Origin of the sequence: Streptomyces sp. NPDC006296 (genome assembly GCF_040613235.1) — a bacterium.
Lineage (GTDB): Bacteria > Actinomycetota > Actinomycetes > Streptomycetales > Streptomycetaceae > Streptomyces.
In genome coordinates this window covers 1-112870 of sequence record NZ_JBEXRT010000022.1, presented here as the reverse complement: position 1 = coordinate 112870, position 112870 = coordinate 1, and the positions used below count along the sequence as shown (strand labels likewise).

Annotated in this window: 103 protein-coding genes, 2 pseudogenes and 1 riboswitch (1 of these 106 cut by a window edge); of the genes and pseudogenes, 49 read left to right on the top strand and 56 right to left on the bottom strand. The window is 72.2% G+C overall.

The window, feature by feature from the left end:
- Positions 1–836: part of a type I polyketide synthase coding region (locus ABZ172_RS17795; RefSeq protein WP_356884664.1), annotated on the bottom strand (this coding region is incomplete at its 3' end). Its footprint begins 3790 nt before the window's first position; the window shows 836 of its 4626 annotated nt.
- Positions 837–1054: 218 nt separating this feature from the next.
- Between ABZ172_RS17795 and ABZ172_RS17790 the strand changes: the two genes are divergently transcribed.
- On the top strand, positions 1055–1867 hold the full coding sequence (locus ABZ172_RS17790; RefSeq protein ID WP_356884663.1) for an AfsR/SARP family transcriptional regulator: 813 nt from the start codon (positions 1055–1057) through the stop codon (positions 1865–1867).
- Positions 1868–1960: 93 nt separating this feature from the next.
- On the opposite strand, the gene ABZ172_RS17785 is transcribed toward ABZ172_RS17790, so the two are convergent.
- The 4 genes from ABZ172_RS17785 to ABZ172_RS17770 form a co-directional block, all read right to left on the bottom strand.
- The gene (locus ABZ172_RS17785; protein ID WP_356884662.1) at positions 1961–2710 is read right to left on the bottom strand and encodes an SDR family oxidoreductase; all 750 of its coding nucleotides are present in this window, start codon (positions 2708–2710) and stop codon (positions 1961–1963) included.
- 199 nt (positions 2711–2909) lie between these two features.
- Complete coding sequence (locus tag ABZ172_RS17780; protein ID WP_356884661.1) at positions 2910–3572, bottom strand: response regulator transcription factor; 663 nt, start codon at positions 3570–3572, stop codon at positions 2910–2912.
- Between the two features lie 642 nt (positions 3573–4214).
- The gene (locus ABZ172_RS17775; RefSeq protein WP_356884660.1) at positions 4215–5030 is read right to left on the bottom strand and encodes a methyltransferase domain-containing protein; all 816 of its coding nucleotides are present in this window, start codon (positions 5028–5030) and stop codon (positions 4215–4217) included.
- A 36-nt stretch (positions 5031–5066) separates the two neighbouring features.
- Positions 5067–5324, bottom strand: coding sequence for an acyl carrier protein (locus tag ABZ172_RS17770; protein WP_356884659.1), 258 nt, complete (start codon positions 5322–5324; stop codon positions 5067–5069).
- A 264-nt stretch (positions 5325–5588) separates the two neighbouring features.
- Between ABZ172_RS17770 and ABZ172_RS17765 the strand changes: the two genes are divergently transcribed.
- The gene (locus ABZ172_RS17765) at positions 5589–6593 is read left to right on the top strand and encodes a ketoacyl-ACP synthase III family protein (protein WP_356884658.1); all 1005 of its coding nucleotides are present in this window, start codon (positions 5589–5591) and stop codon (positions 6591–6593) included.
- Between the two features lie 169 nt (positions 6594–6762).
- Here the strand turns inward: ABZ172_RS17765 and ABZ172_RS17760 are convergent, their stop codons facing one another.
- The 6 genes from ABZ172_RS17760 to ABZ172_RS17735 all read right to left on the bottom strand — a co-directional run bounded on the left by ABZ172_RS17760 (position 6763) and on the right by ABZ172_RS17735 (position 14242).
- Positions 6763–7995: a ketosynthase chain-length factor gene (locus ABZ172_RS17760; RefSeq protein WP_356884657.1), complete on the bottom strand. Its 1233-nt coding sequence runs from the start codon at positions 7993–7995 to the stop codon at positions 6763–6765.
- Complete coding sequence (locus ABZ172_RS17755; protein WP_356884656.1) at positions 7988–9253, bottom strand: beta-ketoacyl-[acyl-carrier-protein] synthase family protein; 1266 nt, start codon at positions 9251–9253, stop codon at positions 7988–7990. Before ABZ172_RS17755 ends, ABZ172_RS17760 begins: the two co-directional genes overlap by 8 nt.
- Before the next feature lie 67 nt (positions 9254–9320).
- Positions 9321–10523, bottom strand: coding sequence for a cytochrome P450 (locus tag ABZ172_RS17750; RefSeq protein WP_356884655.1), 1203 nt, complete (start codon positions 10521–10523; stop codon positions 9321–9323).
- A 303-nt stretch (positions 10524–10826) separates the two neighbouring features.
- Complete coding sequence (locus ABZ172_RS17745) at positions 10827–12461, bottom strand: FAD-dependent oxidoreductase (protein WP_356884654.1); 1635 nt, start codon at positions 12459–12461, stop codon at positions 10827–10829.
- 24 nt (positions 12462–12485) lie between these two features.
- A complete protein-coding gene (locus ABZ172_RS17740; RefSeq protein ID WP_356884653.1) occupies positions 12486–13271 on the bottom strand; it encodes an ABC transporter permease in 786 nt (261 codons plus the stop codon).
- Positions 13268–14242, bottom strand: a complete 975-nt coding sequence (locus ABZ172_RS17735; RefSeq protein WP_356884652.1) for an ATP-binding cassette domain-containing protein — start codon at positions 14240–14242, stop codon at positions 13268–13270. The genes ABZ172_RS17740 and ABZ172_RS17735 overlap by 4 nt, the downstream gene beginning before the upstream one ends.
- A gap of 92 nt (positions 14243–14334) precedes the next feature.
- Between ABZ172_RS17735 and ABZ172_RS17730 the strand changes: the two genes are divergently transcribed.
- Positions 14335–15054 carry a TetR/AcrR family transcriptional regulator gene (locus ABZ172_RS17730; RefSeq protein WP_356884651.1) on the top strand — a complete coding sequence of 240 codons (720 nt, stop codon included), beginning with the start codon at positions 14335–14337 and terminating at the stop codon, positions 15052–15054.
- A gap of 48 nt (positions 15055–15102) precedes the next feature.
- On the opposite strand, the gene ABZ172_RS17725 is transcribed toward ABZ172_RS17730, so the two are convergent.
- A complete protein-coding gene (locus ABZ172_RS17725) occupies positions 15103–16107 on the bottom strand; it encodes a methyltransferase (protein ID WP_356884650.1) in 1005 nt (334 codons plus the stop codon).
- Positions 16108–16159: 52 nt separating this feature from the next.
- Positions 16160–17080 carry an aromatase/cyclase gene (locus tag ABZ172_RS17720; RefSeq protein WP_356884649.1) on the bottom strand — a complete coding sequence of 307 codons (921 nt, stop codon included), beginning with the start codon at positions 17078–17080 and terminating at the stop codon, positions 16160–16162.
- A 234-nt stretch (positions 17081–17314) separates the two neighbouring features.
- On the opposite strand from ABZ172_RS17720, the gene ABZ172_RS17715 reads away from it, so the two are divergent.
- From ABZ172_RS17715 to ABZ172_RS17705, 3 genes are all read left to right on the top strand, one after another.
- Positions 17315–17992: a TcmI family type II polyketide cyclase gene (locus ABZ172_RS17715; RefSeq protein WP_356884648.1), complete on the top strand. Its 678-nt coding sequence runs from the start codon at positions 17315–17317 to the stop codon at positions 17990–17992.
- On the top strand, positions 17989–19194 hold the full coding sequence (locus ABZ172_RS17710) for a cytochrome P450 (protein ID WP_356884647.1): 1206 nt from the start codon (positions 17989–17991) through the stop codon (positions 19192–19194). The genes ABZ172_RS17715 and ABZ172_RS17710 overlap by 4 nt, the downstream gene beginning before the upstream one ends.
- Positions 19195–19300: 106 nt before the next feature.
- Positions 19301–20065, top strand: a complete 765-nt coding sequence (locus tag ABZ172_RS17705; protein WP_356884646.1) for an SDR family NAD(P)-dependent oxidoreductase — start codon at positions 19301–19303, stop codon at positions 20063–20065.
- A 196-nt stretch (positions 20066–20261) separates the two neighbouring features.
- On the opposite strand, the gene ABZ172_RS17700 is transcribed toward ABZ172_RS17705, so the two are convergent.
- The 3 genes from ABZ172_RS17700 to ABZ172_RS17690 form a co-directional block, all read right to left on the bottom strand.
- Positions 20262–20822: a TetR/AcrR family transcriptional regulator gene (locus tag ABZ172_RS17700; RefSeq protein WP_356884645.1), complete on the bottom strand. Its 561-nt coding sequence runs from the start codon at positions 20820–20822 to the stop codon at positions 20262–20264.
- 92 nt (positions 20823–20914) lie between these two features.
- On the bottom strand, positions 20915–22342 hold the full coding sequence (locus ABZ172_RS17695; RefSeq protein WP_356884644.1) for an amidase: 1428 nt from the start codon (positions 22340–22342) through the stop codon (positions 20915–20917).
- On the bottom strand, positions 22329–22538 hold the full coding sequence (locus tag ABZ172_RS17690; protein ID WP_356884643.1) for a hypothetical protein: 210 nt from the start codon (positions 22536–22538) through the stop codon (positions 22329–22331). The genes ABZ172_RS17695 and ABZ172_RS17690 overlap by 14 nt, the downstream gene beginning before the upstream one ends.
- 348 nt (positions 22539–22886) lie before the next feature.
- Here ABZ172_RS17690 and ABZ172_RS17685 point away from each other — a divergent pair, with 348 nt between their 5' ends.
- Positions 22887–23825 carry an MBL fold metallo-hydrolase gene (locus ABZ172_RS17685; RefSeq protein WP_356884642.1) on the top strand — a complete coding sequence of 313 codons (939 nt, stop codon included), beginning with the start codon at positions 22887–22889 and terminating at the stop codon, positions 23823–23825.
- A gap of 149 nt (positions 23826–23974) precedes the next feature.
- Here ABZ172_RS17685 and ABZ172_RS17680 read toward each other — a convergent pair whose 3' ends face one another.
- Entirely contained in the window at positions 23975–24877 is a 903-nt protein-coding gene (locus tag ABZ172_RS17680; protein WP_356884641.1) for an NmrA/HSCARG family protein, read from the bottom strand.
- A 121-nt stretch (positions 24878–24998) separates the two neighbouring features.
- Here ABZ172_RS17680 and ABZ172_RS17675 point away from each other — a divergent pair, with 121 nt between their 5' ends.
- Positions 24999–25568, top strand: coding sequence for a helix-turn-helix domain-containing protein (locus ABZ172_RS17675; protein ID WP_356884640.1), 570 nt, complete (start codon positions 24999–25001; stop codon positions 25566–25568).
- A 69-nt stretch (positions 25569–25637) separates the two neighbouring features.
- On the opposite strand, the gene ABZ172_RS17670 is transcribed toward ABZ172_RS17675, so the two are convergent.
- Entirely contained in the window at positions 25638–26366 is a 729-nt protein-coding gene (locus tag ABZ172_RS17670; RefSeq protein ID WP_356884639.1) for an alpha/beta fold hydrolase, read from the bottom strand.
- A gap of 182 nt (positions 26367–26548) precedes the next feature.
- Here ABZ172_RS17670 and ABZ172_RS17665 point away from each other — a divergent pair, with 182 nt between their 5' ends.
- Positions 26549–26947, top strand: a complete 399-nt coding sequence (locus tag ABZ172_RS17665) for a helix-turn-helix domain-containing protein (protein ID WP_356884638.1) — start codon at positions 26549–26551, stop codon at positions 26945–26947.
- 58 nt (positions 26948–27005) lie between these two features.
- On the opposite strand, the gene rpsN is transcribed toward ABZ172_RS17665, so the two are convergent.
- Positions 27006–27311: a 30S ribosomal protein S14 gene (gene rpsN / locus ABZ172_RS17660; protein WP_356884637.1), complete on the bottom strand. Its 306-nt coding sequence runs from the start codon at positions 27309–27311 to the stop codon at positions 27006–27008.
- On the bottom strand, positions 27311–27547 hold the full coding sequence (rpmB, locus tag ABZ172_RS17655) for a 50S ribosomal protein L28 (protein ID WP_356884636.1): 237 nt from the start codon (positions 27545–27547) through the stop codon (positions 27311–27313). The genes rpsN and rpmB overlap by 1 nt, the downstream gene beginning before the upstream one ends.
- Positions 27548–27612: 65 nt before the next feature.
- Between rpmB and rpmG the strand changes: the two genes are divergently transcribed.
- From rpmG to rpmF, 5 genes are read left to right on the top strand one after another with little or no spacing between them, the layout of a single operon-like run.
- A complete protein-coding gene (gene rpmG, locus ABZ172_RS17650; RefSeq protein ID WP_356884635.1) occupies positions 27613–27777 on the top strand; it encodes a 50S ribosomal protein L33 in 165 nt (54 codons plus the stop codon).
- Between the two features lie 49 nt (positions 27778–27826).
- The gene (locus ABZ172_RS17645) at positions 27827–28084 is read left to right on the top strand and encodes a type B 50S ribosomal protein L31 (RefSeq protein WP_356884634.1); all 258 of its coding nucleotides are present in this window, start codon (positions 27827–27829) and stop codon (positions 28082–28084) included.
- The gene (locus tag ABZ172_RS17640; protein ID WP_356884633.1) at positions 28081–29232 is read left to right on the top strand and encodes a GTP-binding protein; all 1152 of its coding nucleotides are present in this window, start codon (positions 28081–28083) and stop codon (positions 29230–29232) included. Before ABZ172_RS17645 ends, ABZ172_RS17640 begins: the two co-directional genes overlap by 4 nt.
- A 31-nt stretch (positions 29233–29263) precedes the next feature.
- A complete protein-coding gene (rpsR, locus tag ABZ172_RS17635) occupies positions 29264–29500 on the top strand; it encodes a 30S ribosomal protein S18 (RefSeq protein WP_356884632.1) in 237 nt (78 codons plus the stop codon).
- Positions 29501–29542: 42 nt separating this feature from the next.
- Positions 29543–29713, top strand: a complete 171-nt coding sequence (gene rpmF, locus ABZ172_RS17630) for a 50S ribosomal protein L32 (protein WP_356884631.1) — start codon at positions 29543–29545, stop codon at positions 29711–29713.
- A 153-nt stretch (positions 29714–29866) separates the two neighbouring features.
- Here the strand turns inward: rpmF and ABZ172_RS17625 are convergent, their stop codons facing one another.
- A complete protein-coding gene (locus tag ABZ172_RS17625) occupies positions 29867–30427 on the bottom strand; it encodes a DUF4232 domain-containing protein (RefSeq protein ID WP_356884630.1) in 561 nt (186 codons plus the stop codon).
- A gap of 415 nt (positions 30428–30842) precedes the next feature.
- A pseudogene (locus ABZ172_RS17620) lies at positions 30843–32243 on the bottom strand (amidohydrolase); the annotation flags it as partial.
- 77 nt (positions 32244–32320) lie between these two features.
- On the opposite strand from ABZ172_RS17620, the gene ABZ172_RS17615 reads away from it, so the two are divergent.
- The 9 genes from ABZ172_RS17615 to ABZ172_RS17575 all read left to right on the top strand — a co-directional run bounded on the left by ABZ172_RS17615 (position 32321) and on the right by ABZ172_RS17575 (position 41627).
- Complete coding sequence (locus tag ABZ172_RS17615; RefSeq protein WP_356884629.1) at positions 32321–32584, top strand: hypothetical protein; 264 nt, start codon at positions 32321–32323, stop codon at positions 32582–32584.
- A complete protein-coding gene (locus ABZ172_RS17610) occupies positions 32581–33324 on the top strand; it encodes an aldolase/citrate lyase family protein (protein WP_356884628.1) in 744 nt (247 codons plus the stop codon). The genes ABZ172_RS17615 and ABZ172_RS17610 overlap by 4 nt, the downstream gene beginning before the upstream one ends.
- On the top strand, positions 33324–34298 hold the full coding sequence (locus ABZ172_RS17605; protein WP_356884627.1) for a 3-keto-5-aminohexanoate cleavage protein: 975 nt from the start codon (positions 33324–33326) through the stop codon (positions 34296–34298). Before ABZ172_RS17610 ends, ABZ172_RS17605 begins: the two co-directional genes overlap by 1 nt.
- A complete protein-coding gene (locus tag ABZ172_RS17600; protein ID WP_356884626.1) occupies positions 34295–35470 on the top strand; it encodes an iron-containing alcohol dehydrogenase in 1176 nt (391 codons plus the stop codon). Before ABZ172_RS17605 ends, ABZ172_RS17600 begins: the two co-directional genes overlap by 4 nt.
- Positions 35471–35493: 23 nt before the next feature.
- The gene (locus ABZ172_RS17595; RefSeq protein ID WP_356884625.1) at positions 35494–36570 is read left to right on the top strand and encodes an enoyl-CoA hydratase/isomerase family protein; all 1077 of its coding nucleotides are present in this window, start codon (positions 35494–35496) and stop codon (positions 36568–36570) included.
- Between the two features lie 545 nt (positions 36571–37115).
- A complete protein-coding gene (locus ABZ172_RS17590) occupies positions 37116–38168 on the top strand; it encodes a lysylphosphatidylglycerol synthase transmembrane domain-containing protein (protein ID WP_356884624.1) in 1053 nt (350 codons plus the stop codon).
- A gap of 351 nt (positions 38169–38519) precedes the next feature.
- On the top strand, positions 38520–39485 hold the full coding sequence (locus ABZ172_RS17585; RefSeq protein ID WP_356884623.1) for an ATP-binding cassette domain-containing protein: 966 nt from the start codon (positions 38520–38522) through the stop codon (positions 39483–39485).
- The gene (locus tag ABZ172_RS17580; protein ID WP_356884622.1) at positions 39482–40303 is read left to right on the top strand and encodes an ABC transporter permease; all 822 of its coding nucleotides are present in this window, start codon (positions 39482–39484) and stop codon (positions 40301–40303) included. The genes ABZ172_RS17585 and ABZ172_RS17580 overlap by 4 nt, the downstream gene beginning before the upstream one ends.
- Positions 40304–40970: 667 nt before the next feature.
- Positions 40971–41627 carry a fasciclin domain-containing protein gene (locus ABZ172_RS17575; protein WP_356884621.1) on the top strand — a complete coding sequence of 219 codons (657 nt, stop codon included), beginning with the start codon at positions 40971–40973 and terminating at the stop codon, positions 41625–41627.
- A 125-nt stretch (positions 41628–41752) separates the two neighbouring features.
- Here ABZ172_RS17575 and ABZ172_RS17570 read toward each other — a convergent pair whose 3' ends face one another.
- Positions 41753–42055: a hypothetical protein gene (locus ABZ172_RS17570; RefSeq protein WP_356884620.1), complete on the bottom strand. Its 303-nt coding sequence runs from the start codon at positions 42053–42055 to the stop codon at positions 41753–41755.
- Positions 42056–42514: 459 nt separating this feature from the next.
- Here ABZ172_RS17570 and ABZ172_RS17565 point away from each other — a divergent pair, with 459 nt between their 5' ends.
- The 5 genes from ABZ172_RS17565 to ABZ172_RS17545 all read left to right on the top strand — a co-directional run bounded on the left by ABZ172_RS17565 (position 42515) and on the right by ABZ172_RS17545 (position 56273).
- Positions 42515–52957 (top strand): amino acid adenylation domain-containing protein, encoded by a 10443-nt coding sequence (locus ABZ172_RS17565; RefSeq protein WP_356884619.1) that lies wholly within the window; start codon positions 42515–42517, stop codon positions 52955–52957.
- The gene (locus tag ABZ172_RS17560; protein WP_356884618.1) at positions 52954–53160 is read left to right on the top strand and encodes an MbtH family protein; all 207 of its coding nucleotides are present in this window, start codon (positions 52954–52956) and stop codon (positions 53158–53160) included. The genes ABZ172_RS17565 and ABZ172_RS17560 overlap by 4 nt, the downstream gene beginning before the upstream one ends.
- Positions 53161–53217: 57 nt before the next feature.
- Positions 53218–54228: an ATP-binding cassette domain-containing protein gene (locus ABZ172_RS17555; protein WP_356884617.1), complete on the top strand. Its 1011-nt coding sequence runs from the start codon at positions 53218–53220 to the stop codon at positions 54226–54228.
- Complete coding sequence (locus tag ABZ172_RS17550) at positions 54225–55025, top strand: ABC transporter permease (RefSeq protein ID WP_356884616.1); 801 nt, start codon at positions 54225–54227, stop codon at positions 55023–55025. Before ABZ172_RS17555 ends, ABZ172_RS17550 begins: the two co-directional genes overlap by 4 nt.
- Before the next feature lie 174 nt (positions 55026–55199).
- A complete protein-coding gene (locus tag ABZ172_RS17545; RefSeq protein WP_356884615.1) occupies positions 55200–56273 on the top strand; it encodes an NAD-dependent epimerase/dehydratase family protein in 1074 nt (357 codons plus the stop codon).
- Between the two features lie 3 nt (positions 56274–56276).
- On the opposite strand, the gene ABZ172_RS17540 is transcribed toward ABZ172_RS17545, so the two are convergent.
- Complete coding sequence (locus ABZ172_RS17540) at positions 56277–57383, bottom strand: HAMP domain-containing sensor histidine kinase (protein WP_356884614.1); 1107 nt, start codon at positions 57381–57383, stop codon at positions 56277–56279.
- A complete protein-coding gene (locus ABZ172_RS17535; protein WP_356884669.1) occupies positions 57380–58198 on the bottom strand; it encodes a response regulator transcription factor in 819 nt (272 codons plus the stop codon). The genes ABZ172_RS17540 and ABZ172_RS17535 overlap by 4 nt, the downstream gene beginning before the upstream one ends.
- 300 nt (positions 58199–58498) lie before the next feature.
- Here ABZ172_RS17535 and ABZ172_RS17530 point away from each other — a divergent pair, with 300 nt between their 5' ends.
- The 3 genes from ABZ172_RS17530 to ABZ172_RS17520 are packed head-to-tail and all read left to right on the top strand — an operon-like array spanning position 58499 to position 60695.
- Positions 58499–59203 (top strand): glycosyltransferase family 2 protein, encoded by a 705-nt coding sequence (locus ABZ172_RS17530; RefSeq protein WP_356884613.1) that lies wholly within the window; start codon positions 58499–58501, stop codon positions 59201–59203.
- Positions 59200–59877: a DUF2064 domain-containing protein gene (locus ABZ172_RS17525; RefSeq protein ID WP_356884612.1), complete on the top strand. Its 678-nt coding sequence runs from the start codon at positions 59200–59202 to the stop codon at positions 59875–59877. The genes ABZ172_RS17530 and ABZ172_RS17525 overlap by 4 nt, the downstream gene beginning before the upstream one ends.
- 26 nt (positions 59878–59903) lie before the next feature.
- Positions 59904–60695 (top strand): methyltransferase domain-containing protein, encoded by a 792-nt coding sequence (locus ABZ172_RS17520; RefSeq protein ID WP_356884668.1) that lies wholly within the window; start codon positions 59904–59906, stop codon positions 60693–60695.
- Positions 60696–61020: 325 nt separating this feature from the next.
- Here the strand turns inward: ABZ172_RS17520 and ABZ172_RS17515 are convergent, their stop codons facing one another.
- Positions 61021–62331 (bottom strand): molybdopterin-dependent oxidoreductase, encoded by a 1311-nt coding sequence (locus ABZ172_RS17515; protein ID WP_356884611.1) that lies wholly within the window; start codon positions 62329–62331, stop codon positions 61021–61023.
- 190 nt (positions 62332–62521) lie between these two features.
- On the opposite strand from ABZ172_RS17515, the gene ABZ172_RS17510 reads away from it, so the two are divergent.
- Positions 62522–63907 carry a hypothetical protein gene (locus tag ABZ172_RS17510; protein WP_356884667.1) on the top strand — a complete coding sequence of 462 codons (1386 nt, stop codon included), beginning with the start codon at positions 62522–62524 and terminating at the stop codon, positions 63905–63907.
- Positions 63908–64009: 102 nt separating this feature from the next.
- Here ABZ172_RS17510 and ABZ172_RS17505 read toward each other — a convergent pair.
- Both ABZ172_RS17505 and ABZ172_RS17500 read right to left on the bottom strand, forming a co-directional pair.
- Positions 64010–64203 (bottom strand): annotated as a pseudogene (locus tag ABZ172_RS17505) (toxin); the annotation flags it as partial.
- Positions 64204–64249: 46 nt separating this feature from the next.
- On the bottom strand, positions 64250–64636 hold the full coding sequence (locus ABZ172_RS17500; protein ID WP_356884610.1) for a WXG100 family type VII secretion target: 387 nt from the start codon (positions 64634–64636) through the stop codon (positions 64250–64252).
- A gap of 228 nt (positions 64637–64864) precedes the next feature.
- On the opposite strand from ABZ172_RS17500, the gene ABZ172_RS17495 reads away from it, so the two are divergent.
- The 5 genes from ABZ172_RS17495 (at position 64865) to ABZ172_RS17475 (ending at position 68656) form a co-directional block, all read left to right on the top strand.
- Positions 64865–65170 (top strand): WXG100 family type VII secretion target, encoded by a 306-nt coding sequence (locus ABZ172_RS17495; protein ID WP_356884609.1) that lies wholly within the window; start codon positions 64865–64867, stop codon positions 65168–65170.
- Positions 65170–66939, top strand: coding sequence for an RNase A-like domain-containing protein (locus tag ABZ172_RS17490; protein ID WP_356884608.1), 1770 nt, complete (start codon positions 65170–65172; stop codon positions 66937–66939). Before ABZ172_RS17495 ends, ABZ172_RS17490 begins: the two co-directional genes overlap by 1 nt.
- A gap of 15 nt (positions 66940–66954) precedes the next feature.
- Complete coding sequence (locus tag ABZ172_RS17485) at positions 66955–67524, top strand: hypothetical protein (protein WP_356884607.1); 570 nt, start codon at positions 66955–66957, stop codon at positions 67522–67524.
- 162 nt (positions 67525–67686) lie between these two features.
- Complete coding sequence (locus ABZ172_RS17480; RefSeq protein WP_356884606.1) at positions 67687–67986, top strand: RNase A-like domain-containing protein; 300 nt, start codon at positions 67687–67689, stop codon at positions 67984–67986.
- 13 nt (positions 67987–67999) lie between these two features.
- Entirely contained in the window at positions 68000–68656 is a 657-nt protein-coding gene (locus ABZ172_RS17475; RefSeq protein ID WP_356884605.1) for a contact-dependent growth inhibition system immunity protein, read from the top strand.
- Positions 68657–68854: 198 nt separating this feature from the next.
- Here ABZ172_RS17475 and ABZ172_RS17470 read toward each other — a convergent pair whose 3' ends face one another.
- From ABZ172_RS17470 to ABZ172_RS17460, 3 genes are all read right to left on the bottom strand, one after another.
- Entirely contained in the window at positions 68855–69049 is a 195-nt protein-coding gene (locus ABZ172_RS17470; protein WP_356884604.1) for a hypothetical protein, read from the bottom strand.
- 77 nt (positions 69050–69126) lie between these two features.
- A complete protein-coding gene (locus tag ABZ172_RS17465; protein ID WP_356884603.1) occupies positions 69127–70470 on the bottom strand; it encodes a class I SAM-dependent RNA methyltransferase in 1344 nt (447 codons plus the stop codon).
- A gap of 136 nt (positions 70471–70606) precedes the next feature.
- On the bottom strand, positions 70607–72658 hold the full coding sequence (locus ABZ172_RS17460; RefSeq protein ID WP_356884602.1) for an APC family permease: 2052 nt from the start codon (positions 72656–72658) through the stop codon (positions 70607–70609).
- Between the two features lie 445 nt (positions 72659–73103).
- On the opposite strand from ABZ172_RS17460, the gene ABZ172_RS17455 reads away from it, so the two are divergent.
- The gene (locus ABZ172_RS17455) at positions 73104–73772 is read left to right on the top strand and encodes a TrkA family potassium uptake protein (RefSeq protein WP_205021562.1); all 669 of its coding nucleotides are present in this window, start codon (positions 73104–73106) and stop codon (positions 73770–73772) included.
- Positions 73772–74449: a TrkA family potassium uptake protein gene (locus ABZ172_RS17450; RefSeq protein WP_356884601.1), complete on the top strand. Its 678-nt coding sequence runs from the start codon at positions 73772–73774 to the stop codon at positions 74447–74449. The genes ABZ172_RS17455 and ABZ172_RS17450 overlap by 1 nt, the downstream gene beginning before the upstream one ends.
- 149 nt (positions 74450–74598) lie before the next feature.
- On the opposite strand, the gene ABZ172_RS17445 is transcribed toward ABZ172_RS17450, so the two are convergent.
- The 8 genes from ABZ172_RS17445 to ABZ172_RS17410 all read right to left on the bottom strand — a co-directional run bounded on the left by ABZ172_RS17445 (position 74599) and on the right by ABZ172_RS17410 (position 82230).
- Positions 74599–75378 (bottom strand): DUF3159 domain-containing protein, encoded by a 780-nt coding sequence (locus ABZ172_RS17445; protein WP_356884600.1) that lies wholly within the window; start codon positions 75376–75378, stop codon positions 74599–74601.
- A gap of 3 nt (positions 75379–75381) precedes the next feature.
- A complete protein-coding gene (locus ABZ172_RS17440; protein ID WP_356884599.1) occupies positions 75382–75798 on the bottom strand; it encodes an OB-fold nucleic acid binding domain-containing protein in 417 nt (138 codons plus the stop codon).
- A 71-nt stretch (positions 75799–75869) separates the two neighbouring features.
- Positions 75870–76577 (bottom strand): response regulator, encoded by a 708-nt coding sequence (locus ABZ172_RS17435; protein WP_356884598.1) that lies wholly within the window; start codon positions 76575–76577, stop codon positions 75870–75872.
- A gap of 76 nt (positions 76578–76653) precedes the next feature.
- Positions 76654–79200: a sensor histidine kinase KdpD gene (locus ABZ172_RS17430; RefSeq protein WP_356884597.1), complete on the bottom strand. Its 2547-nt coding sequence runs from the start codon at positions 79198–79200 to the stop codon at positions 76654–76656.
- Between the two features lie 255 nt (positions 79201–79455).
- Positions 79456–80193 carry an ABC transporter ATP-binding protein gene (locus tag ABZ172_RS17425; RefSeq protein ID WP_356884596.1) on the bottom strand — a complete coding sequence of 246 codons (738 nt, stop codon included), beginning with the start codon at positions 80191–80193 and terminating at the stop codon, positions 79456–79458.
- A gap of 153 nt (positions 80194–80346) precedes the next feature.
- Positions 80347–81117: a DUF3710 domain-containing protein gene (locus ABZ172_RS17420; RefSeq protein WP_356884595.1), complete on the bottom strand. Its 771-nt coding sequence runs from the start codon at positions 81115–81117 to the stop codon at positions 80347–80349.
- A gap of 1 nt (position 81118) precedes the next feature.
- On the bottom strand, positions 81119–81646 hold the full coding sequence (dut, locus tag ABZ172_RS17415; protein ID WP_356884594.1) for a dUTP diphosphatase: 528 nt from the start codon (positions 81644–81646) through the stop codon (positions 81119–81121).
- On the bottom strand, positions 81646–82230 hold the full coding sequence (locus ABZ172_RS17410; protein ID WP_356884593.1) for a PaaI family thioesterase: 585 nt from the start codon (positions 82228–82230) through the stop codon (positions 81646–81648). Before ABZ172_RS17410 ends, dut begins: the two co-directional genes overlap by 1 nt.
- A 58-nt stretch (positions 82231–82288) precedes the next feature.
- Between ABZ172_RS17410 and ABZ172_RS17405 the strand changes: the two genes are divergently transcribed.
- Positions 82289–82744: a DUF3093 domain-containing protein gene (locus ABZ172_RS17405; protein ID WP_356884592.1), complete on the top strand. Its 456-nt coding sequence runs from the start codon at positions 82289–82291 to the stop codon at positions 82742–82744.
- 10 nt (positions 82745–82754) lie between these two features.
- On the opposite strand, the gene ABZ172_RS17400 is transcribed toward ABZ172_RS17405, so the two are convergent.
- The 4 genes from ABZ172_RS17400 to ABZ172_RS17385 all read right to left on the bottom strand — a co-directional run bounded on the left by ABZ172_RS17400 (position 82755) and on the right by ABZ172_RS17385 (position 86301).
- Entirely contained in the window at positions 82755–83687 is a 933-nt protein-coding gene (locus ABZ172_RS17400; RefSeq protein ID WP_356884591.1) for a hypothetical protein, read from the bottom strand.
- A 12-nt stretch (positions 83688–83699) separates the two neighbouring features.
- A complete protein-coding gene (locus tag ABZ172_RS17395) occupies positions 83700–83996 on the bottom strand; it encodes a DUF4193 domain-containing protein (protein WP_003965732.1) in 297 nt (98 codons plus the stop codon).
- Positions 83997–84398: 402 nt separating this feature from the next.
- Positions 84399–85640, bottom strand: a complete 1242-nt coding sequence (locus ABZ172_RS17390) for an ATP-binding protein (protein WP_356884590.1) — start codon at positions 85638–85640, stop codon at positions 84399–84401.
- Positions 85641–85647: 7 nt separating this feature from the next.
- Positions 85648–86301 (bottom strand): response regulator transcription factor, encoded by a 654-nt coding sequence (locus tag ABZ172_RS17385; RefSeq protein WP_356884589.1) that lies wholly within the window; start codon positions 86299–86301, stop codon positions 85648–85650.
- A gap of 362 nt (positions 86302–86663) precedes the next feature.
- Between ABZ172_RS17385 and ABZ172_RS17380 the strand changes: the two genes are divergently transcribed.
- Entirely contained in the window at positions 86664–86837 is a 174-nt protein-coding gene (locus ABZ172_RS17380; protein ID WP_356884588.1) for a hypothetical protein, read from the top strand.
- Positions 86838–86929: 92 nt separating this feature from the next.
- On the opposite strand, the gene ABZ172_RS17375 is transcribed toward ABZ172_RS17380, so the two are convergent.
- Positions 86930–87730, bottom strand: coding sequence for an inositol monophosphatase family protein (locus ABZ172_RS17375; RefSeq protein WP_356884587.1), 801 nt, complete (start codon positions 87728–87730; stop codon positions 86930–86932).
- A 75-nt stretch (positions 87731–87805) separates the two neighbouring features.
- Entirely contained in the window at positions 87806–88930 is a 1125-nt protein-coding gene (locus ABZ172_RS17370) for a ferrochelatase (RefSeq protein WP_356884586.1), read from the bottom strand.
- Between the two features lie 127 nt (positions 88931–89057).
- Here ABZ172_RS17370 and ABZ172_RS17365 point away from each other — a divergent pair, with 127 nt between their 5' ends.
- Positions 89058–90302, top strand: coding sequence for an MFS transporter (locus ABZ172_RS17365; RefSeq protein ID WP_356884585.1), 1245 nt, complete (start codon positions 89058–89060; stop codon positions 90300–90302).
- Entirely contained in the window at positions 90262–91581 is a 1320-nt protein-coding gene (locus ABZ172_RS17360; protein ID WP_356884584.1) for a D-arabinono-1,4-lactone oxidase, read from the top strand. Before ABZ172_RS17365 ends, ABZ172_RS17360 begins: the two co-directional genes overlap by 41 nt.
- Before the next feature lie 25 nt (positions 91582–91606).
- Here ABZ172_RS17360 and ABZ172_RS17355 read toward each other — a convergent pair whose 3' ends face one another.
- Positions 91607–92701, bottom strand: coding sequence for a hypothetical protein (locus ABZ172_RS17355; protein ID WP_356884583.1), 1095 nt, complete (start codon positions 92699–92701; stop codon positions 91607–91609).
- Between the two features lie 498 nt (positions 92702–93199).
- Between ABZ172_RS17355 and sepH the strand changes: the two genes are divergently transcribed.
- Positions 93200–94267 (top strand): septation protein SepH, encoded by a 1068-nt coding sequence (gene sepH, locus ABZ172_RS17350; RefSeq protein WP_356884582.1) that lies wholly within the window; start codon positions 93200–93202, stop codon positions 94265–94267.
- Between the two features lie 317 nt (positions 94268–94584).
- Here the strand turns inward: sepH and ABZ172_RS17345 are convergent, their stop codons facing one another.
- On the bottom strand, positions 94585–95412 hold the full coding sequence (locus ABZ172_RS17345) for a sulfurtransferase (RefSeq protein WP_356884581.1): 828 nt from the start codon (positions 95410–95412) through the stop codon (positions 94585–94587).
- Positions 95413–95650: 238 nt separating this feature from the next.
- Here ABZ172_RS17345 and ABZ172_RS17340 point away from each other — a divergent pair, with 238 nt between their 5' ends.
- On the top strand, positions 95651–96427 hold the full coding sequence (locus tag ABZ172_RS17340) for a VOC family protein (protein ID WP_356884580.1): 777 nt from the start codon (positions 95651–95653) through the stop codon (positions 96425–96427).
- Here ABZ172_RS17340 and ABZ172_RS17335 read toward each other — a convergent pair.
- Entirely contained in the window at positions 96338–97411 is a 1074-nt protein-coding gene (locus ABZ172_RS17335; protein ID WP_356884579.1) for a helix-turn-helix domain-containing protein, read from the bottom strand. The two genes, ABZ172_RS17340 and ABZ172_RS17335, sit on opposite strands and share 90 nt — an antisense overlap.
- 540 nt (positions 97412–97951) lie before the next feature.
- On the opposite strand from ABZ172_RS17335, the gene ABZ172_RS17330 reads away from it, so the two are divergent.
- Together ABZ172_RS17330 and ABZ172_RS17325 are read left to right on the top strand one after the other, a co-directional pair.
- Positions 97952–98353 carry a peptidase inhibitor family I36 protein gene (locus tag ABZ172_RS17330; RefSeq protein ID WP_356884578.1) on the top strand — a complete coding sequence of 134 codons (402 nt, stop codon included), beginning with the start codon at positions 97952–97954 and terminating at the stop codon, positions 98351–98353.
- Positions 98354–98519: 166 nt separating this feature from the next.
- Complete coding sequence (locus ABZ172_RS17325; protein WP_356884577.1) at positions 98520–98921, top strand: peptidase inhibitor family I36 protein; 402 nt, start codon at positions 98520–98522, stop codon at positions 98919–98921.
- A gap of 43 nt (positions 98922–98964) precedes the next feature.
- On the opposite strand, the gene ABZ172_RS17320 is transcribed toward ABZ172_RS17325, so the two are convergent.
- The 4 genes from ABZ172_RS17320 to ABZ172_RS17305 form a co-directional block, all read right to left on the bottom strand.
- Positions 98965–99615, bottom strand: a complete 651-nt coding sequence (locus ABZ172_RS17320; RefSeq protein WP_356884576.1) for a thymidine kinase — start codon at positions 99613–99615, stop codon at positions 98965–98967.
- Between the two features lie 53 nt (positions 99616–99668).
- Positions 99669–100856: a nucleotide pyrophosphatase/phosphodiesterase family protein gene (locus ABZ172_RS17315; protein WP_356884575.1), complete on the bottom strand. Its 1188-nt coding sequence runs from the start codon at positions 100854–100856 to the stop codon at positions 99669–99671.
- The gene (locus tag ABZ172_RS17310) at positions 100856–101452 is read right to left on the bottom strand and encodes a DUF5998 family protein (protein WP_205023592.1); all 597 of its coding nucleotides are present in this window, start codon (positions 101450–101452) and stop codon (positions 100856–100858) included. The genes ABZ172_RS17315 and ABZ172_RS17310 overlap by 1 nt, the downstream gene beginning before the upstream one ends.
- Before the next feature lie 72 nt (positions 101453–101524).
- Positions 101525–104572 (bottom strand): GNAT family N-acetyltransferase, encoded by a 3048-nt coding sequence (locus ABZ172_RS17305; protein WP_356884574.1) that lies wholly within the window; start codon positions 104570–104572, stop codon positions 101525–101527.
- 165 nt (positions 104573–104737) lie between these two features.
- Here ABZ172_RS17305 and ABZ172_RS17300 point away from each other — a divergent pair, with 165 nt between their 5' ends.
- Complete coding sequence (locus ABZ172_RS17300) at positions 104738–105019, top strand: HPr family phosphocarrier protein (protein WP_356884573.1); 282 nt, start codon at positions 104738–104740, stop codon at positions 105017–105019.
- 164 nt (positions 105020–105183) lie between these two features.
- On the opposite strand, the gene ABZ172_RS17295 is transcribed toward ABZ172_RS17300, so the two are convergent.
- The 4 genes from ABZ172_RS17295 to ABZ172_RS17280 form a co-directional block, all read right to left on the bottom strand.
- Positions 105184–105888, bottom strand: coding sequence for a GntR family transcriptional regulator (locus tag ABZ172_RS17295; RefSeq protein ID WP_356884572.1), 705 nt, complete (start codon positions 105886–105888; stop codon positions 105184–105186).
- Between the two features lie 244 nt (positions 105889–106132).
- Positions 106133–106933: a M23 family metallopeptidase gene (locus ABZ172_RS17290; protein WP_356884571.1), complete on the bottom strand. Its 801-nt coding sequence runs from the start codon at positions 106931–106933 to the stop codon at positions 106133–106135.
- 12 nt (positions 106934–106945) lie between these two features.
- Positions 106946–107114: riboswitch (cyclic di-AMP (ydaO/yuaA leader) on the bottom strand.
- 203 nt (positions 107115–107317) lie between these two features.
- Positions 107318–108700: a pitrilysin family protein gene (locus tag ABZ172_RS17285; protein ID WP_356884666.1), complete on the bottom strand. Its 1383-nt coding sequence runs from the start codon at positions 108698–108700 to the stop codon at positions 107318–107320.
- Positions 108701–108726: 26 nt separating this feature from the next.
- Positions 108727–110088 carry a pitrilysin family protein gene (locus ABZ172_RS17280; protein WP_356884665.1) on the bottom strand — a complete coding sequence of 454 codons (1362 nt, stop codon included), beginning with the start codon at positions 110086–110088 and terminating at the stop codon, positions 108727–108729.
- Between the two features lie 246 nt (positions 110089–110334).
- On the opposite strand from ABZ172_RS17280, the gene ABZ172_RS17275 reads away from it, so the two are divergent.
- Positions 110335–112785, top strand: a complete 2451-nt coding sequence (locus ABZ172_RS17275; protein WP_356884570.1) for a DNA topoisomerase IV subunit A — start codon at positions 110335–110337, stop codon at positions 112783–112785.
- The last annotated feature ends 85 nt before the right edge of the window (positions 112786–112870 follow it).

Sequence of the window (112870 nt, the reverse complement as noted above, 5' to 3'; positions counted from 1 at the left end):
CTCGGCGTGGTCAGCTGCTCGCCGCCGCCGTCGTTGTTCACCGCGCCGCCGCGGATCAGGCACACCACCTCGTGGCCCTGCGCGAGGGCGTCCGCCGGCCGCATGAGCACCACCACGCCGCCGCCCTCGCCGCGCACGTAGCCGTTGGCGCGCGCGTCGAACGTGTAGCACCGGCCGTCCGGCGACAGCGCCCCGAACTCACCGGCGGTCACTGTCGACTCCGGCGACAGGATCAGGTTGACCCCGCCCGCCAGCGCCCACGCCGACTCCCCGCGGCGCACGCTCTCGTACGCCTGGTGCACGGCCACCAGTGCCGAGGACTGCGCCGAGTCCACGACCACACTCGGGCCGGACAGACCCAGGAAGAACGAGATCCGGTTCGCGAGGATGCCGCGCTGGAGCGCGGACAGGGTGAAGCTGTCGACGGCGTCCGGACCCTGGTCGCGTACCAGCCCGGCGTAGTCGTCCCCCATCGTCCCGAGGAAGACTCCCGCCCGGTCGCCCCGCACCGACGACGGGTCGACCCCCGCGTGTTCGAGGGCCTCCCACGCCAGTTCCAGCATCAGCCGCTGCCGGGGGTCCATCGCCGCGGCCTCGCGAGGCGACACCCCGAAGAAGCCCGCGTCGAAGTCCGCGACCCTCTCGATCAGCCCGGCCCTGCGCGCGCGTGCGCCGACGTGCACGGCCCGGTCGGCGGGAACCTCGCCGACGGCCTCCCGGCCGGCCGCGAGCAGGTCCCAGTACTCCTCGGGGGAGTCCGCGCCCGGGAGACGGCACGACAGACCGACCACCGCGACGACGTCCTGATCACTCGTGTGCACGAAGTTCTCCGTCATGACAGCGGAATCTCACTCTGCTCTCGGGGGCGGACCCGGCCGCTTCCACCGCCGGCAAACCTCTCGTCCACGGCAATGCGACGAAGGTGGTAGTCGGCGCGATCCAACACGGTCACCGGGGTGGGACCTTCGCCCCGAAGCATTGCCCGCCGGGCAAAGGGATCGGCAGAGTCTGGGTCGAGCCCGTCCCGACGATCACCTTGTGGAGGCATTCGCTCGTGTTGCGATTCCAGGTACTCGGCCGTCTCACCGTCACCAACGATCTCGGCGACTGCACGCCGACCGCGCCGATGGCACGGCGTGTGCTGGCGCAGTTGCTCCTGCGCGCGAACAACATCGTCATGCTCGACGCGATCATCGACGAACTCTGGGGTGACAAGCCGCCGAAGAGCGCCGTCCCCACCGCGCAGACGTACATCTACCAGCTGCGGCGCCAGTTCGAACCGTGGGTGCCGGACCACACGGTCGAGCAGGTGCTCGCCACGTGCGGCACCGGCTACATGCTCCGGGTGGAACCGGACCAGCTCGACCTGGGGGCGTTCCTCCGGCTGGCCGAACAGGGTCGCACGGCGCTCGCGACCGGTGATCCGGTCGCGGCGGGGCGACTGCTGCGGCAGGCCCTCGGTCTGTGGTCGGGACCGGCGCTCGCCGACGTGACGGCCGGGCCGTCGATCCAAGCGCACGCCGTCCATCTGACGGAGCAGCGGGCGCACACGGTGGAACTGCGGATCCAGGCCGACGCGATGCTGGGCCGGCACCGGGAGCTGGTCGGGGAGCTGAAGGCCATGCTGCTGGCCGACCCGCTCAACGAGTGGTGCCACGCGCAGCTGATCAAGGCGTTGGCCTCCAGCGGCCGGCGCAACGAAGCGCTGATCGCGTACCAGCACCTGCGCAGGACGCTGTCCTCCGAGCTCGGGCTGGAGCCGTCGGAGGCGCTGCGGGAGCTGCACCGGGAGGTCCTGGCGGGACGCGGATCCTGGTCGGACTGGAGAGAGCCGCAGCAGTCCTTCGCCGAACAGGGCACGTGGTAGCGCCGACTCGCCGCAGGGGCCCGGTGACGGGTCGAGGACCGCCTCCCGGCGGTCCTCGCTCGCGCCGATGCCGTCCCGCTCCGCGCGGCCGGGCTACCTGTTGTGGAGGAGCCGGCCGCCGTCGACGACGAGGGTCTGTCCGGTGATCCAGGACGCCTCGTCCGAGAGCAGGAAGGCCACGGCCGCGCCGACGTCGGAGGGTTGGCCCATGCGTTTCAACGGGACGGAGCCGACCACCTTCTCCTCCCTGCCCTCGACGTTGACCCGGGTGAAGTCGGTGAGCACGGTGCCGGCCGCGACGCCGTTCACCCGCACCCCGGGGGCGAGCTCGTTGGCCATCTGCCGGGTGAAGTGATTCAGCGCCGCCTTGGCCGTGCCGTAGGAGGTGCCGTCGGGTACGGCGAGCTTGCCGGCGATCGAGGAGATGTTGACGACGGCGCCGCCGTGCTCGCCCAGCCAGCCGCGCCAGGCCGCCTGGACCCAGGTCAGCGCGGTGACGAGGTTCATCTCGATGGTGCGCCGGTAGGCGGCCACGTCGGTCTCGACCAGCCGGCGGCCGTTCCTCTCGGTGCCGCCGACGTTGTTCACCAGCAGATCGAGCGATCCGAAGCGCTCGACGGCGGTCTCCACGGCGATCCGCTGATGCTCGGGGTCGGCCGCGTCGCCCACGACTCCGACGGCCCGGTCCTCGCCGAGCTCGGCGGCCGCCTCACGCAGCTTGTCCTCACTGCGCGCGGTGATCACGACACGCGCGCCCCGCTCGACGAGCGCGGTGGCGATACCGAAGCCGATGCCGGTCCGACCGCCGGTCACCAGCGCAGTCTTGCCGTTTAAGGTTGTCATAGTCCACGAACCTCCCCTTGATGGCGCCTCAGCTCTTCCGGATCACCTCCCCCGAGAACAGGGGGACGACGGCTCTCCGGAAAGCGATTAGAGCAGCACCGGGAGAACGCAACAACCCGCATATGTGCCGTGTGTTTCCATGCTCGTGCCGGGCTCGAACGCACTACGAGTGCGCGTTGATCCACACACGGGAGCGGCCTTATCCGACGCGGGCTATGAGACCGATGGAAATGGCCTTGTTGACGGCGTCGAGACGGGAACGGGCACCCAGTTTGGTGAAGATGGTCCCCAGGTGCCGCTTGACCGTTCCCTCGGCGATGGCGAGCCTTCGCGAAATCTGCCGATTACTCATGGCTTTGCTCACCAGGATGAGAATCTCCAACTCCCGCCTGGTGAGCGTCTCCGTTTCGTTCGACGCCGAGGCGATATGCGTCAGGGCATCGGCGGACACATGCAGGACGATGCGGATGTCGTCGGCGCACACCGCTCGGATGCTGGATATCAGGTCGAGCCGGCTCACCGACTTGTTCAGATATCCGCGCACACCGCAATCGAGCAATTGGCGTACCAGGACCGGATCGTCGTGCATGCTGACCATCAGGATCCTGGCGTGCGGCGATATCGAGCGGATGGCGTGCACGGTCTCGATGACCGACCCGCCGGGAACATCCATGTTGACGTCGAGCAGGACGACGTCGGGCTGTTCGTTCTTGCAGTGCAGAATGCCGGATGCGCCGCTGGCCGCATCGCCGACCACCGCCATGTCGGGTTCCGTGTCGAGCGCCTCACGGACCACTTCGCGGAGCAGCGTGTGGTCGTCGATCAGCACGATGCGCAGCAGGCCACCACGGTCAGCCTGCATGATCCGCCCCCGAGGGGGACCATGTGCGCCACGACCGTACCGGAGCCCGCAGGACGTCGCGAGCGAATATTCTCCGGACGGGAGGTCGGGGCGGCTCCGCGACGGACGCGGCCCTCTCGGCATGCGCCACCGCAGCCGTCCCGGACATCGCCGGTCTCTCGCCGCGGCACCCGCGGACGCGGATTACCACCCGCGCCCGAACGGCAGCATCGGTGGCGTAACTCGCATTTCGCATTTCCGCTGATAAACGTGCCTCACAAGCTGCCATTGACTCCCCCGTACGCTCGCCAGCATGCGACACATACCGTAGTCCGTGACCCTGCCCCATGACAAGATTGTGTAACGGGAGCACGGCAGCAGGATGTGTCCTGCATGCACTTCGGCCGCCCCGGTTCACGCCCCCTGAACGGGCAGGGGGCCACCGCGCATCCCGAGGGTCGGACAACGGAGTTCACCCTCGGGATGCACGGCGGCCCTGTCCGGATCCGACCGGTCATGACTGATCGTGCGAGTACATACGCCGGAATAATTCGGGACACTCAAGACGGAGGTCGCATCGGTGTCATCGCGGCGACGGCCGCAGTTGACCGGACGCTTTGCGCGACTGCCTTCCGATCGTATTCCGTTTCTTGTCGGCGCGCCTCACTTCGGCACTCGGACGACGGTCGTGTACGTATGGTTGGTCACCATCTCGAATTCCGGATCCAGGAGTTTCTCCTGGATCACGACGAGATCGGCTGCGGTCAGATCGGTCTGGCTCAGCAGGAAGTCCTCCAGCATGCTGCTGTGCAGCCGGGCGAGCCGCGCGGTCGGTGAACCGCCCTCCCCCGGTGCCCGGTAGTCGTGCACCGTGACATCCCGGTAGCCGGCGGCGGACAGCACGTCCGCCGTGCGCGACGCCCACACGAAGTCCATGCCCGTCTGCCCGGCGAGTCGGTGCACCCCGTCGTGGTACGCCTGGAAGATCCGCGCCGTGTGTGCGTCGACCGGGGATCTGATGATGCCCTCGTCGGCGCAGCCGCAGTACCAGTCGGTCAGCACCAGCGCCCCGCCCGGCCGCAGATGCCCCGCCAGCCTCGCCGCGAGAGCGTCCTTGTCGGCCAGGTGCATCAGCAGCAACCGGGCGTGGATCAGGTCGAACCCGGGCTCCGGCCACGGGTCGGCGGTGAGGTCGTGGGCGAGCGCCTCGATCCGAGGATGGCCGGGCACGTGGTGCGGCTTGAGGTCGCTGGCCACGACGTGCCCGGACGTTCCCACCCGGGCGGCCAGCCAGCGGGCGACGGCGCCCTCGCCGGTGCCCACGTCCCAGCAGCGCCAGCCGTGACCGACCCCCACCTCCTCACCGAGGATCCGGAACGTCTCCCGGTTGAGGATCCCGGAGAGCAGACCGAGCTGCTCGTCGGCCACCGGCGCGTCGTTGTCGAAGCGTTGTTCGTGCTCTGTGCTGTACACGGGCATCTCCTCATCGGGCCGTACGCGCCACCGGACCCACGGTCAGTCCGACGCGGGCAGCAGTTCGTTGACCAGGTCGACGAACCCCTTCGGCGTCGCGTCCTTGCCGGTCCCTTCCTCCGGCAGGCTGACCCCGAGCTTCCGCTCGACCAGGAGCGTCACCTCCACCATCGCGACCGAGTCGTAGCCGAGATCGGCGAACGTGATCTCCCCGATGTCGCCGTCCAGGTCGAGCCCCTCGTCCTCGCCTGCCGCCTGGCGTATGCACCCCACCAGATCCGCCTGGGTGAACGTCGCCATGGTTGCCCCCTTCGTCTCGTGACCTCGGGGACCACCATGACCGCGGGACTTCGACTCCCGGTCGAGTTCCGCTCGACGGGGACACGCGGTCGCCCGGGCTCCGGGCCCGGCCGGCTCCGCCGGGAGCGGTGGCACCGCCTCGCCCGGGCCTCGACCGAGCCTCCGCCGGACGTGAGGAGTCTGAGGGCTGTCCCGTGCTCCCGGTGGATCACGGGATCAGCCCTGACGACACGGGTACCTGATTCACTCCGTGGGAGGAGGACCATGAGCGACGAGCTCTTCATCGCCGCCGCGAGTTCCTGGCTGCCCGAGCGCATGACACTCGACGAGGCGGAACGGGCCGGCCTCGCCGACCGGGCACGGGTCTGGAACACCGGCATCGAGTCGGTGTGCGTGTCTGCGGACACCTCGGCACCGGAGATGGCGGTGCTGGCGGCGCGGGCCGCACTCGAACGCGCCGGGCCGGAGCACGAGGAACCCGGTCTGCTGCTGCACGCCTGCGCCTACCACCAGGGGCACGACATGTGGCCGGCGGCCTCGTACATCCAGCGGTGCACCGGCGGTGGCTCGTGTCCGGCCGTCGAGGTACGTCAGATGTCCAACGGCGGCATGATCGCCCTGGAACTCGCGGCGGGTTGGCTGCGGGCCGGCGGCCGGACGACCGCGCTGCTCACCACGGCCGACCGGTTCTGCCTGCCCGGCTTCGACCGGTGGCGCAGCGACCCGAGCACCGTCTGCGGAGATGCCGGCACCGCTGTGGTGCTGTCCACCCGCACCGGATTCGCCCGGCTCCGCGGGCTGGTGTCGGTGTCGGACCCCGGTCTCGAGCGCGGCAGTCGGGGTGAGCGGTTCACGGACGCCCCTCTGGCCGGAGGCGCGCCGGTCGACCTGAACAGCGACGCCCTGGTGCGCGAGCTCGGGGTGGAGGCGCTGCTCCGCCGTATCGAGGCGGGCCAGCGGGAGGCCTTCGACCGGGCCTGCGCCGAGGCGGACGTGAAGCTCGGCGACATCGACCGGTACGTGCTGCCCCATCTGGGCCGCACCCGGATGCGGGCGCAGTACTTCGATCCCTTCGGCATCGACCCTCAGCGCTCCACCTGGTCCTGGGGGCGGAAGGTCGGGCACCTCGGCGCGGGCGACCAGTTCGCCGGGCTCGCCCATCTCGTCGCCGAAGGCGCCCTGGAGCCGGGCCGGACCTGCCTGCTGGCAGGGGTGGGGGCCGGTTTCACCTGGACGGTCGGCATCCTCGAGATCGTCGCCGAGCCCTGAGCGGACCTGCCGCCGGCGCCGTGCCGCGGCGGGGCCGCACGGACCCGCCGCAGCCGGGCGGGCCTCCGTCCGGCAGCGTCCGGTAGGGGAGGCCTGGCCGGCCGCGGCGGTCCGCCACCGGTGTCGGGGCCGGGGAGGACGGATCCCTCGGCCCCGACACCGCGTTCCCTCACACCGCCGTCAGCACCATCGCGGAGTTGATGCCGTCGCCGCGCGCCAGGACCAGCGCGGTGGACACCGCCGTCTCCCTCGGCCCGCCGAGCACCAGGTCCAGCTGATCCGACGGGACCGGGTCGGTCGTGTTGATCAAGGGCGGGATGACGCCGTGCCGCATGCTCAGCGAGGCGGTCGCCACGTCGAGCGCCGGACTGCCGGAGTACAGCCGCCCGGTCATCGTCTTGGGCGCGGTCACCGGAACCGCCCGCGGACCGAACACGCCGGTGAGGGCGGCGGCCTCGGCGCGGTCGAGCACGGCCACCCCGGCCGCGTCCGCGAAGACCACGTCGACGTCGGCCGGCGCCGTACCGGCGTCCGCCAGCGCGAGCTCGATCGCCCGGCGCAGCCCGGGTTCCCGTCCGGAACCGGCCCGGGGGTCGAAGGTGGTGGCGTACCCGGCGATCTCACCGTACGGGCGGGCCCCGCGAGCGCGTGCGTGCCCGGCCTCCTCGACGACGAACATGGCACCGCCCTCGCCGGGCAGATGACCGGACGCGGCGGCGTCGAAGGGCAGGTACGCCCGCGCCGGGTCGGGCACCGTGCTCATCCGGCCGGTGGTCAGCTCGATCACCCAGCCGAGCGGGCACAGCGTGCTCTCCGTCGCCCCGCACATCGCGACCGGCAGACCGTCGGCCACGTACCGGCGGGCCTGCGCGACGGAGTCCAGCCCGCTCGTCGGTCCGGTCAGGACACCGCCGGGACCGTGCAGTCCGTGCCGGATCGAGAGCTGTCCCGTGTTCACCGCGTAGAACCAGGAGAACGAGAGATAGGCGCTGACATGGCTGCTGCCCAGGCTCCAGAGCTTCTCCAGCTCGCGCTGGCTGTACTCGAGCCCGCCCGCGGAGATGCCGGTGACGATCCCGATCCGGTCGTGCGGGACGGCGTCCAGGGCGAGGCCGGAGTCGCCGACCGCGGCGTCCGTCGCGATCAGCGCCAGCCGGGTGGCCTGGTCGGTCTGCGGCACCAGCCGTCCGGGGACGTGCGCGCGGATGTCGTAGCCGTCCACCTCGCCCGCGAGCCGGACGGGGTAGGGCTCCGGGTCGAACCGGGTGACCCGGTCGATGCCGCTGCGGCCGTGGAGCACGGCGTCCCAGTACGCGTCGGCGTCGAACCCGTTCGGCGCGACGACCCCGAGGCCGGTGATCACCGCACGAGGGCGCTCGGGCTCCGGGCCGGTGTCACGCATCGTCGTCCTCCTTGGTCAGCACCATGGCGCTCTGAAAACCGCCGAACCCGCTGCCGACCTTGAGCACCGTGCGGAGCTCCGCCGGCCGTGCTGCCAGCGGTACGTAGTCGAGGCCCAGTTCCGGGTCGGGCTCGTGCAGGTTGGCCGTCGGCGGGATCAGCCCGGCCTCGATGGCCAGTGCGCACGCCGCGATCTCGATCGAGCCGATCGCGCCCAGCGAATGGCCGATCATGGATTTGATCGAGCTCACCGGAGTCCGGAGCGCGTGATCGCCGAGGCTGCGTTTGAACGCGTCCGTCTCGTGCAGGTCGTTCTGTCTGGTGCTGGAGCCATGGGCGTTCACGTAGTCCACCTGCTCGGGTGCCCGCCCGGCCATCCGCAGCGCCAGGTCGATGGCCTCGGCCATCTCGGTTCCCTCGGGCCGGAGTCCGGTCATGTGGAACGCGTTCGAGCGCACGCCCCAGCCGCCGATCTCCGCGTAGATGTGCGCGCCCCTCGCCCGGGCGTGGCCCATCTCCTCCAGCACCAGCATCGCGCTGCCCTCGGCGAGCACGAACCCGTTGCGGGTGCGGTCGAACGGACGGGAGGCGGTGGCCGGTTCGTCGTTGCGCGGGGTGGTGGCCTTGATCGCGTCGAACGAGGCGACGCAGACCGGGGAGACGGGCGCGTCCGAGGCGCCGGCCAGCATCACGTCGGCGGAGCCCTCGCGGATGAGCCGGGCCGCGTGGGACACCGACTCGATGCCGGCGGTGCACCCGGTGGAGACCAGCGACACGGGGCCTTCGGCACCGGCCTCCCGGGCGACGTCGGCGGCGATCGACGTCGGGACCAGGTACGTGAACAGGTGCGGCACGGCGTACTCGTGGTCGAGGAGCCAGGTGCGGCCGCCGTCGGAGAGCACGTTGTACTCCCGGTCCAGGCTCATCGTCCCGCCGATGGCGCTGCCGACGCAGGTCCCCGTGCGGTGCGGATCGACCGTGTCCATGTCGAGGCCCGCGTCCGCGACCGCCTCCCTGGTCGCGGCGACCGCGAGCATCGCGCTCCGGTCCATCCGCCGGATCTCCTGGGCGGAGAAGCCCTCCGCGACCGGGTCGAAGTCGCACTCGCCCGCCACCCGGGAGCGGAACCCGGACGGGTTGAACAGGGAGATGGTCCGGACGGCCGTGGTGCCGGTGGAGATCAGCTCCCAGAACTCCTTGGCGTTTCCTCCGCCCGGGGCGCGTACGCCGATGCCCGTGACGACGATCCGCCGGTTCATCGTGTGCTCACCGCTCGCGCGCTCGGTTCAGCCTGTGGCATGGGATTCTCTTTCCTGATAGCGGAGTTCAGGCGTCGAAGGTGACGGGCAGCGATTCCAGTCCGCGGATCGTGAGGCTCCGCTGCCATCGCAGCTGCTCGGGGGGTACGGCCAGGGCCAGGCCGGGCAGCCTGCGCAGCAGTCCGTCGAACGCGATCCGGCCCTCCAGCCGGGCCAGCGGGGCGCCGAGGCAGAAGTGCGCGCCCCGCCCGAACGCCACGTGGCCGTTCTCGGAGCGGGTGACGTCGAAGTGGTCGGGATCCGTGAACTTCGCCGGGTCCCGGTCGGCCGAGGCCAGCGACAGGAGCACCGGGTGGCCCTTCTCGATGCGGGTGCCGGCGATCTCGATGGGTTCGAGCGGGAACCGCCAGGTCGCCGTCTCGAACGATCCGTCGTAACGGAGCATCTCCTCCAGGGCGGTGTCCACCCGGTGCGGCTGCTCGCGGAGCAGGGCGAGCTGATCAGGGTTGCGCAGGAGGGCGAGCGTGCCGTTGCCGATGAGGTTGACGGTCGTCTCGAAGCCGCCGACGAGCAGCAGGGACATCATCGACAGCAACTCGGTCTCGTCGAGCCGGTCGTCGTCGTCCCGGGCCGCGATCAGCGCGTCGACCAGGCCGTCCGCCGGTTCGTTCCGGCGCTTCTCGACCAGTTCGGTGAGGTAGCCGAGGAGGTCGCGCAGTCCGACCGGCCGTGCCTGCCCGCTGTCGGCCGGGGTGGAGGCGCTCTTGTTCGTCCACGAGCGGAAGTCCTTCGTCCACCGGCGGAACACGTCCTGGTCGGCCGCGGGCACTCCCAGCAGCTCGCAGATCACCGTGATCGCGAGCGGGAACGCGAACTCGGTGACCAGGTCGGCCCGTCCTCTCGGCACGATGTCGTCGAGGAGGTCGTCCGTGATCTGCTGCACCTGGCCGCGCAGGTTCTCGACACGGCGGGCGGTGAAGGCGGTCGAGACCAGCCGGCGCAGCCGGGTGTGTTCGGGTGCGTCGGTGGTGAGCAGGTGGGTCCCGAGGCCGGTCCGGTCCTCCAGCGGGCGCCCCTTGCCGGCCTCCTGCCAGTCGAGCGGTGCGTTGCGGGGGTCCTTGCTCATGCGGGAGTCGGACAGCAGCATCCGGACGTCCTCGTAGCGGGTCACCAGCAGCCCGTAGAGCCCCTGGCCCTCCACGACGCGCCGGACCGGCTCCTCGGTGCGCAACCACGCGTACTCGGGATAGGGGTCATCGCCGAAGTCCATCGACCGCCTCCTCTGCTCTGGTGCTCGGTCCGTGACCGAGACGGCTCGGCCCGCCGTGCTGCGCCGGAGGTGCGGTGGGGGCGGCGTGTACGCGCGGACAGCACGGAGGGCGACGTTGTGCGCCCACCTTCGCGGCAGCGGTTCGAGAGGAGTTCGTGTCCGGTTCGAACCGGACGGACGCTCCGGCGGTCCCGGACGGACGGCGACGGACAGCGGGCGGCGGACAGCGACGGACGGTGGGCGGCGGACGGCCGGCACCGGCTGTGTACCGGTGCCGGCCGACCGCTGTGCCGGGGTCCGGTGTCAGGTCCGCTGTGCGGGGGCCCCCGGGCCCGGCCGGCACAGGATCCGGTCGACGGCGTCCCGCAGTTGCTGCTCGCTGGAGGCGGTCGTCCGTGTGGTCGCGGTACGCCAGCCGACGAAGCCGTCGGGGCGGATCAGGACGGCGCCGTCCTCCTTGACGCCGGCCGCCTCCGCCCAGCCCTCGACCGCGTGCGCCGTGATGCCCAGCTTTCCGGCGGCGTCCAGCCAGTGGCCGGCCGTGGTCCCGGTGAGCAGGGTGAAGCCGTCCACGAGGTCGACCGTGGACCGTCCGTCCGGGAGCCACCGGTGCGGCAGCCGGCTGCCCGGTGCGCCGTCGAGGACGAGGTTCTCCATGTCCGGCAGCGGCTCCGGGTCGATCACGGCGGCCGAGTCGTAGCGGTAGCCGACGACGGGGATCATGACGCCCGCCATGCCGACGGCCGCCCGGTCGGCGGCCAGGCCCGGGTCGTTGTTCCAGTGCAGCTTGTGGTGGGCGGCGCGGATCACGCTCTGCTCCATGCTGAAGAGCGCGACCGGCCGGCGTTCGGCCTCGTAGGTGTCGAGCAGGGCGTCGCCGCCCTCGGCGAGTTTCCACGCCAGGTTGTGGCCGTCCGCGATACCCATGTTGAGGCCGAAGCCACCGACCGGCGGCACCGCGTGGGCCGCGTCGCCGACGAGGAAGAACCGGCCCCGCCTGAACGCGTCGGCCACCTGTGCCCGCGACGACCAGGGAATCCGGCTGATGATCTCCGGCTGGGCGGTCCGGACACCGGTGGCGTCCCGGATCTGCTGCTGGATCTGCTCGGCCGGTGCGTCCGGATCGCCGTTGCGTATATGGAAGATCCAGCGGCCGTCCTCGTCGACCCGGTACAGGATCCCGGCCGCCCGCTCGTTGCGCAGGAACGTCATAGAGAGCGGCGGGGCGGGCAGTTCGGCGCGGAACAGCACGTTGAGCATGTGCGCGTCACCCAGTGCCCCCGGCCCGGTCACACCGATGCCGAGCAGTTCCCGGGTCCTGCCGCGCACTCCGTCGGCGGCGACCACCCAGTCGCCCGTGACGACCCGGCCGTCGGCGGTGGTGACGCCGTCCTCGGCCACGGCGGTGACCTCGCTGTCGAAGTCCACCCGGCCGCCGAGCTCCTGCAGCAGCGCCACGGCGGCCCGGTCGATCCGGTCCTGCGGGCAGCTGCCCAGCTTCGCCGAGCCGATCTCCGGCCGCTCGAACTTGTTGGTGACGGGCGACAGTTCGGCCAGGCTGGGTCCGGTCATCAGACCCCGGGCGAACTGTGCGGTGTCCACCTCGATACCGGCCTCGCGCAGGATCTCCGCCGACCGGTCGGTGAGGCCGAACGCCCTCGGGTGGTCATTGACCCCGGCCCGGCGCTCCAGGACGTGGACGGACACCCCTCGGCGTGCGAGGAAAACCGCGGTGCACAGCCCGACGGTGCCGCCGCCGACAATCACGACACGCATGACTCCCCCTTCATTGGTTCTCGAATCGTGTGATCCAGCGTTGGGATCGGTGGTGAGCTCGGTATGCGGTCCGCCGGCACGGCCGGGGACGGGTTGCTCCCGCGTGGCCGGGCCGGCCGGGCCCTCGACAGGTCCGGCCGGCCCGGCTCCGTGGGTGGTCACGCGGTCAGCGTGCCCGGCGGCGCGTCACAGCCCGGCCCGGGCGAAGCGGCGCGCCGAGAGCGGGACGAAGACCGCCAGCAGCAGGGCGATCCACAGCAGGGTCGCGGTCACCGGGTGGGTCAGCGGCCACGCGGCGTCCGGCCCGGGGGCCCCGGGGTTGCCGAACAACGACCGGGTCGCCGTGGCCAGTGCGCTGAGCGGGTTCCACTCGCAGATCGCGCGCAGCCAGACGGGCATCCCGTCGGTGGGCACGAAGGCGTTGGAGACCATGGTGAGCGGCAGCGTCAGCGGAGCCAGGTTGGCCGCGGTGGACGCCGAACGGATAGCCAGCCCGAGGTACGTCCCGACCCATGCCAGCGTGTACCGGAACAGCAGGAGCAGGCCGATACCGGCCAGGGTCTGGCCGAGGCCGTTGTGCGGCCGCCAGCCGACGATCAGCCCGTAGACCATGAGGACGACCAGGCCGTAGACCCCGACGACCGCCTCCGCGCTGCTCTGGCCGAGCGGCACGGAGACGCGGTTCGTGGGCAGCGAGCGGAGGCGGTCCATCACCCCGCGCGCCTGGTCCATGGCGACGTCGACCATCGCCGAGGACAGCGCGGTCCCGGTGCCCAGCACGAACATCCCCGGCATCATGTATTCGCGGTAGTTCGAGGAGCCCGGTACGCCGATGGCGCTGCCGAACACGAAGCCGAACAGCACCACGAAGACGGTCGGCATCAGCATGATGGTGAGCAGGGTGCCGGGTTCGTGGCGCAGCCGCAGGAGGTTTCGCTGGGTCAGTACCCAGCCGTCGACGAGGACGTTCACGCCACTGCCTCCTGTGCTTCGGCCGGCTTCGCCGCGTCCACGGTCTTGCCGGTCAGGGAGAGGAAGACGTCGTCGAGGCTGGGCTCGCGGATCCCGACGTCGCGGATCACGGCGCCGGACGCGTCGAGTTCCCGCACGATCTGCGGCAGGGGCGGCACCGCGTCCACCGTGGCGACGACGATGTGCGAGCCGTCCGCCTCCGGGCGCTGACCGGTGAGGCGTTCCAGCACCGCCATGGCGCTCGCCAGGTGCTCCGAGGACTCCACGACGACGTCGATGTGGCCGCCGATCTGGGACTTGAGCTGGGACGGGCTGCCCTCGGCGATGAGATGGCCGTGGTCGATCACGCCGACGGCGGAGGCGAGCTGGTCGACCTCCTCCAGGTACTGGCTGGTGAGCAGCACCGTGGTGCCGTCGGCGACCAGCTCGCGGACGGTGTCCCAGATCTCCATGCGGCTGCGCACGTCGAGTCCCGTGGTGGGCTCGTCGAGGAAGAGCACCGAGGGGGCGCGCAGCAGGCTGGCGATCAGGTCCAGCCGGCGTCGCATGCCGCCGGAGTAGGTGCCGGCCAGCCGGTCGCCGGCCTGGGCGAGCCCGAAGCGTTCCAGCAGTTCGTCCGCGCGCCGGCGGGCCCCGCGCGCGCCCAGCCGCGACAGACGGCCGAAGATCCGCAGGTTGTCCCGGCCGGTCAGCTTGTCGTCGAGCGTGGCGTCCTGGCCGGCCAGTCCGATGACCTTCCGCACCTCCCCCGGCTCCCGGGCCACGTCGAACCCGCCGACGACGGCCTGCCCGCCGCTGGGCCTGGTGAGCGTGGACAGGATGCGCAGGGTGGTGCTCTTGCCCGCACCGTTCGGGCCGAGCAGTCCGTAGACCAGATTCGGCGGAATGGCCAGGTCCAGGCCGGTCAGCGCAGCGACGTCGCCGTACTGCTTACGCAAGTTTTTCGTACATACGATCGATTCATCATCCATGCTCATCTCCTGACCGGGTACGGTGTACGCGATAACAAGATAGTCACCGGGTACGGTGTACGCAAGTGGCTCATGCGCGTATGCTGGACGCTGTGTCGGACCCCAAACCCATCATCTGGATGCGCCCGGAGAAGCCCGCCCGCGGCCCGGCTCCGACGCACACCCGCGAGGAGATCGCCGCGGTGGCGATCAAGATCGCGGACTCCGAGGGCTTGGAAGCCGCATCGGTGCGCAACATCGCCAGAAATCTGGGCGCGGGCACCATGACCCTGTACCGCTACCTCCCCGCCAAGGAGGACCTGTGGGCCGTGATGATCGACGAGGCGGCCGGCTTCGAGCCGCAGGAGCCGACCGGCGACCTCCGCGCCGACCTGACCGTCCTGGCGCGCCGCAGGCGGCAGAACTTCCTGCGCCACCCCTGGCTGGCTCCGCTCCTCGCCACCCGTCCGGTCATCGGCCCCAACCTCCTGCGCGGGATGGAGCGCGATCTCGCCGTGATCGGCGGCTGCGGTCTGGGCATCGACGACAACATCGACGTGCTGAACCTCGTCTACTCCTGGGTCAGCGGTGCCGTGCAGGCCGAGCTGACCGAGCAGGCGAACGCCCATCGGTCCGGCGTCGACCGGCACAGCTGGCGGATGCGCATGAAGCCGTACCTGGTCTCCCTGCTCGCGACCGGTGAGTTCCCGTACCTGAGCAAGATGACCGCGGCGGCGGAGATCGCCGAGGCCGACGAGCAGTTCGAGTCCGGGCTGGCGATCATCCTGGACGGGATCGAGGCCCGGTACTCGGCGGACACCGGGAACGGCTGACGCACCGGGCCCGACGGCCGCGCCTCTCGCCCCACCTGGCGGCGGCACTCAGCGCGGCGCTCGCAGTTCCACCACGGACATCCGGCCTGCCGGCCGGATCGAGGCGATCTCCAGTCCGGCGCCGGCGGCCAGTTCGTCCAGCTGCGCGGAAGTGTGCTGCCTGCCCCCGAAGTAGCAGAGCATGCGCAGGTCGCCTCCCGTCTGGACGCTCCGGTCATCGAGGTAGTCCACGACGAACACGCTGCCGGTCGTCGACGCCGCGTCCGCGCACCGCCGCAGGATGCGGGCGGCCGCCTCGTCGTTCCAGTTGTGCAGGATGCTCGACAGCAGATAGCCGTCCGCTCCGGCGGGAAGCTCGTCGAAGAAGCTGCCCGCCACGGCGTCGGCCCGGTGTTCGAGACCCGCGGCGGCGATGGCCTTGCCGGCCCGGCGCACCGGTCCGGGCAGATCGACGACCGTCCCCCGCAGACCGGGATGGGCCCGGAGGATGGTGATCAGCATGCTGCCGTCGCCCCCGCCGACGTCGACGAGCCGGCCGAGGTCGCCCCAGGGATATCCCCCGGCCACCGCGGGCGCGTGCGCCGCGAGCCTGGCTCCCATCTGCGCGTCGAACGACTCGGCGCGCCCGTCGTCGGCGGACAGGTCGTCCCAGAACGCCAGGCCGTACTGCTGCGGGAACGCGGGCTCGCCGGTGCGGACGGTGTGCAGCAGATGGACCAGGCTCAACTCGGCGTGCCCGATCGCTCCTTCGACGTCGAGCACCGACCGCAGGCCCTCGGGCCGGTCGTCGCACAGGTGCCGGCCCATCTCCGTCACCTCGTAGCCGGCGGCCCCGGTGCCCGACAGCACTCCCGCGGTGACCAGGTGGTCCAGCAGCCGCCCCAGCACGTCCCGGTCGGCCCGCACCATCTCGGCGAGCGCCTCGGCCGTGCGGGTGCCGGCGACGATGTGGTCGGCCAGCCGCAACGTCGCCGCCACCCGGATCGCCATCGGGGTCACCAGATCGGCTGCGGCCCACAGTCCTCCGCCCCGGGCGGTCGTCTCCTCGGCCATCACCCCTCCTGACTGGATGTTCCGTCTGTTCGTCGGACCGCGCGTACCCGGCTCAGAAGCCGGCGCGCTCCTCCGCGTACGCCTTGGCCAGGGTCAGATTGCTCATGCTGTTGCCGCTGAGCAGCCGCCGCAGGAACCGGCGCGCGCCACCGACCGTGGTGCCGCTGCCGAGAAGTGACAGCGCCGAGGGCTTGATCGTGCTGGTGTGCCGGGCCTCGGCGACGACGCCTTCCCGGGTCTCGGTGAACCGCCAGTGGCCGGTGTGCGCGTCCAGCATCGCGGGCAGCGAGATCTGCTTGTACACGATCAGGCGGGGCGGCAGGCAGATCCGCACGGAGCGGACGGTGTGCGTGCCGCCGTCCGGGCCCTTGGTGTCCATGTCGAAGAACTGGACGTTCGGCACGTCCTCGGTCATGTCCAGGCCCACCACGTGCGGGATGCGCTCGGGCCACAGGTCCGCCCGGTAGAGGTAGTCGTAGGCGTCCTCGACGGATCCCGCGATGAACAGCGGGTCGGTGAACGACACCACGAGGTCGTCCAGTTCGGTACGCCGCTCGGCCGTGTCACGCAGCGTTTCGAGGTGTTCCGCGGCGTCCCTGCCGATCCTGTCCAGCAGCGGGCCGAGGTCGGCGTCGGCCGGCGCGACGACCTCGTGGTGCAGTTCGACCCGGGTGCGGCCCCGTTCCGACTCGGTGAACACCCACGTGCCGCGGACCGAGGTGGCGGGCGCTTCGGCCTCGACGTACGTGAAGGAGATGCGGAGCCCCGGGCGGTCGGTGCGACGCACGGTCTGCCAGGTGCGGACGGCGGAGTCGCCGTCCAGCGCCCAGTACCGGATCCGCTCCCCGCCCTCGTCGCTGTGGATCACTTCCGCGTGCACGGCGGAGAGATGGAACTGCGGCCAGCGCGCGACGTCCGCGACCAGCTCGAACACCGTATCGGGGTCGGCGCCCACCTCAGCGCCACGGACCACGTGTTGCTGCGTACTCGGCACAACAAGGCACCTCACAAGCGTCGTAGCGTCCGGAACCGTCGCGCTCGACGATGTCGGTCCCCGTTCGACCTCGCTTCGAGGACCCTTCGAGTTGATCCGGCGTCGATCCGGCGTCGAAGGCGGCGGCGCAGGCTCGACGCGACCTCGAAACGAGCCCTGTGAGGGTCCGTGGCGCGGCACCGGTTCCCATCCGCCCACCGTGAGGAGAGGCATATGCCGAGCATCGTCACTGTCGGCACGTTCGACAGTGATCACGTCGCCGACGTCTCCAAGATCCTTCAGGAGTTCGACGGCGAGGCCGCGTCCGGGCTTCCCCAGCTGCGCCGCAGGCAGGTCTTCCACTACAGCGACCTCTACGTCCACATACAGGACTGGGACGTGGAGGACGCCGGGGAGGCGCACCGGATCATGGCCGCCGATCCCCGGTGCAGGCAGCTGGACGACAGTCTGGCGGCCCACTTCGGCGACCGTGCCGCGATCGAGGGCTGGGACGGTCCGGTCGACCGGCCGGCGGCCGAGCGCTTCTACGCGTGGCCGGCCGAACACCTGGAGGGCCTGGAGCGGACGTACAGCGCGGTGATCGTGAACACCCAGCGGCAGGAGCACGTCCCCGAGGTGTCACGGCTGTTCGCGGAATCGGACGCGACCGACATCCCGCGGAACATGGGGACGCTGCGCCGCCAGATCTATCTGTGGCGCGGGATCTACCTGCATGTCCAGGACTTCGCCGAACCCGACGCCATCAAGGTGATCAGCGCTGTGTGGACGGAGGGGGATCCCCGTTTCCTCCAGCTCGTCGACGACCTCACCCAGGTCATCCCGCCGTACGACCCGGAGGGCAACTCCTTGGCCACACGCTTCTACCACTGGGCTGCAGAGGTGTCAGCATGAGCAGGATTCCCACCCACCCCATCCGCCGGAAGCTGCCCGGCGTGCTCCCGGCCGAGTACGAGACACTGCGTGAACGCGGCATCGGCCGGGTGACCCTGCCCACCGGGAAGCAGGCGTGGATGGTGGTGCGGCCCGAGTACGCCCGGCTCGTGCTCTCCGACCCGCGGTTCAGCTCGGACAAGATGAACGACGACTTCCCGAAGATGACGCCGAACTCGCTGAACAAGCTGAAGTACTGCGCGCCGTTCATGATCAACCTGGATGGCCCGGAGCACACGGAGCTGAAGAAGCCGGTCATCCAGGAGTTCTCCCCGGCGGGGCTGGCCCGGCTGCTGCCACGCCTCCGGGAGGCCGTGGGCGAGAAGATCGACGCGATGCTGAGCCGGCGGGACAAGCCGGTCGACATGGTCACGGAGCTGTCCTACCCGATCGCCTGGCGGCTGCAGGAGATCTTCCTCGGGATCCCCATGGCCGAGATGCGGACGATGCGGGACAACGTCTGGGACCTGCTCATGCACACCGCGACCGAGGACGAGGAGCGGGCGTCGGCCGCACGCCTGAACCGGCACGCGGAAGAGGTCCTGAAGGAGAAGGCGAAGAACCTCGGCGACGACCTGATGAGCCGCATGATCCAGCAGGAGCTCGACGAACGCGGCGAGGTCGACTGGTTCGGGCTGGCCCCGCTGATGCTGTCGAACGCCCAGGGCATCCACAACTCGACGTCCACGATGATCTCGCTGGGTGTGCTCACCCTGCTCGGCCACCCGGAGGAGCGGGCGACGCTGCTCGCCGATCCGGACCGGATGACCGTGGCGATCGACGAGATGATCCGGTACTACTCGGTCAACGACGGGACGCCGATGCGGCTGGCCGTCGAGGACGTGCGCGTCGGCGACACCCTGGTCAGGGCCGGCGACGGTGTGGTGGTGCCGACGCTGCCCGTCAACCGTGACCCGTCGGTGTGCCCGCATCCCCATCAGCTCGACCTCATGCGGGAGAAGCCCACCAGGCACCTGGCGTTCGGCCACGGGCCGCACCAGTGCCCGGCGAACCGCCTGGTGCCGGAGCTGATGGAGATCGTCTGCACGACGCTGTTCGAGCGGGTCCCCACGCTGGCACTGGCCGTGCCGGAGTCGGAACTGACCTACAAGTACCACTCGATCCAGGCGTTCGGTCCGGCCGAGATGCCGGTCACCTGGTAGGAGGACCGGCCGCCGCGCACCTGCTCCGGCAGCGCGCGGCGGCCCTGGCGGTGGCCGATGTCCGGCGGGCGCAGCGCCTCGCCGGCCCCGGGGAGGAGGTGACGCGGTGAACGGGGACGACCTGCGGGACGCCACCGCGCCGGGCACCGACGCGCCTGTCGCGCTGGTCACCGGTGCTTCGGGTGCGCTCGGCGCCGCCGTGGCCCACGTACTGGACCGCCGTGGCTACCGGCTCGCCCTGCACTGCGCCACCGGAGCGGACCGGGCCCGTGCGGTCGCCGCCGAGCTCAGCGGGCCGAGCGTCGTCGTACAGGCGGACGTCGCCGACTGGGCGGCCACCCGGGAGATGGTGGAGCGGGTACGCGCCGAACTGGGCGGTGTCGGCGTGCTCGTCAACGCGGGCGCGATCCGCCGCGACGGCTTCATGGCCACCCAGTCCGTCGACGACTGGACCCGGACCGTCACGGTCAACCTGATCGGCACCTTCCACACGTGCCGCGCGGCGCTCCCGGACATGATGCGGGCTCGCTGGGGGCGCGTCGTCAACGTCGTCTCGCCCGCCGGCCTGATCGGCGTCCCGGGCCAGACGGCGTACTCCGCGGCCAAGGCGGGGGTGCTGGGGATGACCCGGAGCCTGGCCCTGGAGTGCGGGCGCTTCGGGGTGACGGTCAACGCGCTGTCGCCCGGGCTCATGGCCACCGCGCTCACCGAGGAGATGCCGGCCGGGGCACGTACCGCGCTCACGGCCCGGACCGCGTTCGGCCGGGAGGGCACACCCGACGAGGTGGCCCGCGGGATCGAACTGCTCCTGGACGCCGACTACATGACCGGTCAGGTGCTGTCCATCGACGGCGGGATGTCGATCTCCTGACGCCACCGCGGGCGGTGCCGGGTGCGTGCGGCGTACGTCCGGGCCGGCTCCGGCCACCCAGGGCGCTCCCGCCGGGGGTGTGGGCGGCCCGTCCCGAGGCCGTGTCGGTGTGCCGGTGCGATCCGCGTGCCCCCCGCCGGGCGGACCGGGCGCGGGGCCCTCGGCGGGGCGGGCGGCCCCCGACGGGCCGAGGGTCTCAGGGACGGCCGAGCGCGCTCTCGACGAGGTCGCGCGCGTACGCGGTGTCCAGCGGGCCGGGGCGGAACAGGATCCGGTACATCAGAGGGGCCACCACCCGGTCCACGACCTGTTCCGCGTCCGGGACGGGCTCGCCCCGCTCCGACGCCCGGGTCAGCATGACGCCGATCTGCTCGGCCGCGTACGCCGCACACCGGCCTGCGTTGGCGCCGTCCGGATCGCCGAGGAGCGCGTCACGGATGTAGGCGCGCCCCGGCGGGGACGCCATCTCCTCCAGGAACTGCTCCGCCCACAGGCCCAGGTCCGCACGGAAGCCGCCCAGGTCGGCGGGGGGCGCGTCCGGGCGCAGGCGCTCGACGGCGACGTCGGAGAGCAGCTCCTGCAGATCGCCCCACCGCCGGTACACGGTCGACGGTGTCACCCCGGCCCGCGCCGCGACCCGCGGGACGGTCAGCGCCTCGCGCCCCTGCTCGGCGACCAGCTCACGGACGGCCGTGTGCACGGCTTCCTGCACACGTGCACTGCGGCCGCCGGGGCGCACCATGGACCGAGGACTCATATCACCACCTTAACGCAATTCCATAGCTTCTATTCGGATCCCGCTGGTCGGCGGCACGGTCGCCCACGCCGTCGGGCGGCTCCGCCCCGCGCTCAGGCCGCGACCGGGGCGGGTCCGCCCGCGCCGCCGACCGCCCGTTCACAGGCGCGGCCGACGCGCAGCACGGTCGCCTCGTCCAGCGGGCGCCCCATCAGCTGGATGCCGATCGGCAGGCCCGCCCGATCGCGGCCGACGGGCAGGGTGAGCGCCGGAGACCCGGTGATGTTGGCGGGCGCGGAGAGCCGGACATAGCTCTCGGAGACGGCCTCCACCGTCCCGTCGGCCCATTCGACGCTCTCCTGCCCCGACGCGACGGCGGTCATCGGTACCGCGGGCGCGGCGATGACATCGACCTCGCGGAACATCCGGGCCCAGGCGTCGCACATCAGGGTCCGGGCACGCTGGGCCCGCAGGTAGTCACCGGCCGGCAGGAGTTCACCCGCTTCGAGGAGGACGCGCACGTCCGGTGTGTACAGCTCGGGGACGGAGCGCAGCGTCTTCTCGTGGTACGCCGTGGCCTCGGGGACCATCAGTCCCCAGTGAACCGCCTGGACGTAGCGCGCCATCGGGATCTCGACCTCGACGGTCTCCGCGCCCAGCTCCTGGAGCCGCCCGACGGCCTCCCGTACGGCGGCGTCGACCTCCGGGGAGATCCGCTCGACGTAGTAGTTCCGCGGGACGCCGACGCGCACCCCGGTCAGATCCCCGTCGTCCCGGGACGGGCCGGCACCCGGCTCCCCCACCGGCCCCCCTGACGCCCCCGACGCCCGGGGCGGCCCCGAGGAGCCGGGCGCGCCGTGGCCGACCAGGGCGTCGAGGACGAGTGCCGCGTCCTCGACGGTGCGGGTCAGCGGCCCGACGTGGTCCAGGGACCAGGAGAGCGGGACCACACCGCGCACCGGGACCAGACCGTGGGTGGGCTTGAGTCCGACCACGCCGTTCAGCGCCGCGGGGACCCGGATGGAGCCTCCGGTGTCCGTACCCAGCGCGAAGGTCGCCTCCCCGGCGGCCACGGCCACGGCGGAGCCGCCGCTCGACCCTCCGGCGACACACCCCTGGTCCCATGCGTTGCGGGTCTGCGGCGTCGTCAGTCCGTAGGCGAACTCATGGGTGTGGGTCTTGCCGAGCAGGACGGCGCCCGCCTCGGACAGTCGTGCGGCCACGGCGCTGTCCCCGGCGGCCACATGGTCCGCCCGGACCCGGGAACTCGCCGTCGTCGGCAGCCCCTCGGCGTCGATCAGGTCCTTGAGCGCCATGGGGATGCCGTGCAGCGGCCCGCGCGACCGGCCGGCCGCGATCTCCCGCTCGGCCAGGGACGCCGAGCGGCGAGCCGCGTCCGCGGCCACGGTGACGTAGGCCTGGAGGCCTCCCTCCACCGCGCCGATCCGGTCCAGGACGGAGTCGGTCAGCTCGACGGGGGACAGTTCCCGCGCCCGCACGGCGCGAGCCGCTTCGGCGAGCGACAGCTCATACGGCTGCATCGGCGTGCTCCTGTCCGGCGGTGAACACGGCCGCGGGCGCGGTGTCCCCGAAGTCGATCTCCCGGAGGGTCGCGACGACGGACTGGATGTGCGCGGCGGTGACCGCCACCGCCGCACGGCGCTCGTCCGCGAGCGGCAGCCCCGCCCGGAGCGCCCATCGGGCGGCCTCCTCGGGAGTCAGGTCGTCCGTGTTCATGGGATGTCCTCTCGGCTCGGCGTGGCTGCGCGTCGTGCGGTGCCGCGATTCCCCGCGTCACTCAAACGCTACTTTTTCGCTTTAGAGGACGGTAGGCCGTACGGTAGCCAAAGGCAAACCCGTTGCCTTAAGCGGCGCGGAGGAGGGCTTTCCCCCTCCGGCACCCCACCGGGAGGCGGTACGCACGCCTGCGGATCCACCGCGCCGGACACCGGATCCAGGCGCCGCGGCGCACGGGCGTGCTACTCACGGGCGTGGCGGCGCACCGCCGGGCGGCCGCCCGACCGCCCGACCGCCCGGCCGAACACCTCCCTCCCACAGGTCACTCCCACCACGAAGGAGCACGCGATGACCACCCCACCCGGACTCCCCGGCACCGGCCCCGCGGCCGGCCCCACCGGCATCCCGGCCTGGACGGTCGGGGACCTCACGATCAGCCGTGTCGACGAGATCCCGCTGCCCGCGCGGACGGGTCCCTGGCTGCTGCCCGGCGCCACTCCGGCCGTGGTCGACCAGGTCCCGTGGCTCCGGCCGGACTTCGCGGACGAGCAGAGCGTCCTGCGCCTGGCCAGCCACAGTTTCGCCGTCGAGACGGCCGGCCTCCGGGTACTGGTCGACACCGGCATCGGCAACGGCAAGACGCGGGCGAACCCCGCCTGGCACGACCTGGACAGCGACTTCCCGCAACGCCTCACGCGGGCCGGCTTCGCACCGGAGGCGGTCGACCTCGTCGTCCTGACCCATCTGCACACCGACCACGTCGGCTGGAACACCGTGCAGGAGGAAGGGCGCTGGGTCCCGGCCTTCCCGAACGCGCGCTACCTCACCAGCCGCACGGAGCGGGACTTCTGGGCCGGGACGGACATGGACGAGGCCCGGCACCAGATGTTCCGGGACTCCGTCCACCCCGTCGAGGAGGCGGGACTGCTCGACCTCGTGGACGTACCGGACGAGGGCGCGGAGGTCGCGCCGGGCGTCCGCCTGCTGCCCACCCCGGGCCACACGCCGGGCCAGGTGGCGGTGGAACTGCACAGCCGCGGCGAGCGGGCGCTCATCACCGGGGACTGCATCCACCACCCCGTCCAGCTGGCCCACCCCGACCTGAGCAGCTGCGTGGACATCGATCCGGAGGGCGCGGCCCGGACCAGGAGGCGCATCCTGAGCTCCCTCTCCGGCACCCGGACCCTGCTCCTCGGCAGCCACTTCGCACCGCCCACGGCGGGCCACGTCGTCGCCCGGGGCGACGCCCACCAGCTCGTCCCCTGCGCACCGGTCGACCGCGCCTGACGGCCGGCCGGGCGCCGGCACCGCACCCACGCCCATCGTCCCTTCCGCGCCGGACGGGAGGCCGGCACGGACAAAGGCGGGCCGGACGAAGAGCCGGCGCGGGCGGAGGCGGGCCGGCCAAAGGGCCCGGCCGGAGGTGGGGTGACCGGCTACCGCTCCCAGACCTGCTGCCGGACCCACGCCTCGTACGACGTGAGCGGGATTCCCAGGGCGCGGGCGAAGTCCGGATGCGCCGGCTGCGGGTGGTCGTTGATCAGGGCCTGACCGAAGCCCATGGGGGGCATGCCCGCCGCCGTCGCCTCCTCCGGGGTCATCTCGGGAGCGGTGAGTTCCGTACCGAGGTGGCGGGCCAGCACCCCGGCGACGTCCGTCATGGTCATGTGGTCGCTCGCCAGCTCCAGTTCGATCCCGGAGAACCGCTCGGGGTCGGCGACGGCCGCAGCGACGGTCCGGCCGATGTCCCCGACCGCGACCAGGGAGAGCCACGTCGTGGGCTTCAGGAGCGTGACGAGTCCGCCCCGCAGGCCGCGGGGGAACATGATCTGCTCGGACGGAAGGAAGTTCTCCATGAAGAACCCCGGCTTGACGAGCGTCCAGTGCGCGAAGCCCGCCTCCCGGACCCGGTCCTGCACACCGGACTTCGCGGTGTAGTACGGCTCCATCGGCGACCCGGCCTCCACCCAGCTCACGTGCTGCCCGGCGCCGGACACGGAGGTGTGCACGAACTGCGGCACCCCGGCGGCCCTCGCGCTCGCGATGAGGTTCTCGGCCTGGGCGACCTCGCCCTCGAAGCCGCGCCCCGCCAGGTCGGGCATCTGGACCGAGAAGACGGCACGGGCCCCCTCGGCCGCCGCCGTCAGGGAACCGCGGTCCTCCAGGTCCCCGGTCACCAGCTCCGCGCCGAGCGCCTCGACCGCCCTCGGCCGGTCACCGGCCGGGTCGCGGACGAGAGCACGGACCGGGATCCCCGCGGCGAGCAGAGCGCGCGCCGTGGCGCCGCCCTGCCGGCCGGTGGCGCCGACGACCAGGACGGGCGCGGTGGACGGAATCATGACTGCTCCTTCGGAGTGCTGACGTACGAGAACGACAGGACACACTAAACGGCGGGGTCCGCCGTTTAAGGAGGGTTACGATACGGAGGCCCCCGCCACTTGGCAAGAACGGAGAGAACGCGTGACGGTCCAGCGCGCGGACGCCCGCCGTAACTACGCCCGGATCCTCGCGGTCGCGGAGCAGGAGGTCGCGGCACACGGGGCCGAGGCCTCCCTGGAGCGGATCGCCCGGGTCGCCGGGGTCGGCTCCGCCACCGTCCGGCGGCACTTCCCCGGCCGGCGCGCGCTTCTGGAGGCGGTGTTCCAGGAGCGGATCGCCGCCCTGTGCACGCACGCCGAGGAGCTGGCTGCGGCCGACGACCCCCGCGCCGCACTGCTGGAGTGGCTGGAGGCCCTGGCCGCGTACGCCGCGTCCGCGCGCGGGATGGCCGAGGCGCTGACCGGGGACACCGGGGGCGCGGCGGATCAGGGCGGACAGGTGAGCGCCTGTTCGGCCCGGCTCGGGGACGGCGCCACCCCACTCCTGCGGAACGCCGCCCGGGCGGGAGCGGTGGCGGCCGATGTCACCGTCACCGACCTGATCACGCTGGTCACGGGCATCGCACTGGCCACGGAACATCACCGCGACCCCACCGCCGAGGCCCACCGGCTGCTCGCACTGACCGTCGCGGGGATCAGCCCGCGCCCGTGAGTCCCCCGGTTCCGCGGCCCACGGCTCCCCCGCGCCCCGGCGGCAGCGCGCCCACGCCCCGGGGCGGGATCACCCCGCGAGCGTGAGGAGCAGCCCGGCGAGTGCGTCCGGCATGGTGATCATGCTGTCGTGGCCGGTCGGCAGCTCCCGGATCCGTGCGGGGGTGCCGTTGGGCTGGACCGGAGCCACGGGGCGGCGCGTGATGCCCGCGGGCTGGTTGCCGACGTTGTGGATGTGCGTGCGCGGGACGGCGTTCAGCGCCGGGTTGTCCAGCCGCACCCGCTGCTGGAGGCAGCGCACCGGCTGGTCCGAGAGCATCCCGCGCAGCCAGGCGACGTCGTCGGGGTCCGTGACGCCGAACAGCCCCAGCGGTGCGGGCTGTTCGGGCATCGGCGGCACCCGCCAGCCGCTCTCGGACGCCTCGGCGAGCTCGATCAGGTGCCGTGTCATCGGCTGGACGTCGGCCGCGGACTCCCCGTCCTCCGGGACCATCGCGTCGAGGTAGACCAGATGCGCGAGGCGTTCCGGAATCCGGTCGGCCGCGGAGGTGACGACCAGCCCGGCATAACTGTGGCCGACGAGGACGACGTCGGTGAGGTCCTCCTCGGTGATCAGTGCGACCACGTCGTCGGCGTGCGTGTCGAGCCCCACCTCGGGGCCCAGCAGGTGCGCCTTGTCGCCGTAGCCGGTGAGCGAGGGCGCGAACACCCGGTGCCCGGCGGCCTCCAGCAGGGGCACCACCCGCTCCCAGCACTGTCCGCTGTGCCAGGCACCGTGTACGAGCAGGAATGTGGGCATGGGAAATCGGCCTTCCTCGGCAGGGGTCGTGGAGCACGGCCACGCACACGCCGCGGGGTCCGCGGCCGTGGTGGTTACCTTTCGTGCCTTGGTACCTTTCACGTACCGAGAAACATGCTGGTACAACGACTCACCACAGGCAATAAGACACTTTTCGGTGCCCCGGTTCTCTGGAGGTAACCATGGACGCGGGACAGGACGGTCCACAGCCCGTGACAGAGCCGGCCGACGCGTGCCGGACCCGGGTGGTCCTCGACATCGTGGGGAACAAGTGGTCGCTGCTGGTCGTGCGCCAGCTCAGCGACGGACCGCGCCGTTTCACCGAACTCAAGAAGGCCGTGGACGGCATCAGCCAGCGCATGCTCACCGTGACGCTGCGCAGCCTGGAGCGGGACGGGATCCTCACGCGCACGGTCCACGAGGTGATGCCGCCGCACGTCAGTTACGAGCTCACGGAGATGGGGATCACCCTGCGCCGGGCCACCGCGCCCCTGCTCGAATGGAGCGTCGCGCACCTGGCCCGGATCGACGAGGCCCGCGCCGCCCACGCCGACCGCACGGGCACGTCGACGGCGCCGTAGGCGGGAACCGCGGCGCGGGGGACGCCACCGGAACACCGCCCCCCGCGCCGCGGCCGGTTCACCAGGAGGACTTCGTCACTCCCGGCAGGTGACCGGCATGGGCGTGCGCCCGTACGTTCACCCGGGACAGGCCGAACGTGCGCAGATAGCCGCGCGGGCGGCCGTCGACGCTGTCGCGGTTGCGCACCCGGGTCGCGCTCGCGTCCCGGGGCTGGCGCCGCAACTCCTCCCGCGCGGCGGCCTTCTGTTCGTCCGTGGCCCGCACGGAGGCCAGGACGGCCTTCAGTTCCGCGCGCCGCTGCGCGTGGCGGGCCACGATCAGCTTCCGCTTGTCGTTCTTCGCGATCTTGCTCTTCTTCGCCATCAGACACGCTCCCCTCGGGCCCGGATGCGGGCGACGGCGGCCTCGACACCGATGGAGTCCACGGTCTTGATGGCCCTCGCGCTCAGCCGCAGGCGGACGTGCCGCCCCTCGCCGGGCAGCCAGTAGCGCTTGTTCTGGATGTTGGGGTCGAACCGGCGCGAGGTGCGCCGGTGCGAGTGGGAGATCTTCTTGCCGAAGACCGGCTGGGCGCCGGTCAGCTGGCAGTGGGCGGACATAGGGGTGCTGCCTTTCTCTCCACCGAGTTATCGGTAATGGAAATCATTGTCGTATGCTACTCGCCATGGCCCGCAACGAGGTACGCCCGATCATCAAGCTCCGCTCCACCGCCGGAACCGGCTACACCTACGTGACCCGCAAGAACCGCCGGAACCACCCGGACCGGCTGGTCCTGCGCAAGTTCGACCCCGTCGTCCGGCGGCACGTCGACTTCCGCGAGGAACGTTGACCGCACCGGATCCGCCCGACCGCCGGCACCCGACAGAGAGACCCCACCCATGAAGCCCGGAATCCACCCCGCCTACCGTCCGGTCGTCTTCCGCGACAAGGCCGGTGACTTCGCCATCCTCACCCGGTCCACGATGACCAGCGACAAGACCGTCGAGTGGGAGGACGGCCAGACCTATCCGGTGGTCGACGTCGAGATCTCGTCGGCCAGCCACCCCTTCTACACCGGCACCGCCCGCGTGCTGGACACCGCCGGCCGCGTCGAGCGCTTCGAGCGCCGCTACGGACGGGACGAGGGCCGCCGATGAGCCGCGACGCGCCGATGTCCGTCGTGATCGTCGGCGGACTTCATGCCGAGGCCCGGCGCGCCACGGTCGAGCAGCTGCTGCGCGAGGTGCCGGACAGCGTCGCCCTGCACCACGACCTGTCCGCCGGCCCGGCGGGCACCGTGCACCGCAGCGTCCGCGACTCCACGGGCGAGACCGGCCGGGGCGAGACGCCCCTGGTCAACGACTGCGCCTGCTGCGCCCTGCGCGAGGACCTCGTCCCCGAGCTGGAGCGGCTGGCCGGCAGCGGTCTCACCCGCCTGGCCGTCGTGGAGCTGTGGGACTCCGTCGAACCCCGCGGCATGGCCGAGGTCATCGCCGCGCACGGCGGCGAAGCCTTCCGGCTGACCAACGTGTTCACGGCCGTGGACCCTTCCCTCGTCCTGGCGTGCCTGTCCAACGGCGACGACCTCGCGGAGGCCGGACTCGCCGCCGCCGCCACGGACCAGCGCACCATCGGCGACACGTTCGCCCGGCAGTTGGAGTACGCCCCCGTCCTCGCCGTCACCGACAGTGTGGACACCGGGCCGGACGACCTGGCGCTGCTGCGGCAGTTGCACCCCAGCGCCCAGCACGTCGGCGTCGGATCCGGCGCGTTGGGTGCCCGGGCGGTCGCCGGTTTCGACGTGACCGCGGCGGCGGCCGCACAGCACCCGGCCTGCGCCCGTCTCCCGCACGACTGCGACGAGGAGGGGATCAGCACGCTCGTCTGGCGGCGCCGCCGCCCCTTCCACGCCGGTCGCCTCTACGAGGCCCTGGAGGATCTGTGCTGCGCGGCGGCCCGCAGCCGGGGCAGGTTCTGGCTGGCCGACCGGCCCGGCAGCCTGCTCGCCTGGGACGCCGCCGGAGGCGCCCTGTGCGTGGAGAGCGCGGGCCCCTGGATGGCGGCGCTCCCCGACGCCGCCTGGGAGATGATGCCCGCCGAACGCCGCACCGCCGCGGCCCTCGACTGGGATCCCGAGCACGGAGACCGCTGCCAGCACCTCGTCTTCACCTCCCCGGGCCTGGACCGGGCGGGTCTGCTCTCGCTGCTCGACTCCTGCCTGCTCACCGACGACGAGCTCGCGTCGGGACCCGACGCCCGCTCCCGGCCCACCGGCTTCGACGCGCTTCTCGACGCCGCGGCCTGACCCGCCCCCATCACACCTCCGAGGAGCCGTCATGCCCCGCCCCACCAGGACCGACCCCGTACGCAAGAACCGGCCGAACCCGCTCGACGCGGCCCGCATCACGTACATCGACTACAAGGACACGGACCTGCTGCGGAAGTTCATATCCGACCGCGGCAAGATCCGCAGTCGCCGCGTCACCCGGATCAGCCGGCAGCAGCAGCGCCAGATCGCCACGGCCGTCAAGAACGCCCGCGAGATGGCCCTGCTCCCCTACTCGACTCGCTGACCCGCCCCGTCTCTCCGTCTCCCTCCCAGGAAAAGGACCGTCATGGCCGTCCCCAAGCGCAAGCTGTCCCGGAGCAACACCCGCCACCGCCGGGCCCGGTGGAAGGCGAGCACCCCGGCGCTCGTCCCCGTCACCGTCGACGGGACCACGCACCTGGTGCCCCAGCACCTGAGGAGGGCCTACGAACGCGGTCTCCTCCGCCCGGAGGACTGACCCGGGCAGCGACACGCGGTACGCCCGCCCCTCGGCGACCGTCCTCCCCGGGCGGGCGGACGCGTATGCCTTCGCCGCCGTCGCGCCCTCGGCACGGCCGCGTCGGCCCCCGGAGGATCCGGGGGCCGACGGCAGGGGTGTCCCTCTCCGCGCTCAGCTGCTCGCGGTGCCGAACACCGTGCCGATGTAGGTGCCCGGCCTACCCGAACCGGTCTGGTCCAGGACGGCGATGTCCTTCCAGGGCCAGCTCAGCGTGGTCGTCCTGGTGGTGTCGGGCGGCGTGACCTTGACGCTGACGGGCACGAAGGCCTCCTCGTCCGGGGCGGAGGAGCCGGGGCTGACGGGCAGGAAGGTCAGCTCGGCCATGGTGGCCACGCCCGGCTTCAGGGTGACCTTCTCCGCCTTCCCCTGCTGCCGTGCCATGCTCCAGGCTTCACCGTCGGCGTCCACGAGGTCGAGGCCGGGGTAGCCCTGGACGGTGCAGGTGCGCTCGCCGACGTTGGTGAACAGCAGCAGGGCGGTGGTCTGGACCGCCTCGGGGTCCGGGTCGGCGTCGGTGCCGTGCACGAGGGTCGGCCGGAGCTCGGTGCCGGTACAGGCCGTGGCCTTGGCCTCCCGGGAGGGTGCGGATGCGGTGGCCGCGCCGGTCAGGCCGAGCACGAGGGCGGCACCGACGGCTACGGAGGTGGCGAGGCGGGCGGCGGTTGCAGACATGGATGAGATCCTCACGCAGTGCGGACTGGGACGTCGTCCGGCGGAGTGCCGTCGACAGGACACAGCCTGTGCCGCGATCCGTCCCAGCCGCTACGGACCGGCGCCATGACGGGACGTTGGAACGCGGACACCTCGCTGACCAGCACGGACACCGATCGCATGGAACGCGGAGCCGGAACGCGGAACGGTCGCGGGCCGCTGACCGCCGCCGCGGGTGTCACGTCCCCACGCGTGCGTTCCCCTCACGAGGCGCGTTCCCCGACACGTCGCACGCTCCACCGGTCGGGGCGCTCGAGCCGTCCCGGCCGGGCCGCGTCCACCGGGCCGCACCCGCCTCCGGCCCGCCCGGCCGTCCCCCACCACCGCGCCCGCTCAGGCCGTACCCCCGCGCCGCCTCCCCCACCTTCGCGCCCGCTCAGGCCGTACCCCCGGGGCTCGTTCCGTGTGCGTCCCGGTGCGCCTTCCGGTCGTCGTGGACGCACTCCGCTCCCACCCAGGTCGATCTCACGCGGACGTCCGCCCAGGCGTCGGGCGGCACGGTGGTCAGGTCGGTGTCGAGGACCGCGAAGTCGGCCAGCCGCCCGACCGCCAGGGTTCCCTTGACCCGTGCTTCGTCCGAGGCCGCCGCGGAGCCCCGGGTGTAGACGTCGAGCGCCTCCTCGACGCCGATGCGCTGGTGCGGACCGACCGTCGTGCCCGCGGCCGTCGTCCGGGTGACGAGGGAGCGGAGGGCGAGCAGGGGGCCGGGCGGGGCCAGCGGGTAGTCGGAGGACCCGGCCACCGTGATGCCGGCGGCGCGCAGGGACCGGTGGGCGGAGATCCTCTCGGCCCGTTCCCCGTAGTGGTCGCGCAGCTTCTCGCCGTGCAGCGCGACGAACGGGCCGAACGGCACGGTGATCGTGCGCGTCGCGGCGATGCGCGCGATGAGCTCGTCGTCGACGATGCTGCAGTGTTCGATGCGGTGCCGGAGCTCACCGGGAGGCAGCGACTCGATCACCTCCAGGACGGTCTGGACGGCCTCGTCACCGTTGGCGTGCACGGCGACGCGCACACCGGCGGCGTGGAAGGACCGTACGATCGCGTCCAGTTCGCGCCGGGAGAGGACTTCCAGCCCGTTGCCGGTGCCGGTGGTGCTGCGGTAGGGATCGCGGCAGCGGCAGGTCCCGCCGGTCAGGGCCCCGTCGAGCATCATCTTCACACCGACCGTCCGGAGCCGGTGGGGATCCGGTGAGGCGGCGGGCGGGTGGCCGGGGTCGGCGTACGCGTGCCAGAGCAGCATGCCGACGCGCGCGGTGAGTTCGCCCGCGGCCAGGGCGTCGGAGTAGAGCCGCTGCTCGACAGGGGTGACGAGGGCGTCGCAGAAGGAGGTGATGCCCTTCGCGTGCAGCTCGGCGATCACCTGCTTGAGCGCGGCCCGCTGGTCGCCGGCCGGACCGGCGGCGGCGATCGAGACCTCGCCCGTCCCCGGCAGCCAGGGGTCCAGCCAGGCCCGTTCGACGAGGTGTCCGTCCAGGCTTCCGTCGGGGCGGGTGCCGAGCCGGCCGCCGGCCGGGGCGTCCTGCGCGGTGCGGTAGCCGAGGAGCCGCAGCCCGGCGCTGTTGACCACCGCGCGGTGCAGCGAGTAGTGGATGACGAGGACGGGCCGGGTCGCGGAGACCCGGTCGAGGAGATCGCGGTCCAGCGGTCCCAGGACGCGCTCGTCGTAGGGCTGCGCCACGATCCATTCGCCGGGAGGCGTGTGCCGGGCCCGGCGCCGCAGGACGTCCGGGAGCGAGGCGGGGTCGGTGACGGCGTCGAGGTCGACGCGGGTGCGCGCGAGTGCGGCCTGCGATGGATGGCAGTGGGCGTCGTTGAAGCCGGCGACGACGAGCGCGCCAGCAGTGCTCGCTGGCGGTGGCCGGCCGTTTCGAGCACCACATCCGCACCCCCTGGACCACGGACATGGACCAGTGGCGTCCGGACGAGCACCGTGAGATCGGCAGCCCCTCGGTGGCCGTCATCCCGCCCCCGACCGTGCACACCACCCGGGCCTGCGGCGAGGAACGGAACGAGCTGATCGACGTCTTCAGCCCTCCGCGGGCCGATTTCTCCGCCCGCGCGGGCTGGGTGCTGAACGCGGACGACTATCCCGCTCCCGGCGAGGCGAGGACCTCATGACGGCCTTCAGCGGTGGCCGGGTCGGGACCTGGGTGAAGCTGCCGGCCCTGGAATCCGTGCAGATCGCCGCCCACGCCGGATTCGACTTCGTGGTCGTGGACCAGGAGCACGCCCCGCTCGACGTGCGCACCGCCTACGAACTGATCACGCTCGCGGCGGCGTTGGGCACGACGCCGCTGGTGCGGGTGCCGGACGGCACCCCGTCGCGGATCCAGCGGCTGCTTGACGCGGGGGCGGCGGGGGTGCTGATCGCCCACGTCGACACGGTCGACCAGGCCCACCAGGCCGTCTCCGCCGTCCGTTTCCCGCCGCACGGCCGGCGCGGCGCCGGCGGTACCAGCAGGGCGGGACGCTGGGGGCTGGCCTCACGGGACGACTATCTGGGCTCCGCTGCCGGAGCGCTGTGCATCCCGCAGATCGAGAGCCGGCAGGCCGTCGACAACGCCGCGGCCATCGCCGCGGTCGAGGGCGTGGACGCGCTCTTCGTCGGCGCGGCGGACATCGGACTGGACATCGGCCACGCCCCCGGCTCCGCCGAGGTCACCGGCCTGTGCGCCCGCACCCTGGCCGCCGCCCACGCAGCCGGCGTGCCGTGCGGTGCCGCGACCGCGACCCCCGGGGCGGCCGAGGTACTGCTGGAGCAGGGCTTCGACTTCCTCGTGGTCGGCAACGACACCTCCATGCTCGCCGAGGCCGCGGTCGCCACGGTGCGGGCCCTGCGTCCGCGAGGAGACTCCTGATGAAGCACACCGAGCACACGATCATCAGCTGCGCCGTCACCGGTGCGATCCACACCCCGAGCATGTCCGACGCGCTTCCGGTGTCCGCCGCGGAGATCTCCGGGCAGGCCCTCGACGCCGCCCGCGCCGGTGCCGCCGTGCTCCACCTGCACGCCCGCGACCCCGAGGACGGGCGGCCCAGCTCCGACCCCGAGGTGTTCCGGCGGTTCCTCGTGCCGATCGCCGCGGGCAGTGACGCCGTCGTCAACATCACCACCGGCGGATCCGCCGTCATGACCCTCGACGAACGGCTGGCGACGGCCCGCACCTTCGCGCCCGAACTGGCCTCGCTGAACATGGGGTCGATGAACTTCAACTTCGCCCCCGCCGCGAGCCGCGTCACGCACTGGCGCCACGACTGGGAGGAGGCGTACCTGACCGGCTCCGCGGACCGGATCTTCTCCAACACCTTCACCCAGATCGAGACGATCCTGCGCGACCTCCAGGCGCGCGGCACCCGCTTCGAGTTCGAGTGCTACGACATCGGCCACCTTTACACGCTGGCCCACTTCGTGGAGCGTGGGCTCGTGCGCTCCCCCTACCTGGTCCAGGGAGTGTTCGGCGTTCTCGGCGGCATCGGACCCGACCTGGACCACGTCCAGCACATGGTGCGGACCGCCGACCGGCTCTTCGGGGAGGAATACGTGTTCTCCGCGTTCGCTGCGGGGCGCCACCAGTTCGCCGTCGCCACGCACGCCGCGCAGTTGGGCGGGCACGTACGCGTCGGTCTGGAGGACAGCCTCTACATCGGCGCCGGTCGACTCGCCCGCAGCAATGCCGAACAGGTCGAGAAGATGGTACGGATCCTCCAGGAAGCCGGACGGACCCCGGCGACCCCGGCCCAGGCGCGGAGCACCCTCGCGCTCAAGGGCCCGGAGCACACGAAGCTGCCGCGCCCCACCGCGCCGCCCCGGGAAGAAGAGGAGTCACGATGACGCACTCCGTCGCGTCCGTCGCCCTGCCGCGCCTGCTGCGGATCGGCCCCGGCGCCTCCGAGCAACTCGGGGAGGTGCTCCACTCCCTGGGACTCTCCCGGCCGCTGATCGTCACCGACGCCTACCTCAGCGGCAGCGGCACGGCCGGCCGCATCGCCGACGGCCTGGTCCCGCACGGCATTCAGGCGCAGGTGTACGACCGCACCCGGCCCGACCCCACGACGACGTCCGTGCAGGACGCCGTCGACGAGCTGAACCGGGGCGATTTCGACTGCGTGATCGGGCTCGGCGGCGGCAGTCCGATGGACACCGCGAAGGCCGTCGCGCTGCTCGGCACGACCGGACGGCCCATGCGGGACTATGCCGCTCCGGTGGTCACCGACACTCCCGCCCTCCCCCTCGTCGCGATACCCACCACCGCCGGCAGCGGCTCGGAGTGCACGCGCTACACCATCATCACCGACGACACCGGGTCGGCCGACGAGAAGATGCTCTGCCCCGGCCTGGCCTTCCTGCCGACGGCGGCCCTGGTGGACCCGCTGCTGACCGTCGCGATGCCGCCCCGGCTCACCGCCGACACCGGGATCGACGCGCTCACCCACGCCATCGAGTCCTACGTCAGCCGCCGGGCCACGCCCTTCACCGACGGGCTGGCGCTCACCGCCATGGCCGCCATCGGCCGGAACCTGCGCACCGCCTACGCCCGCCCGGACGACCTCCCGGCGCGCAGCGCGATGATGCTGGCCTCCACCCAGGCCGGAATGGCGTTCTCCAATGCCAGCGTCGCCCTCGTCCACGGTATGAGCCGTCCTGTCGGGGCCCATTTCCACGTGGCCCACGGCCTCTCCAACGCCATGCTGCTGCCCACCGTGACCGCCTACTCCCTGTCGGCCGCGGTGTCCCGGTACGCGGACTGCGCCCGCGCCATGTCCCTCAGTGGCGAAGGCGGGTCCGACGAGGCCGCCGCACAGGCGCTCCTCACCGAACTCCGCAGCCTCAACTCCGACTTGGCCGTCCCCAGCCCCGAGCAGTACGGAATCGACCGGGAGCGCTGGCTGCACATGACGCCCACGATGGCCGAGCAGGCGCTCGCCTCCGGCTCGCCCGCCAACAATCCCCGTTCGCCCGACCGGGCCGCCGTCGAGCAGCTCTACCGCTCGCTCGTGGCCTGATGCACCCGCCGAAAGGTACCGCCATGCCGGGATCCGGCACTCCTGTCGACGACTCCCCGCTCGACCGCACCTCCCGCCCGGTGCCACCCGGTGCCCGCACCGGACCGGCCGGCGGCCATGTGACAGCCGCGGCCGAGAACGGACTGGGCCTGATCCGGCTGGACCGGCCGAAGGCGCTCAACGCCCTCACCCCCGCCATGGTCGACGACCTCACCCGGGTCCTCACCCGGTGGGCGGACGACGACTCCGTGCACACCGTCGTCGTCCGGAGCACCTCCGCCCGCGCCTTCTGCGCGGGGGGCGACATCCGCCTGATGCGGGAAGAGATCCGCGCGGACCGGCTGGAGGCCACGATGGCCTTCTTCGCCGCGGAGTACGCACTCAACGAACAGATCGCCACCTACCCCAAGCCCTATGTCGCCGTCCTGGACGGCGTGGCGATGGGCGGCGGACTCGGCCTGTCCGTCCACGGCAGCCACCGGGTCGTCACCCCGCACAGTGTGCTGGCGATGCCCGAGACCGCGATCGGGTTCTTCCCGGACGTCGGGGCCAGCCACTTCCTGCCCCGGCTGGCCCCGGGCTGGGGCCGCTACCTCGGCCTCACCGGTGCACGGGTCGACGCCTCCGGTGCGCTCCGCAGCGGCCTGGCCACCCACCATGTGCCGAGGGAGCGTCTCGACGACCTCGTGCTGCTCCTGGCCCGTGAAGGCGCCGACGCCCTCGACCGCGTCCACACACCGCCGCCGGACCCCGGCCCCGCACGGTCCGCGGCGGAGGAAGCGCTCCTCCGGGTGTTCCGGACCACCCCGCTGGCCGACCTGACGACCGTCCTGGCGGCCGTACCGGAAGCCGATGCCGCGCTCGCCGCCCTGCGCGCCGCCTGCCCGGCGAGTCTCGTCCTCACGGACGAACTGCTGCGGCTGGGCTCCACGGACCCCCTCCGCGCCTGCCTCGACCGGGAACTCGCCACTGCCAGGTCGGTCGTCAGTGGCCACGACTTCGACGAGGGTGTCCGATGCGCCCTGGTCGAACGCGGCACCGTCCCCCGGTGGAGCCACACCGATGTCCTGCACGCGGCGGCGGACAGGAACGCGTCCTGACCCACCCGCGCACCCCGCCGGAACGGGCCCTGCCCGGCTGACGGGCGCCTTCCGACGGACGGGTCCCGTTCGACGGACGGGTCCCCTTCGACGGCCGGGCGGCGCCGGCCGGGTCCTCCTCGGCGGATCGACGGCGCGAGCGTCCGGCGGTGTGTCCGCTCCCCCGCGACAGCCGGGCGGCGCACGGGAAGCCTCGCCGGTTCCGGGCTCCCGGGTGGGGTCCGAACGGCCCACGCCGAGGACCGTTCGGACCTGGCCGCACCTGATCGGCCGGCCCCACAGTGGGAGAGCGGTACGGCCGGCGCCACCGGACGGAGCGGAGAGCGAGGGACGCCGCCCGGGACCGGCCGGGTCCCGCCGGTGTGCGTCACAGCGGCAGCGGAGCGCGCGGCTGCCGTGTCCCGGGCCGCTGCGGTGCGGCGCCCGGCCGTCACGGGAGCGCCCCGCCGGACGTACGGGCGGGAGGCGACAGCCGGCCGGCGCGTCGGAGCCGGGAGCGGAAGGGCCGTTCGCCCGCGCGGAGCTTCAGGGAGTGTTCCGGCATCGTGGTTGCTCGCAGAGAGGGACACCGGCGCATCGACGGCCGGCCGGGCCGGTCCACCGGCTCGCGCCGATGGCCCCGGTACGCCTGGTGGTTCCTCTCCGGAGCCGTACTCGTCGCCCTGGCCACCACGGCGGTGGTGCGCAGGAGCGAGGTCGCCGGAGCCGTACGGCTGCTCGCCGACGTCGACCCACCGGTACTGGCCGCGGGTGCGGTGTGCGAGGCGGCATCGCTGCTGTGCTTCGCCGGGGTGTGGCGGTGGCTCCTGAACGCCGGCGGCGCCGGTTGGCCCCTGCGCCGAACGGCGGCGCTGACCCTGGGCGCGAACGCGGTCGCCGGGGTCCTGCCCGGCGGGGCGGTACTGGCCACCGCCTGGGCCTACCGGCAGCTGCGCCGTCGTGCGGTCGGTCCCGAGCTCGCGGCGGCGGTCCTGGCCGTCGCCGGTGCGCTGTCCGCCCTGGGGCTCGGCGTCCTCATGACGGTGGCCCTCCTGGCCTCCGGATCGTCAGCACGGATCGTCGGATTCTGGACGATGTCGGTCTTTCTGGTCGCCCTGGTGTCGGTGGGCGCCGGTGCGGCCCTGGTCAGGCGGTCGAAGACCGTACGCAGGCGGCTGTGCCGGCTCTGGGCCGGAGCGACCCGTGATTCCGGCTGGGCACGCGACCTCGGTGCCGCCGCGGCCGGAGTCGCCGAGCAGGCACAGCACCTGGACCGGAGGCCCCGCGCATGGATGTCACCGGCAGCCCAGGCCCTCCTCAACTGGGTGTTCGACCTGGCGTGCCTGGTCCTGTGCATGCGGGCCCTGCACATCGCCGTCCCCTGGCCCGGGGTGCTCGGCGCCTACGTGCTGACCCAGATCCCGGCGAGCCTGCGGCTGACGCCCGGCAACATCGGTGTGATCGAGGCGGGCATGGCCGCACTGCTGTCCGCCTACGGCGTCCCTGCGCACCAGGCGCTCGCTGCCGCCCTGCTGTACCGCGCCGTCAGCTACTGGGCCGTCCAGCCGATCGGCTGGTGCTGCTGCGCGGTGGTGTCCCTCCACGGCAGGCACCGCTGACACGGCAGGGCGCCCGTACGGAGCCGGGGCCGGTATCCGGCATCCCTGCCGGGGCCGGTATCCGGCATCCGGTGGGCACGGGCACGACGGACACCGCCTCTCGGACCGCCGGAGAGGGACGACGGAGGAGGTCAGGGGAGGAGGGGTGACGGGTACGGACGCCGGGGTGACGGGCACGGACGCCGCCCCGCTCCGGCCCGCGGCAGCAGCGCAGGCCGGAGGCGCAGGCCGGAGGCGCACGCCCGGGGGCGCATCACACCGTTCTGCGGCAGGGGCGGGGCGAGGCCAGAATGGAGGGAGCGGAGCGGGACCCGGCCGGATGCCACGGCCACCTCGATCGAGGGGCAGCCCATGGAGCGAGCCGCCATCAGCGTCGACGGCCTCGGCAAGCGGTTCGGATCGCTCGTGGCCCTGGACGAGCTGACCTTCGAGGTCCGGCCCGGTGAGGTCTTCGGACTGCTGGGCCCCAACGGTGCGGGCAAGACCACCGTGATCCGGATCCTGACGACGATCCTGCCCCCGAGCGCCGGCCGCGCCGAGGTGCTGGGGCACGACGTGGTGCGGGAGGCCGCCGTGGTGCGGCGGCTGATCGGGCTGGCCGGTCAGTACGCGGCCGTGGACCCCAACCTGACCGGGCGGGAGAACCTGCGTCTGATCGGCCGGCTGACCCGGCTGGCCCACGCCCGCATCCGGCCCCGGGCGAGTGCGCTGCTGCACCGCTTCGACCTCGTGGCCGCCGCCGACCGCCCGGTGCGGACCTACTCGGGCGGGATGCGGCGCCGTCTCGACGTCGCCGCCGCCCTGGTCGCCGAACCGCCCCTCCTCTTCCTGGACGAGCCGACCACCGGCCTGGATCCGCAGAGCCGCAACGCCCTGTGGGGGCTGATCCGCGAGCTGGTGAGCGACGGGACCACCGTCCTGCTGACCACCCAGTACCTGGAGGAGGCGGACCAGCTGGCGGAGCGGGTCGTCGTCGTGGACGAGGGGCGTCTCATCGCCGACGACACCCCCGCCGCCCTGAAGGCCCGCCTGGGCAACACCGTGATCGAACTGGACATGGGCGACCGGCACCGCGCGGAGGCGGCGGCCGCCACCGTCGGGAGGCGGCTCGGAGCGGCCACGGAGGTCGACGGTCCGCGGCTCAGGCTGCCCAGCCGGAACGCCTTCGCGCTGCTGCGCGGCCTCCTGAACCTGCTGGAGGCCGACGGACTCGTCCCGCGGAACGTCACGGTGCGCGAATCCAGCCTCGACGACGTCTTCCTCGCCCTCACCGGCCACCGCACAGGGACCGGCGCCGCCCCCGGGGAGCCGGAATGAGTACGACCACCACCGGGCGCCCCTCGGCGGAGCGGCTCGGCAGCCGGATCGCCGCCACGGTCAACGACGGCCTGGCGATCGCCTGGCGCAACCTGATAGGTCTGCGCAGGGTGCCGCGGCTGCTGGTGTTCTCCACCGTCCAACCGCTCGTCTTCGTGCTGATGTTCCGCTACGTCTTCGGCGGTGTCGTGGGCCCGTCGCTGCCGCCCGGCGTCTCGTACGTCGATTTCCTGATTCCCGGGATCTTCGTGCAGACCGCCGTCTTCGGATCGATGAACACGGCGATCGGGCTGGCCACCGACATGCAGACCGGCCTGATGGAACGCTTCCGTTCGCTGCCGATGGCCCGCTCGGCCGTGCTGGTCGGCCGGACCACGGCCGATCTGGCACGCAACGTCTTCGTCGTGGCGCTGATGACCGCCGTCGGTTTCGCCCTCGGCTTCCGGATCCACGCCGGTGTTCCGGCGTTCCTCGGCGGAGTGCTGCTGGTCCTGGCGTTCGGCTTCGCGATGTCGTGGATCTTCGCGGTGGTCGGCATGGCGGTCGGCGACCCGGAGTCCGCCCAGGCCGCCGCCTTCCCGGTGCTCGCGCCCCTGGTCTTCGCCTCCTCGGCGTTCGTCCCCGTGCACACCATGCCCGGCTGGCTCCAGGCGTTCGCGAACCACCAGCCGGTCTCGCAGACCGCCGAGGCCGTACGGACCCTGGTGCTGGGCGGCCCGGCCACGACCGACGTGTGGGAGGCGCTCGTCTGGGACGCGGGGATCGTGGCGCTCTTCGCACCGCTGGGCGTGTGGTTCTACCGCAGGGTCGTCCGGTAGCGTCCGCCGCCACCCTCGGCCGGCGGACGCGGGGCCGCAACCGGCCGGCGAGCATCTGGTGCGGTGCACGACGGAAAGATCCGGTCCCGGGCGGTCCGGCCTCGGCCCGTCGTCCCTCGCCGGGACGCTCCGGCCGAACGGCGGCCGGGTCGCGTCGCGGGGCGCCCAGGAGAGTGGCGCCCCGCGACAACCGTTCCCACGGGCCTTCCGGCGCGGGGAACGGACGAGGCCCCCGTCCCCGACGGGAACCTCATCGTGTGCGGCCTCTCCTCCGAACAGCCGCGCACATCTGTTGTTCGCCGCCGCAGGGGCGCCGGATTGGTCGGCGCGGTCAGCAACGCTCGTGGTGGGTACATCCGGTCCCCGGCGTCTCCCCTCGGGCGCACCTCCACCCGGGCCCGGCCCCCGGACAAAGTTTTCTCCGTCCCGGACCAATCCGAAGTCGCGGCGGCTCCGGATAGCAGACATGACGATCAGAACGGCACGGCCTGTCAGGCTCTCGGCGGGGCTCCCCCCGGAGCCGCTTCGCGGAAGACCGCACTGACACCGTCCGTTCGCACACCCGATGTCCGCTCCTGCGTCAGCACCACGGGACGCAGAAGCAACGAGTTGATCAGCCCGCTCGGTCCACCCGCAGAGCAACCGACGAACACGCAGGAGAATTCTCGTGAACGCCTTCCGGATCCGCCGTACCGCCCTCGCCCTCACCGCCGCCGCCGTCCTGCCGCTGACCCTCACAGCCTGCGGCGGGGACGACAGCTCTTCCGACTCGGCGGCGGACAAGGCGACGAGCTCCGCTCCGGCCAAGGAGGAGTCGAGCGCGCCGGCCGAGGGTACCGACCCCATGGCGGGTCCCTTCGGTCCGGGCTGTGCGTCCGTCCCCAAGGAGGGCGCGGGTTCCTTCGACGGCATGGCCCAGGACCCCGTCGCCACGGCCGCCTCCAACAACCCGGCGCTGTCCACCCTGGTGACCGCGGTCAAGAAGGCCGGCCTCGTCGACACCCTCAACAGCGCCGAGAACATCACCGTGTTCGCGCCGACCAACGACGCCTTCGCCAAGATCCCGAAGGCCGACCTGGACAAGGTCCTGGCCGACAAGGAGATGCTCACCAACATCCTCACCTACCACGTCGTCGGCGAGAAGCTCACCCCCAAGCAGCTGGAGGGCGGGACCTACGACACCCTCCAGAAGTCCACCCTCGCCACCAAGGGCTCCGGTGAGAACTACACCGTCAACGACACCTCCAAGGTCGTCTGCGGCAACGTCCCCACCGCCAACGCCACCGTCTACATCGTCGACACCGTCCTCATGCCCAAGAGCTGAGACCCGCAGCCCGTGACCGGGTCGCTCAGCGAGTAACGCCACCTCGCTGCCGAACCGGCCGGGCATGAGGAAGGGCCCCGAGTCATCTTCACCGACTCGGGGCCCTTCCTCATGCACGACGCCGTTCAGGGGCGGACGGTGCACAGGGCGAGCAGGCAGAGGTTGAACCCCTGGGTGTTGCTGGGCCCCGGGCTGCCGCCGGAGTCGCCGACCGTGCACCGCGCCAGCAGGCAGAGGTTGCCGCCCTGTACGCCCCGGTAGAGGGCCAACGGGCCGGGGGAAGCTTCCCCGGCGGGCGCGGCCTGCGTCCCCCGGGGGGCTGTCTCGGGGGCCGAGGCCGCCGACGCCACGGGGGCCGAGGCCAGCAGTGCGGTGCCGATCAGGGCTCCCACGAAGTGCCGGCGCAGGACGGGTACGGAAAGCTTCACGAGGTTCTCCGATGCTCGTTGGGGACAGGAAGTCCGAACAGATGCCCGGACACTGTCGTCTTCGAAGCTGTGCCCCCACCGGATGGGTCTCCGGCACAATCCCGCCAGCCGATTGGCTGATACACGGCAGCGAACTGCAAAAGAGATCGTCGCCCACGTGCCGTGCGTCACAGGAGCAATCCGGGGCTGGTGTGACTTCGAATCACAGATGTGACAACCCTCCTGGGGAGGCCTCAGCTCCGCCGAGGCAGTCAGCTGCATCAGTCCACCGAACGCCAATCCTTCACGATCGCGACGCGCGCACACCGGAGTCCGCACAAGCCCCTCCGTTGCCCACTCCGACATGAACTCGGACGCGCACCGTCTCCCGCACCGGGCGTAGCTCTCATCGGCCCCGCCCAGCCTGCTCCGCGCCCACGCGCCTGACGCCGCAGGTCTCCCCTACCGAGGTGAACTCTCGTGACCGACGTACACACCGGAACTCCGACGGACACGGTGCGCCTGACCGCCGCTCAGCAGGGCGTCTGGTTCGCGCAGCGGCTCGACCCGGCGGATCCCGCCTACAACATCGCCGAGTACGCGGACATACCGGGCCCGGTCGATGCTGAGCTTCTGCGCCGCGCCGTCAACCACACCGCGTCCGAGACGGAAGCTCTGCGCAGCACCTTCGGTGAGCGGGACGGGGTCCCCTTCCAGTGCGTGAGGGAAAGTGCGTCGTTGGCCGTGCCGTTGGTGGACCTCTCCGGCGAGGAGGACCCGCACGGTGAGGCTCTGCGGCGTATGCGGCTGTGTCTGGCGGAGCCGGCGGACCTGTCGGCGGGTCCGCTGGCCCGGATGACCCTCTACCGGCTCTCCCAGTCGCACCACCTCTTCCACCAACAGGTGCACCACCTGGCGCTCGACGGCTATGCGGCGGTCCTGGCACTCTCCCGCATCGCGGAGGTCTACACCGCTCTCGCCCTCACCCCGGACACCCCGCCCGCGCTGCGTCCCGCCGGCTCACTCGCCGCGCTCGTCGACGAGGAGGAGGCCTACCTCGCCTCCGAACGCGGCGCCGAGGACGAGAGGTTCTGGACGGACCACCTCGTCGGAGCCCATCCGCCCGAGGTGCCCTCCGGCTCCCGCCCGGGAAAGAGGTACGGCACCGTGTCGGCGCGACGTGCCTACAGCCGGGCGGAGACGGAACGTCTCAAGGCCGCAGCCAAGCGGGCCGGAACCGGTTGGCCGACCTTTGTCATGGCGGCGCTGGCGCTGTGCCTGCAACGGGAGCAGGGGGTCGGTGAGGTCCTGCTCGGCCTGCCGGTCACCGGTCGTCGCACTCCGGCGGCACGGTCGACCCCCACCATGCTCAGCTCGATCCTGCCGATGCGGCTCGCCGTCTCGCCCGCCGACCGCGTGACCGATCTCGCGCGACGTGCGTCCGCCGAGGCCCGGTCGGTGCTCCGGCACCAGCGCAGGCCGGCCGAGGCGCTGCGCCACCAGCTGGGGCTGACCGGTACGAGGACCGCGCTGACCGGGCCGACCGTCAACATCCTCGCCTTCGACGACGCCCTGCACTTCGGCCCTCATCCGGCGACCCTGCACAACCTCTCGATCGGTCCGGTGGAGGATCTGGCGGTGGCCGTGCACGCCTCGTTCGGTGACGGCGGCCTGCACATCGACCTGGTGGGCAACGCCCAGCGCCACGGTCAGCAGGACCTCGTGGGACCGCACGAGCGCCTGTGCCGGGCCCTCGACGCGTTCGTGGCGGACCCCCGGCGGACCGTCGGGGCGGTGAGCCTCGTCGACGAGGCCGAACGGCGGCACGTCCTCGGCCTCGGCGCCACCGGTCCGCAGGGTGGCGTCACCACAGCATCGGCACCCCTGCCCGAACTGTTCGAACGACAGGCGCGTACCACCCCCGGGCGCACCGCCGTCGTCTGCGACGACGCGACCCTCACCTTCGACGAACTCAGCCGTCGGGTGGACGCCCTGGCCGTCGCGCTCGCAGCCCTGGGCGCCAGGCCCGGCACCCGCGTCGCGGTGGGACTTCCGCGCTCGACCGACCTGGTGGTGGCCATACTCGCGGTGATGCGGACCGGGGCGGCCTACCTGCCGCTGGACCCGTCCTATCCGGCCGAGCGGCTCGCCTTCATGATCGAGGACTCCAGCCCCGTGGCGCTGGTCGCCACTCCGTCCTCAGCGCTCGCCATCGATCCTCGAGGGGCCCTCCTCCGCATCGATCCGGCGGTTCTCCCCCACGACGCCGGTGAGCGTCCGGATTCGCCCGGGCCCGAACCCCACGACGCCGCCTATGTGATCTACACCTCCGGATCCACCGGAAGACCGAAGGGCGTCGTCGTGGAGCACCGCTCCCTGACGAACCTTCTGGAACACCACCGGCAGGAGTCCCACACCCTGGCCGAGGAAGCCCTGGAACGACGGCTGCGGGTGGCGCTGAGCGCCGCGACCTCGTTCGACGCCTCGTGGGACCCCGTGCTGTGGATGGTCGCCGGCCACGAGCTGCACGTCATCGCTGACGACGTGCGCCGCGACCCGCAAGCCCTGGTGCGCTACCTCGTCGACCACCGTGTCGACGCGATCGAGACGACTCCCACCTATCTCCGGCAGATGATGACCGCGGGGTTGCTGACCTCGGAGGGCCACCGGCCGCGTGTGATCGCCCTGGGCGGCGAGGCCGTGGACGAGATGCTGTGGGAGGAGCTGGCTGCCGATCCCGCTCTGCTGGTCTTCAACTTCTACGGACCCACCGAGACGACCGTCAACGCCGTGACCGCCAGGATCACGGGTGGCTCGCCGGTGATCGGACGCCCGGTGGCGGGAGCCGGGGCCTATGTGCTGGACCCGTCCCTGCACCCCCTCCCGCGAGGGTCTGTGGGTGAGCTGTACCTGACGGGCGAGGGCCTGGCCCGCGGATACGCCGGGCGGCCGGGGCTCACGGCGGAACGCTTCCTGCCCGACCCCTTCGGCCCTCCGAGCGCGCGCATGTACCGCACCGGTGACCTCGCGCGGTGGGGCGAGGACGGCTCACTGGAGTATGTGGGGCGCAGCGACCGGCAGATCAAAGTGCGCGGCGTGCGGGTCGAGACCGGGGAGATCGAAGCCGCACTGCGCACCCTCCCCGGCGTCGAGGACGCCGCCGTCGCGCTGACCACCGCGCCGGACGGCCCCGAGCGGCTCGCCGCGTTCCTGGTGGGCGGCCCCGAGGCCCCCGGCCACGCGGAGGCCCGCGAAGCGGTCGCGGCCCTGCTGCCCGGACCTCTGGTGCCGACGGCCTGGGCCACGGTGGAGAGGCTGCCGCTCACCCCCAACGGGAAACTCGACGTGGCGGCGCTGCCACCGGCCGTACCGGTCGCGTCCGACGGGGGCGTACCGCGCTCCGCCGGGGAAGAGCGCATGTGCGCGGTGTTCGCCGGGTGCCTGGGACTGCCACGGGTGGGACGGGACGACGACTTCTTCTCCCTGGGCGGGCACTCGCTGCTGGCGATGCGGCTGATCGGCAGGATCCGCGAGGAGTTCGGCGCGGAGGTGCCGATCAGCACCCTGTTCGCCACCCCCACTCCGGCCGGTCTGGTGGTGGCGCTGGACAAGGTCAGCGCTGCCCGCCGCCCGGTCACAGCGGTCGTTCCCCGTCCGGACCGACTCCCTCTCTCGTTCGGGCAGCAGCGGCTGTGGCTTCTGGAGACTCTGGGCGACGCGGGTATCTCCTACCACCTGCCGGTGGCACTGCGCCTGCGCGGCCCCCTGGACCGCGACGCGCTGGAGCGGGCTCTGCGTGACGTCGTGGAGCGGCACGAGGTCCTCCGCACGACGGTGGCGGCCGACCCGGAGGGCCCGTGTCAGCGCGTTCTGCCCCACGACCGCATCCCCCGCCCGCTTCTGCACGTCATGCCGGCAGGTGCTCAGCCCTCCCCGGACGGCGCCCCCTTCGACCTGGAACACGAGATCCCGCTGCGCGCCCGGCTGTACCCGACGGGCACGGACGACCACGTGCTGCTCGTGACGTTGCACCACATCGCCGCCGACGGTTGGTCGATGGGGCCGCTCATGCGAGACCTGTCCGCCGCCTACGGCGCGCGCCGCGCGGGGTGTGCTCCCGGATGGGACGGACTTCCGCTGCAGTACGGCGATTTCGCGCTGTGGCAGCGCGACCTGCTCGGGGATCCGGACAGTCCGGACAGCCTGGCCCACAGCCAGCTGTCCGCCTGGTCGGACTCCCTGGCCGGGTTGCCGGAGGAGTCGTCCTTCCCCGCGGACCGGCCGCGTCCGGCCCGGCCCTCGGGCCGGGGCGGCACCGTGCCCGTGCACATCGGAGCGCCCGACCACCGGATGCTGGTCGAGCTGGCCAGATCGTGCGGAGCCAGTTCCTTCATGGCGCTGCACGCGGGGCTCGCGGCCCTCATGTCGCGCCTGGGTGCGAGCGAGGACGTCGCCGTCGGCACCCCGGTGGCGGGGCGCACCGACGAATCCCTCGGCGAGTTGGTGGGCTTCTTCGTGAACACCCTCGTCCTGCGCGCCGATCTCTCCGGCTCGCCGGCGTTCCGTACCCTCCTCGAACGGGTGGCGCGGACCGATCTGGCCGCCTACGCGCACCAGGACATACCGTTCGAACGGGTCGTCGAGGAGCTGGCACCCGCACGCTCGCTCGCACGCCACCCGCTGTTCCAGGTGATGCTGAGTCTGAACAACACGCCTGCGCCCCGTCCGCGGCTGGACGGGCTGACGGTCACCCACGAAAGCTCCGTGGGACGGTCCGGGTCCAAGTTCGATCTCAGTTGGGACCTGTCCGAGCAACACGACGAGGAGGGCCGCCCGCAAGGGATCACCGGAGAGCTGGAGTACGACGAGGACCTCTTCGACCGCGCGACGGCGGAACGATTCGTCGAGCACTTCACCCGCCTCCTGAGCGCCGTGCTGTCCGATCCGGATCACGCGGTGGCCGATCTCGACTTCCTGACTCCGTCTCAGCGCGCAGCCGCACTGGACGAGCTGCCGCCCACCGCGCACAGCCCGCTCGGCCTGTCCACGGGGGCCGCCGCCGGAGACTGGACCGTGCTGGACATCTTCGCCACGCGCGTGGCCGTCCAGCCTGACCGGACCGCGGTGGTCGCCGACGACGATCGCCTCACCTTCGGTGAACTGCGCCTGCGCTCCGACCGCCTGGCCGCCGTCCTCGGAGGCCGGGGAATCGGAGCGGGCGACCGGGTGGCGGTGGCGCTGCCCCGTACCTCCCTCGCCGTCGTGGCGATGCTGGGCATCCTGCGCGCCGGAGCGGTGTACGTCCCGCTCGACCCGGCCCAGCCCGCCGGCCGCACCGAGCTGATCCTCGACACCGCCGCCCCGAGCCTGGTGCTCGCCACCTCCGCGACCAGGGCAGGTCTCCCGGAGGACGCCGACGTCCTCCTCCTCGACGGGGTCGAGCAGGAGGACATCACCGGGACGGACCTGCCGGCGCCGCCACGCGGGCGGGACGCCGCATACGTGCTCTACACCTCCGGCTCCACAGGGCTGCCCAAGGGCGTCGTGGTCGAGCACCACTCGCTGGCCGCGCTCCTGGCCCACCACCGCGACCGGCTGATGGGTCCGGCGGAGGCGGACAACCACGGGCGGCCCCTGCGGGTGGCGCACACGGCCGCGATGACGTTCGACGCCTCCCTGGACCCGCTGCTCTGGATGATCGCGGGCCACGAACTCCACATGGTGAACGACCTCACGCGCCGGGACCCGGAAGCGCTGACCGCCCTGCTCCACGACCGGGCGATAGACGTCGTGGAGACCACTCCCTCCTATCTCGAGCAACTGCGCGCCTGCGGCCTGTTCGCCCCGGGGCGTCCCCGGCCACGCGTACTGGCACTCGGCGGGGAAGCACTTCCCGCGCCTCTGTGGCGGGATCTGGCCGCCCTCACCGACGTGGCGGTGTGGAATCTGTACGGCCCCACGGAGACCACCGTGGACAGCGTGATGGGCCGTGTCCTGCCCGGGGTACGGCCGCACCTCGGCCGCCCGGTGGCCGGTGCGCGTGCCCGGATCCTGGACCACCGGATGAAGCCGGTCGCCCCCGGAGTGACAGGCGAGCTCTACCTGTCGGGCCCGGGCGTCGCCCGGGGCTACGCGGGCCGTTCCACCGCGACGGCACTGCGCTTCCTGCCCGACCCGTACGGAGTTCCCGGGTCCCGGATGTACCGCACCGGCGACCTGGTGCGCCAGGCCGAAGGGCGTCTGGAGTACCTCGGCCGGGCCGACGGACAGATCAAGATCCGCGGGTTCCGGGTCGAGACCGGTGAGATCTCCTCCGCCCTGGAATCGCACGAGGACATCGTGCGGTCGGCCGTCGCGGTCCGCTCCGGATCCGGGCCGGGAACGGCGCAGCTGGTCGGCTGGGTCGTGCCCGCCGGCCACAGGGAGGTCTCCTCGAAGGAGCTGCGGGCCTTCGTGGCACGTCGGCTGCCGCCCCACATGGTGCCCTCGCTGATCGTTCCCGTCCCCTCGCTCCCCCTGACCTCGCACGGGAAGGTGGACTTCGCGGCGCTGCCGGCTGCCTCACCGGCCGACGGTTCGGAGCGAGTGGGGCGTGCCCCGCGCTCCTCCCGGGAGGAGATCCTCTGCGCCCTCTTCGCGGAGAGCCTGGAGCACGAACAGGTGTCCCCCGACGACGACTTCTTCGAGCTGGGCGGGCATTCGCTGCTGGCGACCCGCTTGATCGGGCGGATCCGCTCCGCGTTCGGTGCGGAGCTCCCGGTACGGGCCCTGTTCGAGTCCACGACCCCCGCCGCACTGGCGGAACGGCTGGAGAACGCGGAATCGGCGCGGCCCTCACTGCGCAGGGCGGGACGCATGGAGCAGCCGCCGCTCTCACCGGCCCAGGAGCGCCTGTGGTTCCTGCACCAGCTGGACCCCGGGTCGGCGGCCTACCACATGGCGTTCACGGTGCGGCTCACCGGTGCCCTGGACCGGGACGCCCTGCGGAGCGCCTTGGGTGACGTGCTGGCCCGGCACGAGAGCCTGCGCACGGTCGTCGAAACCGTCGGCGGCGGTCCCCGCCAGCGCATCCTCGCGCCCGGTGACGCGCGACCGGAGCTGCCGCTCGTGTCCGTCGACGAGGAGCACCTGGACGAAGCCCTGCGCGAGGCGGCGGCCGAACCCTTCGACCTGACGCGTGACGTGCCCCTGCGACCGGTGCTGTTCCGGAGCGCGGCGGACCGGAACATTCTTCTGCTGGTCATCCATCACATCGCGGCGGACGGCTGGTCCATGGGCCCGTTGGCGCAGGACCTGGCCGGCGCCTACGCGGCACGCACGGCCGGCCGGGCGCCGGACTGGACCCCTCTGCCCGTCCAGTACGCGGACTACACCCTGTGGCAGCGCGACCTGCTCGGCGACTTCGAGGACCCCGCCTCGACCGCATCGGCCCATCTCTCCTTCTGGGAGGACCGGCTGAGCGGCGCCTCCGAGGAGACGACGCTGCCCACCGACCGCCCCCGGCCCCCCTCGCCGAGCGGTCTCGGGGGCACGGTCCCGGTCCGCGTGCCCGCGGAGACCATGGCCGATGCGGCGCGGCTGGCGCGGTCGACGGGCAGCAGCACCTTCATGGTGCTGCACGCCGCCCTGGCGGCCCTGCTGCACCGGATGGGGGGTGACCAGGACGTCACCATCGGCACCCCCGTCGCCGGACGGACGGACGAGATGCTCGACCCTCTGGTCGGATTCTTCGTCAACACCCTCGGGCTGCGGACGGATCTCAGCGGCAACCCGGACTTCACCGAGCTGCTCTCGCGGGTGAGGGAGACGGACCTGGCCGCCTACGCCCACCAGGAGCTCCCCTTCGAGCGACTGGTGGAGGCCGTCCGGCCCACCCGCTCGCTCTCCCGGCATCCGCTCTTCCAGGTCATGCTGACCCTCAACAACCACCGGCCGCCGCGGCTGGATCTACCCGGTCTCGAAGCCCGGCTGGAGGCGGTCGACACCGGAGGCGCCAAGTTCGACCTGTCCTTCTCCTTCACCGAGCGGCCCTCGGACACCGGGAACGGAACCTGCCTCGACGGAACGCTGGAGTACAGCCGGGACCTGTTCGACGCCGATACGGCCGGACGGATCGCCGACCGGTTCGCGCTCCTCCTCGCCCACGCCGTGCGCGTTCCCGGCACGGTCGTCGGCGACCTGGCGCTGACCGGCGCCGAGGAGGGGCGACGGCTGCTGGACATCGGCGAGAGCCACGGTGCGGGACGGTACGGCGCCACGCCGGCCATGACCGTGCTGGACCGGTTCGCGGCCACGGTGCACGCGGCACGGAGCGGTGACATCGCGGTGACCGCCCCGGACGGCAACCTGTCCTTCGCGGAACTCGACGCCCGCTCCGGCCGCGTCGCCGCCCTCCTCGCCCGGGCGGGTGCGGGTCCCGGCGATCCGGTGGCGGTCCTGCTGCCGCGCTCCAGGGACTCCATCGCCGCCCTCCTCGGCGTGCTCAAGGCGGGAGCCGTCTACGTCCCGGTCGACGATTCCCTCCCTCAGGGCCGGATCGACACGGTGCTGGCCGACGCCCGCCCGCACACCGTGCTCACCGCGGACGGGACGCACGACCGGGTACGAGGAGGGTGGCACCGCCTGAACCTGTACGCCGCGGACGGCTCCGGCGCACCCGGTGACGACTCCGCGCCCCGTCAGGAACCGGCGCGGCCGGGACCCCAGGAGCCGGCCTACCTCCTGCACACCTCCGGGTCCACGGGCCGGCCCAAGGGAGTCGTGGTCGGCCACGGTTCCCTGGCCCGGCTGCTGGAACACCACCGCCGCCATGTCTTCGCGCCCGCCGTACGGGCGGCCGGGGAGTCCCGGCTCGATGTGGCGCTGACGACCGCACTGTCCTTCGACGCCGCGTGGGACCCGGTGCTCTGGATGCTCGACGGCCACCGGCTGCACGTACTGGACGACCTGACGCGACGTGATCCGGAGGCACTGGTCGAGGCGGTCCGTGCCCGGGGGATCGACGTCCTGGAGTCCACGCCCACGCACGTGCGGCAGTTGCTGGACGCGGGACTGTTCACCGCGGAGGGCCCCGGCCCGTCCGTGATCGTCCTGGGCGGCGAAGCCGTCCCGGCCGCGCTCTGGGAGGACCTGCGGAACCGGCCGGGCCTCACCGCCTGGAACTTCTACGGACCCACCGAGGCCACGGTGGACACCCTCACCGCCGACCTCCGGGCGACCGGGCGGCCGGTGCTCGGCACCCCGGTGGACGGGACCGCCGTCCGGCTCCTCGACGCCCGGCTCCGGCCGGTCCCGGTCGGAGTGACCGGCGAGCTCTACCTGGCCGGCCACAGCCTGGCACTCGGGTATCACGGCCGGGCGGCCGACACCGCGGCCCGTTTCGTTCCCGACCCCTACGGCGCGGAGGGCGCACGGATGTACCGCACCGGGGACCGGGCCGTGCGAAGGCCCGACGACACCCTGGAGTTCGCCGGACGCGTCGACGGCCAGATCAAGGTGCGCGGCTTCCGGGTGGAGCCGGAGGGCATCGCCTCGGTGCTGGCGGAGCACGCCGACGTCACCCGCGCGGTGGTGACGCCACACGGAGAGGGCTCCGGAGGAACCCGGTTGGCGGCCTACGTGGTGCTCGCCGGGGAACCTGCGACAGGGACCGCAGCCACCGACGCCCCCGCGCCGGGCGGCCCGGCCCGGTCCGACGCCGACCGGCTGGATGCGGTACGGGAACACGCGGCAGCCCGGCTGCCGGCCTACATGGTGCCCTCCGGCTGGATCGCGGTGGACCGTATCCCTCTGACGCCGAACGGAAAGCTGGACCGTGCCGCCCTCCCGGACCCCGCCGCCCCGCGGGTGGCGGGCCCGGGCGCGGGGCGCAGCCCCCGCAACCCCCGGGAGGACGTGCTGTGCACGCTGTTCGCCGAGGTGCTGGAGCGCGAACGGGTCTTCATCGACGACGACTTCTTCGCTCTGGGCGGGCACTCCCTGCTGGCCGCCGGACTCATCGGCCGTGTCCGTGACGCGCTCGGCGTCGATGTCAGCATCCGCAGCCTGTTCGAAGCGCCGACGGTGGCCGGACTCTCGGACCGCATCGGCGCCGGTGTCCGGGACAACCCACTGGCGACCCTGCTGCCGCTGCGCACGGGTGGAAACCTGCCACCGCTCTTCTGCGTCCACCCCGCGGGCGGTCTCGCCTGGGCCTACTCGGGGCTGCTCCCCCACCTGGAGAGCGACCGGCCGGTCTACGGGCTACAGACACCGAACCTGGACGGCACCCGGCCCTTCCCGGACAGCATCGAGGCGATGGCCTCCGTGTACGCGGGCGAGCTCCGGGCCGTCCAACCCCACGGCCCCTACCACCTGCTCGGCTGGTCCTTCGGCGGCAACGTCGTCCAGGAGGTCGCCGTGCAGCTCCAGGAGGCGGGCGAGGAGGTGGCCCTGCTGACCATCCTGGACGCCTTCCCGCTGGCACCGCTGGACGATCTGGACAGCGCGAGCCGGGACACCGTCTTCCGGGCCCTGCTCTCCAACATGGGGGTCGGCCAGGACGCCCTGGAAGAGGACGTGCCGGTGGAAGCCGCCGCCGTACAGCGCCAGTTCCGTGCGAACGGCAGTCCGCTCGGGGCGCTGGAGCCGGCCACGATCGACGCGATGGTCGACAACTTCGCCGGCCAGGCGCGGTTGATGCGGCGGTACACCCCCCGTGTCTTCCACGGGCCCGTGCTGTTCTTCACCGCCACCGAGGGCCGCCCCGCCGACACCTTCGGCCTGTCCCTGTGGGGCCCGTACATCGACGGACCCATCGAGAACCACGACGTGGCGTGCGCGCACGCCCAGATGATGCAGCCCGCGGCGCGGGAGCAGATAGGCACCACCGTCACGGCCGTGCTCGACGCCGGCCGCCACACCGAACGAGGAGAGCTCTCATGACGAACCCCTTCGACGACCCCCGCACCCAGCACCGCGTCCTGGTGAACGACGAGGGACAGCACGCACTCTGGCCGTCCTTCGCCCCGGTGCCGGCCGGCTGGGACGAGGTGTTCGGCCCGGCGGACCACGCGGACTGCCTCGATTACGTGGAGGTCAACTGGACCGACATCACCCCGAGAAGCGCCCGTGTACGGGTGGCCTGAACCATCCGCTGCCCGGCAGCACGCCCAAGGCCCGCCCACGCACGACGAGAGGCACCCATGACCTCCCCTCCGACCCGACCCGCGATACGCGCCGAGGGCCTCACCAAGCGCTTCGGGAAGAAGCAGGCGCTGGCCGGTGTGGATCTCGAAGCGGCCCCCGGCACCGTGCTGGGTGTCCTGGGCCCGAACGGCGCGGGAAAGACCACCACCGTACGGGTCCTGTCCACACTTCTGCGGCCGGACGGCGGCCGGGCGTGGATGGCCGGTCATGACGTGCTCACCGCTCCCGAGGCCGTTCGCCGGGACCTCGGACTGTCCGGTCAGTACGCCGCGGTCGACGAGAAGCTCACCGGGCGGGAGAACCTCTACCTCGTCGGGCGGCTCTACGGGATGGGCCGTCACGCCGCGCGGCGCAGAGCCGGGCAGCTGCTGGGCGAATTCGATCTGGAGGACGCCGCGGACCAGCCGAGCGGGACCTACTCCGGCGGGATGCGCAGACGCCTCGATCTGGCCGGCGCGCTCGTGGCCCGGCCGTCCGTGGTGGTGCTCGACGAACCGACGACCGGGCTCGATCCCCGAGGACGGGCGGACACCTGGCAGGCCGTCAGGAACCTTGTGTCCGAGGGAACGACGGTCCTGCTCACCACGCAGTATCTGGAGGAGGCGGACCAGTTGGCCGACGCCATCGTCGTGATCGAGAGCGGCACCGTGGTGGCCCGCGGCTCGGCAGCCGAACTCAAGGCGCGGGTGGGCGGGGAGCGGCTCTCGCTCGCCGTCACGGACCCGCGGCACCACAGCACCGCGACCGAGATCATGGCCGCACTCGGTGATCACGCCCCCGATCTCGACCTGCGTACCGGACATCTGACGGTCGCCACCGACCACGGAGCGCAGAGCCTGGAGTACGCGCTCGGCTGCCTGCGCCTGGCCGGGATCGCCGTCGAGGACGTGCGGTTGGCGCCGCCGACGCTGGACGACGTGTTTCTCTCCCTGACCGGCCGGCCCCCTGCGCCGGACGCGGCGGCGGCACCGGTCGGCATGGCGACCGTCGGCGGTGGTGACCGGTGACAGCCGTCCAGCGGCTGGGCCGCTACTCCTCCATCGTCGCCTGGCGCAATCTGCTGAACCTGCGCCGGACCCCCGGCTCGATCATCGCGGCGCTCGTCCAGCCGGTGATGTTCGTCCTGCTGCTCGCCTACGTCTTCGGCGGCAGTCTCGGTGGGGCGGACTACCGGACGTTCCTCATGGGCGGCATCTTCGCCCAGGCCGTCACCTTCAACTCCGCTTTCACCGCGCTGGGACTGGCCAACGACATGGACAAGGGCATCGTGGACCGTTTCCGCTCGCTGCCGATGCCCGCCATGGCGGTGCTCCTGGGACGCACCTTGTCGGACCTCACCATGAGCGCGGTGACCCTCGCCGTCACGTCCTTGTGCGGACTGCTGGTGGGCTGGCGCATCGCAGGCTCGCCCTCCGAGGCGATCCTGGCCTACCTGCTCATCCTGCTGTTCGCGTTCGCCATGTCCTGGGTGGGCGCGGCGATCGGGTTGATGGCCCGCAGCGTCGAAGTCGCCCAGAGCGCCGGGCTGATCTGGCTCTTTCCCGTCACGTTCGTCTCGGCGGCGTTCGTCTCCCCGCACACCATGCCCGGTCCCCTGCGCACCGTCGCGGAGTGGAACCCGGTCTCCGCCACCGCCACCGCCGTCCGCCTGCTCTTCGGCAACCCCCCGCCGGCCGGCCTGCCCACGAGCGGCGCCTGGCCCGTCGTCCATGCTCTTCCCTACGCACTGGTCTGCGCCTGCCTCATCACGGGCACGTTCATGTTCCTCGCCCTGAGGCGCTTCAGGCGTATCACCCTCGGCTGACCGGGCAGCTCCGTGATCACCGAGGCGGGGCTCCTGAGGCCCGGCCGGGGCCGCCGGAAGGATCAGCGCCCCGCCGCGGCCGGCGAGGCGGGGCGCTGACCCCTCTCTTACGGTCCCGTGACATGCCGAGCCGTCAGCACGGCACGGGGCCTCGCGCGGCCTACCGTGGTGGTCATGCGTGTACTGGTCACCGGCGGCGCCGGTTTCATCGGTTCGGAGATCGTGCGGTCCCTGGTCTCGGCCGGGCACGAGGCGGTGGTCCTCGACGCCCTGCTCCCCTCGGCCCACGGCCGGGCCCCCTCCCCGCCCGGAGGTGCGGACGGGATCATCGTGGCGGACGTGCGGGACCGCGAGGCGGTCGACCGTGCGCTGCGGGGCATCGACGCGGTGTGCCACCAGGCGGCGATGGTCGGTCTCGGCAAGGACTTCGCGGACGCACCGGACTACGTGGGGTGCAACGACCTCGGGACAGCCGTGCTGCTCGCTGCGATGGCGGGGGCGGGGGTGCGGAGTCTGGTGGTCGCGGGCTCGATGGTGGTGTACGGGGAGGGCAGGTACGACTGCCGGAGGCACGGGCCGGTGCGGCCCGGACCGCGCACGGAGGCCGACCTCGACGCCGGCCGGTTCGAGCCTCGCTGCCCCTCCTGCGAGACGCAGCTGGTGCCCGGGCTCGTCGGTGAGGACGCGCCGGTGGATCCGCGCAACGTGTATGCGACGACCAAGCTCGCCCAGGAGCACCTGGCGTCCTCGTGGGCGCGGGCGACGGGCGGCCGCGCGGTGTCGCTGCGCTACCACAACGTGTACGGACCGGGCATGCCGCGTGACACCCCGTACGCCGGGGTCGCCTCCTTCTTCCGTTCGGCGCTGGCCCGGGGCGAGTCGCCCCGCGTCTTCGAGGACGGCGGCCAGCGGCGGGACTTCGTCCATGTACGGGACGTGGCCGCCGCGAACGTGGTGGCTCTGCAGGCGGTCGCGGAACGCGGGCCGGGCACCTTCGCCGCGTACAACACCGGGAGCGGGCAGCCCCACACCATCGGCGAGATGGCCGCGGCCCTGGCCTCGGCCTACGGGGGCCCGGCCCCGGTGGTCACCGGTGAGTACCGGCTCGGGGACGTACGCCATGTCACGGCGGACTCGCGGCGGCTGCGCGAGGAACTGGGCTGGAGGCCGGAAGTGGGCTTCGTCCCGGGGATGGTGCAGTTCGCGGAGGAACCGCTGCGGGAGGCTGCCGCCGGGCTCCCGGCGTGAGGGTCACGCGGCCGGCAGGGTCACCTCGAAGCAGCAGCCACCGCTGACGTTGCGGACCTCGGCCCGGCCGGCGTGCGCCTCGACGATGCCGCGCACGATGGCGAGTCCGAGTCCCGCTCCGGCGGGGGGAGTACGGGCATGGGTGCCGCGCCAGCCGGTGTCGAAGACCCGGGACAGGTCCTCCTCCGGGATGCCGCCGCAGCCGTCGGTCACCGAGAGGACGACCCCCTCGTCCGCGCGGTGTGCGGCGACGGCGACGGTCCCGTCCGCGGGGGTCCGGCGGATCGCGTTGATCAGCAGGTTGCCCAGCACTCGGCTCATCTCCTTGCCGTCGACCTCCACGGGCACCGCCTCGATCCGGTCGCTGACCAGCCGCACTCCGAGCGCACGGGCCAGCGGATCCGCACCGGCGAGCGCGTCGCCCACCAGGTCGTAGACGGAGATCCGGGTAGGGGCGAGGACGAGCGAGCCGGCGTGGATGCGGGACAGTTCGAAGAGGTCGCCGACCATGTCGCTCATCCGTTCCACCTCGGTCCGTATCTGTCGCAGATAGCGCTGCGTGTCGACAGCCATGCCGTCCTCCAGCGCCTCGGACATGGCCCGCAGACCGGCGAGCGGGGTACGCAGGTCGTGCGAGATCCAGGCGACGAGTTCACGCCGCGAGGTCTCCAGCGCACGCTCCCGTTCACGTGACGTGTCGAGCTTGGCGCTGGTGGCCGCCAGCTCGCGGGTGAGTGCGGCGAGTTCGGCGGTGGCCGGGGCCTCCGGGGCCGCGAAGGTGCCGTCCTCCCCGAAGGAACGGGCGGCGAGGGTCAGATCGCGGCTGCTCGCCGCCACCCAGCGGCCGAGCAGCATCGCGGTGACGAGGGAGACGACGGCCGCCATGGCGACGACGGTGGTGACCACGGTGAGGTCGTGCCGCGACAGGAACATCGCCCACGCGACGGCCAGGGTGCCGGCGAGCATCGCGGTGACCGCCACGGCGGCGACGACGGTCAGGGAGAAGACGAGCGAACGATGGCGGACGAGCCGCAGCGCGAGTGCGCCGAGCAGCCCTGCCGCGGCGGCCCCCAGGAAGGCGAAGAGGGCGATGAGCAGCGTGTCGGTCATGACGGCGCTCCGCCCTCGGGGTCCCCGGCAACTGCGGGGCCCGGGTCCGCCGGGCCCGAACCGGCTCCGGCCGTGGCCGGCGGGCTCGTCGCACCCGCGCCGGGCCGGGGTTCCGCCGGATCGGCGGTGCCGCCGGCCGGCGGCAGGTCCAGCCGGTAGCCGACGCCCCAGACCGTACGGATCAGCTCCGGGCTCGCCGGGTCTGCCTCCACCTTTCCGCGCAGCCGGCGGACATGGACCGTCACGGTCGACAGGTCACCGAAGTCCCAGCCCCAGACCTCGCTCATCAGCTCCTCCCGGGTGAAGACACGGCCCGGGTGGCGCAGGAAGAAGGCGAGGAGGTCGAATTCCCGCAGGGTGAGGGACAGGACCCGGTCCCCTGACGTCGCGCGTCGGGCCGCGGGATCGAGGACGAGACCCGCACCCGTGAGCAGCGCCGAGGGGCCGGACGGTGCCGCAGCCGTCCTGGCGCGGCGCAGCACGGAGTCGACCCGCAGGACGAGCTCGCGGGGGCTGAACGGTTTGGTGACGTAGTCGTCCGCCCCCGTTTCCAGACCGAGGACGCGGTCCTCCTCGTCCCCGCGCGCGGTGAGCATGATGACGGGCACCGGTCCGTACGCGCGCATGCGGCGGCAGACCTCGAATCCGTCCATGCCCGGCAGCATCAGGTCCAGGACGGTCAGGTCCGGCCGCCGGGCGGCGCACAGGTCCAGTGCGGCCGGCCCGTCGGCCGCCCTGGCCACGTCGTATCCGGCGCCGGTCAGGTATCCGGCGACCACCTCCGCGACCGTGGGGTCGTCGTCCACGACGAGAATGTGTCCGCGGGCGGGGGCTCCGGTCGCGGCTCTGCCTGCCGGCTGTGCGCTCCGTACGGTGACGGCCGCACAGGACGGCACGGCTCCGCCTCCCGGGCGGCCGCCCTCACCCGCCGGGCGGGCGGTGGGTGTCCCGTCGGCGGAACTCTGCGGTGCGGGATCCGGAGTGGGCTGCATGCCACCACCTTGGCACCTGCCGGGCTGGGCCCGAACGCCTCGGGCACCACCGGCCGGCGACGTTCATTTTTCGTAAGAATCCAGTACCCGATTTGCAGGTTTCCGCTCCGTAGGGTGATCCGGGTGATTCCTCCTTCCGATACATCCGCTCCCCGCGCCGACATCGTCCTGCCCTGTCTGGACGAAGCTGCCGCCCTGCCCGGGGTGATGGCCTCGGTCCCCCGTGGCTGGAGGGCGATCGTCGTGGACAACGGCTCGCGCGACGGCTCGGCCGAGCTGGCCGAGTCCCTCGGCGCGACGGTGGTGCGTGAACCGCGCCGCGGCTTCGGCGCGGCCTGCCACGCCGGCCTGCTCGCCTCCGAGGCGGAGTTCGTCTGCTTCTGCGACTGCGACGGCTCACTCGATCCCGGGCTCCTGCCGGATTTCGTCCGCCGGATCGCCGACGGCGAGAGCGATCTGCTGCTCGGCAGACGTCGTCCCGTGGAGCGGGGAGCCTGGCCGCTGCACGCCCGCACGGGCAATGCGGTGCTCGCCCGCATGCTGCGCCGCCGCACCGGGCTGCGGCTGCACGACCTCGGGCCGATGCGGGCCGCGCGCAGGGCAGACCTGTTGGGGCTCGGTCTCACCGACCGGCGCAGCGGCTATCCGCTGCAGATGGTCGTGCGCGCGTCCGACGCGGGACTCCGTGTCACCGAGACGGATGTCCCCTACCTCGCCCGGACGGGAAAATCCAAGGTCACCGGCACCTGGCGGGGCACCTGGCACGCGGTGCGCGACATGCGGGCCGTGCTGGGCGAGGCGCCGGTCCCGGTGGGGGCCGCCCGATGAGTTCACCCGTGCCCGGCTCCGCAGACGCGCCCCCGGCCGGGGTGACGACCCTGCTGGTCATCGCGAAGGAGCCACTCCCCGGCCGGGTCAAGACCCGGCTCACCCCGCCCTTCTCCCCCGCCGAGGCCGCAGCCCTGGCCGAGGCGTCGCTCGCCGACACCCTGGACACCGTCCGCACACTGCCGGCCGCACGGCACGTGGTCGTCCTGGACGGGACGCCCGGCCGCTGGCTGCCGCCGGGCTTCGAGGTGACGGAGCAGTGCGCGGGGGGTCTCGACGAACGGCTGGCCGCCGCATTCGGCTCCTGCACCGGCCCGGCCCTCCTGATCGGGATGGACACGCCGCAGGTCACGGCAGCCGATCTGGCCACCGCGCTCTCCCCCGCTGCCTGGGACGGCTGCGACGCCTGGTTCGGCCCGGCCGAGGACGGCGGATTCTGGGCCCTGGGCCTGGCCGAACCCGACCCCGGGCTCCTGCGCGGTGTCCCGATGTCCGTCCCCACGACCGGTGCCGTGCAGCGCCGGAGGCTGGTCGAGGCGGGACTGACCGTCCGGGACCTCCCCCGGCTACGGGACGTGGACACAGCGGCCGACGCCACGCACGTCGCCGCACTCGCACCGGACGGGCGGTTCGCCGCCGCACTCGCCCGGCTGACCCGTGCGGCGGTCCGATGAGCCGCACGGGCCGGGACCACGGCACGATGAACCCGGCGTACCGGGGCGTCACCTCATGGACCACCGATTCGTGGAGTGCCGATCCGTACGCCGACGCCCTGCGTCAGGGCCACGGTCCGCTCTTCCTCCGCCGCACGGACGGCTGGCTGCTGCCGCTGGACGTCGAACGCTGGTGCACCGACGCGGACACCGCGGACCTGTCGGCGCTGCGCCGCTGTGAGGGCCCCGTCCTGGACATCGGGTGTGGGCCCGGGAGGCTGGTCGCCGCACTGGCGGCCCGCGGCGACCGGGCGCTCGGGATCGACGTCAGCGAGGCCGCGGTCGACCACACCCTGCTGCTCGGCGGTTCCGCACTGCACCGCTCGGTCTTCGAGCAACTGCCGGACGAGGGGCATTGGGGCACCGCGCTGCTCATCGACGGCAACATCGGCATCGGCGGTGACCCGCCCCGTCTGCTGCGTCGCTCGGCGGACCTGCTCGCCCCCGGCGGGCTGCTCATCGTGGAAACCACGCCGCAGGACGTCGACGAGCGGGTACGCGTGCAGCTGGACGACGGACGCGCCTCGGCGTGCGGGCCGCCCGCAGCCGTCTTCCCGTGGGCCCGGCTCGGCACTGCCGCCCTGCTGAGGTACGCCCGCCCCGAGGGACTGCGCGCGGTCGATCAATGGGAGGTGGACGGCCGTGCCTTCGTCTCCCTGCGGCGCATCCGTACAGTCCGGACCACCAGCCAGACCCCGGAGACGAAGAACAGGGCGGCCGTGATCAGCAGCCAGTTCCCGAGGAAGACATCGGGGGACAGTCCGCTGGCCGGCTCGTAACGCTCGGCCTGCCGGGTGATCAGCGGGAACCACACGAGCAACAGCAGTCCGGAGAGGAACACCGGCACCCTCACGTGGTTCACCAGGCCGGAGCGCCGGCCGACGGACCGGCACAGCAGCCGGTCCGCGGCCGCGCAGACCGGGACCAGCACCAGGTCGTGCACGAAAGCGGCGCCGACGAACCACACGATCACGCCGAAGGTGTCACCCGCCAGGAGGCGTACACCCGCATAGCCCGCCAGGGCGAAAGAGGCGGCCGTCAACAGGAAGTGCAACGGTCCCTCCCCGTACCAGCGCCGCGGGACGGCCCACGGGTCACGCCTGTTCACAGTGCTCCGAAGGTCAGCCGGGACACCCATTTGGTGTTCAGTACACCGGGGGCCGCCGGGACGATGACGCGCGCCGGATATCCGTGATCGCGTGTCAGTTCCTCCCCGTTGACGGACAGCGCCAGCAGGGAACGCGCGTCGCGCACCTGGTTGTCGCGCAGCGCGACCCGGCGAAACGGCCCCTTGCGCTGAACCGACTCCACGAGCAGCCCGGGCGCGCCCGACGGGTATCCGGCGAGTGCAGCGAGATCTCTCAGCCGTACCCCCCTCCACCACTGGTCCGAGGTGGACCAGCCCTCCACGCACGCGATCGGCAGCGCCGCGCTGTACTGGTCCATGGCCAGCAACTGCTCCCGGGTGAACCGGAACTCGCCGGCCGGCCCCTTGACGGTGAGCCGCCAGCCCTCCCCGGTCTCGGCCGGGGTGATGCCCGCCGCTGCGGCCGTCTTGTTGATCTGGAAGCCGTTCGGACCCGAGCCCGGGTCGGCGGCGCCGTGCGGAGTGAGGACGGCGAGACGCCGCAGCGGTCCGTCGAAACTGCGTCCTGCCGAGGTGATCAGCAGGAGCAGCGAACCGGCGCCCACCGTGGTCAGTGCCCCTCGGCGGGACAGCGTCGGCGGAGAAGGGTCGGGCGACTCCAGCGGGTCGCCCGCCACACTCTCGCTCAGTCCTCCCGACCGGAGCACCCGCACGGACTGCGGGACCCGGAGCGCGGCGTGGGCGAGGAACGCGGCGAAGAACACCCACGCCCCGTAGAAGTGCAGCGGGTAGAAGGAGCCCGGGAACAGATACTCCAGCTGGATGTTCAGCAGCCCGGTGACGAACTCGAACAACGCCCCGCCCACCAGGAGCAGCAGCGAGATCCGCTCCAGGGCGTGCCCGAGGGAGCGGACCGGCGGCAGCGTGAAGAGTTTCGGCACGACCGACCAGAGCTTGGCCAGCAGGACCGGGACGAGCGTGATGCCGAGCGTGACGTGGAGCCCCTGCGTGAGCCGGTACAGCCAGTGCGGCCCGGTCGGCCAGGCGAAGAGGTAGAAGCCCAGCAGCCCCTTGTCAGGCGTCTTGTCGTTGACCGGATGCAGGTCCGGGTTGTACGCGGCGTACGAGAGCAGGCCGGTCACGAACAGCACGGTGATCCCGGCGAGCAGGACGACACCGAGCACCGCGGTGAACCGCACACCGCGCACCGGGCTGCGCCAGAACCCCGGAGCGGAGGGCAGCCGGTCGAGGACCGTGGTCGTGCGTCCGGCGCGGAGGCGGGAGAGGAACGCGAGTGGGGTCGGACTGTTCCGACGGCTGTCGACCATGCCCCGACGCTATGCCGGGAGTGGAGGGGGCAGGCCGTTGCGACTCCTGACGAAATGATGACATCACCCCGGTGAGCACACAGGCGGCACCGGCCGTCCTCGTACGCACCGGAATCTGACGGTTCGGTGACGCGCCCCGCCACACGGCACCCCCGCGCCCTCTCTTGCGTACGGTGCCGGTGTGAAGACCATGGACCGCACCGACCGATCCGTTCGACGGCTCCCCGCTCAGCGCGCCGGGCACCTCCGCGACGTGGCCGCCGCCGTGGCGGGCCTCCTGCTGGTCGCCGCTGCTGTGCTCGTCGGCCGGGCCTTCGACGACTCCGTCCGGGTCCTCGTGGTCCACTGGCCGCCGCTGCTCGCGACCTGGTACCCGCATGTGGGGCCCGGGACCTGGGCCGCACCCGTCGTCGCGACCGCCGTCATCGCCTACGGTCCCGTCCTCGCCGACCGGCTGCGCTGGCGTCAGCTGCTCCTCGGCTGCTACGTCGCCTCGCTCGCCTGGGTCTTCTCGCTCGCGCTGGTCGACGGCTGGGGCCGTGGGATCGCGGCACGGCTCACCACCAAGCACGAGTACCTGCGCGTCATCGGCCGTTTCGACGACATCGGCGCCGCCCTGCGCGGATTCAACGACCACATTCTGGTCGGCCCACCGGGCAACTGGCCGGCTCATGTCGCCGGGCACCCGCCGGGGTCCACCCTGACCTTCGTCCTGCTGGACCGCATCGGGCTGGGCGGCGGCGCCTGGGCCGGGGTCTGGTGCATCGTGACCGGTGCCTCTGCCGCGGTGGCCGTCCTGATCACCGTCCGCACGCTCGCGGACGAATACACCGCCCGCCGCGCCGCGCCGTTCCTCGTCCTCACTCCCGTCGCCATCTGGGCAGGCACCTCGGCGGACGGGTACTTCACCGCGGTGGCCGCCTGGTCCGTCGCCCTGCTGGCCCTGGCCGCGACCCGCAAGGGCCGCGGTGCCGCGGCCGCCGCGTCGGGCGCCGGCCTGCTCTTCGGACTGACCTGCTATCTCAGCTACGGGCTGACACTCGTCGCGCTCCCGCTCCTCGCCGTTCTCGTACTCGCCCGTACCGCCCGGCCGGTCCCCCTCTTCCTGCTGGGGTCCCTGGTGGTACCGACGGCCTTCACGCTCGCGGGCTTCAACTGGTGGGAGGCGTACCACCTGCTCGTCGAGCGCTACTACCAAGGTGCGGGAGGCGTCCGCCCGTACTCCTACTGGGTCTGGGCCAACCTCGCCTGCACGGCGATCGCCGTCGGACCGGCAACACTCGCAGGCCTGCGCCGAGCCGCGGCGGGCGCCCCCGGAGCAGTACGCGCTCTGCGCACGGGGACCACGGCTCCGGCGGAGCGCCTGGTACTGCTCGTGTCGGCGGCGCTGCTGGCCCTGCTGGCAGCCGATCTGTCGGGCATGAGCAAGGCGGAGACGGAACGGATCTGGCAGCCCTTCATGCTCTGGCTCCTCCCGCTCGCCGCGCTCCTGCCCAAACCGGGCCGACGGATCTGGCTGGCGGCCCAGGCCTGCGTCGCCCTCACGATCGGCCATCTGCTCTGGACCGGCTGGTAGCCCTGGCCCTGACGGTTCCAGCCTCGACTGCGCGAGGCCGGACCCGGTGCGCAGGACCGGACGCGCGTGTACCCGGTCCGTCCGTCGTCGTGTGTGAGGAGACGGGGGCGGGGCGGTACGGGCGCTGACGCCGTCGAGCCGCAGAGAGACAATGCGCTCGTCACCTCGATCAACGTGTGAGTGCGGGCGACGGAGTGCAGCAGCGCCGCCGCCTTCTCGTGCAGCGTGGGACAAAGCTCGGCCCCGGACACGTGGGTCCGGGGCCGTTCGATCACAGACACCGGACGCCCTACGTCACACGCTGCGCCTCGTGCCGCCGGAGCGAGGGCGTCACCCCTCGCTTCAGAGGTCTTGCAGGCGACTGCGCGGCGGCTGGTCCGACGGCGTGGACAGGGCGTCCGCGGCTGCTTCTGTATCGATGTCGACCTGGACTCTGCGGAACTGTTCAAGAGTCTCGAGCTCTTGATCCGTGAAGCCCCCTTCACTCAGACGAATGGCCTCCGCCAGGAATTGAACGGTCTGCCCGATGCGAACGGCATCCTCCGCGGCACCGCGGTGGAGCGATCGATAGGACGTGGCAGTGGGGCCCTGCCAGCCGGTCTCGATGCCGTCAACGATCTGGTCCATACGCTTGAACTGCTTGCCGAGATACTCGTGCATGTCATCCAGATCGTCGGCCAGTTTTTTCAACTGCGAGGATGTGTAAACGAGTTTGGGCTCATCACCCATGCCGGTCCCCCACGTTCGAACCTGTGTTGCAAGCCGACCGACTCTAGCAACCCGGACACGATTTCACAGCTGAAGGGCATCACGCCCACGCGCACCCGTATCTCTCCTGCCGCTGGGGGGCCAGGCCCCGAACTGGGCAGGTGTGCAGTCGCTCCCGGTGCCCGCACCGGACTCCGCTCAGGTGATGAGTAGCATCGTCGACGACTGCTTCTAGGGGGGATCAGTACCGTGCCGGACGAAGACCGCATCACCGTTGATTTCGCTGGCCTGCAGCAGCTTTCGGGTGACCTGGAGGACATCCTCCGCGTCCTCAACGAGAAGCTGGACACGTTGTACGAGCGGACCGCCAAAGCCGTCCTGAGCTGGGACGGTGAGGCACGCGAAGCGTTCATCGACGAGCTGGACAAGTGGAGTCACTCCGCCGGCGACCTCAAGGCGACCCAGGCCTGGCTCCACGAGGTCGTGGTGAAGGGACACCTCAACTACGCAGCGGCCAACAGGTCCGTACTCGAAGGCTGGGGAGGCGGTGCCTGATGGCCGGTCCTTCCTCACCCGCCCAGCCGCCGGGCGGCAGCGGCACCATCGACGTCAAGCCGGGTGACCTCTGGTCGGTCTCCGGTCGGGTCGCCGCGCAGCAGGACGTCCTGGTACGGGGCGCGAAGACACTCCTCGATGAGCTGGGCAAGTACCCCGATGCAGGCGGTGCCGGCACCGAGGCCGAGAAGTTCGCCCAGGCGTACAAGAGGATCGGCAATCGCTGGCTGGAGGTCTGGGGCCGGTCCGTGCTCAGCGTCGGCGGTGTGGCAGTCGGGTTCACCGAGACGGCCAACGCCTACACCAGGGCAGATGTGGCGGCCCATCCCAAGCCGGGGAAGACGGCCGAGCAGCGCCCGCGGCCCGCGGTCATCGACAAGGCCCCGAACTTCGACTCGGTACCCGACATCAAATGGGGCGACGACGACGGCGGCGACGACATCCTGCGCGGCCTGATGGAGGGCATACCCGAAATCGTCCGGGACGTCCTCCAGCCGCTGTGCAAGAACGTGTTCCGGATCGGAAGGGTGGCGGACGTCCACCCCTTCCCCCAGCAGCACTACCTCAACTCCCTCTGCCACAGCTGGATGAACGTATCCATCACCGCGTCGTTGGGGGCGGACCAGCTCACCCAGGCTGTGGGTGCCATCACCAACCACCAGCAGGCCGACTGGGAAGCCGCGATGCGGACCTTCTGCAGCGCCCTGTGGGGAGGGACGGCCTGGGGGCAGCAGCGGCACGGCTACCAGTGGGGGCAGACCGCCAACTCAGGTCCGGGCACACCCCGCGTCCCCACAGGCAGCGAGCCCGTCCTGGCCGTACTGAAGGACACGGCGGACAACATCGCCACCATCCTGCGCGAATACGCCGAGGCCGCCGTCGACCTCAACCGCGACGTCGCGGACGAGCTCCACCGCGCCATGTGGCAAGCCGCCAAGGAGATCATCGAAGATCTCGCCAAGCCCAAGGACCCCAAAAGCATCCTCGGCACCGTCACCTCCGTGATCGGCAAGGGTGCGGGCCTGATCCTGTCGTTCGACGTCAAGACGGTACTGAACATCGACACGAGCAAGCTGAACGGGATCGTCGACAAGTACACCGGCATCCTGGGGGGCCTCACCACGCGCACGGAGGCGCTGAGGGAGCCGCTGGACGAGGCATTCCGGAGCGCCCCCAAGTTCGAGGCCGGTGTCGCCCGTGCGCACGGCTTCGGCGCGCGGGCGTTGGAGGAGTTCAAACACGAGCAACGGTGGACCGAAGCGGGTTCCAACGGCAATCACACCTTCGACCTCGCGAGTAATGAGTACCTGGGAGGCGGCCACACTCTGGAGAAGCATGTCGGCAAGACCGACGAGCAACTCGCCCAACGCTTGCGCGACCAGGCCGACGACAACAACAACTGGCCCGAGCGACGCAGACCTACGATCGGTGGTTCGTCGTCCTTCGAGAACCTGGCCACCGCACAACGGCTGACGGAACACAACCTGCGGACGAAGCAGACCGAGATCGATGCTTGGCTGGCCACCAACCCTCCGGAGGGGAAGACCCAGGCTTTCACGAGCCCGGCCCCGAACGGAGAGGTAAGCGGCCGGTACGTATCCAAGCAACCCACTCCGGACGGGGCAGGCAACACCATTCCGGGCACCGGGTACAAGGACCATGGACTCAACGCATCGGCGATCGATGTGAGGAATGTGAATACGATTCTGAAGTACGATTCCAGACTCGATCCGCCCTACATCATCCTCACGTCCATGCCCGCCCCGTGACCGACCGGAAGCCTCATGCCGCCTATCGACAGCACTGTCTGGGACGCCACGCTGGAACGGCTCCTCGACGACGTGTACACCTTCGCGGGCACGGGGCCCCGGCGGGACGAGGACTGGGCGCGGGACGTCCTCGCCCTCATGGACCGGTCGGTCACCGACCCGCGAGGCTGGCGAACGCTGGAGTGGCAGATCGACAAGGAGGGACGTGAGAACGTGCGCCCTTCCTTTCCGTTTCTGCCGCTCACTGCCGAGCAGGTGCACGCGTGGACGTATCCGGTCCCGGCCGCTGCCGCCGCTGAGCTACTCGCTTCGTTGAGTCAGGAGTGGTTCTTCGAGGGACACCCCGTCCGGACACGCCCAGACCGGGACGAGGTGCTGGCCGACGCCCGGATGCTGCTCAGTCGGTTCGGTGCCGACGCCGCCTTTCGTACCTCCTCCGACTTGGCCAGGACCTCCGCCTCGCCGGACTTCCTCGCCGATGACCTCGCCGGCGGCAGGGCCTTCACCGACTATGTGATGGATCTCGGGCTGATCGCCGTGAGCGCGGACGAGGTCGGAGTCTTCTGGTCGTTCAACGCGAACTGAAATCACGCACAGACACGGTCCGACGGCCGGGCTGACGCGTTCCGGGACACCGGCCGATACTTCGACCGAGTTCCCGGACGAACCGCCGGCGATGGCGCGCACGATCGTCACACCTTACGGCAACGCGTAGCTCCTGAGCAGGCGATTTGAGAGGATGCCCCCGTGCTGACCCGTTCCGCTTCCTATCCCGACCGGGAGACCGCCCAGTGGGCCACCCAGCAGGTGGTGACCGCCAACGAGCAGGCCATTCACCGCTGGCTCGCACAGAACACCCGGGCCCGCCTCACCGTCGAGGCCGCCTGGCCGTCCCGAGAGGAGCCCGTGGGCCGGGTTCAGCTGGAGGGCGACCTGCTGGCCGGGCGCGGGCCGGTCGATGTCCGCGCGGCGCGCGTGGTATTGCGCCGCGAGCCGTCGAGTCCGCTGGGCTTCGTCGTCCACACGACCGTCCCGTTCTACCTGTAGGGGCCACACGCACATGTCCATGAAACCCCTCGAACACGACCGGCGGTACGGCGAGCTGGACCAGGTGATGCGCGCGTATCTGGGACAGCCGGCCGATGACACCCCGGAGCGGCGCAGCCGTGCCCTGGACGCGTATCTCCGTCATACCTGGCACACCCGCCCTTCGGCCGTCGCAGAGGCGGAGCGCCAGCTGCGCGAGTACAGCCGCAATCCACCCGGCCGCATCCGACAGGAGCTGGGCGAGTTCTATTCGATCCCGGACACCGGAAAGCCCCAGGCGGACATCGGCGACTGGCTGATGGTGCTGGCCGACCACCTGAAGAGAAGCATCGAGGAGGGCGACGTCCCGGAGCCGTCGTCCCCGCAGACCCATTGGGAGTGGCACGCGCGTTTCCCGGAGACCGCGCAACTGCTGGGCGGCTGGTTCTCCCAGGACATCGTCGACGAGTTCCCCGGCCACGACGACGCCGTCGCCGACTACGCCGACGCCACCAACCCGCAGCTGGCCGCCCGTCTCGTGGGTGAACTCCACGAGTTGCTCGCTCTCCCCCTGGACGAGGGGGACTACGCCCTGGCTGCCGCCGAACTCGGCATGGAGGTGGGCCCGCCGGAACCGTTCTCCCACGGCGCCTGGTTCCAGTCGCTGGCGGCGACACTGTCCAGCGCCTGAACCGGCTGGACGACGAGGGACGGGCGCTCCACAGCACGAAAGTGGACCATTACGCAGGGCGCGGGCCCCACCCCTGGGCCGGGCCCGGGCCAGCACTTGCGAGGCTCCACACCGTCGGTGCCCGAGCAGGCGGCTGACCTTTCTTCGACCTTACGGGCGATAGCGAGAATCTCGTCGATCTGATGCAGCGGACCTCGGTCACTTCAGGTAGTCCAAGATCTCCGCATCGCTGTCCATCAGCTCGGCCAGAACGTCATCGGCCTTCAGCCCGACCAGGTCCTGGGAATCACGAATGGCCTCGATCACAAGCTCCTGCTTGCCGGGGCCCTCCCGGCGAGCATGCTCGGCGGGCTTGGCGCCAAGGTCATCGGGGAGTCGGAGTCTCATCGCCATACAGCCGTGATAGAAGGCCGGCATCCGCGCGCGAGGCGGTTCCGGCCACTCGAGATCATGGACCACGAAACCGCAGGTCAGGCGCCCTTCTCTGCAGGCTCCAGAATCGCCACGCACTCCACATGATGGGTCATCGGGAACAGGTCGAACGCCCGCAGCGTCCGCACCCGGTACCCCCCGTCCCGGAAGTAGGCGATGTCCCGGGCCAGCGCCGCCGGGTCGCACGCCACGTACGCGATGCGGCGCGCCCCCAGCGCGACCAGTTGCTTGACCGTGGCCTTGCCGGCGCCCGCGCGCGGCGGGTCGAGGACGATCAGGTCGCACTCGGTGATGCCCGTGCGCGGCAGGACCTGGTCGACCTTGCCGTGCTCGATGCGGACCCGGTCCAGGTCCTTCAGGTTGTGACGGGCGTCCTCGACCGCGCGCTTGCCGGACTCGATGCCGAGCACCGCGCCCTTCTCGCCGATCCGCTGGCCGATGGCGCCCGCGAACAGGCCGACACCGCAGTACAGGTCGAGCGCCGTGTCGTTCTTACGGGGCAGCAGGCCCTGCATGACCGCCCGGACCAGGGTGTCCGCCGCCTGCGGGTGCACCTGCCAGAAGCCGCCCGAGCCGACGCGGTACGTGCGGTCGTCGGCCCGCTCGCGCACGAAGGCGCGGCCGTGCACCCGGTGGACGCCGCCGTCCTTCTCGTCGACGCGCATCACGGAGACGGGCTTGTCCAGCTCGACCAGCGGGAGCCTGCCGCCCTCTCGCGGGGTGAGGATGACCTGGCGGTCGTGGGAGCCGGTGGCCGCGATGGCCTCCACGGTCGCCATCTGGGGCCAGTCCTGCTTCTCGACGCCGAGCTCGGAGACGCCCGGGGCCGCGATCATGCAGTGGTCGACCGGCTGCACCTCGTGGGAGCGGTGCTTGCGCAGTCCGACCAGGCCGTCCGCGTCGACCGCGTACTGGACGCGGGTGCGCCAGGCGGGGACCTGGCCCGGCGGGAGCTTGTCGCCCTCGGCCGGCATGACCGTGCCGTCCCAGCCGGCCTCCTCGGGGGTGAGGCCCGCGAGGCGCTGGAGCTGCTCGGCGATCACCTCGCCCTTGAGGCGGCGCTGGGCACCCGGCTTGGCGTGCTGCCAGTCGCAGCCGCCGCACTTGCCGGGGCCGGCGTACGGGCAGGGGGCCTCGACCCGGTCCTTGGACGCCTCGATGACCGTGACCGCGTCGGCGCGCAGGAAGCGTGCGCCGGTCTCGCCCTCGGTGACCCGTGCGACGACCTTCTCGCCGGGGAGGGTGTGGCGCACGAAGAGCACCTGGCCCTCGGACGTACGGGCGATGCAGTGGCCGCCGTGGGCGACGGGGCCGACCTCGACCTCGTACTCCTGGCCGATCAGCGACTCCCCGGCCTGCGACGACGTGGATGCGTTCTGCATGAGGGGGTGGCTCCAGAGATCGGGATGAGAGAGGAGATGAGGGAGGAAGCCGGAACGGAATACGGGAAACGGCCGACAACAGCCCACCAGTCTACGTGGGCGGAGGCCGGCCGTTCACCTCGGGCGGAGCGCGGTGTCAGCCCTTCGGGCCGGGTTCCCTGCTCTGCCGCCGTTCCACGGGGCCCCGGCGCACCGATCCCGGCGCGGTCCAGTCCGCGCGCCTGCGGGCGCGCACCTTCGCGGCCTCGGAGGACTCCAGCTGGTAGGGCACCGAGGTGACCATCACGCCCGGTGTGAACAGCAGCCGGCCCTTCAGCCTGAGGGCGCTCTGGTTGTGCAGCAGGTGCTCGTACCAGTGGCCGACGACGTACTCCGGGATGTAGACGCTGACCACGTCGCGCGGCCGGTCCTTGCGAAGGCTCTTCACGTAGTCGATGACCGGCCGGGTCACCTCGCGGTAGGGCGAGTCGAGGATCTTCAGCGGGATGTCGATGCCGCGCCGCTCCCAGTCCTCCCGGAGCGCCTTCGTCTCCGCCTGGTCGACGCTGATCGACAGCGCCTCCAGCTGGTCGGAGCGCACCAGCTTGGCGTACGCGAGGGCGCGCAGCGTGGGCCGGTGGAGCTTGGAGACCAGGACGATCGAGTGGACGCGCGAGGGGCGCATGCCCTCGTCGGGGCGGGTCTCCGGGGCGGCGATCTCCTCCGCGACCCGGTCGTAGTGCCTGCGGATCGCGGTCATCGTGCCGAAGAAGATGACCATGCCGAGCAGTGCGACCCAGGCGCCGTGGGTGAACTTGGTGGCCAGCACGACGACCAGGACCAGGCCGGTGAAGAACGCGCCGAAGGTGTTGATCGCCCGGGAGCGGACCATGTGCCTGCGTGCCGCGGGGTCCCTCTCGGTGCGGAGGTGGCGGTTCCAGTGCCGCACCATGCCGGTCTGGCTGAGCGTGAAGGAGACGAAGACACCGACGATGTAGAGCTGGATGAGCCGGGTGGAGTCGGCTCCGTAGATCCAGACGAGCAGGATGGCGGCTCCGGCGAGGAGCACGATGCCGTTGGAGAAGGCCAGCCGGTCGCCGCGGGTGTGCAGCTGGCGCGGCAGGTAGCGGTCCTGGGCGAGGATCGAGCCGAGGAGCGGGAAGCCGTTGTAGGCGGTGTTCGCGGCGAGGAAGAGCACCAGGGCGGTGGCCGCCGCGAGGAAGACGAAGAAGAACGTGCCGTCGCCGAAGACGGCTGCGGCGACCTGGGAGATCACCGGGTCCTGGGTGAAGCCGGCGCCGACCGGGGAGCCGTTGTGGATCAGGTCCTTCGCCGGGTTCTCGGCCATCTTCACGTCGGTGGCCATGGCGAGGCCGATGATGCCGCAGAACATCGTGACGGCGAGCAGGCCCATCGCGGCGAGCGTGGTCGCGGCGTTCTTGCTCTTCGGCTTGCGGAAGGCGGGGACGCCGTTGCTGATCGCCTCGACGCCGGTGAGCGCCGCGCAGCCGGAGGAGAAGGCGCGCAGCAGCAGGAAGACGAGGGCGAAGCCCGCGAGTCCCTGGTGCTCGGGCTTGATCTGGTAGTCCGAGGTGGGGGCGTGCATGGTGTCCCCGAGGGCGAGTCCCCGGAACGCCCCCCAGAGGATCATCGCGAAGACGCCGGCCACGAACAGGTACGTCGGGATGGCGAAGAGCTTGCCGGACTCCTTGACGCCGCGGAGGTTCATCAGGGTCAGCAGGACGATGGCCCCGATGGCGCAGGAGGTCTTGTGCTCGACGACGAAGGGGATCGCGGATCCGAGGTTCTCCACGCCCGAGGAGATCGACACGGCCACGGTGAGGACGTAGTCGACGAGGAGGGCGCTCGCGACGGTCAGTCCGGCCTTCGGGCCGAGGTTGGTGGTGGCGACCTCGTAGTCGCCGCCGCCGCTCGGGTAGGCGCGGACGTTCTGCCGGTACGAGGCGACGACGGTGAACATCAGGACCACGACCGCGACCGCGATCCAGGGGCTGAAGTGGTACGCCGACACGCCCGCGATGGACAGCACGAGGAGGACTTCTCCGGGTGCGTACGCAACGGAGGACAGGGGGTCGGATGCGAAGACGGGGAGCGCGATGCGCTTGGGGAGGAGCGTCTCCCCCAGCTTGTCGCTGCGCAGCGCCCGGCCGATCAGGATCCTTTTGGGCACGTCGGTCAGTTTGGACACGGTGAGGATCGTAAGCGCTGCCGGGACACGCCGCCGAGGCACCACCCCCTCGGCGCCCGGAAAACCTTCATAATCCCCCGCCTCCACCGCAAAAGTCCATGGAATCCTTAACGAAATCCTTGCGGTACGGGAGGGTCGGGGGGCGGCTGAGGCGCCCGGTGCACCGCCGCGCCGCCCGTCCCGCATGTCCGAGCCCCCGGCCCGCGTCCGGTGGTGGCCCCGGGGCTGGGGGCTCCGCACCGGGGGTGCGGGGCGTCCCTTTTGCCGTTCTGGCCGCGGGTTGCGCACACTCGGATGAGGCGGTGGGGACGGCGCCGCATAAGCTCGTCCACGGGCAACGCGCGAGGCGGTTGCCCCGTTGTCTGCCCCGCAAGCGGAGAGAGAAGTGTGAGCAGGGTGTTTACGCAGGTCATCCGGACGACCAGGACGGCGAGGTAGGCGCGAGGTGCACATCGTCATCATGGGCTGCGGGCGCGTGGGTGCCGCCCTCGCCCAGACCCTGGAGCAGCAGGGGCACACGGTCGCGGTGATCGATCAGGACCCCACGGCGTTCCGCCGGCTCGGTTCCGGTTTCGGCGGCCGTCGGGTCAGCGGGGTCGGCTTCGACCAGGACACCCTGCGTGAGGCGGGGATCGAGGAGGCCGGCGCGTTCGCGGCGGTCAGCAGCGGCGACAACTCCAACATCATCGCCGCCCGGGTGGCCCGCGAGATGTTCGGCATCGAGAACGTCGCGGCGCGCATCTACGACCCGAAGCGCGCCGAGGTCTACCAGCGTCTCGGCATCCCCACCGTCGCGACCGTCCGGTGGACGGCGGACCAGATGCTGCGGCGGCTGCTGCCGTCCGGGGCCGAGCCGCTGTGGCGCGACCCGAGCGGTGGTGTGCAGCTGGCCGAGGTGCACACCACGCCGTCCTGGATCGGGCACAAGATCAGCACGTTGCAGGAGGAGACGGGGGTCCGCGTCGCCTTCCTCACCCGGTTGGGCGAGGCCATCCTGCCCACGTCCCAGACGGTTCTGCAGGAGGGCGACCTCGTTCACGTGATGATGCGTACGGACGAGATCGCGAAGGTCGAGGAGGCCTTCGCCGAGGGTCCCGAGGAGGGCGGTCACTGATGCGCGTCGCGATTGCGGGGGCCGGTGCGGTGGGGCGTTCCATCGCGGCCGAGCTCCTGGAGAACGGTCACGAGGTCCTGCTGATCGACAAGGCGCCCACCGCCATCTCGGTGGAGCGGGTCCCGATGGCCGAGTGGCTGCTCGCGGACGCCTGCGAGATCACCTCGCTCGACGAGGCGGCGCTCCAGCGGTGCAACGTCGTGATCGCCTCGACGGGCGACGACAAGGTCAACCTGGTCGTCTCGCTGCTCGCGAAGACCGAGTACGGGGTCCCGAGGGTCGTGGCGCGGGTGAACAACCCGAAGAACGAGTGGCTGTTCAACGAGTCCTGGGGCGTCGACGTCGCGGTGTCCACCCCGCGTCTGATGTCCGCGCTGGTCGAGGAGGCGGTGAGCGTCGGCGACCTGGTCCGGCTGCTGCGCTTCAGCCACGGTGACGCCAACCTGGTCGAGCTGACGCTGCCGCCGGAGTCGGCGCTGGCCGGGATCCGGGTGAGCGACGTGGCCTGGCCGGAGGACACCTCCCTGGTCACGATCATCCGCGGTACCCGGGTGCTGACGCCGAGTCCCGAGGAGACGCTGGAGGCAGGCGACGAGCTGCTGTTCGTGGCCGCGCAGGCGCGCGAGGAGCAGCTGGAGGACCTGCTGTCCGTCCGCCGCGAGCCCGCCGGGGACTGAGCGGGACAGGACGACGCGTGGGGCCCCGGACCGTTGGACAGGTCCGGGGCCCCACGCGTCACACGGGTCGCCCGTCCGGGGAGTGCCGCCCCGTCGTGCGGGCGGCCGGTGGGCCGGGACCGGAGCCCCGGCCCACCGGCCGCAGTGCGTCAGAGCTGGAGGCCGGAGTCCCGGCGGGCCTCCGCGGCCGGGGTGTCGGCGGCGGCCTTGCGGGCCTTCTCGGCCTGTTCCTCCGCCTCCATCTCGGCGAAGACGTCGATCGGCGGCGGCGCCTTGGCGAGGAAGACCCAGGTCAGGTAGACCGCCAGCAGGAAGGGCGGGATCTTGAGCGCGACCAGGACCCAGCCCAGCTGTGCGGTGTCCGCCCACCAGTACAGAGGGAAGAGGATGGCGCACTTGGCGAGGAGGATCAGGCCCCAGGCGTAGCTGGCCTTGGCGTACGCCTTCTTGCGGCCGGGGTTCCTGGTGCGCCAGGACAGGTTCTCCTTGAAGACCGGGCCGAGGATCAGTCCGATCAGCGGCACGCCCGCGAGGGTCGTGACGAGGTAGGCGAGGGCCAGCCCGAGCGTGTAGAGCATGCCCGGCAGGTAGAAGGCCTTGGCGTTGCCCGTCATCTTCGCGAAGAGCACACCGAACGCGACGCCGAAGACACCGCTGAAGGCGTGCTTGACGGTGTCCTTGCGGATCAGCCGTACGACGACGAGGGCCAGCGAGACGGCCAGGGCCGCGACGGCCGAGGCCATCAGGTTCTTGTTGATGGTGAAGACGGTGACGAAGAGCAGCCCGGGCAGGACTGTCTCCACCATGCCGCGGACACCTCCGAACGCCTCGAAGAGCGCGGCCTCCGTGACGGCCTTCGCGTCGGCGTCCTGCTGGTCGGTGCGGTGGTGCTGGTCCGTGTCGGACGTCGGCTTGTCGAGAGACGTCACCGGCTACTCCTTGCCGAGCGGTCGGAGTTCGTATTTGGGGTTGAACAGCACCCGGCGCCCGTGGCTCATGGCCACGCGACCCGACGCGATGAGCTTGCGCCCCGGCTCGATGCCGACGATCGAACGCCGGCCCAGCCAGACCACGTCGAGCGGCGCGGTGCCGTCGAAGAGCTCCGCCTCCAGGGCGGGCACTCCGGCCCGCGGACGCAGGGTGACGGTCCGCAAGGTACCAGTGACCTTGACGATCTGGCGGTCTGAGCATTCGGAGATGCGCGTGCAGCCCGAGGCGTGCGTGTCCTCCTGGAGCTCCTCGGACTCGAGGTCCTGCTGGGAGCTGGCCAGCCGGTCGAGCATGCGGCGGAACCGGCCGGACGGCCTGTCCGGCCTGCCGGGCTTCTCGAATCGGGGTACGGCGCTCATACCCGAAGGGTACCGGTCCCGTGTGGTACGGGCGGGCCGGGACGGATGCCACTCGAACGAGTGACCCGCGATCACTCCGGAACGGACCGTCCGCGTTCGAAGCGGTAGCCCATGCCGGGTTCGGTGACGAAGTGGACCGGGTGCGAGGGGTCCGCCTCCAGCTTGCGGCGCAGCTGGGCCATGTAGACGCGCAGGTAGTTGGTCTCGGTGCCGTAGGACGGGCCCCAGACCTCCTGGAGCAGCTGCTTCTGGCTGACCAGCCGCCCCGCGTTCCGCACGAGGACCTCCAGCAGGTGCCACTCGGTGGGCGTGAGCCGCACGTCGCGGCCCTGGCGGTGGACCTTCTTCGCCGCCAGGTCGACGGTGAAGCCCTCGGTCTCGACGATCACCAGGTCGTCGCCGCCGTCCTGGCCCACGGGTTCCGCACGGCGGACGGCGGCGCGCAGCCGGGCCAGCAGCTCGTCCATGCCGAACGGCTTGGTGACGTAGTCGTCGGCCCCGGCGTCCAGGGCCTCGACCTTCTCGTCGGAGGTGTGCCGGGCCGAGAGGACGAGGATCGGCACCCGGGTCCAGCCGCGCAGTCCCCGGATCACCTCGACGCCGTCCATGTCCGGCAGACCGAGGTCGAGGACGACGACGTCGGGGTGGCGCGCCGCCGCGAGCTGCAGGGCCGTCGCCCCGTCCGGTGCCGCGTCCACCTCGTACCTGCGCGCCTTGAGGTTGATCACGAGGGCGCGCACGATCTGCGGCTCGTCGTCGACCACGAGCACCCTGGTCATCGCGGACCTGCCTTTCGGAAGTGGGGGTACGGGGCGGGGGCGTGCCCCGGAGGACGCGCGGAGCGTGCCGGGGTCCTCATGAGCCGATGCTGCGGACGGGCGGTACGGGACCGGCCCGCACCTGCCCCGGCGCGGCGGTCAGGGTGAGGACCATGGTGAGGCCGCCACCGGGGGTGTCCTCGGCGTCCAGCGTGCCGCCCATGGACTCCACGAAGCCGCGGGCGACCGCGAGGCCCAGGCCGACGCCGGCGCCGCGCGGTGCGTCGCCGTAGCGCTGGAAGGGTTCGAATATGCGTTCCTTGGCCTCGTCGGGGACTCCGCGTCCGCGGTCGGCCACCCGCAGCTCGACCCGCTCCCCCAGGGCGCTGGCGGCGACCGTGACGCGTGCCTGGCCGGGGCTGTACTTGACGGCGTTCTCGACGATGTTGGCGACGGCCCGCTCCAGCAGCCCCGGATCGACGGCCACCATGGGCAGCGTCTCGGGGATGTCCAGGTCGACGCTGCCCTCCGGCACTCCCCCGAGGGCCATCGGGACGACCTCGTCGAGGTCGAGCTCGCGGATCAGCGGGGTGACCGTGCCGGTCTGCAGGCGCGACATGTCGAGCAGGTTGCCGACCAGGTGGTCCAGGCGGTCGGCGCCGTCCTCGATGGCCGCGAGGAGCTCCGCCTCGTCCGCGTCGGACCAGGCGACGTCGTCGGACCGCAGGGAGCTCACGGCGGCCTTGATGGCGGCCAGGGGGGTGCGCAGGTCGTGGCTGACGGCGGCCAGCAGCGCGGTCCTGATCCGGTTGCCCTCGGCGAGCCTTCTGGCCGCCTCCGCCTCCCCGACCAGGCGCTGCCGGTCGAGCACCACGGCGGCCTGCGCGGCGAAGGCGCCGAGGACCCGGCGGTCCTCGGCGGGCAGTACGCGGCCGGACAGCGCCAGTGCCATGTGGTCGCCGACCGGCATGTCCACGTCCGCGTCGTCGGGCCGGGCCACCGGGGCGGGGCCGACGGCTCCGGCGCAGGTCCAGGGCTCGACGTCGCTCTGCCGCTCCAGGAGGGCGACGGACTCCATGCCGAAGGTCTCGCGGACCCGGTCCAGCAGGGCGTCCAGCGCCGTCTCGCCCCGCAGGACGCTCCCGGCCAGGGTGGAGAGGATCTCGGACTCGGCGCGCAGCCGGGCCGCCTGGTGGGTGCGGCGGGCCGCCAGGTCGACCACCGAGGCGACCGCGACCGCCACCGCGAAGAAGATCACGATGGCGACGAAGTTCTCCGGGTCCTGGACGGTCAGGGTGTGGGTGGGCGGCGTGAACCAGTAGTTCAGGAGCAGCGAGCCCGCGGCGGCCGAGGCGAGCGCGGGCGCCAGCCCGCCGAGCAGGGCGGCGGCGACGGTCATGAAGAGGAAGAGCAGGACGTCGTTGGCGAGCCCCGGCCCGTTCTCCATGCCCTGCAGGAGCAGCGTCAGGAGGGCCGGCCCGCCGACGCCGGCCAGCCAGCCCGAGATGATCCGGGTGCGGCTGAGCCGGGCCCCGCGGGCGATGGGCAGCCCGCGCCCCTTGGCGACCTCCTCGTGCGTGACGATGTGCACGTCGAGGTCGGGGCCGGACTCGCGGGCGACGGTGGCGCCCACCCCGGGCCCGTAGACGTACTGCCAGGTCTTGCGGCGGCTGGAGCCGAGGACGATCTGGGTGGCGTTGACGCCCCGGGCGAACGCGAGGAGCGCGGAGGGTATGTCGTCGCCGATGACGTGGTGGAAGGTGCCTCCGAGGTCCTCGACGAGGGTCCGCTGGACGGCGAGCTCCTTGGGCGAGGCGGAGGTCAGTCCGTCGCTGCGGGCGATGTACACCGCGAGGATCTCGCTGCCGGACCCCTTGGCGGCCATCCGGGAGGCACGGCGGATGAGCGTGCGGCCCTCGGGACCGCCGGTCAGTCCCACGACGATGCGCTCGCGCGCCTGCCAGGGCGCGCTGATGTCGTGCTCGCCGCGGTACTGCTGGAGGTATTCGTCGACCCGGTCGGCGACCCAGAGGAGCGCCAGCTCGCGCAGGGCGGTGAGGTTGCCGGGGCGGAAGTAGTTCGACAGGGCCGCGTCGACCTTGTCGGACTGGTAGATGTTGCCGTGGGCCATCCGGCGCCGCAGCGCCTGGGGCGACATGTCGACGAGTTCGATCTGGTCGGCGCGCCGGGCGACCTCGTCGGGGATGGTCTCCTGCTGGCGTACGCCGGTGATCGACTCCACCACGTCGCCGAGGGACTCCAGGTGCTGGATGTTGACGGTGGAGACCACGTCTATGCCGGCCTTGAGGAGTTCCTCGACGTCCTGCCAGCGCTTGGCGTTGCGGGAGCCGGGCACGTTGGTGTGGGCGAGCTCGTCGACGAGCGCCACGGCGGGCGCCCGTTCCAGGACCGCGTCGACGTCCATCTCCGAGAAGACGGCCGAGCGGTGCTCGATGTCGCGGCGGCGGATCTGCTCCAGGCCGTGCAGCAGCACCTCGGTGCGGGGCCGGCCGTGGTGCTCCACGAACGCGACGACGCAGTCCGTGCCGCGCTCCACCCGCCGGTGGGCCTCGGACAGCATCGCGTGCGTCTTGCCGACGCCGGGCGCCGCACCCAGGTAGATCCGAAGCTTGCCGCGTGCCATGGCCCCATTGTCTTCTCTGAACCGGCCGCCGCCGATACGGGAGCCGCTCTCGAAGCTACCCCGAAGAAATCCGGCATATGGGGTCAGGGCCGGACGTGGGGACCGTCTTGACGGGATTCTGATGCGGGCGGGCGGAGCCGCCGCGCGCCGGCGGGGCGGCGGCGAGCGGGCCGGGGACCGCCGTGCGGGCCGCCGGGACGCCGGGGTCCACGGTCCCGGCCGCGGTCATCCGTGGTCACCGGTGGCCGTCCGCAGTCATCCGTGGTCGATGATGCGCCCGTCGGCGAGTTCGAGCACCCGGTCGGCGAAGCCCAGCAGCTGGGGGTCGTGGGTGGCGACGAGGAGGGTGACGCCCTCGCTGCGGACGACGGCCCGCAGCAGCTGCATGACCGCGAGGCCCGTCTCCGCGTCGAGCTGCCCGGTGGGCTCGTCGGCGATGAGGAGGGCGGGGCGGTTGGCGAGCGCGCGGGCGATGGCGACGCGCTGCTGCTGGCCGCCGGACAGCTCGCCCGGGCGCTGCCGGGCGTGGTCGCCGAGGCCGACCAGGGAGAGCAGCAGGGCCACGCGCTCCTCGCGCTCCCGGGGGTCGGCCTTCCGCAGGCGCATGGGCACCCCGACGTTCTCCGCCGCGGTCAGGATCGGGATCAGGCCGAAGGACTGGAAGATGAAGCCGATCCGGTCCCGGCGCAGCTCCAGCAGCCCGTCCTCGTCGAGGCCGGAGAGGCCGGTGCCGCCGACGGTGATGCGGCCGGCGTCCGGTGCGTCGAGGCCGCCGACGAGGTTGAGCAGGGTGGTCTTGCCCGAGCCCGAGCGGCCCTTGAGCGCCACGAGCGCACCGGCCGGGATCTCGAAGGAGACCCCCCGCAGGGCGTGCACGGCCGCGGCGCCGGTGCCGTACGAGCGGTGCACGTCCTCGACACGGACCATGGGGTCGCCGGCCGGTCTCCCGGCAGGGGCTGCCGCGGCGCTCCGGCCGTCGGTGCTCGCTGTCATCGCTCTCCCCCGTGTGTACGCGTGCGTGCGGGCCGCTCCCGCGGCAGGCGCCAGTATGGGCGCGGGACACCCGGTGAGGCAACGGAAGAGGCCGGTGGGCCGCACCCCGGCGAGGGGTGCGGCCCACCGGCCGGACGGAGCAGGGGTGCGCGGTCAGCGCACCTCGGTGGTCTCGGGCCCGCGCTGCAGCTGGCCCATGCCGCCGGAGAACTTCGAGTTCTCCTGGTCCTCCTGCTGGACGCCCTCGGGCACCATCTGGGCGTCGTTGGGGAGCTTGAGGACGATCGGGTCACGCGGTGCCATCGGGCCGTCGCCCCGGACGACGACGGTGTCCCGGAAGATCGTCTCCAGCAGCCCGGCGGCCTCCGGCTGCACGGCGCCCTGGCCGGAGATCACTCCGCGCAGGAACCAGCGCGGTCCGTCGACGCCGATGAAGCGCACCAGCTGGACGCCGTTCTTGCCGTCCGGGAGCTGTACGGGGACCTGGGCGCGCAGTTCCCAGCCCAGCGGGCCCTCGACCTCGTCGATGACTCCGCCCTGCTGGGTGATGCCCGAGGCGATCTCCTCGCGCACCTCGCCCCAGATGCCCTCCTTCTTGGGAGCGGCGAAGGCCTGCAGCTGGACCGCGCTGTCGCGCAGCACGACGGTGGCCGCGACGATCGCGTCACCGGCGACCTCCACCCGGAGCTCCATGCCCTCGACCCCGGGCACGAAGATGCCGCCCAGGTCCACGCGGCCCTCACCGGGCTGCGAGACCTCGGAGATGTCCCACGGCCCGTCGGGGCGGGGGGCCGGCGGGAGGTTCGTGCGGCGCGAGCCGTTCTCGGCCCCGGTGCCGTCGAGCTCGTCGGCGACCTGCTCGGCCTCGCGCGCTTCGTCCACCGTGTCCTCGGCGGAACCACTGTTCTTGCGACGTCCGAACACGTCAACGTCCTTCCCGGTCGGATACGACCGAAGCGTAGCTGTTCCCACCCTGGGTGTGACCGCCCGTGACACCGTCCACCGCGGCGTGACCGCCGGTGGATCCGAAGCCCCCCTCGGCCCGTGCCGAGCCGGGGAGCTCCGTCACCTCGTGGAAGCGCACCTTCTCGACCTGCTGGACGACCAGTTGGGCAATCCGGTCGAACCGTTCGAATCTCACGGTCTCGCGTGGGTCGAGATTGACCACGATGACCTTGATCTCTCCACGGTACCCGGCATCGACCGTCCCCGGGGCGTTCACGAGGGCCACTCCGCAGCGGGCCGCGAGGCCGGAGCGGGGGTGCACGAAGGCGGCGTAGCCGTCGGGCAGCGCGATCGACACCCCGGTGGGGAGTACCGCCCGTTCACCCGGGGCGAGTTCCGCGGCCTCGGTGGTGACCAGGTCCGCACCGGCGTCGCCGGGGTGCCCGTAGGCGGGGAGCGGCACGTCCGGGTCGACCCGGCGGATCAGGACGTCGACGGGAGGGCGCATCAGGGGTTCACCTCGAAGGCGCGGGCGCGCCTGATCTGGTCCGGGTCGGACATGGCGGCCCGGATCTCCTCCGGCCGGCCGTTGTCGATGAAGTGGTCGACCTTGACCTCGACGAAGAGGGCTTCCGCGCGGACCGCGACGGGCCCCTCGGGTCCGCCGGTCCGCCCCGTGGCCCGGCAGTAGATCTTCCTGCCGTGGACCGCGGTGACCTCGGCCTCCAGGAACAGCACCGTGTCCACCGGCACCGGCAGGACGTAGTCGGTCTCCAGCCGTCCGGTCACCGCGATGACCCGCAGCAGCCAGCTCAGCGCGCCGAGCGTCTCGTCCATCGCCGTGGCCAGGACACCGCCGTGCGCCAGTCCCGGGGCCCCCTGGTGGGCGGCCTTCACGGTGAACTCGGCGGTGACGCTCACACCCTCTCCGGCGGTCGCCCGGAGGTGCAGCCCGTGCGGTTGTCCGCCGCCGCAGCCGAAACAGTGTTCGTAGTGGGAGCCGAGCTCCTCACCGGGGGCGGGGGCGTCAGGATGGCGGACGGGCTCCACCGCGTCGGGCGGGGGTGTCAGACGTGCAGATGTTCCACTCACAGCCGCAGACCTTACCCGCGCGGCCGACCGCGGGGCGCGCCGTGCCAAGCTTGCTTCCATGCAGCCTTCCGCACCCCCCTTCGACGAACGTCTCACCGCGCCCCGGTCGTGGTGGCTCATCGCCTTCGGGATCGGCGTCGCGTGCGCGCTGGTGTTCCTGCCGCTCGGCGCCCTGCCCATGCTCGGCGGCCTGGTGGCCGGTACGGCCGCGGCGTGCGTGGCGGTCAGCTCGTACGGATCGGCCCGCATCCGCGTGGTGGCGGGCGCGCTCGTCGCGGGGGACGCGCGCATCCCGCTGGAGGCGCTCGGCGAGGCCGAGGTGCTGGACGGGGAGGAGGCCCGCGCCTGGCGCTCGTACAAGGCGGACCCGCGCGCCTTCATGCTGCTGCGCAGCTACGTCCCGACGGCGGTGCGGGTCGTGGTCGCCGATCCGCAGGACCCGACGCCGTACGTCTACCTCTCCACCCGGGAGCCGCAGGCCCTGGTGGCGGCTCTGGCGCCGGTGCGCGCCTGACGCGGCGAGGTCAGCGGCCGGGCCCGTCCAGCCCTTCGGGGAGCTCTGCGGCGGGTCTCACCGGCTGTTCCAGCGGCGGGAGCTCGGGGAGGCGGTCCCAGGGGATCCCCTGGCGCCGCAGGTCGCCTCTGACCCGGTCGGCGAGCTTCGCGGTGTCCCGCCGGTTCATCACGGCGCCGACGACGGCACCGATCATGAACGGGATGAGGTTGGGCAGGTCGCGCGCGGTGCGCTTCATGATCTGCTGGCGCAGCTCGCGCTTCATCTGTCCGCCCAGGGCCGCGTTGAGCGTGGTGGGGCGGGTGACGTCGATGCCGCGCTCCTCCGTCCAGGACGTGAGGTACGCGGTGCTGCGCTGGCCGAGGTTGCCCGGGGGACGCAGGCCGTAGACCTCGTGGAGCTCGGCGACGAGCTTCAGCTCGATGGCGGCCACGGTGGTGATCTCGGTGGCCAGCCCGGCGAGCAGGGCCGGCGGGACCGGCATCATCGCCGCGGCGCCGATGCCCGCGCCGACGGTGGCCGTGGAGTTGCAGGCGCCCGCGACGAGCTTGTCGGCGAGCTCTTCGGGGCCGAGTCCGGGGAACTGCCCGCGCAGGGTGCGGAGATCCCGCACGGGGACGCGCGGGGCGAGGTCGATGATCCGGTCGGCCATCATGCCCAGGACGGCCACGGCGCCGTCTCTGCTCCTGGTGACGCCTCGTCTCAGTGCGTCCAGGCGTCCTGAGCCCTTCTCCGGCCCGGGGGGCGGATCGGTGGGTACCGCTTCGAGCGAGGCCGGGAGGCCCCGCTCGTCGTCAGGTGTGCTGCCGGGAGAGGCGGGCAGGGCGGTCCGGTGCTCGGCTGCGGGGTTCTCGCCCCGGGCCGGGTCCGCGCCGCCCTGATGTGCCTCCGACGACTTCGTGCGCCGCAAGCGCCGCTTCCGGAACGGGGTGTCGCCTGCCACGGCCGGCCGGCCTCAGTCGCAGTCGCGGCAGATGGGCTGGCCGTTCTTCTCGCGCGCCAGCTGGCTGCGGTGGTGCACGAGGAAGCAGCTCATGCAGGTGAACTCGTCGGCCTGCTTGGGCAGGACCCGCACGGCGAGCTCTTCGTTGGACAGGTCCGCGCCGGGCAGCTCCAGTCCTTCGGCCGCGTCGAACTCGTCGACGTCGACGGCGGACGCCGTCTTGTCGCTCCGGCGTGCCTTGAGCTCCTCCAGGCTGTCCTGATCGACGTCGTCGTCGGTCTTGCGTGGGGTGTCGTAATCCGTTGCCATGTCGCTCTCCCCCTCATGGGTGTCTGCGGTGTCTCAGCGCACGTAACGCGTGAGAGGCCGGACTTGTGCCCGACCTGAGGCGGAGATTTTGCCTCACATCAAGGTCTGTTACTCAATCGACACCCAACCGGATCCCTCGTGAGCGATCAGCTTGGGTGGCGATGGGGACCGTACACGGTCCGATCGTTGCTGTTCACGGGCGCCACCCCGTGTACTTCCCGTGATATCGCCCCCTGAAAACCCGGACGTTTCCCGGCTTTCGGGCAGAGATGTGATCACGGAGAGTAGAGAGCGAAAACCGCTGCTGTGATCGATCACACAGGGACAGAACGGAAACAGAGTTCTAAAATTCCGCCCAAAGCGAACAGAGCGATCCATTGCGGCCTCACACCGCGAAGCCTCTCAGACCGGCAGGGTGACGCGCATCACGAGACCACCGCCCTCACGAGGCTCCGCGATGATACGGCCTCCGTGCGCCCGCGCGACGGACCGGGCGATCGACAGGCCGAGTCCGACGCCCTTGTCGCTCCCCGTGCGCTCCGTCCGCAGCCGCCTGAACGGCTCGAAGAGGTTGTCGATCTCGTACGCGGGCACCACCGGCCCCGTGTTCGAGACGACCAGCAGGGCCTGCCCGTGCTGGAGCTCGGTGGTGACCTCCACCCAGCCGTCCTCCGCCACGTTGTAGCGCACGGCGTTCTGCACCAGGTTGAGCGCGATGCGCTCCAGGAGGACCCCGTTGCCCTGGACGACCGCGGGAGCGCGCTCCCCCAGGATCCGGACGCCCCTCTCGGCCGCCTCCGACCTGGCCTGGTCGATGGCCCGGTCCGCGACCTCGGCGAGGTCCACCGGCTTCCGCTCCACGATCTGGTTGTCGCTCCGTGCCAGCAGGAGCAGCCCCTCCACGAGCTGCTCGCTGCGCTCGTTCGTCGCCAGGAGCGTCTTGCCCAGCTGGTGGAGCTCCGGCGGGGCCTCGGGATCGGAGAGGTGCACCTCCAGCAGGGTGCGGTTGATCGCGAGGGGCGTGCGGAGCTCGTGCGAGGCGTTGCCGACGAACCGCTGCTGGGCCGTGAAGGCCCGCTCCAGCCGGTCGAGCATCTCGTCGAAGGTGTCCGCGAGCTCCTTCAGCTCGTCGTCCGGGCCGTCCAGCTCGATCCTGCGGCTGAGGTCCGTGCCGGCCACCCTGCGGGCGGTACGGGTGATGCGGCCCAGGGGGGAGAGCACCCGCCCGGCCATGGCGTAGCCGAAGGCGAAGGCGATGATGCTGAGCCCCACGAGCGCGAGCAGCGCCCTGTTCAGCAGGCTGTCGAGGGCGTGCTGGCGCTGCGCGGCGGTGCAGTCCTTGATCGTCTCGTTGAGCTGGGTGTTGTTGAGCGCGGAGCCCAGCTGCGGGCACATGTCGCTGGAGATCTGCACGTTCGTGCCCTTGACCTGGAACTCCAGCCCGCCGGCGTCGTGCAGCGCCTGGGCGGCCAGCATGTAGATGATCGACAGCAGCAGGATGCCGGCGATCAGGAACATGCCGCCGTACAGCAGCGTGAGCCGTATCCGGATGGTCGGGCGCAGCCAGGGGTACGGGGACTCCTGGGGCTTGGGTTCCCAGGTCGGCTTCGGGGGTGCCTTCACGGGCGCCGGGGAGGCTGCCATCACGCCCTCAGATCCGGTATCCGGAGCCGGGGACGGTGACGATGACGGGGGGTTCGCCGAGCTTGCGCCGCAGCGTCATGACGGTCACCCGCACCACGTTGGTGAAGGGGTCGGTGTTCTCGTCCCAGGCCTTCTCCAGCAGCTGCTCGGCGGAGACGACCGCGCCCTCGCTGCGCATCAGGACCTCCAGGACGGCGAACTCCTTCGGGGCGAGCTGGATCTCCTGCTCGTCCCGGAAGACCTCGCGGCGGTTGGGGTCGAGCTTGATGCCGGCCCGCTCCAGGACCGGGGGCAGCGCGACCGTGGTGCGGCGCCCCAGGGCACGCACCCGTGCGGTCAGCTCACTGAAGGCGAAGGGCTTGGGCAGGTAGTCGTCCGCGCCGAGCTCCAGTCCCTCGACCCGGTCGCTGACGTCGCCGGAGGCGGTGAGCATGAGGATGCGGGTGGGCATGCCCAGCTCGACGATCCTGCGGCAGACGTCGTCGCCGTGCACCAGCGGGAGGTCCCGGTCCAGCACGACGATGTCGTAGTCGTTGACCCCGACACGTTCGAGGGCCGCCGCTCCGTCGTAGACGACGTCGACGGCCATGGCCTCCCGGCGGAGTCCGGTGGCCACCGCATCGGCGAGCAGCTGCTCGTCCTCGACGACGAGTACGCGCACGGCGCAGTCCTTCCCTAGATCACGAAAAAACGGCGAGGGGCCCCCGATCCGGCCGCTCGCTGCACGTCAGCGGCACCGACTGTGCGCGTCCATCCTGCCCGTAACGCGCATAAACCGGCGGTAAGACGGCGTCGAACGGACCGTGGCCCCGGGGAATACATCCGGTTCCCGGGTCAGTTGAGGTTTCTGGCGGGACAGGGGCGGGGAAGACGCTGTCACACCCGCGATCACGCCCTGTACGGGGCGTACCACAGCCCGTCCTGCATCCAGAGGGACTGCGTGATCACCCGTACCCCGGCCCGGTGTCCGGGGGACCACCGGGCACACCCCCGTGCCACCGACCCACGACGAGGGGGCGCTTCATGGACGCTTTCACCGCAGGTCTCCTGCAACGCATCAAGACCACCGAGTCCGACCTCACGAAGGCGCGCGAGACGGGCGACGACTTCCTCGCCGACGTCGAACAGGGAGAGCTCGACGACCTGCGTCGACTCGCCGCCGAGCACGGCGTGGAAATCGGCGCCACCAGCGTCTGAGCCGCTGCGGGAGGGCCCCGGGAGCCGTCATGGTTCCCGGGGCCCTCTTCGTGCGTCGGTGGGCGCTCCGGCCGGCTCAGGGGGCGGCCGGGTCAGTCGTGCCAGGCACCCAGCTCCTCCAGGAGCGCCTGAAGCGGCTCGAAGACGCCCGGGGTCGCCGCCACGGTGAGGTCCCCGTCCGCGGGGAGGCCGGGGCGGCCTCCGGTGAGCGCGCCGGCCTCACGGGCGATGAGGTCGCCGGCCGCCACGTCCCAGGGGTGGAGTCCGCGCTCGTAGTAGCCGTCGAGGCGGCCCGCCGCGAGGTCGCAGAGCTCGATGGCCGCGGATCCGCCGCGCCGGATGTCGCGCAGCCGGGGGATCAGCTGCCGGGCCACCTCGGCCTGATGGGTGCGCACCTCGGTGACGTAGTTGAAGCCGGTCGACACCAGAGCCTGTTCGAGGGGGGCCGTGGGGCGGCAGCGCAGGGCCTCACCGTTGGCGTGGGCCCCGCGGCCGAGGACCGCGTGGAACGTCTCCCCGCGCATCGGCGCCTCGACCACGCCGACGACCCGCTCGCCGTCGCGCTCTGCGGCGATGGAGACCGACCAGGTCGGCAGGCCGTAGAGGTAGTTCACGGTGCCGTCGAGCGGGTCGATGACCCACCGGATCCCGCTGCTGCCCTCGGCGCTGGCGCCCTCCTCGCCGAGGAAGCCGTCGGCGGGGCGGTGCTCGGAGAGGTAGCCGGTGATCAGCTTCTCCGCCCGGATGTCCATCTCGGTGACGACGTCGATGGGGCTGGACTTCGTCGCGGCGACCCCGAGGTCGGCGGGCCGGCCGTCGCGCAGCAGCGCACCGGCCCTGCGGCCAGCCTCCAGGGCGAGGTCGAGCAGTTCGGACAGGAGGGGGTCGGTCACAACGCTCCAGAGGTGGTGTCGCGGGCCCGGGACGCGCGCGTCCGCGCCCGGGCGGCGGGAAGGGGAAGGGCGGTGTCAGCGGGCGCTGTCGGCACCGGCCGCCGCCGGCTTGGGGACCCTGGCCGGGCAGCAGCCGACCGGGCAGACGTCGTGCGAGGCGCCGAGCGTGCCGAGTGCGCACGGCGTGACGGGGCGGCCCTGCTCGGCGGCGGCGCGCTCCAGCAGCAGCTCGCGGACGGCGGCGGCGAACCGGGGGTCCGCTCCCACCGTGGGCGAACGGCGCACCGGCAGTCCGAGCTCGGCGGCCTTGGCGGCGGCCTCCGTGTCGAGGTCGTACAGCACCTCCATGTGGTCCGAGACGAAGCCGATGGGGGCCATCACCACCGCCGGCACGCCGTCGCCGTGCAGCGCCTCCAGGTGGTCGCAGATGTCGGGCTCCAGCCACGGGATGTGCGGGGCGCCGCTGCGCGACTGGTAGACGAGCCGCCACGGGTGGTCGACGCCGGTCTCCTCGCGCACCGCCTCGGTGATCAGACGGGCGACCTCCAGGTGCTCGGCCACGTAGGAGCCGCCGTCGCCGTGCGTCGGTTCCGGCCCGGAGGTGTCGGCTGCGGCCGTCGGGATGGAGTGCGTGGTGAACGCGAGGTGCGCCCCCGCCCTGACCTCCTCGGGGAGGTCGGCCAGCGACGCGAGGACGCCGTCCACCATGGGCCGGACGAAGCCGGGGTGGTTGAAGTAGTGCCGCAGCTTGTCCACCCGGGGCACCGGGAGGCCTTCCGCCTCCAGCACGGACAGCGACTCCGCAAGGTTCTCGCGGTACTGGCGGCAGCCGGAGTACGAGGCGTAGGCGCTGGTCGCGAGGACGGCGATCCGGCGGTGTCCGTCCGTGACCATCTCGCGGAGGGCGTCGGTGAGGTACGGGGCCCAGTTCCGGTTGCCCCAGTGGACGGGGAGTTCGAGGCCGTGGTCCGCGAAGTCCTTGCGCAGCGCGCCCAGGAGCTCCCGGTTCTGGGCGTTGATCGGGCTCACGCCGCCGAAGAGGAAGTAGTGCTTGCCGACCTCCTTGAGCCGTTCTTCGGGGATGCCCCGGCCCCGGGTCACGTTCGCGAGGAACGGGACCACGTCGTCAGGGCCTTCGGGACCGCCGAAGGACAGCAGGAGAAGGGCGTCGTAGGGAGCGGGATCAGGCAGATCGGACATGGCCCTGATCCTGCCACCCGCCGCCGGCGGCCCGGCACCCGCCATGGGCCGGTACCGGCCGGCCACCGGCCGCCCGTAAGCTGTGTCAGCCGTCCGCACACCTGACAGGTCCCACCGGAGCCACCCCTTGCCCAGCCCCTACCGCGCCCTCTTCGCCGCTCCCGGAACCCTGGCGTTCTCGACGGCCGGACTCCTCGGGCGGATGCCGCTGTCCATGATGGGGATCGGCGTGGTGACGATGATCTCCCAGCTCACCGGTCGCTACGGGCTGGCCGGCGCGCTCTCCGCGACGCTCGCCATGGCGGCGGCGGTGGTGGGGCCCCAGGTGTCCCGGCTGGTCGACCGGCACGGGCAGCGCCGCGTCCTGCGCCCGGTCACCCTGTTCGCCGCCGCCTCGGTGGCGGGGCTGCTGGTCTGCGCCCAGCAGCGGTTCCCGGACTGGACGCTGTTCGTCTTCGCCGCGGGGGCCGGGTGTGTCCCGAGCGTGGGCTCGATGGTCAGGGCCCGCTGGGCCGAGATCTACCGGGGGTCCGGCCGGCAGCTGCACACCGCGTACGCGTGGGAGTCGATCGTCGACGAGGTGTGCTTCATCTTCGGCCCGATCGTCTCCATCGGCCTGTCCACCGCGTGGTTCCCCGAGGCGGGCCCCCTGCTGGCCGGCGGGTTCCTGGTGGCGGGGGTGTTCTGGCTGACGGCGCAGCGCGGGACCGAACCCGGGCCGCACCCGGCGGAACGGCACACCGGCGGTGCGGCGCTCCGCTCGCCGGGGCTCCAGGTGCTGGTGCTGGCCTTCGTCGCGACCGGAGCGATCTTCGGCGCGGTGGACGTGGTGACAGTCGCGTTCGCCGAGGAGCGCGGACACAAGGCGGCGGCCAGTCTGGTCCTCGCGGTCTACGCCCTCGGCTCCTGCCTCGCCGGGGCGGTCTTCGGCCTGCTGCACCTGCGGGGGAAGCCGTCCACCCGGTGGCTGGTGGGGGTGTGCGCGATGGCCGTGAGTATGATCCCCCTCCAACTGGCCGGGAGCCTGCCGTTCCTGGCCGTGGCGCTCTTTGTCGCGGGCCTCGCCATCGCACCGACGATGGTCACCACGATGGCCCTCGTCGAACAGCACGTACCGCGCACCCGGCTGACGGAGGGCATGACCTGGACCAGTACCGGACTCGCCGTCGGAGTGGCGCTCGGTTCCTCCGCCGCGGGCTGGGTGGTCGACGCCTCCGGCGCCGGTGCGGGGTACGCGGTGCCCGTCGCGGCGGGGGTGCTCGCGGCCGCGGTGGCGCTCCTGGGGTACCGCCGGCTCGGCGAGCCGGCGCCTACGGGAGGGCTCGGGGAAGATGACCGACACCTACGCACGGACGGCGAGCACGTGGCGTAACTGGGCGGGCAACGTCACGGCCAGGCCCGCACGGGTGGCGTCCCCCGCCACCGTCGACGAGCTCGCCGGGGTGCTCCGCAGGGCCTCCGGGGACGGGCTGCGGGTGAAGCCCGTCGGCACGGGCCACTCGTTCACGGCGGCCGCCGCCACCGACGGGGTCCTCGTCCGCACGGACCTGCTCGCCGGGATCCGCGCCGTCGACCGCACGGCGATGACCGTGACGGCCGGGGCCGGGACGACCCTGAAGCGCCTCAACGCCGCGCTCGCCCGTGAGGGGCTCTCCCTCACCAACATGGGCGACATCATGGAGCAGACGGTCGCCGGGGCGACGTCCACGGGCACCCACGGCACCGGACGCGACTCGGCGTCGATATCCGCGCAGATCCGGGCGCTGGAGCTGGTGACCGCGGACGGCACGGTGCTGCACTGCTCCGCCGACACGCATCCGGACGTCTTCGCGGCGGCCCGCGTCGGGCTCGGCGCACTGGGCGTGGTCACCGCGGTCACCTTCGCCGTGGAGCCGGTCTTCTTCCTGACCGCCCGCGAGGAGCCGATGACCTTCGACCGGGTCACATCCGATTTCGATCAGCTGGTCGCGGAGAACGAACACTTCGAGTTCTACTGGTTCCCGCACACCGGAAACTGCAACACCAAGCGCAACAACCGCTGCGCGGGCCCCGCAGCGCCCGCCGGGCGGGTCAGCGGCTGGATCGAGGACGAACTCCTCTCCAACGGGATCTTCCAGGTCGCCTGTTCGGTCGGCCGGGCGGTCCCGGCGGCGATCCCCTCCCTGGCCCGGATCTCCAGCCGCGCCCTGTCGGCCCGTACGTACACCGACATCCCGTACAAGGTCTTCACCAGCCCGCGGCGGGTGCGCTTCGTCGAGATGGAGTACGCCGTCCCGCGCGAGGCGGCGGTGGACGCCCTGCGCGACCTCAAGGCCATGGTGGAGCGCTCACCGCTGCGGGTCGGCTTCCCCGTGGAGGTCCGCACGGCTCCGGCGGACGACATCGCGCTCTCCACGGCCTCGGGCCGGGACAGTGCGTACGTCGCGGTGCACCTGTACCGGGGGACGCCGTACCGGGCGTACTTCACGGCCGTCGAGCGGATCATGACCGGTTACGCCGGCCGCCCGCACTGGGGCAAGATCCACACCCGGGACTCCGCCCGGCTGGCCGCGGTCTATCCCCGGTTCGGCGAGTTCACCGCTCTGCGCGACCGCCTCGACCCGGACCGGCTCTTCGCCAACGACTACCTGCGGCGGGTGCTCGGGGAGTGAGCGCCGGGCGTCGGACGGGGCCGGGTCACGGGGCCGGGTCCGTGCCGCTCCCGCCCTGCCGGTCCGCGGCCGCGCCGGTCCCGGCCGGGTCCGGCGCGGCCGGAGTGGTGGCGTCCGGGGCCGGTGCGGTCGGGCTCGCGGTCTCCGGCGCCGTGGTCCCGCCGGACGACGCCGAGGGGGTGGGGGCGGGGCTGTCGGCCGAGCCGTCGCCGGAGGGCTCGGGGCGCGCGCTGCCGCCGGTCCCGGGGGCCGTCGTGCCGCCGCCGTCCGGGACGGACCCGTCGCCCCCGCTCTTCTCCTGGGCCGGGGCGTCCTGCCGGCCGTTGCCGTCCGAGGGCGCGGTCGTCCCCCCGCCGTTCCCTCCGCCGCCGACGACCGACCCGATGGTCGTGCGGCCCTCGCCCCCGAGGTCGTGGCCGGCGACGGCCTCGTACACGGTGATGCCGGCCATGGACAGGACGAAGACACCGGTCGCCGCGAGGGCCGACCGCTTCCAGCCGCGGACACGGGTGCCGTGCGTGCGGGCCTCGGAGTAGCTGCCGTCCGCGTGCGGGCCGCCCGGGCCCGGTCCTCCCGCACGGGCCGCGCCGGGAGCCGCCCCGCCCGGCCGGAGCTGCCGCAGCAGCCTGGTGCGGTCGGCGTCCGTGCCGGTGTCCGGTCCCGCCGCGCCCGGCACCGTCGTACGGTCGGCGCGGCCGGCGGCGTCCCGTCCCGCCGCGCCGAGCGCCGCCGCGCCGAGCGCCGCCGTGCGGTCGCGGTCCGTGCCGGTGCGCGGTCCCACCGTGCCGAGCAGCCGCGTGGCGTCGTCCTGCGGCATCGGGGGCGCGGGCCGGGTCTCCCTGGTGCGCACGGTCACCTGACGGCCCGCCGGATGCTTCACCTGGACGGTGACTTCGCGGATCTGCTCGCCGGTGCGGCGGAAGAAGTGCTGGAAGACGGAACCCCCGCAGGTGGCCACCACGCTCATCACGCCCGCGCCGACGATCGTGCCGTACACGCCGAGCTGGGAGGCCATCACCGCCGCCGCCACCGCGGCCACGGCGCTGCCCGCGACCTGGGGCAGGCTCAGATCTATGCGCCTTTCCTTATGTTCCGCATCACTCTGCGGCTTCTGAACCATGATCTGTCCCTGCTCGACAACTCGTCCACCTTGCACCAGGAAAGGACATATGAGCGAATCGGATAGTTCCGATTCTGGAGATATTGTGAAGCAGCACACCCATCGCGGGCATACCGCGAACAACGGGGTAGTCCAACTCCCGCGCCCGGCGAGAACTTCGGCGGCGCGCCGGTCCACCCGGGTGGCCCGAATGGAGTACTGTGACGAGCCCTGGGGCCGGACTCCCGTACGGGTTTCCGGCACTGACGGGAGGGGGCCGAAGGGTGGTTCCCGCACCGGCGGCGCCGCGGCATCGCACGGGCGCCCGCTGCACGGAGCGACCAACCGGTCACCCCGTGTCGCGCACGGGTGGCCGTGTCATCGTGGTGCATCAGGGTCAAGGCCCGACACGCCGGGCAACTTGGCAAGATTGTGGCAGGCTGAACCCGGGCAGGCCACACTCGACTAGCGGAAGCAGCGACGCACGTGACGTCGGCAGGCACCACCCGGGAGGTTCCCATGCCCGAACTGCGTGTCGTGGCCGTCTCGAACGACGGCACACGACTGGTGCTCAAGGCTGCGGACAGCACGGAGTACACGCTTCCGATCGATGAGCGGCTGCGGGCCGCCGTGCGCAACGACCGCGCCCGGCTCGGACAGATCGAGATCGAGGTGGAGAGCCATCTCCGCCCGCGCGACATCCAGGCACGCATAAGAGCGGGCGCCTCCGCCGAGGAGGTCGCCCAGTTCGCCGGCATCCCGGTCGACCGGGTGCGCCGCTTCGAGGGCCCGGTGCTCGCGGAGCGCGCGTTCATGGCCGAGCGCGCCCGGAAGACTCCCGTGCGCCGTCCCGGTGAGAACACCGGCCCCCAGCTCGGCGAGGCGGTGCAGGAGCGCCTGCTGCTGCGCGGCGCCGACCGGGACACCGTGCAGTGGGACTCCTGGCGCCGGGACGACGGCACCTGGGAAGTCCTCCTCGTGTACCGCGTCGCGAGCGAGCCGCACTCCGCGAGCTGGACGTACGACCCGCCGCGCCGCCTGGTCCAGGCCGTCGACGACGAGGCGCGCTCGCTGATCGGTGAGACCGACGACGTCGCCGCGCCGGAGCCGAGCTTCCCGTTCGTGCCCCGGATCGCACGGCTGCCGCGCGACCGTCCGCTGGACCGTTCCCTGGACCGCCAGCTGGAGCGTTCCGCCGCCCCGCTGTCGGAGCCCGAGGAGCGTGTCGGCGGCGTGTCCGCGAGCGAGCGCGACTCGCTGACCAGCCTCCTGGAGGCGGTGCCGAGCTTCCGCGGCGACATGATCGTCCCGGAACTGCCCTCGCAGCCCGAGCCGCCCGCACTGGAGCCCGCGTCGCAGGCGGAGCCGGAGGCGGACGAGCCGCCGGCCGCGGCGGCGTCCGCCGCAGGGGCCGGGTCCGCCTACGCCGATGTGCTGATGCCTCGTGCGGTGGCGGGCCACCGCGACCGGCTCACGGGGACGACGGACCGCCAGGCCGAGGCCGACGGGGTCCGGCCGGGCCGCCGGGCGGCGGTCCCGAGCTGGGACGAGATCGTCTTCGGCACCCGCCGGAAGAAACAGGACTGAGGGCAGGCCCGCCAGGGCGCCCATGGTGAGGGCCCGCACGCCTCGGCGTGCGGGCCCTCACTCGTGCCACGGCCCCGGACACCGCTCGCGCCGGGCCGGGTCGATCACGGGTCCCGCCGGCCCTCGCCTTCGCCCGCAGCCCCGGCCGGTGTGCGTGCCGGTTCCGGTCACGGTCTCGGCCGGCCGCGAAGGACCGGCCGGCCGGCTCGGCGTGCGCGGGGCGCCCCGGTGCCGAGCGCCCCGCGCCCGAGGGGCCCGGCCGCGAGGGGCTCCCGGCCCGGGGACGACCGGACGGATGCGCCGGTGAAGGCCCCGGGTCAGCGGGGATCCGGCCCCGTGGCGACCGGTCGGGACGTGTCGGAGGACCACTCCGACCAGGAGCCCGCGTAGAGGGCGGCCCGGTGACCCGCGAGCTCCAGCGCCAGCACCTCGTGGGCGCCCGAGACACCGGATCCGCAGTAGACGCCGACCTCCGTGGCACCGTCGGCGCCGAGGGCCGAGAAACGGGAGGCGAGCGAACCGGCGGGCAGGAAGCGCCCGTCCTCGCCGACGTTCTCGGTGGTCGGGGCGGACACCGCTCCCGGGATGTGGCCGCCGACGCGGTCGATCGGCTCCACGTCCCCGCGGTAGCGCTCCGCCGCCCGGGCGTCGAGCAGCAGCCCGGAGCGGGCCAGCCCGGCGGCGCCGTCGGCGTCCAGGAGGCCCATGGCGCCCGGCCGGGGCCGGAAGTCCCCCTCGTCGGGCTTCGGGATGTCGGTGGAGAGCTCACCGGTCCATGCGGCGAGACCCCCGTCCAGCACCCGGACGTCGAGGTGGCCGGCCCAGCGCAGCAGCCACCACGCGCGGGCGGCCGCCCAGCCCTGGCCGCCGTCGTAGACGACCACGGGGGTCGTGCGGCCGACCCCGGCCCGCCGCATGACGGCCCCGAAGGCCTCCGGGTCGGGCAGGGGGTGCCGGCCGCCGCTGCCGGCCGGACCCGCGAGCTCGGTGTCCAGAGAGACGAACACCGCGCCGGGGAGGTGACCGGCCTCGTAGTCGGCGCGGAGGTTCGGTCCGCCGAGCTGCCAGCGGACATCCAGGAGCACCGGCGGGCGCGGCCCCGCCGACTCGCTCGCGTATTCGGATGCGGTGATGATGGGCTTCATACGTGCCATCCTCGCCCAGGGACGGCCCGCGGCGGTAGAGAACCGGAAACAGTCGTACCGCATCAAATCGGCCCACGTCGTGGCCGGAAGCCGCAGAACGCGGCGCGGCCGGGGTGCCTGCGGGGCGCAGGGGTGCGAGCATCTGCACGGAGCGTACGCAGCCGTGTCCGTACCGCTGGAGGCCCTGCCGGCCCCGCCCCCCGTACGGCGTCCCGATGGTACGAGGAGAGAGAAGAAGATGACCGAGGCCGCCACCCGGCGCACGCCCGGAGCACCGTGCTGGGTGAGTCTGATCGTGCACGACCTGGCCGCGACGCAGGATTTCTACAGCCGGCTGTTCGGCTGGGAGTTCCGGCCCGGCCCCGAGCAGCTGGGACCGTACGTCCGGGCGCTCCTCGACGGCAAGGAGGTGGCCGGCATCGGGCAGCTCCCGCCCGACCGGCACCTCCCGATCGCCTGGACGACGTATCTGGCCACGGAGGACGCGGACGCCACGGCGGAGGCGATCCGCTCCTGCGGGGGGACGGTGGCCGTCGGGCCGATCGACGCGGGAGAGGCCGGGCGCCTGCTGCTCGCCTCCGATCCGGGCGGTGCGGTGTTCGGCGCCTGGCAGGCGGCCGAGCACCTCGGAACGGCGCTGGCGGGTACGCCGGGCACCCCCGTGTGGAACGAGCTGGTGACCCGGGAGACCGCTTCGGTCGCCAAGTTCTACCAGGGAGTGTTCGGGTTCGAGACCGAGGCGGTCGTCTCGGCCGACTTCGACTACCAGACGCTCCATCTCCGGGGCCGTCCCGTCGCCGCCCTGCACGGGGTGGGGCACGGTCTGCCGCGCGACCGGGGCCCGCACTGGATGTCCTACTTCCAGGTCGCCGACACCGACGAGGCGGCGGCCCGCGTGGTGGAGCTCGGCGGGCACGTCCTGCAGTCACCCCGCGAGGCCTCCAGCGGAAGGCTGGCCACGGTGGCCGATCCGGAGGGCGCCGTCTTCACCCTCGTCCGGCCGCCGCGGAGTTGAACGGCCCCGTCCGGCGGCTCCGGGCCCGGGACGAGGCCCGGAGCCCGGCCCGGCGGCACCGGTGGCGGCGTCCTCGCGCAGGTCTTCCCCCGCGGCCGGACCCCTGACGTAGGCGGCGGGTGTGGTGCCGTAGACGGTCTTGAACTGTCTGATGAAGTGGCTCGCGTCCGCGAACTGCCAGCGCGCGGCGATCTCGGACACGTTGCCGCTGGCACCCTGTCGCAGCAGCTCGTCGTGCGCCCTCTGCAGGCGTCTTCGCCGGGTGAAGGCCATGACGGTGTCGTTCGACTCCGCGAAGGACCGGTGCAGGGTCCGCAGGGGCACCCCCACCAGCCGGGATATCACGGCGGGAGACAGGCCCTGACTGCCGAGGTTCTTCTCGATGACGTTCTTCGCGGCGCTCACCGTGGCACGGGCACCGTTCTCCTGCTCCGGCGCGGAACGGCCGGAGAGCAGTCTGGCGAAGAGGGCCGCACAGGCGTCCACCGCGATCTCCTGCGCGACGACCGAGCGGTCCAGGTCGCCGCTCCGCTCGATCGCCTCCAGGACGTTCAGGAGAAGGCGCACCTCGGGGGTGGTGGCATCGGCCATGTACGCCTCGCCGATGGCTCGTGACAACCCGGTGCGCGCCAGCACCGCGTGGCGGGGAATCGTCACGGCGAGCGCGCGGGTGGCCGGAGCGCAGGTGAAGTCCCAGGAGGTCCGTGCGTCCCGGATGAGGATCTGACCGGGTCCGGCGGTGCGGGACACCCCTCTTCTCGCGTAGACGAGCCGGCCGGACGTCACGAGGTGGGCCACGACCGGGTCCTGGTCCGTGTCGTTGCCGGAGACACCGGACAGGGCGTCGCAGTACACCCGCGCCAGCAGCAGGCCGCCGAAGAGACGGCCTTCCGCCGAGAACCTGAATCCGTGGGCGGCGGATCTTTCCGGAATGCGCAGACGGGTGAGGTGCGCGAGCGGACCGTCTTCCCATTCCCGGGACAATCGCCGGACCTGACCGGCCTGTCGGGGTGTCAGCTCCACGGCGTTCGTGAAACGAGTCGACGGAACGCCGTGGAGAGGGGAGTTCGCAGAGTCCTGCGTCTTCCGATCGTTCATCGTCACCTTTTCTCGGCGGACCGAGCGTTTCGTGACGCCCGGATACGGACGGGGGTAACACGGAAAGGAATTCTCCTGAACCGGTCGATGATACCGACCGCCGACGGCCTCCGCCGGCGCCTCGGGGAAAGTGGCACTCCGGTTCAACTGCGGAGTCGGCCCGGGCGGCAGGTGGAGCACCGGCGACGGATTCCGGGCACCAGGTCGGGCCGTACGCGCCGGCCGGCCCGGCGAGGAGAGTGCGGTCTCCGGGGCCGGCCACCCGTGGGACCGGCGGGGCGAGTGGCCACGGAGGCTCCGGACCGCGGGGAGGGACGGGGCGGGCCTCCGCGCCCGGCGCCTGGCACTCCTCTTCTATGCGGGCCCGGGCAGCGGTCATTACATTGGCGGGCGTCGATCTCCCTGCCGTGAAACGGAGTCAGGAACATGCGTGTTCGCTTACCGGCCGCCGTCGCCGTGACTGCTTGGGCCACCAGTGCGGTACTCCTCTCAGGAGCTCCCGCGCAGGCGGCCGAATCCGACTGCGGGTCGAATCAGATCTGCCTCTTCCAGGACTACGGCTACGGCGGAAGAATGCTGAACATCACCCGGATAGGAACCTGCATAGAAAACCTGAAGGGATGGGAGTTCAACGACATCACGTCCTCGGTGATCAACAACTCCCCCGTCACCGTGAGGCTGTACCAGGACATCGGTCACGGCGGGAAGTACGTCAGACTGACGCCGGGTGAGAAGATCGCCAATCTCAGCAGCGTGACCATCTACAACAACGACGGTTCGTGGTTCGGCGTGAACACCTTCAACGACCGGACGTCCTCGACCTGCTGAGGCGGCACGGCCGGGGACCGCCGCCGAGAGGCGTCCCCGGTGGCGCGCGCCGCGCGGTGATCCGGGATCCGCCGTTCGCGGCGCGCCTCCGTACGGAGCGGCGCGGCTTCCCGCGCATCCCTTCGCCCTCCTGCCACGCGCAGTGGCTCGACCGAAAAGGCTCCCCATGCGATCACGCGCGTTCTGCGTCGCCGCGACGGCGGCTCTCGCCCTCGCCGGGGCGACGCTCCCGGCCGCTCCGGCGACGGCGGCGGCATCGGACTGCGGACCGGGCCAGGTCTGCCTCTTCAAGGACTACGACTACAAGGGGCAGATGCTGGTCGTCGCCCGGTTCGGTCTTCCCCACCACGATCTGAAGGAAGACGGGTTCAACGACGTCACGTCGTCCGTGATCAACAATTCGGCCGTCGGCGTCCGGCTCCACCAGGACGTCTGGTACGGCGGCAAGTACATCGACGTGAACGCGGGCGAGCGGATCGCCGACATGAGCCGGGTGCACATCTACAACGCCGACGGCTCCTACTTCGGCGTGAACACCTTCAACGACCGGACGTCCTCGACCGACTGAGCCCGGTCCCGCCCGAGGGCGGGCAGGCTGTGAGGCCGGCGGTTCAGGCGGGGCCGACCGGCAGGACGTCGGGCGAGAGCGCGCCGGCGTGGGCGGACGCGCTCGTCATGCGGCGACGGTGATGGCGGCGGCAGAGGACCTCGTAGCCGATGTCCGCGGCCGGCCGGTCCACATCGCCGACCACGACCTGTTCGCCCTCGACCACCATCACCCCTCCCACGGTCCGGGCGTTGTGCGTGGCGCGGGCACCGCACCAGCACATCGCCTCGACCTGGAGGGTCTCCAGCCGGTCGGCCAGCTCGATCAGGCGCTGCGAGCCGGGAAAGAGCTTGGTGCGGAAGTCCGTGGTGATCCCGAAGGCGAACACGTCGAGGCCGAGGTCGTCCACGACACGGGCCAGTTGGTCGATCTGCTCCGGGGCGAGGAACTGCGCCTCGTCCACGATCACATGGTCGACCTTGTCGCCCTGGGACATCCGGCCCACGAGGTAGCCGTACAGATCCATCCCCGGCGCGGCCTCGACGGCCTCCGTCACCAGTCCCAGCCGCGAGGACAGCTTCCCCTCCCCCGCCCGGTCGTCCCGGGTGAAGATCACACCCTGCAGACCCCGCGCCGACCGGTTGTGCCCGATCTGGAGAGCCAGGGTGCTCTTTCCGCAATCCATCGTTCCGGAGAAGAACACGAGCTCGGGCATGAGGAGGTGGGTGCCTTTCGGGGGTGGGGGGTGCGAGGAGCGGAGAACGTCGGCTAGGAGCGTACTTCGAGCAGCGGTACCAGCTGTTCCACGGGGGTCAGCGAACCGTGCATGCCGACCATCGCCGACTCGTGCGGCTCGTTGACCGAGGCGGTGATCACCACGTCGTCATGGGCCGCCGCCACCACGTCGCCGATCCTGCCGTGGACCCGCTCGTCGACGTGCGGGCCGAACCAGCCCGCCGCGATCGCCTCGTCACGGCTCGCCACCCAGAACTGCTCGCCGAGCACCTCGCGCCAGACGGCCAGGACGTCCGACGCGGCGCCGGGGACCGCGTACACGTGGCGGGCCCGGCCCTCGCCGCCCAGCAGCGCGACTCCGGCGCTCAGCTCCCAGTCCTCGTCGAAGTCGATGCGGGACTCCTCGCCGAACGGCACGTCGATCATGCCGTGGTCGGCGGTGACGTACAGCGCCGAGCGCGGGGGCAGTTGCTCGGCCAGGCGCCGCGCGAGGCCGTCGACGTACATCAGCTGGCCCCGCCAGGCGTCGGAGTCGACACCGAAGCGGTGCCCCTGGCCGTCGACCTCGCTGTAGTACGTGTAGACGAGCGACCGGTCACCGGCGGCGAGCCGCTCGGCGGCGAGGTCCATCCGGTCCTCGCCGGTGAGCCGGCCGAGGAAGGACCCGCCGCTGAGCGCGACCTTGGTCAGGGGGGTCTGCTCGAAGCCGGGGGCGGAGACCTGGGCGGTACGCACACCCGCGGCGTCGGCCAGCTGGAAGACGGTCGGGTAGGGCTGCCAGGGCTTGAGGTCGGTCCACGGCCTCCAGCGCAGCTGGTTCATGAGCGCGCCCGTGTCCGGGTTGCGGACCGTGTAGCCGGGGAGGCCGTGCTCGCCCGGGGTCCGGCCCGTGCCGACCGAGGCGAGCGAGGTCGCGGTGGTCGACGGGAAGCCGGAGGTGATCGGCCGGCCGGTGCCGCCGCGCGAGGTGGGGAGCAGCGAGTGCAGGAAGGGCGCCTCGTCCGGGTGTGCCGTGATCTGCTCCCAGCCGAGCCCGTCGATCAGGAAGACGCAGTTCCGGTCGGCCGGGCTGAGCTCGGGGATCATCGCCTCGAAGCCGGGTACGCCCTGCCCCGCGGCGAGGGTCGGCAGCAGGTCGGCGAGCGAGCCGGTGCCGTACTCGGGTGCGGGCGCGGCCTCGGGGGCGAGCAGGACGGGGTCCTGCCAGGCGGGCTGGACCATCAGCGGGCGGTGGCCGCGGTCGCGGCCGTGGCCTCGGAGAGGGACTGGGCGAAGGCGAGGGTCTGACGCACGGTGTCCGGGCCGTCCCCGGCCTCGCTGACACGCAGGCTCAGGTCGTCGGCGGTGGAGCTGCCGGTGTAGCCGTGGTCGGCCTCGCAGTTGGGGTCGCCGCAGGCGGCGGGTTCGAGGTCGATGCGGGAGACGGCGCCCCAGCCGATGGTCAGGACGACCTCGCGGGGCAGTGTGCCGGGCACGTACTTCTCGGGGTTGGCGACCACGCGGCTGACCACGACGGACGAGATCCGGTCGAGCTTGACCGACTCGGTGGACGTCGTGGCGTAGGGCGTCGGGGAGCTCGTGTCGGCGGCCTGCTCGTCGGTGTGGCTGACGATGAAGCGGGTGTCCGTCAGGACGAGGACCGTGACATGGCGGCGGACCTCGTTGGAGTCGAAGGTGGTCTCCTGGTGCACCAGGTACGAAGCGACCGGCTCCCCGCCGACGGCGGCCTCCACCGCCTCGGCCACGAGGGCCGGGTAGTAGCCGCTGCGCTCGATCGCCGCGCGCAGCCCCTGGGTCGTCGTACCGGTCTTTGCCATGCGGACCATCCTACGGGGGGCGGGTGGCTGCCGGGGACGCCGTGCGCGGGTCCGTGGGCGGCCGGTGCGCCGTCAGTAGCTGGGGAGGCGGCGGGGGCCGAGGTCGGTGCGGGCGGGCGGCGGCGCCAGCCGGACGCTCGCCCCGAGGACCGCCAGGCCCTGGGTGGCGACGACGACGGGCTCCAGGGTGACCGAGACCACCTCGGGGTGGTCGTCGACGAGCCGGGACACCCGCAGGAGCAGCTCTTCGAGCGCCGCGGTGTCCGCCGGTGCGGCGCCGCGCCAGCCGAACAGCACCGGGGCCGCCCGGATGGAGCGGATCAGCTCCGCGGCGTCGCGGTCGGTGACGGGCACCAGGCGGTGCGCCGTGTCCCCCAGCAGCTCGGAGGGCGCGCCGGCCAGGCCGAACGAGAGGACGGTGCCGGCGGCCGCGTCGATGGAGGCCCGGACGACGGTGTCGACACCGCGGGGGGCCATGGCCTGGACGACGGGCCGGAGTTCGGCGGAGGTGCCGAGCAGGTCGGTGAGTTCGTCGTACGCCCTGCGCAGGGCGTTCTCGTCGACGAGGTCGAGCCGGACGCCTCCGAGGTCCGCCCGGTGCCTGAGGTGGGGTGCGGTGGTCTTGAGCGCCACCGGGTATCCGAGCTGCGCGGCGGCGGCGACGGCTGCCGCCGGATCGGGCGCGGGGAGCGCGGGCCGCACGGTCACCCCGTAGCGGGCGAGCAGTCCGCGCGCCTCGTCGTGGGTGAGCGGGCGGCCCCGGGGATCGGGGCCGGGGCCGAGCAGGGTGTCGATCAGCCTGGCGGTGCCGTGCTCGTCGATGGTCTCGTCCAGGAACGCGGGCACCTTCCCGGGGGCGGCCGCGTGGCGGCGCCACTGCGCGTACTTCACCACCTCGGCCAGCGAGCGGACGGCTCGCTCGGCGGCGGGGTAGGCGGGGATCCGCCCGGCGGAAGGACCGGCTCCGGCGGTGGTGCCCGCCGTGCCGGCGGCGGCGGTGCCCGTCGCACCGTTGCCGTCCCGGCCGCCGGTGGGGCCCGCCGCGTCGGTGGCGCCCCGGGCGCCGGTGGTGACGGAACCGTCGGTTCCGCCCCGGGTGCTCGCGCCCCCTCCCCGGGCGGTGCCGTCCTGTGCTGCGGGACCGGACGGGGGCGTGTCCGCACCCGGTGCGCCGGGAGGGGGCGCGTCCACGGCCGGTGCGGGGGCCGCTCCTTCCGCATCGGGAGCGGTGGGCCGGGGCGGGCCGGCCGTCCCGGTCGCGGCGGCGAGCGCCTGGGCGAGGCCGCCCATCTCCACGTGCACCACGGCGACCGGTTTCGCGGGACCGGAGGCCGCCGCCTCGCGCAGCGCGGCGGCCAGCACCTCGCCCTCACCGGTCTGCGGCTCGCCGTTCTCACCGACCCAGGGGATCGCCGTCACGATCACGGCGTCGCACGTGGGGTCGGCCAGCGCCTCCGCCAGCGCGTGCCGGAAGTCCTGCGGGTTCGCCCGGGTGGTGAGGTCGCGGGGCGGGCGCGGGCGCAGCCCTTCCGCCAGGCAGGCGTCGTAGGTGAGGAGGCCGAGCGACTCGGAGTTGCCCAGGATCGCCACCCGCGGACCGTCCGGCAGGGGCTGGCCGGCGAGGAGCAGGCCGACGTCGATCATCTCCGTCACGGTGTCGACGAGGATCACGCCGGCCTGGCGCATCAGCGCGGAGACGGTGGCGTCGGGGATACGGCTGACCGGTACGGCGTGGCCCGGCGGGTTGGTCCCGCTGTGCCGGGCGCCCTTCACCACGACCACGGGTTTCACGGCGGCGGTCCGCCGGGCGAGGCGGGTGAACTTGCGCGGGTTGCCGAGTGATTCGAGGTACAGCAGGGCGACGTCGGTGTCCGGGTCCTCGTACCCGTACTGCAGGAAGTCGTTGCCGGAGACGTCGGCCCGGTTGCCCGCGGAGATGAAGGCCGAGAGGCCGGCGCCCCTGCGGTGGAGACCGGACAGCAGGGCGATCCCGATGGCCCCGGACTGGGTGAAGAGTCCGATGCGCCCCGCCGTGGGCGACTCGGGGGCGAGGGAGGCGTTGAGGCGGACCGTGTCGGAGGTGTTGATGATGCCGAAGGCGTTCGGGCCGATGAGGCGCATGCCGTACGAACGTGCCTGCCGGACCAGGTTCCGCTGGCGCTCCCGCCCTTCCGCGCCGCGCTCGGCGTAACCGGCGGAAAGAACGACGAGGCCCTGGACCCCGTGTTCCCCGCAGTCGGCGACGGCGGCCGGCACCCGGTCGGCGGGCACGGCGACGACCGCGAGGTCGACCCGCCCGCCGATCTCGCCGACGGAACGGTGGGCGGGCACCCCTTCGACCGTGCCGAGGTCCTCGGCGAACGACGGGTTCACCGCGTAGGTGCGTCCGGTGTAGCCGGAGCCGAGGAGGTTGCGCAGCACGGTGCGGCCGACGCCGCCGGGTGCGCGTCCGACACCGATGACGGCGACGGATCCGGGGGCCAGCAGGCGCTGGACCGAGCGGGCTTCGGCGCGCTGTTCGCGGGCGCGCTGGACGGCGAGCGACTCGGCCGTCGGTTCCAGGTCGAGCGTGAGGTGGACGGAGCCGTCCTCAAAGCTGCGCTGCTGGGTGAACCCGGCGTCCCGGAACACCTTGATCATCTTGTTGTTGGCGGGCAGCACCTCGGCGGCGAAGCGGCGGATGCCCCGTTCCCTGGCGACCGCCGCGATGTGTTCGAGGAGGGCGGACGCCACACCTCGGCCCTGGTGGGCGTCCTGGACGAGGAAGGCGACCTCGGCCTCGTCGGCGGGCGCGGAGGCGGGCCTGCCCTGGCCGTTGATGCGGTCGTAGCGGACGGTGGCGATGAACTCGCCGCCGATCGTGACGGCCAGACCCACCCGGTCGACGTAATCGTGATGGGTGAAGCGGTGCACGTCCCGGGCGGAGAGCCGTGGGTACGGGGCGAAGAAGCGGTAGTACTTCGACTCGTCGGACACCTGTTCGTAGAAGCTGACCAGCCGCTCGGCGTCGTCCGTGGTGATGGGCCTGATGCGCGCGGTGCCACCGTCGCGGAGCACCACGTCCGCCTCCCAGTGGTCGGGGTACGCGTGATGCGGACTCTGCTCCGCAGTGGGCTCCATGGCCAAAGCCTACGACCCGGGACACCGGTCGCGGCGGGATCGCTGCACGGGCACGCTGAGGGGGCCGCCGGGGCGATGAGCGACCGGTGGCGGTACCGGGTACAGCAGCCCGCACCGCATGAGAGACTGGTCTAGACAACTCATCGTTACGTGAAGGGCAGAACCATGGCTGAGCGCCGCGTCAACGTCGGTTGGGCCGAGGGCCTGCACGCCCGTCCCGCTTCCATCTTCGTCCGTGCCGCCACGGCCTCCGGCGTCCCCGTGACGATCGCCAAGGCCGACGGCAACCCGGTCAACGCCGCGTCGATGCTCGCGGTGCTCGGCCTGGGCGCCCAGGGCGGCGAGGAGATCGTGCTCGCCTCCGAGGCGGACGACGCCGAGGTCGCCCTGGACCGGCTGGCGAAGCTGGTCGCCGAGGGGCTCGAGGAGCTCCCGGAGACCGTCTGACTCCGACCGCTCCGGGTCGGAATTCTTTCCGGACGAGCCGCGGCACCCTGACGGGGGCCGCGGCTCGTTCTTTTTCCCGGATGCGAGAAGAATGGTGAATACCTGGATCAGGGCAGCGGAAAACAGGCCCCCGATATTCACCCTCTTTGTATACGGCGTCCTTGTTAATGGCGGACGCCCGCGATGTTTACGGGATGTTGCGAATTCCTCACCCGGGCCGCACCCGACTGCTGCGCCGGCAGGTCCGCCCGGCGCAGCCGGTGGGCGGCCGTGGCCCGCTCCGCGTGCTGGACGGCGAGCGCCCTGGCCCGCTCCGCGTCACGGCGGGCGACGGCGTCGACGAGGGCACCGTGCTCGGCCCACGATTCGGCGGGGCGGGCCGGCTGCTCCACGGCGTACATCCAGGCGATCTTGTGCCGCAGCTGGGTGAGGAGCGCGATCAGCGCGGGGCTGCCCGACGCCTGCGCGAGCGTCTCGTGGAACCAGCCACCCAGCGACCGCAGGTCCTCGCCCTCCCCTCTGCGCACCCGCTCCTGACCCAGCCTGACCAGGCCGCGGAGCACCTTGAGGTGGGCCTCGGTGCGGCGCTGCGCCGCACGGGCCGCACCCAGGGGCTCCAGCAGCATGCGGATCTCCAGGAGGTCGGCGGCCTCCTGCTCGGTGGGCTCGGCGACGCACGCGCCGGCGTGCCGCCGGGTGACGACGAAGCCCTCGGACTCCAGAGTGCGCAGCGCCTCGCGCACGGGCACGCGGGAGACGCCGTAGCGGCGGGCGAGCACCTCTTCGGTGAGGCGGCCGCCCCGCTCGAAGACACCGGAGACGATGTCGTCACGGATTGCCGTGCATACCGAATGCGCGGGAATGCGCATGTCCGAACCTCCGCCTTAATCCCCGCGAAACGCGGCCGACCGACGCCTGTTCTGCGACTCTATTGCAACCGGCCCGAATTTCCGACGGCGGGGTGGAATCCATGGATATCTTTTGGCCGGGGAGCACTTCCGCGGGAGCTCCGGCGCACGGCCGCGCCGGGGTACGCCGAAGGCCCCGGCGGTGCCGGGGCCTTCGTGACGGGCGGGTGCATGCGAGAGGGGTGCGCCCGCGCGGTGCGTGGGGTCAGACCTGGACGCCGTGGGCGCGCAGGTAGGCGACGGGGTCCATGTCCGAGCCGTACTCGGGCGTGGTGCGGGCCTCGAAGTGCAGGTGCGGGCCGGTGGAGTTGCCGGTCGAGCCGGAGATGCCTATCTGCTCGCCCGAGCCGACGCTCTGCCCGACGGAGACCCCGATCGAGGAGAGGTGGCCGTACTGGGTGTACGTGCCGTCCTTCATCCTGAGCACGATGTTGTTGCCGTACGCGCCGCCCCAGCCGGCCTCGACGACCGTGCCGGAGCCGACGGCGACGACGGAGGTGCCGGACGCGGCCTGGAAGTCGACGCCGGAGTGGCTGCCGGAGGACCAGAGGGCGCCACCGGACTTGTACCCGGTGGTGACGTGGGAACCGGCGACGGGCAGGTGGAAGGCGTTCAGCCGGGCGCGCTCGGCGGCGCGGGCGGCACGCGCCTTCTCCTCGCGGGCCTCCTTGGCGCGGGCCTCGGCCTTGCGCTCGGCCTCGGCCTTCGCCTTCGCCCTGGCCTTCGCCTTCGCCGCGGCTTCCGCGGCGGCCTTGGCCGCGGCGTCGGCCTGGCGCTGCTGCGCCTTCGCCTGGGCCTCGATCTGGGCGGCGAGCGTGGTGTCGAGCGCGACGGTCTGGGTGAGTCCGGTTCCGGCGGCGGTCTCGGGGTCCGCGGCGAGTGCCGGGGAGGCGGTGGCGCCGATGACGCCGGTGGTGGCCAGGGCTGCGATGCCGGCGGCCTTGGCACTCTTGCGCGTCAGGCGGCTCGGGGCACGATGCTTCCCGGTGGCACGGATGAACGCCATGGAGGGGCTGGTCCTTTCCTTCCTTCTCGCCTACCGGGTTAGCTGACGGGTTCGGAGCAGGAAGGTCTCCTACGGGCCGCCGGCCCACTGACGAGGCACGGAGAACCGATTCACCCCAGGGACTTCACGGGTCCCCGGCTCCCCAGGCTCGCGCCTGACGGGGACTCGGCGATGGCTGTCCGGCGCCGCGGGCGCGGCAGTCGTCCGGCGGACAGCCGAGCCGACGCTAGAGCGGGGCACTTTCGGCCACCAAACGGAAAGGGCCTTTTGTCGCACATCCCACAGAATGAATGCGCCCATACCCCTTAAATCAGACAAAGACGGAACCCCCGGTGGGCCTGCGCCCGCCGGGGGTTCCGTCCTGTCCTGTCCCGCCGGGACCGGTCAGCCGGTGACGATCGACACCTCGCCGATGCCGAGCGCCCTGACGGGCTCCGCGATCAGCGCGGCGTTCCCGACCAGGACGGTGACGAGCCGGTCGACGGGGAACGCGCTGACCACCGCCGCGGTCGCCTCGACCGTGCCGGTGCCCGCCAGACGCGCGTACATCTGCGCCTGGTAGTCGTCCGGGAGGTGCTGCTCCACCTGGTCTGCGAGAGTGCTCGCGACGGAGGCGGCCGTCTCGTACTTCAGCGGGGCCACCCCCACGAGGTTCTGCACGGCCGTCTCGCGTTCGGCGTCGGTGAGCCCCTCGGACGCCAGGGTGCGCAGGACCTTCCACAGGTCGTCGAGCGCGGGGCCGGTGGACTCCGTGTCGACGGAACCGCTGATGGCGAGCATCGCCGCACCGGCCGGCCCGGACGAGGAGCCCGGCGCGGCCGAGCGCAGCACCTGGCCGAAGGCGCGCACCCCGTAGGTGTAGCCCTTCTCCTCGCGCAGGACCCGGTCCAGCCGCGACGTCAGGGTGCCGCCCAGGCAGTACGTGCCGAGCACCTGGGCGGGCCACACGCTGTCGTGCCGGTCCGCGCCGATACGGCCGATCAGGAGCTGCGTCTGCACGGCTCCGGGACGGTCCACGATGACGACGCGCCCGGTGTCGTCCGCGGTGATCGGGGGCACCGGCCGGGCCTGCCCGGCATCGCCCGACCAGTCGCCGACGGTGTCCGAGAGCAGCGCGTCCAGGTCCACCCCGGTGAGGTCGCCGACGACGACCGCCGTCGCGGTGGACGGACGGACGTGGGCGTCGTAGAAGGCGCGCACGGCGGCGGCGTCGATCCGGCCGACCGTCTCCTCCGTGCCCTGGCGCGGACGCGACATCCGCGCCGTGGCGGGGAAGAGCTCCTTGGAGAGCTGCTTGGCCGCCCGGCGGGCCGGGTTGGCCTGCTCGTGCGGGATCTCGTCGAGCCGGTTGCCCACCAGCCGCTCGATCTCGCTCTCCGCGAAGGCGGGGGCCCGCAGGGACTCGGCGACCAGGCCGAGCGCCTTGGCCAGCCGGGAGACCGGGACCTCCAGGGACACCCGCACCCCCGGGTGGTCCGCGTGCGCGTCCAGGGTGGCGCCGCACCGCTCGAGCTCGGCGGCGAACTCCTCCGCCGAGCGCTTGTCGGTGCCCTCGGACAGCGCGCGCGCCATGATCGTGGCGACGCCGTCCAGCCCCTCGGGCTCGGCGTCCAGCGGGGCGTCGAGGAAGATCTCCACGGCGACGACCTGCTGGCCGGGGCGGTGGCAGCGCAGCACGGTCAGCCCGTTGGGCAGGGCGCCTCGCTCGGGCGCGGGGAAGGCCCACGGCCGGGCCTCGCCGGCGGTCGGCTGCGGGTGGTACTCCATCGCTACTCCAGTCACGGCGGCGTCGGTCACTTGTCGGCCCCCTCGTGCGCGTCGGTGCCGTCGGCACCGTGGTTCTCCTCGGCCGGTTCGACCGGCTCGTAGACCAGGACCGCACGGTTGTCGGGGCGCAGGTGCGCCCGGGCGGCGTCCTTGACCTCGTCGGCCGTCACGTCGAGGACGCGGCCCACGGCGGTCAGGGCGAGCTGGGGGTCACCGAACAGGACGGCGTACCGGCAGAGTTCGTCGGCGCGGCCGGAGACGGTGCCCAGCCGGTCCAGCCACTCGCGCTCCAACTGCGCCTGGGCCCGCTCCATCTCCTCCGGGGTCGGCCCCTCCTCGGCGAAGCGGGCCAGCTCCTCGTCGACCGCCGCCTCGATCTGCGGCACCTCGACACCGCCGGAGGTCTTGACGTCCAGCCACCCCAGCGAGGGGGCGCCGGCCAGCCGGAGCAGCCCGAATCCCGCGGCCACGGCCGTGCGGTCGCGGCGGACCAGGCGGTTGTGCAGCCTGGACGACTCGCCGCCGCCGAGCACGGTCAGCGCCAGGTCCGCGGCGTCGCACGCGCGGGTGCCGTCGTGCGGCAGCCGGTAGGCGGCCATCAGGGCACGCGCGGGGACCTCCTCGTGGACCACCTCGCGCAGCTGCTCGCCGATGGTGCCGGGCAGCGTGCCGTCCCGCGGGGGCTGCTTGCCGTCGTGAGAGGGGATGGAGCCGAAGTACTTCTCGATCCAGGCGAGCGTCTGCTCCGGGTCGATGTCGCCGACGACGGAGAGCACCGCGTTGTTCGGCGCGTAGTACGTGCGGAAGAACGTCTGCGCGTCCTCCAGCGTCGCCGCGTCCAGGTCGGCCATCGACCCGATCGGGGTGTGGTGGTACGGGTGGCCCTCCGGGTAGGCGAGCGCGGTGAGCCTCTCGAAGGCCGTGCCGTACGGGACGTTGTCGTAGCGCTGGCGGCGCTCGTTCTTCACGACGTCCCGCTGGTTCTCCATGGACTCCTCGTCGAGCGCGGCGAGCAGCGAGCCCATCCGGTCGGCCTCGAGCCACAGGGCCAGCTCCAGCTGGTGCGTGGGCATCGTCTCGAAGTAGTTGGTGCGCTCGAAGCTGGTCGTGCCGTTCAGGGAACCGCCGGCGCCCTGCACCAGCTCGAAGTGCCCGTTCCCCTTGACCTGGCCCGAGCCCTGGAACATCAGGTGCTCGAAGAGGTGCGCCAGGCCGGTGCGTCCCTTGACCTCGTGCCGGGAGCCGACGTCGTACCAGAGGCAGACCGCGGCGACGGGGGTCAGATGGTCCTCGGAGAGCACCACGCGCAGGCCGTTGGCCAGGCGGTGCTCGGTCGCCGTCAAGCCGCCGGAACCGGCCTGGGCTGTGGCCGTGTGACCCATGGGCATGTACGTCCCTTCCATCGGTACAGGATTTCCTGCCGGACCTGCCACTCTAGGCAAGCGCTCGGGGACCCGGCGAAGTTCCCGCCGGGTGAATGTTGTCGTAGATGCTGCCGTAATCAGGGGCTCCGTGCAGGGCGCGGGGGCCGCTTCGGACGGGTCGAGGTCCGCGTTGTCGGTACGGCGGTCCACAATGGTCGGCGTCAGAACCTGAGGTTGCCCGACAGAATCTGTGAAGGAGTCGCAGCCGCGATGGCCCGCCGCAGCACGAAAACCCCGCCGCCGGACGACTTCGAGGAGAAGATCCTCGACATCGACGTCGTCGACGAAATGCAGGGCTCCTTCCTCGAGTACGCGTACTCGGTGATCTACTCCAGGGCTCTGCCCGACGCCCGCGACGGCATGAAGCCCGTGCACCGCCGCATCGTGTCCCAGATGAACGAGATGGGCCTGCGCCCCGACCGCGGCTACGTGAAGTGCGCGCGCGTGGTCGGCGAGGTGATGGGCAAACTGCACCCGCACGGCGACGCGTCGATCTATGACGCACTGGTGCGCATGGCACAGCCGTTCTCGATGCGCCTGCCCCTCGTGGACGGGCACGGCAACTTCGGCTCGCTGGGCAACGACGACCCGCCCGCCGCCATGCGGTACACCGAGTGCCGGATGGCCGACGCCACGTCGCTGATGACGGAGTCGATCGACGAGGACACCGTCGACTACCAGTCGAACTACGACGGCCAGGAGCAGGAGCCGGTCGTCCTCCCGGCGGCGTACCCGAACCTCCTGGTCAACGGCGCCTCCGGGATCGCGGTCGGCATGGCGACCAACATGCCCCCGCACAATCTCGGCGAGGTCATCGCCGCCGCCCGCCACCTCATCCGGCACCCGGGCGCCGACCTCGACACGCTGATGCGCTTCGTCCCGGGCCCCGACCTGCCCACCGGCGGCAGGATCGTCGGCCTCGGCGGGATCAAGGACGCCTACGCCTCCGGGCGCGGCACCTTCAAGATCCGGGCCACGGTCGCCATAGAGAACGTGACGGCCCGCCGCAAGGGCCTCGTCGTCACCGAACTGCCCTTCACCGTCGGCCCCGAGAAGGTGATCGCCAAGATCAAGGACCTGGTCGGCTCGAAGAAGCTCCAGGGCATCGCGGACGTCAAGGACCTCACGGACCGGGCGCACGGCCTGCGCCTGGTGATCGAGGTGAAGAACGGCTTCGTGCCCGAGGCCGTGCTGGAGCAGCTCTACAAGCTGACGCCGATGGAGGAGTCCTTCGGCATCAACAACGTCGCCCTGGTCGACGGGCAGCCGCTCACCCTCGGGCTCAAGGAGCTCCTGGAGGTCTACCTCGACCACCGCTTCGACGTGGTGCGCCGGCGCAGCGAGTTCCGCAGGACCAAGCGCCGCAACCGGCTGCACCTGGTCGAGGGGCTGCTCGTGGCGCTGCTCGACATCGACGAGGTCATCCGCCTCATCCGGGACAGCGACAACTCCGCGCAGGCGAAGGAACGCCTGATGGAGCGCTTCTCGCTGAGCGAGATCCAGACCCAGTACATCCTGGACACCCCGCTGCGCCGGCTCACCCGCTTCGACCGGATCGAGCTGGAGACCGAGCGCGACAAGCTCTCCGAGGAGATCGCGGAACTGACGGCGATCCTGGAGTCGGACGCCGAGCTGCGCAAGCTGGTCTCGTCCGAACTGGCCGCCGTGGCGAAGAAGTTCGGCACCGAGCGACGCACGGTGCTGCTGGAGTCGGCGGGTTCGCAGGTCGCCTCGGTGCCGCTGGAGGTCGCCGACGACCCGTGCCAGGTGCTGCTGTCCTCGACCGGGCTGCTGGCCCGTACGGCCAACGCCGAGCCGCTCACCCAGACGGAGGACGACGGACGGGCGAAGCACGACGCGATCGTGTCGGCCGTCCCGGCCACCGCACGCGGCGACGTGGGCGCGGTGACGTCCACCGGACGGCTGCTGAGGCTCTCGGTGATCGATCTGCCGCAGCTGCCGGACACCCATGCGGCTCCGAACCTCTCGGGCGGGGCCCAGATCGCCGAGTTCCTCACGCTGGAGGCGGACGAGGAGCTGATCTGCCTCACCACCCTGGACGAGGAGGCGCTCGGCCTGGCCATCGGGACCCTGCAGGGGGTGGTGAAGCGCGTGGTGCCCGACTACCCGGCCAACAAGGACGAGTTGGAGGTCATCTCGCTGAAGGACGGTGACCGGATCGTGGGCGCGACGCAGCTGCGCACGGGCGAGGAGGACCTGGTCTTCATCACGTCCGACGCACAGTTGCTGCGCTACCCGGCGGCATCCGTGCGCCCGCAGGGGCGCGCGGCGGGCGGCATGGCGGGCGTCAAGCTCGCGGAGGGCGCGACGGTCCTCTCCTTCACCGCGGTGGATCCGTCCCGGGACGCCGCCGTGTTCACGGTCGCCGGGTCGCACGGCACCCTCGACGACTCCGAGCGGACGTGGAAGCTGACCCCGTTCGACCAGTACCCGCGCAAGGGCCGGGCCACCGGCGGGGTGCGCTGCCAGCGCTTCCTCAAGGGGGAGGACGTCCTGGTGTTCGCCTGGGCGGGGCGGACCCCGGCGCGGGCCGCGCAGAAGAACGGCGCACCGGCCAGGCTTCCGGCAGCGGATCCGCGCCGCGACGGTTCGGGGACGCCGCTGACCAGCCAGGTCGCCGTGATCGCCGAGCCCCTCTAGGGACCGGCGGAACGGGGGCCGCGGTGTCCGGGACGTCTGTCGCCCGGGACACCCCCCCCCCGAGGAACCAGCGACCGGGGGGCCC

Excerpts from the sequence above, each read along its gene's own strand:
- ABZ172_RS17785 (WP_356884662.1), bottom strand. The coding sequence starts at position 2,710 with ATGACAACCTTAAACGGCAAGACTGCGCTGGTGACCGGCGGTCGGACC.
- ABZ172_RS17780 (WP_356884661.1), bottom strand. The coding sequence starts at position 3,572 with ATGCAGGCTGACCGTGGTGGCCTGCTGCGCATCGTGCTGATCGACGAC.
- ABZ172_RS17775 (WP_356884660.1), bottom strand. The coding sequence starts at position 5,030 with ATGCCCGTGTACAGCACAGAGCACGAACAACGCTTCGACAACGACGCG.
- ABZ172_RS17770 (WP_356884659.1), bottom strand. The coding sequence starts at position 5,324 with ATGGCGACGTTCACCCAGGCGGATCTGGTGGGGTGCATACGCCAGGCG.
- ABZ172_RS17765 (WP_356884658.1), top strand. The coding sequence starts at position 5,589 with ATGAGCGACGAGCTCTTCATCGCCGCCGCGAGTTCCTGGCTGCCCGAG.
- ABZ172_RS17760 (WP_356884657.1), bottom strand. The coding sequence starts at position 7,995 with ATGCGTGACACCGGCCCGGAGCCCGAGCGCCCTCGTGCGGTGATCACC.
- ABZ172_RS17755 (WP_356884656.1), bottom strand. The coding sequence starts at position 9,253 with ATGAACCGGCGGATCGTCGTCACGGGCATCGGCGTACGCGCCCCGGGC.
- ABZ172_RS17750 (WP_356884655.1), bottom strand. The coding sequence starts at position 10,523 with ATGGACTTCGGCGATGACCCCTATCCCGAGTACGCGTGGTTGCGCACC.
- ABZ172_RS17735 (WP_356884652.1), bottom strand. The coding sequence starts at position 14,242 with ATGGATGATGAATCGATCGTATGTACGAAAAACTTGCGTAAGCAGTAC.
- ABZ172_RS17725 (WP_356884650.1), bottom strand. The coding sequence starts at position 16,107 with ATGGCCGAGGAGACGACCGCCCGGGGCGGAGGACTGTGGGCCGCAGCC.
- ABZ172_RS17715 (WP_356884648.1), top strand. The coding sequence starts at position 17,315 with ATGCCGAGCATCGTCACTGTCGGCACGTTCGACAGTGATCACGTCGCC.
- ABZ172_RS17710 (WP_356884647.1), top strand. The coding sequence starts at position 17,989 with ATGAGCAGGATTCCCACCCACCCCATCCGCCGGAAGCTGCCCGGCGTG.
- ABZ172_RS17700 (WP_356884645.1), bottom strand. The coding sequence starts at position 20,822 with ATGAGTCCTCGGTCCATGGTGCGCCCCGGCGGCCGCAGTGCACGTGTG.
- ABZ172_RS17695 (WP_356884644.1), bottom strand. The coding sequence starts at position 22,342 with ATGCAGCCGTATGAGCTGTCGCTCGCCGAAGCGGCTCGCGCCGTGCGG.
- ABZ172_RS17690 (WP_356884643.1), bottom strand. The coding sequence starts at position 22,538 with ATGAACACGGACGACCTGACTCCCGAGGAGGCCGCCCGATGGGCGCTC.
- ABZ172_RS17685 (WP_356884642.1), top strand. The coding sequence starts at position 22,887 with ATGACCACCCCACCCGGACTCCCCGGCACCGGCCCCGCGGCCGGCCCC.
- ABZ172_RS17680 (WP_356884641.1), bottom strand. The coding sequence starts at position 24,877 with ATGATTCCGTCCACCGCGCCCGTCCTGGTCGTCGGCGCCACCGGCCGG.
- ABZ172_RS17670 (WP_356884639.1), bottom strand. The coding sequence starts at position 26,366 with ATGCCCACATTCCTGCTCGTACACGGTGCCTGGCACAGCGGACAGTGC.
- ABZ172_RS17665 (WP_356884638.1), top strand. The coding sequence starts at position 26,549 with ATGGACGCGGGACAGGACGGTCCACAGCCCGTGACAGAGCCGGCCGAC.
- rpsN (WP_356884637.1), bottom strand. The coding sequence starts at position 27,311 with ATGGCGAAGAAGAGCAAGATCGCGAAGAACGACAAGCGGAAGCTGATC.
- rpmB (WP_356884636.1), bottom strand. The coding sequence starts at position 27,547 with ATGTCCGCCCACTGCCAGCTGACCGGCGCCCAGCCGGTCTTCGGCAAG.
- rpmG (WP_356884635.1), top strand. The coding sequence starts at position 27,613 with ATGGCCCGCAACGAGGTACGCCCGATCATCAAGCTCCGCTCCACCGCC.
- ABZ172_RS17645 (WP_356884634.1), top strand. The coding sequence starts at position 27,827 with ATGAAGCCCGGAATCCACCCCGCCTACCGTCCGGTCGTCTTCCGCGAC.
- ABZ172_RS17640 (WP_356884633.1), top strand. The coding sequence starts at position 28,081 with ATGAGCCGCGACGCGCCGATGTCCGTCGTGATCGTCGGCGGACTTCAT.
- rpsR (WP_356884632.1), top strand. The coding sequence starts at position 29,264 with ATGCCCCGCCCCACCAGGACCGACCCCGTACGCAAGAACCGGCCGAAC.
- rpmF (WP_356884631.1), top strand. The coding sequence starts at position 29,543 with ATGGCCGTCCCCAAGCGCAAGCTGTCCCGGAGCAACACCCGCCACCGC.
- ABZ172_RS17625 (WP_356884630.1), bottom strand. The coding sequence starts at position 30,427 with ATGTCTGCAACCGCCGCCCGCCTCGCCACCTCCGTAGCCGTCGGTGCC.
- ABZ172_RS17610 (WP_356884628.1), top strand. The coding sequence starts at position 32,581 with ATGACGGCCTTCAGCGGTGGCCGGGTCGGGACCTGGGTGAAGCTGCCG.
- ABZ172_RS17605 (WP_356884627.1), top strand. The coding sequence starts at position 33,324 with ATGAAGCACACCGAGCACACGATCATCAGCTGCGCCGTCACCGGTGCG.
- ABZ172_RS17600 (WP_356884626.1), top strand. The coding sequence starts at position 34,295 with ATGACGCACTCCGTCGCGTCCGTCGCCCTGCCGCGCCTGCTGCGGATC.
- ABZ172_RS17595 (WP_356884625.1), top strand. The coding sequence starts at position 35,494 with ATGCCGGGATCCGGCACTCCTGTCGACGACTCCCCGCTCGACCGCACC.
- ABZ172_RS17585 (WP_356884623.1), top strand. The coding sequence starts at position 38,520 with ATGGAGCGAGCCGCCATCAGCGTCGACGGCCTCGGCAAGCGGTTCGGA.
- ABZ172_RS17580 (WP_356884622.1), top strand. The coding sequence starts at position 39,482 with ATGAGTACGACCACCACCGGGCGCCCCTCGGCGGAGCGGCTCGGCAGC.
- ABZ172_RS17560 (WP_356884618.1), top strand. The coding sequence starts at position 52,954 with ATGACGAACCCCTTCGACGACCCCCGCACCCAGCACCGCGTCCTGGTG.
- ABZ172_RS17555 (WP_356884617.1), top strand. The coding sequence starts at position 53,218 with ATGACCTCCCCTCCGACCCGACCCGCGATACGCGCCGAGGGCCTCACC.
- ABZ172_RS17545 (WP_356884615.1), top strand. The coding sequence starts at position 55,200 with ATGCGTGTACTGGTCACCGGCGGCGCCGGTTTCATCGGTTCGGAGATC.
- ABZ172_RS17540 (WP_356884614.1), bottom strand. The coding sequence starts at position 57,383 with ATGACCGACACGCTGCTCATCGCCCTCTTCGCCTTCCTGGGGGCCGCC.
- ABZ172_RS17525 (WP_356884612.1), top strand. The coding sequence starts at position 59,200 with ATGAGTTCACCCGTGCCCGGCTCCGCAGACGCGCCCCCGGCCGGGGTG.
- ABZ172_RS17520 (WP_356884668.1), top strand. The coding sequence starts at position 59,904 with ATGAACCCGGCGTACCGGGGCGTCACCTCATGGACCACCGATTCGTGG.
- ABZ172_RS17515 (WP_356884611.1), bottom strand. The coding sequence starts at position 62,331 with ATGGTCGACAGCCGTCGGAACAGTCCGACCCCACTCGCGTTCCTCTCC.
- ABZ172_RS17510 (WP_356884667.1), top strand. The coding sequence starts at position 62,522 with ATGGACCGCACCGACCGATCCGTTCGACGGCTCCCCGCTCAGCGCGCC.
- ABZ172_RS17500 (WP_356884610.1), bottom strand. The coding sequence starts at position 64,636 with ATGGGTGATGAGCCCAAACTCGTTTACACATCCTCGCAGTTGAAAAAA.
- ABZ172_RS17490 (WP_356884608.1), top strand. The coding sequence starts at position 65,170 with ATGGCCGGTCCTTCCTCACCCGCCCAGCCGCCGGGCGGCAGCGGCACC.
- ABZ172_RS17485 (WP_356884607.1), top strand. The coding sequence starts at position 66,955 with ATGCCGCCTATCGACAGCACTGTCTGGGACGCCACGCTGGAACGGCTC.
- ABZ172_RS17475 (WP_356884605.1), top strand. The coding sequence starts at position 68,000 with ATGTCCATGAAACCCCTCGAACACGACCGGCGGTACGGCGAGCTGGAC.
- ABZ172_RS17470 (WP_356884604.1), bottom strand. The coding sequence starts at position 69,049 with ATGGCGATGAGACTCCGACTCCCCGATGACCTTGGCGCCAAGCCCGCC.
- ABZ172_RS17465 (WP_356884603.1), bottom strand. The coding sequence starts at position 70,470 with ATGCAGAACGCATCCACGTCGTCGCAGGCCGGGGAGTCGCTGATCGGC.
- ABZ172_RS17450 (WP_356884601.1), top strand. The coding sequence starts at position 73,772 with ATGCGCGTCGCGATTGCGGGGGCCGGTGCGGTGGGGCGTTCCATCGCG.
- ABZ172_RS17440 (WP_356884599.1), bottom strand. The coding sequence starts at position 75,798 with ATGAGCGCCGTACCCCGATTCGAGAAGCCCGGCAGGCCGGACAGGCCG.
- ABZ172_RS17435 (WP_356884598.1), bottom strand. The coding sequence starts at position 76,577 with ATGACCAGGGTGCTCGTGGTCGACGACGAGCCGCAGATCGTGCGCGCC.
- ABZ172_RS17430 (WP_356884597.1), bottom strand. The coding sequence starts at position 79,200 with ATGGCACGCGGCAAGCTTCGGATCTACCTGGGTGCGGCGCCCGGCGTC.
- ABZ172_RS17425 (WP_356884596.1), bottom strand. The coding sequence starts at position 80,193 with ATGACAGCGAGCACCGACGGCCGGAGCGCCGCGGCAGCCCCTGCCGGG.
- dut (WP_356884594.1), bottom strand. The coding sequence starts at position 81,646 with ATGCGCCCTCCCGTCGACGTCCTGATCCGCCGGGTCGACCCGGACGTG.
- ABZ172_RS17405 (WP_356884592.1), top strand. The coding sequence starts at position 82,289 with ATGCAGCCTTCCGCACCCCCCTTCGACGAACGTCTCACCGCGCCCCGG.
- ABZ172_RS17395 (WP_003965732.1), bottom strand. The coding sequence starts at position 83,996 with ATGGCAACGGATTACGACACCCCACGCAAGACCGACGACGACGTCGAT.
- ABZ172_RS17390 (WP_356884590.1), bottom strand. The coding sequence starts at position 85,640 with ATGGCAGCCTCCCCGGCGCCCGTGAAGGCACCCCCGAAGCCGACCTGG.
- ABZ172_RS17380 (WP_356884588.1), top strand. The coding sequence starts at position 86,664 with ATGGACGCTTTCACCGCAGGTCTCCTGCAACGCATCAAGACCACCGAG.
- ABZ172_RS17370 (WP_356884586.1), bottom strand. The coding sequence starts at position 88,930 with ATGTCCGATCTGCCTGATCCCGCTCCCTACGACGCCCTTCTCCTGCTG.
- ABZ172_RS17360 (WP_356884584.1), top strand. The coding sequence starts at position 90,262 with ATGACCGACACCTACGCACGGACGGCGAGCACGTGGCGTAACTGGGCG.
- ABZ172_RS17355 (WP_356884583.1), bottom strand. The coding sequence starts at position 92,701 with ATGGTTCAGAAGCCGCAGAGTGATGCGGAACATAAGGAAAGGCGCATA.
- sepH (WP_356884582.1), top strand. The coding sequence starts at position 93,200 with ATGCCCGAACTGCGTGTCGTGGCCGTCTCGAACGACGGCACACGACTG.
- ABZ172_RS17345 (WP_356884581.1), bottom strand. The coding sequence starts at position 95,412 with ATGAAGCCCATCATCACCGCATCCGAATACGCGAGCGAGTCGGCGGGG.
- ABZ172_RS17340 (WP_356884580.1), top strand. The coding sequence starts at position 95,651 with ATGACCGAGGCCGCCACCCGGCGCACGCCCGGAGCACCGTGCTGGGTG.
- ABZ172_RS17330 (WP_356884578.1), top strand. The coding sequence starts at position 97,952 with ATGCGTGTTCGCTTACCGGCCGCCGTCGCCGTGACTGCTTGGGCCACC.
- ABZ172_RS17325 (WP_356884577.1), top strand. The coding sequence starts at position 98,520 with ATGCGATCACGCGCGTTCTGCGTCGCCGCGACGGCGGCTCTCGCCCTC.
- ABZ172_RS17320 (WP_356884576.1), bottom strand. The coding sequence starts at position 99,615 with ATGCCCGAGCTCGTGTTCTTCTCCGGAACGATGGATTGCGGAAAGAGC.
- ABZ172_RS17315 (WP_356884575.1), bottom strand. The coding sequence starts at position 100,856 with ATGGTCCAGCCCGCCTGGCAGGACCCCGTCCTGCTCGCCCCCGAGGCC.
- ABZ172_RS17310 (WP_205023592.1), bottom strand. The coding sequence starts at position 101,452 with ATGGCAAAGACCGGTACGACGACCCAGGGGCTGCGCGCGGCGATCGAG.
- ABZ172_RS17305 (WP_356884574.1), bottom strand. The coding sequence starts at position 104,572 with ATGGAGCCCACTGCGGAGCAGAGTCCGCATCACGCGTACCCCGACCAC.
- ABZ172_RS17300 (WP_356884573.1), top strand. The coding sequence starts at position 104,738 with ATGGCTGAGCGCCGCGTCAACGTCGGTTGGGCCGAGGGCCTGCACGCC.
- ABZ172_RS17295 (WP_356884572.1), bottom strand. The coding sequence starts at position 105,888 with ATGCGCATTCCCGCGCATTCGGTATGCACGGCAATCCGTGACGACATC.
- ABZ172_RS17290 (WP_356884571.1), bottom strand. The coding sequence starts at position 106,933 with ATGGCGTTCATCCGTGCCACCGGGAAGCATCGTGCCCCGAGCCGCCTG.
- ABZ172_RS17285 (WP_356884666.1), bottom strand. The coding sequence starts at position 108,700 with ATGGAGTACCACCCGCAGCCGACCGCCGGCGAGGCCCGGCCGTGGGCC.
- ABZ172_RS17280 (WP_356884665.1), bottom strand. The coding sequence starts at position 110,088 with ATGCCCATGGGTCACACGGCCACAGCCCAGGCCGGTTCCGGCGGCTTG.
- ABZ172_RS17275 (WP_356884570.1), top strand. The coding sequence starts at position 110,335 with ATGGCCCGCCGCAGCACGAAAACCCCGCCGCCGGACGACTTCGAGGAG.